Origin of the sequence: Agrobacterium sp. SORGH_AS_0440, from assembly GCF_031453135.1 — a bacterium.
Lineage (GTDB): Bacteria > Pseudomonadota > Alphaproteobacteria > Rhizobiales > Rhizobiaceae > Agrobacterium > Agrobacterium pusense.
Genome location: NZ_JAVIYR010000001.1, coordinates 458,001 through 570,380, shown reverse-complemented (window position 1 = coordinate 570,380; position 112,380 = coordinate 458,001). Strand labels below are relative to the sequence as shown.

Genomic DNA, 112,380 nt, shown 5'->3' with positions numbered 1-112,380 from the left:
CATTGAACACCCATTGCTCGCCATTGGCGGTTATCATGCCGCTTTCGGTGACATCCATCGCGAAGGTGCGCGGTGCCAAGGGCTGATCCGCCAAAGGAGCCTGCGCCGGAACCGCGACATCACCGCTCGCACTGTTGGCCCGGGTTGTTTCGGGAGCGAGCTTTTGCAGGGCGCCCGCCATTTCCGGTTCGAAGGTCACTTCTTCGCCGCCATCACCACCGGTCATGCGGATCGTCAGCCTGGAGGACTGCGGCACGGAAACCGCGTCGCGGTTGGTCGCGTCACGCCCAGTCAGGAAAATCGGTGCGCGGCCGGTATAAGAGGGCGGCGTAACCCAGGCGTCCAGTCGAATATCGGGATTGAGCGGACCCACGGTCGGTTGGCTGCGGAAGGCATCGGCAATCGTGCCTGCGCCGTTGGAAAAGGAAAAACCGAAGGCAGCAGCCAGAAGAAGGGCGGGAACGGCGCGTAGGGCGAGACGGTCATAACGGGCGATATCGGGCTTCGGCAGACCGGCATTCAGTGCGGCGATACGCTCCGCCATGCGGATCTGGTGTTCCTTCCAGAGCGTTCTGGAAAAAGGCGTGTCGAAGGCCGGTTCGTCTTCCTGTACTCCAACAGGTTGGTGTGCAAGACCGTTGCGATCTTCGAGAAGGCGGGAAGCGTCGTTGTCAGTCGGCCATTTCAGCCGCGCGATCGGCAGGAGAGTGGCGATGAAGGCGAACACGAGCACGAAAACGACGCCGAGCCGCAGAAAATCCGGCATGTGCCGGTAAAGGCCGAACCAGGCAAGCGCCAAAAACAGAGCGGCAATAGAGAGCGGCCATAGCGTTTTCGGGGCGATCTTCTCCGAAAGCAGAACGATTTTTGCGAAGAAACGCTTGGCGGCAACCCGGCGGGCAAGGTCCGGCCGCTGCACGAATGCGCCAGTGGAGCGCTTTCTGCCTGTCCTGTCCTCTCCGGCTGTGGTCATCAATCCGTTCTCCCGGTTCTGGCCACGTCAACGCCATTCCCGGAACGGCGAGTTCTCCATATCACAGAGGCAAGGATAACATTCTTTGTGGCGAAGACGAGGGCAGCCAAGCCCTCACCCCCATTTTTTAGGCAGCTTCGCTCAATTGTGATCGGCTGCAAGCGGATCAGTCGAGCCAGGCGGGCACGGAATCGAGGGCGATCAGCTCTTCATACGTGCCGCGGGGGCGGATGACATGGAATTTGTCACCCTTGACCAGCACTTCCGGCACCAGCAGGCGGGAATTATAGGTTCCTGCCTGCACCGCACCATAGGCGCCAGCGGAACTGACGGCGATGAGATCGCCCGGTTGCGGTGCGGCCATGTCGCGGTCCAGCGCCAGATAATCGCCGGTTTCGCAGACCGGGCCGACGATATCGGCCTTGATGCGCGGCGTATCCTCTGCCGGTTGCACCACCGGGCGGATGCCGTGATAGGCCTCATATAGTGTCGGACGGATGAGGTCGTTCATCGCGCCGTCAACGATTACAAAGGTCTTTTCGCCGCCATCCTTCACATAGATGACTTCCGTTACGAGAATGCCGGCATTACCGACGATCAGGCGGCCGGGCTCGGTGACGATCTTGCAGTCGAGGCTCTTCAACTCGTTCTTGACGATATGCGCATAGGCATCCGGCAAAGGCGGCGGATTATTGTCGTCGCGGTAGGGAATGCCGAGGCCGCCGCCGATATCGACGTGGCTGATCGCATGGCCATCGCCGCGAAGCGCTTCCACCAGTTCGCGCAGCAGCCGGAAGGCGTCCTCGAAAGGCTGCAACTCGGTGATCTGGCTGCCGATATGCATGTCGATGCCCGTGACTTCGATGCCGGGCAGGGTTGCAGCATGGGCATAGACGGCGCGCGCCCGCTCATAGGAAATGCCGAACTTGTTTTCTTTCTTGCCGGTGGAAATCTTGGCGTGGGTGCGCGCATCCACATCAGGGTTGATGCGGAAGGAGACATGCGCCCGCTTGCCCGCCTTGATGGCGCGCAGATTGAGGACTTCCAGCTCCGGCTCGGATTCGATGTTGAAACAATAAATGCCCACATCCAGCGCATAATCCATTTCCGCAACCGTCTTGCCGACGCCGGAGAACATGATGCGGTTTGCCGGCACGCCAGCAGCCAGAGCGCGACGCAATTCACCGCCGGAGACGACGTCGATACCGGCGCCGAGCTTTGCCAGCGTCTTCAGCACCGCCTGGTTGGAATTGGCCTTCATGGCATAACAGACCATGGCGTCCACATCGGCAAACGCACCTGAGAACACCTTGTAGTGGCGCTCCAGGGTTGCGGTCGAATAGACGTAGAAGGGCGTGCCGACCGCCTTGGCGATCTCGGGCACGGGCACGTTTTCGGCGTGCAGCACGCCGTCGATATAGCCAAAATGGTTCACGGCTTTTTACCCGTCAGAGAAGCTTGTCGAGAATGAAGGGCCGTTCCGCCGTTGCCGGCTTCGGCTCACTGCCATCGGCGGCGCGCTTGTTGCGCATTTCGACCGGCGTGCTCGGCGGATCGATGTCGCCCTTGCGCCCGCAGGCGCTGAGAGCGAGGCTTACGGCAAGCGTCATGCCGATGGGAACGATGAGTTTGCGCACGGATTTTGAAAGCATGGGCCTGTCCAAAGGAAATATGTGCATCTCTGATAACGAAAAACAGGGCGCTTGTGCACCCTGTTTCTTGTGATCGCGGCTTAACGCAGATTTATCAGTTGCGGCCGCGCCACCAGGCGATTTGTTTGCGTACCTCCGAAGGAGCCGTGCCGCCGAAGCTTGTGCGACTAGCGACCGATGCTTCCACCGAAAGAACATCGAAAACGCTATCGGTGATGCCGGGGTGGATGGCCTGCAATTCCTCCAGCGAAAGATCGGCGAGATCGCAGCCTTTCTTTTCCGCCAGCGCCACGGCATTGCCGGTCACATGGTGAGCATCGCGGAAGGGCAGTCCCGCTTCGCGCACCAGCCAGTCGGCAAGATCTGTCGCGGTGGAATAACCTGAACCCGCCGCTGCGCGCATGCGGTCCTTGCGTACTTCGAGGTCGCGGATCATGCCGGTCATGGCGGCGATCGCCAGTTCCAGGCTTTCGGCGGCGTCGAAAACCTGTTCCTTGTCTTCCTGCATGTCCTTGGAATAGGCGAGCGGCAGACCCTTCATCACGGTGAGGAGAGCGATCAGCGAGCCGTTGATGCGGCCGGTCTTGGCGCGCACCAGCTCAGCGGCATCAGGGTTCTTCTTCTGCGGCATGATCGACGAGCCCGTGGAAAAGGCGTCCGACAGGCGGATGAAACCAAATTGCGGCGTCGACCAGATGACGATCTCTTCGGCAAGACGCGACAGATGCGTGGCGCAGATGGAGGCGATCGACAGGAATTCCAGCGCGAAATCGCGGTCGGACACGGTGTCGATGGAGTTGCGGGTCGGCTCGCGGAAACCGAGCGCCTTGGCCGTCATGTGTCGGTCGATCGGGTAGCCGGTGCCGGCAAGGGCGGCCGCACCAATCGGGCTTTCGTCCATGTGCTCGATGGCGTGGCGTACGCGGGCGCGGTCACGGCCGAACATTTCCACATAGGCCATGCAATGATGGCCGAAGGTGACAGGCTGCGCCGTCTGCAAATGCGTGAAGCCGGGCATGACAGTATCGGCGTTTTCCTCGGCGCGGTCGAGGAAGGCAGCGATGAGCGCCGTCAGCATGCCTTCGGTCTTCTGCAATTCTTCCTTGACCCACAGGCGGAAATCGAGCGCCACCTGGTCGTTGCGCGAGCGGGCGGTATGGAGGCGGCCGGCGGCCGGGCCGATGAGGGTGGCAAGCCGCGCTTCGATATTCATGTGAATATCTTCGAGCTTGCGGGAGAATTCGAAGCTGCCGGATTCGATCTCTGACAGGATCGTGTTCAGGCCTTCGCTGATCTTGTCTTTATCTTCAGGCGAAATAATGCCTTTAGATGCCAGCATGGCGGCATGCGCCATAGAGCCGCGGATATCCTGGGCGTAAAGTTTCTTGTCGAAGCCGATGGAGGCATTTATCTCTTCCATGATGGCAGATGGCCCGGAAGCGAAACGCCCGCCCCACATCTGGTTGGAGGATTTCTGATCTGTGCCGTCAGCCATGTGTGATGCCCTGGAGTATTCGATGACAGAAAAAAGGCCGTTCAGGCTTCCTTCCGCCAAATTGGTTGCAATTGCTGCCGTTGCCGGTGTGCTCGCCGGTGCAGGCGCGGTCTGGTTCAGGCATATTGGGTCTGAGGGCCCGGTTCAAGGGGCAGCGGTGGCCGACGCCGGTTTATGTGAAGGTGCGGCGAACCGCATTGCGACGCTGAAACCCTTTCTGAAGGGCCAGGTGGCGGCTATGTCGGCGGCAGACGCCCCGCGCGTTATTCCGCTCTCCTTCAAAGGGCCGGAGGGGAAAGATATGAGCCTTGCCGATCTCAAGGGTAAAGCGGTGCTGCTCAATCTCTGGGCGACGTGGTGCGTGCCCTGCCGGGAAGAAATGCCGGCGCTGAACGCGCTGGAGAAGGAAAAGGGCGGTAACGGCTTTGAAGTCGTGGCTGTCAACATCGATACGGGCGGGGATGAAAAGCCGAAAGACTTCATGGACGAATACAAGATCGATTCCCTGAAGCACTATCGCGACAGTTCCATGGGCGTTTTCAACGTTCTCAAAAAGGAAGGCCTTGCCTTTGGTCTGCCCGCAACCCTGCTGCTGGACGAAAACGGGTGCCTGCTCGGCGCCATGAACGGCCCGGCGGCGTGGGATAGCGAAGATGCGAAGGCGCTGATATCGGCAGTCAAATGACTGCCGATAAGACTTTTCGAACTCAGTATAGCGGGTCCACTGACACACCGTAATAAAGGCCTCGGCCGACACGACCCTGATTGCCTTCAAGGGTAATGCCAAACCCGGCTTCAATTTCCTTCAATATTGCAGCTTTGATGGAGGCGCTGGTTGATGCCTTATATGTAATGGCGTAATCCAGATCCGCCTTGAAAGCAGAACGTACAATATGTGCATTTTGCTTCTTGCGTTGTTTCCGAAGGATATTGCGGCACTCCGGCCCCAGCGTCTTTTCTATGGCTTCGAGTTTGTCGAGGCCGTATTCGAGATATTCGATATTGCTGAACCTGATTGTCAGGTTGTTCACATATTGCGCGCTGCTTGAAAATCCGAGTTTCTGCAGATTGTCTGCATTGAAGGAGAAATCCTTCTTTCGCCCGAAATCACTGATTTCGCCCCTCCCTTTTTCAGGGCTGCCAGGGAACGTCACATATTCCGGAGAGCAGATGTAACCAAGCGAGATATCGTCTTTGTCGTTATATCGATTGGTCTTTTTCCAGACGATGTTACCTGGACCAAAGCTGGTGCTGGGCGGCACCGTCGTGAGATAACCAGCCCTTCTGACAATCTCCCGCGGATTTTCCGAAACGCAACCGCTCGCGAGAATGGCGACAATAGACATTGCAATATGAATTTTCATGTAAGCCCCCAAAAGAATCACAGCATGATCTTGGGTTCGCACGCACCGCGCGTCTACTTACTTTATAATCGTATAGATTGCATTGTCGCTCGGTTGCCTTCTGCGGTGGAGCAACGAAAGAACAGTGAAGGTTCTATCGTGTCGGAACCGGCGTCTCGCCGCGGTAATCATAAAAACCGCGGCCGGACTTACGGCCGAGCCAGCCGGCTTCGACATATTTGACCAGCAGCGGGCAAGGGCGGTATTTGCTGTCGGACAGGCCGTCATGCAGCACCTGCATGATCGACAAACAGGTATCGAGGCCTATGAAGTCTGCGAGCTGCAGCGGACCCATCGGGTGGTTCGCGCCGAGGCGCATGGCGGTGTCGATGGCTTCCACGGAGCCAACGCCCTCATAAAGCGTATAGATTGCCTCGTTGATCATCGGCAGAAGGATGCGGTTGACGATGAAGGCTGGGAAATCTTCGGCGACGGTGATCGCCTTTTCGAGCGTCCGCACATAGTCCTTGGCCGCATCGAAGGTCTTTTCATTGGTGGCGATGCCGCGCACCAGTTCCACCAGTTTCATGACCGGCACCGGGTTCATGAAGTGGATGCCCATGAACTGTTCGGGACGGTCGGTGGCAGAGGCAAGCCGGGTGATGGAAAGTGAAGACGTGTTGGTGGCGAGAAGCGCCTCCGGCTTCAGGACCGGGCAGATCTGCGCATAGATCTTGCGCTTGATCTCTTCGTTCTCGGTGGCAGCCTCGATGACGAGGTCCATGGGTGCCAGATCGTTGACATCGGTCGAACCGCTGATGAGCGCCAGGGCCTGCTTGCGGGCCTCGTCGGAAAGCTTGCCGTTGGTGACCTGGCGCGCGAGATTGCCGTTGATGGTGGCAAGGCCGGCCTCGATGCCGTCTTTGGAAAGATCGTAGATATGAACCCTGTAGCCGGCAACCGCAGAGACATGTGCGATGCCGCACCCCATCTGACCGGCTCCGATGACACCGATGTTCTTAAAGGGGGCGGTCATATGCTGTTCTCCCATGTGCTGCATGTGCAAATTCGCTGGCGATGTTACGCATATCGCCGAAAAAGAGAAGGCGGCGCGTTCAAAAAACGCGCCGCCTTCATCATCTATTTGAAATCAGAGAGCCTTTTGCAGTTCCGGCAATGCCTCGAAGAGGTCCGCCACAAGGCCGTAATCGGCAACCTGGAAGATCGGCGCTTCTTCGTCCTTGTTGATGGCGACGATGACCTTGCTGTCCTTCATGCCGGCCAGATGCTGGATGGCACCGGAAATGCCCGCCGCGATGTAAAGCTGTGGGGCGACGACCTTGCCGGTCTGGCCCACCTGCCAGTCATTCGGCGCATAGCCGGCGTCGACGGCAGCGCGCGATGCACCAACGGCAGCACCGAGCTTGTCGGCGACAGGAAGGATGACTTCCTTGAATTTTTCCGAAGAACCGAGAGCACGGCCACCCGAGATGATGATCTTGGCGGAGGTCAGTTCCGGACGGTCGGACGAGGCCAGTGCATCAGAAACGAAAGAGGAGACGCCGGGGTTTTCAGCGGCGGCGATCGTCTCGACCGCTGCCGAACCGCCTTCTGCCGCTGCCGCAAAGGCCGTCGGGCGAACGGTGATGACCTTCTTGCCATCGGTTGCCTGAACGGTCTGGATGGCATTACCGGCATAGATCGGGCGCTTGAAGGTATCCGGGCTGACAACTTCGATGATTTCCGAGACCTGAGCCACGTCGAGAAGCGCAGCAACACGCGGCGTGACGTTCTTTGCCGAGGCGGTCGCAGGAGCGATGATGACGTCATAGGACGGGGCAAGCGAAACGATCAGCGCCGCCAGCGGTTCCGCCAGCTGGTTTGCATAGGATGCATCGTCGGCAAGCAGCACCTTGGAAACACCGGAAAGTTTTGCTGCGGCGTCGGCAGCGCCCCTGGCGCCGGATCCGGCGACCAGCACATGGACGTCGCCGCCAATCTGAGTTGCCGCCGTCAGGGTCTTTCCCGTCAGGTCGGAAAGGGTTGCGTTGTCGTGTTCTGCCAGAAGAAGAATGGCCATGAGAATATCTCCCTTTTCCGAAACCTTAGAGGACGCCGTCGGCTTTGAGCTTTTCGACCAGCTCGGCAACCGAGCCCACCTTGATGCCGGCCTTGCGGCCCGCCGGCTCTTCGGTTTTCAACACCTTCAGGCGCGGCGAAACATCGACGCCGAAATCGGCCGGAGCCTTCTTGTCGAGCGGCTTCTTTTTCGCCTTCATGATGTTCGGCAGCGAGGCATAACGCGGCTCGTTCAGACGAAGATCGGTGGTGACGACAGCGGGAAGCTTCAGTTCCACCGTCTGCAGGCCGCCATCGACTTCGCGGGTCACCGCAACCTTGCCGTCGGCAGGCACGACCTTTGAGGCGAAGGTGCCCTGGCCCCAGCCGAGGAGGGCCGCAAGCATCTGGCCGGTCTGGTTCGAGTCGTCATCGATCGCCTGCTTGCCGACAATGACGAGACCGGGCTGCTCAGCCTCGGCCACGCCCTTCAGGAGCTTGGCGACGGCGAGCGGCTCGACCGTTTCATCGATCTCGATCAGGATGGCGCGATCGGCACCCATCGCAAGCGCGGTGCGCAGCGTTTCTTCCGCCTTGGCAGGTCCAATGGAGACGACGACGACTTCTTCAGCCTTGCCGGCTTCCTTCAGGCGCAGCGCCTCTTCGACCGAGATCTCGTCGAACGGGTTCATCGACATCTTCACGTTCGAAAGCTCAACGCCGGAACCATCCGCCTTCACGCGGATCTTCACGTTGTAGTCGACGACTCGTTTAACGGGGACAAGGATCTTCATCGGCGGCTTTCCTCAAACTCCTGTCCGCTTGGCAGTGCCGAGCGGACCTCCAAAAACAGGTTGGCGACATGGATAAGCATTTTTCCCGCAATTACAACGGAGCAATCTTCATTATCGCATGCACACAAGGCATATCTTACGTTGACGTTAACGTAAATACTCTATCTCTGACGTGACGTCTCATCTACCCCCGTCATAGCCGCGTTCGATTTGCGACAACCCCGCCGTTTGCGACGTATTTTTGAACTGCGCCGCCCTCGGCGGGACAATGGTGCAATCAAACAGGGGAACGCCCCGTCTGCGCATGAAAATTACCATGATGGCGCCCGCCAAGATGCCGCCGACATGCGCGCCCCAGGAGACATTCTCTTCCAGCCCGAGCGCCAGCATCAGGAACTGCTGGCCGATCCATAACGCCAGGGGGATGAAGGCGGGAAGGGGAAGCGGAATGCGCATGAGGACCAGCACCCAGACGCGCACTTTTGGATGCAGCAGGAAATAGGCCGCGACGACGCCGGAAACCGCACCCGAGGCACCGATCAGTGGTCCTTCCGAGGTGGGGTGCGACGAAACCGTGAAACAGCGCGCCGGCGATGGCACAGGCGAGATAGAAGATCAGGAAACGAAAATGGCCGAGCGCATCCTCGACATTGTCGCCGAAGACCCAGAGAAACAGCATGTTGCCGGCCAGATGCCAGAAATCGAGATGAAGAAAGGCATAGGTGATGGCGGTGAGGTCATCAGGCACGACCTGCAGGGCGGGTTCCAGATAGGCGTAATCGAACACCACGGCGGGAATGAAGCCGAGGCCGAGGGCAGCGGCATTGGCTTCGGTGTCGCTGGCCAGCACGCCGGTAAACAGCCAGACCAGCACGTTGACCACGATCAGGCCGATGGTGACATATTGCAGCCGGATATGCTTGAGGGAATTCGCATCGTGCAGCGGTATGAACATCGAACGCCTTTTGGTTGCGTCGTTGAAACGCCTTAGCGGTTCTTGCCCGGAACCCACAATATGTCGGCCTTGCCGGCATCATTGGCGAAACGGGCCGCGACAAACAGGAAGTCGGAGAGGCGATTGGCATATTTGATGGCGGCCGGGCTGACGATCTCATTCTCGGTGACGGAAAGCTCCACCATCAGCCTTTCTGCGCGCCGGCAAACCGTGCGTGCCAAATGCAGATTTGCCGCCGCGGCGCTGCCGCCCGGCAGCACGAACGACGTCAACGGTTCGAGGGTGGCGTTGAGGTCGTCGATTTCGCTTTCCAGCCGTGTGACCTGGCTTTCGACTATACGCAACGGTTCGTAAGGCAGCGGTTCGCCATCGTCAGGCGTGGCAAGATCGGCGCCGAGGTCGAAAAGATCGTTCTGGATGCGGAAAAGCATGGCATCCAGCTTTTCCAGCCCGGCCGTGTGAAGCCGCGCGACACCGATGGCCGAATTGGTCTCGTCCACCGTGCCGTAGGCTTCGACGCGCAGATCGTGCTTCGGTCGGCGCGGGCCGGAAACCAGCGCCGTCGTGCCCTTGTCGCCGGTGCGGGTGTAGATCTTGTTCAGTTTCACCATGTCAGCGGCCGCCTCCGGTGAGCCAGAGGGTGAGCATGATCAGAGCGATGGCAATGGCCTGCAGAAGCAGGCGAAGCTGCATCAGCTTGTTGGACCGGTTGGCGTCCTGTCCCTTCAGCATGTTGAAGAGGCCGCGTATCAACACGATGACGACAAGCCCCATGACGATAAGGGCCAGAACGGTGGTGAAGCCGGACATGCGGTATTACTCCTCCTCAATCGAATCTGCGCAGCAGACGATAGAAAAGTCCGGCAGGCAAGAGCCGTTTCAGCATAAGCCCCTGTTTGGCCGGAACAGTAACGGGATAATGTGGTTTCGGCCTTGCAGCCGTCAGGGCGTGTTTCAGCACGGCATAAACGGCATCCGGGCCGAGCTTGTGACGGTTGACGGGGCCGGAACCATCCATACGCGCCAGCTGGCGTTTATATTCTGCCGCATGGGCCGAATTTTCGAGATCGATATGCTCATTGATATGAGCAAGCGCCGTCGCGGTGAATTTCGACGTGATCGGGCCGGGTTCGATCAGACTGACATGGATACCGCTGTCCTGAAGCTCCATGCGCAGGGTGACGCCCAGCCCCTCAAGCGCGAATTTCGAAGCGGTGTAGGCGCCGCGATAGCGATAGGGCACGAGCCCGAGAATGGACGAGCAATGCACGATGCGGCCCGCACCACGCGCCCGCATAAAGGGAATGACCCGCCGCGTCAGATCGTGCCAGCCGAAGACATTGGTTTCGAACTGGGCTCTCAGCGCTTCGACTGGCAGGTCCTCCACCGCGCCCGGCTGGCCATAGGCACCATTGTTGAAAAGCGCATCGATGCGGCCGCCGGTGCGGGCGGAGACGGTGTCCACCAGCGCGGCGATGGTTTCGGGCTTTGTGTAATCCATGATCAGGGTTTCTATGCCCTGATTTTCGAGGGCTGCCATGTCAGCGATGCGCCGCACGGTGGCAAAGACCCGCCAGCCGTCCCGGTGGAGCGCGCCGGCGCAATAGGCGCCGATCCCCGAGGAACATCCGGTGATGATGATGACGGGTTTTTCAGACATTTGCCGCTCCGGGAAACCGACTGTCGCTCTGGTCCGATTACCCGGCCCGTTAAAATTCAATCGCGCGAAATCCGTGTCCTTTGGGAACCGAAAGGTCAGCTTGCGCGCTGTACAAAACGAAGCTGATTTCCCATATTCGGGGCGAAGTTACAAATGAAATGCCGATGAATGGAGGCGACATGGTTGCCGCAGTGCGCCTGGCAGGCAAGGTTGCCTTCGATGCCTATTCCCATTTCGCCGAGGATGACGGCTGGGCGATGGCGAGCCACATGGCGCTGTCCATCCTGCTGGCGCTGTTTCCGTTCCTGATCTTCGGCACGGCGCTGGCCGGTTTTCTGGGCGCCGACCAGTTCTCAGAAACGGCGGTGCATCTGATTTTCGACACCTGGCCGGAAGCAATTGCCGGTCCGCTGGCAGCTCAGGTGCAGCAGGTTCTCACCATCCCGCGCGGCGGCCTGCTGACGATTTCGGTACTGGCGGCCGCATACTTCGCCTCGAACGGTGTCGAGGCGCTGCGCATTTCGCTGAACCGCGCCTATCGCGTCACGGAAACGCGCTGGTGGTATGTGACCCGCCTGCTCAGCCTGCTTTATGTCCTGATTGCCGTTGTGGTCTTTGCCGGCATCAGCACCGTGCTCGTCGCCGTGCCGGTCGCCATGTCCTTCGCCGAACGGCGGTTTCCGTGGCTGACGGATGTGCTGAACACCATCTCCAGCCTCGGTCTTTATGGCACCATCGTGGTGCTGACGGCGGGGCTGGTGGCGGCGCATCTGTGGCTACCCGCAGGCAAGCGCCGCATCTGGGATGTCTGGCCGGGTATTTTGCTGACGATGATATTCTGGGTCATCGGCGCGGCTATCTTCGCCTATTATCTCTCCACCTTCGCCAATTATGCCGCCACCTATGCCGGTCTCGCCTCCGTCATGGTGGTTCTGGTGTTCCTTTATATGGTCGGCGTCATCTTCATGCTCGGCGCGGAGGTGAATGCCGCGTTGATGAAATACAAGGTCCGGCAGATCATCCGCCGTAACATCGGCGGCCATGGCGCGCGCCGCGGGCAGGCGCTAGAGGAGGCCGACAAGCCGGCGGATATCTGAGGGCGTCGCTCCTTCGGCGCGAAGGGCGGAAAGCCCGGTACTGCCTTCGCTTTTCGAAAGCTTGCGCCCGTCCGTGCCCAGAATCAGCCGGTGATGATGATAAGCGGGCTGCGGTAGGTCCAGCAGCTGCTGCAGCAGCCGGTGGATGGCGGTGGCATGGAAGAGATCCATGCCGCGCACCACATGGGTGATCCCCTGCAGTGCATCGTCAACCACAACGGAAAGATGATAGCTCGAAGGCGCGTCGGAACGCGACAGCACCACATCGCCCCAGAGCGCGGGCAGGGCCTCGATCTGCCCCGTCACCCCGTCGCCGCTCTCCTGCCAGAACAGGGGGGTGCGGGCGGCGCGGATCGCCTTGTCCATGTCGAGCCGCCAGGCGTGTTGCCGGCCGGATGCGAGCAGGGCCGCCCGTTCCGCCTTCGGCCTCTCGCGGTCGACGGACGGATAGAGCGGCGCTCCGTCAGGATCGCGCGGCCATGTCCCGCCTTCCGCTTCGAAGGCACCGACAATGGCCCTGGCTTCGCCACGGCTGAGAAAGGCGGGATAGGCAAGATCCGCCTCGATCAGCTTGTGCAGCGCCATCCGGTACTCATCGAAATGCTCCGATTGTCGCCGCACTGGCTCTTCCCAAGAGAGTTCCAGCCAGCCGAGATCATCATAGATCGCCTGCTCCAGCTGCGGCGTGCAGCGCGTCTGGTCTATATCCTCTATACGCAGCAGAAAGCGGCCGCCATTTTTCAGCGCCATGTCATGGTTCAGGAATGCGGAAAGCGCATGGCCGAGATGCAGCGGGCCGTTGGGGCTTGGCGCGAAACGGTAAACCGGTTTTTGACGGATGGATGAAGGCATGGTTTCTTCTGCCATGTTTTAATGCACCCCGCCAGCGGGCTGGCGGCATATGGAATGACCGACATGAAAATCATCACCGGGATGGATGACATCAGCGAAGGGCTGGAGCATCTCGCCCGCCTCGACCCCGCACTTGGCCCTGTCATTGAGATAGCCGGTCCGCTGGAACTGCGCATCCACGAGCCCGGCTTTGCCGGCCTTGCTCATATCGTCGTCTCGCAGATGGTGTCGCGCGCCAGCGCCACTGCCATATGGGCGCGTATTCTCACCGGGACGGGCGGCGCGGTCACGGCGGAAAACTATCTCGGCGCACCGGAGGAATTGCGGGCTACTTTCGGCCTTTCGCGCGCCAAGGCGACGACGCTGGAAGGACTGGCTCGCGCCGTTACCGAAGGGCAGATCGACCTTGACGGCGTGGTGCGCAAGGAGGGGAGTGCAGCCCTTTCTGAACTGGTGGCGCTTCGTGGCATAGGCCCATGGACGGCAGAGGTCTATCTGATGTTCTGCGGAGGCCATCCGGATATTTTTCCCGTTGGCGATGTGGCGCTGAGATCAGCGGTGGCACATGCGCTCGATCTGGAGATCAGGCCGGAAGCGAAATGGCTCGCGGAACGCGCGACACTCTGGTCGCCATGGCGCTCCGTCGCCGCCCGGCTTTTCTGGGGTTATTACGCCAACATCATGCGGCGCGCGATGGTGCCACTGCCCTGAGCGGGTCAAAAATCGGCAATCCGATAGGGCAGGGCGCCGCGTGAAAGATGATCGAAATGCAGCTTGCGTTTCAGCGGCGGCACGGCGCGCTGCACGCAATCCACCCTTTCGCACACCCGACAGGAAATGCCGATCGGTTTGAAGGAAGCCGCATTGCCGAGATCGAGCGTGTCGGCGTAGACGAAATTTTGCGCATGGGAAATCTCGCAGCCGAGTGCGATGGCGTAACGCGGCCTTTCCGTATTGAAACCGGCGCCGGCCTTTTCGATCTGGGTGGCGATGGAGAGATAGCGCACGCCGTCAGGTGTTTCCGCCAGCTGCCGCACGATCCTGTCGGAGCTTTCGAAAGCCTGATGGATATTCCACAGCGGACAGGCCGCGCCAAACCGGGCAAATTGCAGCCGCGTGGCGCTGTGGCGTTTGGTGATGTTGCCGGCGCGGTCGATCTTGGCGAAAAAGATCGGTACGCCTTTCATGCCCGGGCGCTGCAGGGTGCTCAGACGGTGGGCCACCTGCTCAAGGCTCGCGCCAAAACGCACGGCGAGAAGTTCGAGATCATGGCGCAGTTCCTGTGCCGCCCGGTGAAATTGCCCATAGGGCAGGATGAGCGCTGCGGCAAAATAATTGTGCAGTCCGATACGACAGATTTCGGCCGCTTCCGTGTTGCGGAAACCGGCGCCGGCCAGCACCCTGTCCACCGTCGGGCCGGCGTGAAGCTGGGCGATCTGCAACGCGAGCTGAAAACAGCGGGTGGATGCGGCCATGTAGGAACTGAGGGCGAGCGTTTTGCCGACAGGATCGAAATGCCGGATCAGCCCGCCTGCCGCCGCGGTTCTTGTGATATGGATGCCGTAACGGTTCCTGAGATGCGCTGACAGAATGCTGTCGGTCTCGCCTCCCTCGATCTCCAGTTCCTGCGCCAGCTCCTCGGCCAGAAGATCAATCTCGGCAACGTAATTGTCGACGAAGTGAAAGAAATCGCGGACCTCCTCATAGGGGGTTCTTTCAACCTGTGCGGTGCCGCGGCCTAAGCGGTCATCCAGTTGCACCAGCTGTTCGCTGTTCTGGCGATAGGCCTGATGGGCCCGCAGCAGCGCATGGGCAAAACCAGGTGCGTTCTGGGCAATCAGCTTCAACTCCTGAAGCCCCGGTTCATAATTCATGAACAGCGGGTCCTTCAGCGCCTCGCGCAGGGCTGAAACCAGCCGGTCGCTTTCGCCTGTCGCCAGTTCCGCCATGTCGAGCTGGAATTTTTCCACCAGCGTCACCAGAACGCTGGCCGAAACGGGGCGCTGGTTGTTTTCGATCTGGTTCAAATAGCTCGCGGAGATGCCCAGCCGTTCGGCAAATTGCGCCTGCGTGGCGCGGGCATTTTCGCGAAGGCCGCGCACCTTGCGGCCGATGAAGAGTTTTTCCGTCGCCATGTTGCAACTTTGCAAAATTAAATATTGCAAATATTTATGGCACGCATACGCGCACGATCAAGGCTTCTGGCAGAGTATTTTCTGGGTTATTGATCGTGGCATAACGCATGGAGGATACATGCCCGGCATTCTGGAGCAGTTGGAAACGCGGCGGGAAGAGGCTCGGCTCGGTGGCGGCGTCAAGCGCATCGAGGCGCAGCACGCAAAGGGCAAGCTGACGGCGCGCGAGCGCATCGACGTGCTCTTGGATCAGGGTTCCTTCGAAGAATACGACATGTATGTCACCCACCGGGCGGTGGATTTCGGCATGGCGGGTCAGAAGATCGCGGGCGACGGCGTCGTGACCGGGTGGGGCACCATCAATGGCCGGCAGGTCTATGTGTTTTCCCAGGATTTCACCGTGCTCGGCGGTTCGCTATCCGAGACCCATGCGCAGAAAATCTGCAAGATCATGGATATGGCGGTGCGTAACGGCGCGCCTGTTATCGGCCTCAACGACAGTGGCGGCGCGCGTATTCAGGAAGGCGTGGCCTCGCTTGGCGGTTATGCCGATGTCTTCAAGCGTAATGTCGTCGCCTCCGGCGTCGTGCCACAGATCTCCGTCATCATGGGGCCATGTGCGGGCGGTGCGGTTTATTCGCCTGCCATGACCGATTTCATCTTCATGGTGCGTGACACCTCCTACATGTTCGTGACGGGGCCGGATGTGGTGAAGACGGTGACGAACGAGATTGTCACGGCCGAAGAACTGGGCGGGGCCTCCACCCATACCAAAAAATCGTCCGTTGCCGATGGCGCTTACGAAAACGACATCGAGACGCTGGAACATGTGCGGCTGCTCTTTGATTTCCTGCCGCTCAACAATCGCGAAAAGCCGCCGGTGCGGCCGTTCCACGACGATCCGGCGCGCCTGGAAGCGCGGCTCGATACGCTGATCCCCGACAGTTCCAACAAGCCCTATGATATGAAGGAGCTGATCCACGCGCTGGCCGACGAGGGCGATTTCTTCGAATTGCAGGAGGCCTTTGCCCGAAACATCATCACCGGCTTCATCCGTCTCGAAGGCCAGACGGTCGGCGTCGTCGCCAACCAGCCGATGGTGCTGGCCGGCTGCCTCGATATCGACAGTTCGCGCAAGGCCGCCCGCTTCGTGCGCTTCTGCGACGCCTTCAACATTCCGTTGCTGACGCTGGTGGATGTGCCGGGTTTCCTGCCAGGCACGGCCCAGGAATATGGCGGCGTCATCAAGCACGGCGCAAAACTTCTCTTCGCCTATTCGGAGGCGACAGTGCCGATGGTGACGCTGATCACCCGCAAGGCCTATGGCGGGGCTTACGACGTGATGGCCTCCAAACATATCGGGGCGGACGTCAACTACGCCTGGCCAACGGCCGAAATTGCCGTGATGGGTGCCAAGGGCGCGGCGGAAATCCTCTATCGTTCGGAGCTTGCCGATCCCGAGAAGATCGCTGCGCGCACAAGAGAGTATGAGGAGCGTTTCGCCAATCCCTTCGTCGCGGCGGAGCGCGGATTTATCGATGAGGTCATCATGCCGCATTCCTCGCGCCGCCGCATCGCCCGCGCGTTTGCGTCGCTGCGCAACAAGAGCGTGGAAACCCGCTGGAAGAAACACGACACCATTCCGCTCTGATCTGCTGAAGGGCTGGAAAAATGCTTCGGCCACCTTACTATATGGATGTTCAGGCGCCCGGATGTCCGGATGTCCTCTTGAAACGCACAAGGACACATTTTCATGGCCGAAAAATCCTCAGCAGATAATTTCCCCGCCGGGTATGAAGTGCCCAAGGTCTGGACCTGGGACAGGGGCAATGGCGGCCAGTTCGCCAATATCAACCGGCCGGTCGCCGGTCCCACCCATGAAAAGGAACTTCCCGTCGGAAAGCATCCGCTGCAGCTTTATTCGCTGGCGACGCCGAATGGCCAGAAGGTCACCATCATGCTGGAAGAATTGCTTGCTGCCGGCCACAAGGGCGCCGAATACGATGCCTGGCTGATCAAGATCGGCGAAGGCGACCAGTTCGGTTCCGGTTTCGTCGGCGTCAATCCGAATTCAAAGATCCCGGCGCTGATGGATCATTCGACGCCTGAGCCGACGCGCGTTTTCGAAAGCGGCTCCATCCTCGTTTACCTCGCTGAAAAATTCGGCGCCTTCCTGCCGAGGGAGGGCAATGCCCGCACGCAGGCGCTGAACTGGCTGTTCTGGCAGATGGGCTCCGCCCCCTTCCTTGGCGGTGGTTTCGGCCATTTTTATGCCTATGCGCCGATCAAGATCAAATACGCCATCGATCGTTACGCCATGGAAGTCAAACGCCAGCTCGACGTGCTGGATCGCCATCTCGCCGAAAACCGTTATCTCGCCGGTTCGGAATACACGATTGCCGACATGGCGGTGTGGCCGTGGTATGGCAAGATCGCGCTTGGCCAGGCATATGGCGATGCGGGTGCTTTCCTTGAAGCAGACGGTTATAAGAACGTCATGCGCTGGACGCTGGAAATCGGCGAACGCCCTGCTGTAAAACGCGGCGTGATCGTCAACAAGACCTCCGGCGATCCGTCTGAACAATTACATGAACGCCACGATGCCTCCGACTTCGACACGAAGACACAGGACAAGATCGGCAAGGCGTAACAGATACAAGAAGGACTAAAGATGGCGAACCTGCCCGAAATGACCAAACACAAGGGATTTCCTTCCGGTATGCCGAGCACGGGCGTCCAGTTCACCATCCGCCGCGCCAATCCCAAAGGGGTAACACCGATCAAGATGATACCCCGCCGGGCGCGCAACGACACCAAGGAGCATCGCATCGATGCCGCCTTTCTGCACTCGCTCTGGCACCATTTCGGTGCCGAGCCCTTCGAGCGCGGCAATCTCGACGCCGCCCGCCTCAACCTGCTTTTCGGCCGCGAGGTCGTACCTGCGGAGAAAAATTTCGACCCTGTTTCCTATCAGGCAATGCTCGTCATAGACGAACGCGTCGCCCGGCAGAATTTCCCGGAATCCTTCGAGAATTTTTTCGAGATTTGAGGGCTGTTTAAGGGTTTGTGCTGAGGGAGAGGGCAACAACCGCATGATCAAGAAAATCCTTATCGCCAATCGCGGCGAGATTGCCTGCCGGGTCATCAAGACGGCGAAGAAGATGGGCATCGCCACCGTTGCGGTCTATTCGGATGCCGATGCCAATGCGCTGCATGTGAGACAGGCAGATGAAGCCGTTCATATCGGCCCGGCGCCCTCGTCACAGTCCTATATCGTCCTCGACAAGATCCTTGAGGCGATCAAGAAGACCGGAGCGGATGCGGTCCATCCGGGCTACGGATTCCTGTCGGAAAACGCTGCCTTTGCGCAGGCGCTGGAAAAGGCGGGTGTCGTTTTTATCGGTCCGCCCGTCGGCGCGATCGAGGCCATGGGTGACAAGATCACGTCGAAGAAACTGGCTGCGAAAGCCGGCGTTTCCACCGTACCCGGCCATATGGGGCTGGTCGAGGATGCGGATGAGGCGGTGAAGATCGCCTCGCAGATCGGTTATCCGGTCATGATCAAGGCGTCTGCCGGCGGTGGCGGCAAGGGCATGCGCATCGCCTTCAACGACGCTGAGGCGCGCGAGGGTTTCCAGTCCTCGAAAAACGAGGCGAAATCCTCTTTTGGTGACGATCGCATCTTCATCGAAAAATTCGTCACCCAGCCGCGCCATATTGAAATTCAGGTGCTGGGCGACAGGCACGGTAATATCCTTTATCTCGGGGAGCGCGAATGCTCTATCCAGCGGCGTAACCAGAAGGTCATCGAGGAAGCGCCGTCGCCGTTTCTGGACGAGGCGACTCGGCATGCCATGGGCGAGCAGGCCGTGGCGCTGGCGAGAGCGGTCGGTTACCACTCCGCCGGCACGGTGGAATTCATTGTTGATGGCGACCGCAACTTTTATTTTCTCGAAATGAACACCCGTCTGCAGGTGGAACATCCGGTAACGGAACTGATTACCGGCATCGATCTGGTAGAACAGATGATCCGTGTGGCGTCAGGTGAAAAACTGTCCTTCGGACAGGCGCATGTGAAGCTGAACGGTTGGGCGATCGAAAGCCGGCTTTATGCCGAGGATCCCTATCGCAACTTCCTGCCCTCCATCGGCCGGCTGACGCGTTATCGTCCACCGGAAGAGGGCAGGCAGGAGGGTGGCACCGTCATCCGCAACGATACCGGTGTTTTCGAAGGCGGCGAGATTTCGATGTATTACGATCCGATGATCGCCAAGCTGTGCAGCTGGGGCAAGGATCGCGAAACGGCCATCGATGCCATGGGGCGGGCGCTCGACCGTTTCGAACTCGAGGGCATCGGGCCACAATCTGCCCTTCCTGTCGGCCGTCATGCAGCATGAGCGCTTTCGCTCTGGCAGGCTCACGACGGGCTTCATCGCGGAAGAGTTTCCGGAAGGCTTCTCCGGCGTCGAGCCGGATGAAGCCGCAGCACGCAGGCTTTCTGCCATTGCCGCTATCATCAATCAGCGTGTGCAGAACCGAGCGGTGGAAATTTCCGGTACCATCGGCAATCATCGCCGCATTATCGGGCAAGACTGGATGGTTTCGTTTGGTGCGTTTCGCCAGCGGCTCAGCATTGAAACCGGTGCGGATGGCGCGGCGGTCCGTTTTGAAGACGGGACAGCGCTCACCATCGATACCGGCTGGCTTCCCGGTCAAAGCCTTGGCCTGTTTACGGTGGCGGGCGAGGTCATTGCCGTCAAGGTCGATCTTGCAGGCGCAGCGGTTCGTCTGCGCTGGGGTGGCATGGATGTTCTCGCCCGCGTGCGCAGCCCGCGCGTGGCGGAACTGGCGCTGCTGATGCCGGAAAAACTGCCGCCGGATACGTCGAAACTGCTGCTCTGCCCCATGCCGGGGGTCATCACCGGTATTTCGGTGGGTGAGGGTGACGAGGTAGAGGCCGGGCAGGCACTGGCGACGGTGGAAGCCATGAAGATGGAAAACATCCTGCGTGCCGAAAAACGCGGTCGTGTTGCGAGAGTGGCGGCGAAACCCGGCGATAGTCTCGCTGTGGATGAGGTTATTCTCGAGTTCGAGTGAAGGTCGCTGCCGGTTTTTCCGGAACGGATACCGGCCGGAGCGGTTTACGGGGTCGGACCTGCGGACGGGCCGGGCGAATCTGCCTTGATCTCCCGCTGGAATGCCAGAGCGAAATGCAAACGGGGAGAGATGCATGTCGGGTGAAAAAACGGTGCGGGATTGGCTTCACCTTGCTGAAAAGGAGCTCAAGCGCTCACCGGACACACTCGTCTGGCACACCCCTGAGGGTATCGAGGTCAAGCCGCTCTATACGGCCGACGACCTGCAACATGTTTCCCATCTGAACAGCCTGCCGGGATTTGCGCCTTTCACCCGCGGCCCGCGCGCCACCATGTATGCGGGACGGCCCTGGACCATCCGCCAATATGCCGGTTTCTCCACCGCGGAAGCCTCGAATGCCTTTTACCGCAAGGCGCTGGCTGCCGGTCAGCAGGGCGTTTCCGTCGCCTTCGATCTCGCTACCCATCGCGGTTATGACAGCGACCATCCGCGCGTGGAGGGCGATGTCGGCAAGGCGGGCGTGGCGATCGATAGCGTCGAGGACATGAAAATCCTGTTCGACGGCATCCCGCTCGACAAGGTCTCGGTGTCCATGACGATGAATGGCGCGGTCATCCCCGTTCTTGCCAATTTTATCGTCGCTGGGGAGGAACAGGGCGTGCCGCGTGCAGCGCTTTCCGGTACCGTCCAGAACGACATCCTAAAGGAGTTCATGGTCCGCAACACCTATATCTATCCGCCCGAACCCTCGATGCGGATCATCGCCGACATCATCGAATATACGGCGAGGGAGATGCCGAAATTCAATTCCATCTCGATATCCGGCTATCATATGCAGGAGGCCGGGGCGACGCTGGTGCAGGAGCTTGCCTTCACACTCGCGGATGGCCGTGAATATGTGCGGGCGGCGCTGGCCAAGGGGCTGAATGTTGACGATTTTGCCGGCCGCCTGTCGTTCTTTTTCGCCATCGGCATGAATTTCTTCATGGAGGCGGCCAAGCTGCGCGCCGCGCGCCTGCTCTGGTCACGCATCATGGAGGAATTCAAACCGCAAAAGGCGTCGTCGCTGATGCTGCGCACCCATTGCCAGACATCGGGCGTGTCGCTCCAGGAGCAGGACCCCTATAACAACATCGTCCGCACTGCCTTCGAGGCCATGTCCGCCGTGCTCGGCGGCACGCAATCACTGCACACCAATTCCTTTGATGAGGCGATTGCGCTGCCGACGGAATTCTCCGCCCGCATTGCCCGCAATACCCAGCTTATCCTCCAGCACGAAACCGGCGTCACCAGGGTCGTCGATCCGCTGGCCGGTTCCTATTATGTGGAAAGCCTGACGAATGAGCTGGCCGAGAAGGCCTGGGCGCTGATCGAGGAGGTCGAGACGCTTGGCGGCATGACAAAGGCCGTGGCGGAAGGCCTGCCGAAACGGCTGATCGAAGAGGCCGCGACACGCCGGCAGGCGGCGGTGGACAAGGGCGAGGAGGTGATCGTCGGCGTCAACCGCTATCGTCTCGAAAATGAAGAGGATATCGATGTTCTCGATATCGATAACGCCGCCGTGCGGGCCGCGCAAATCCGCCGCATCGAAGACACGCGCCGTCGCCGCGATGGCAAGGACGTGACGGCCGCTCTGCAGGCGCTCTCGGAGGTGGCCCGCAGCGGCAAGGGCAATATTCTCGAAGCCGCCGTCGTCGCGGCCCGTGCACGCGCTACGGTGGGAGAGATTTCCGATGCGCTGCGCGTTGCCTTTGGCGACCACGCCGCCGTGCCTGAAGTGGTGAGCGATATATACGGCGAGGCCTACAAGGATGAACCGGAGCTGGCCACGCTTGCCACCCGGCTCTCCGGCGTTGCCGAAAGGATCGGCACCAAACCGCGCATCATGGTCGCCAAGCTGGGACAGGATGGGCATGATCGTGGTGCAAAGGTCATTGCGTCTGCCTTCGGCGATATTGGTTTCGATGTGTTGGCCGGTCCCCTGTTCCAGACACCGGCGGAGGCGGCCGAGCTTGCCGTTGAGAACAAGGTGCATGTGGTCGGCATGTCGTCGCTCGCCGCAGGGCACAAGACGCTTGCGCCGCAGCTGGTCGAGGCGCTGAAACAGAAAGGCGCGCAAGACGTCATCGTTGTTGTCGGTGGGGTCATTCCGCGCCAGGATTATCAGTTCCTGCTCGACCACGGAGTCTCGGCCATCTTCGGCCCCGGTACCAATGTCATGGATGCGGCCAACAAGGTGCTCGACCTGCTCGAAGGCATCAGGCGGAACGTGTGAGGGAAGGCGGCCATGTTCGGAAGATTGAATCACGTCGCCATCGCGGTACCCGACCTCGATGCCGCCATTGCCCGTTACAGGGCGCTTGGCGCGGCGGTTTCGGAACCACAAGCCCTGCCTGAACATGGCGTGACGGTTGTTTTCATTCAGGCTGATAACACCAAGATCGAACTTCTTCACCCGCTCGGGGAAAACTCGCCGATTGCCACTTTTCTTGAACGCAATCCGGGCGGCGGCACACATCATCTCTGCTTCGAGGTGCCGGATATACTGGCGGCGCGCGACGACCTCATTCAAAAAGGCGTCCGTATTCTCGGCGATGGCACGCCAAAGATCGGCGCGCACGGCAATCCCGTTCTTTTCCTGCATCCGAAAGATATGGGCGGGGTGCTTTACGAGCTCGAGCAGGTTTCTCAGACACACGGCTGAAACATAAATCTCCTAGGAGGCTGACCCTGTGAGGCAATGCTCACGGCGGCGCTTTCACACGTGCTTTCGTGGTTCGTTTGTTTTCTTTTGACATTCGTTTTGTTTTCGTTTTTATGTAATTGTCTTTCCATAAAGGGTTTCTCCCTTGCATTGTCGCGGAGGCTTCATGTCCAGCGAAAACATTTTTGATCTTTTTGTCATCGGCGGCGGCATCAATGGCTGCGGCATTGCCCGTGATGCGGTGGGCAGGGGTTATTCCGTGGCGCTTGCGGAAAAAGGCGATTTCGCTTCCGGCACGTCTTCCGCCGCCACAAAGCTCATCCATGGCGGCCTGCGGTATCTCGAACATTACGAGTTTCGTCTGGTGCGCGAAGCGCTGATGGAGCGGGAAATTCTCTGGGCCATGGCACCGCATGTCATCTGGCCCATGCGTTTCGTCCTGCCCATTCAGAAGGGCGGGGTGCGCCCGGCCTGGATGGTCCGGCTTGGCCTGTTTCTTTATGACAATCTCGGCGGCCGGAAACTTTTGCCATCCACCCGAACGCTCGATCTGCGGAAGGACCCGGCTGGAAAGCCTCTGAAGCCGGCTTTTGCCAGGGCGTTCGAATATTCCGACGGTTGGGTGGATGATGCCCGTTTCGTGGTTCTCAATGCGCGCGATGCCGCTAATCGCGGCGCGATGATCATGAACCGCACGCGGGTCGTTTCCGCACGACGCGAAGGTGGGCTCTGGCTCATCGAAACTCTGGACGAAAAAACCGGCCGTGCGGGCGTGCACAAGGCACGTATGCTGGTGAACGCCGCTGGTCCCTGGGTGGATACGGTGCTTTCCGGCGTCTTCGGGCGCAACGACGTCCACAATGTCCGGCTCGTGCAGGGCAGCCATGTTATCGTGCGCCGGAAGTTTTCCGATCCGCGCGCCTATTTCTTCCAGAACCCTGACAACCGCATCATCTTCGCCATTCCCTATGAGCGGGATTTCACCCTGATCGGCACCACGGATCGCGACTACAAGGGCGATCCGGCCAAGGTTCGCATTTCCGAGGAAGAGATTTCCTATCTCTGCAACGCCGCCAGCGACTATTTCAGCGAGCCGGTTCGGCCGGAAGACATCGTCTGGACCTATTCCGGCGTGCGGCCGCTCTTTGATGATGGTGCTTCGAAAGCGCAGGAAGCCACACGCGATTACGTGCTGAAGGTTGAGGAGGGCAACGGGCAAGCTCCACTCCTCAATATTTTCGGCGGCAAGCTCACCACCTATCGACGGCTGGCGGAACATGCGCTGGAAAAGATCGGCGCGGCGATCGGCGAAAAGGGCAAGCCATGGACGGCGGGCTCACACTTGCCGGGCGGAGATTTCGGCGCGGGGAGATATGAGACGCAGGTGCGGGCGCTTGTCTCCCGATATCCTTTCCTCGATAGACACCATGCCGAGCGGCTAGTCAGAAACTACGGTACGAAGGCTGCGGAATTGTTGGGCAGCGTTACCGATGCCGCCGGGCTCGGCCGGCATTTCGGCGGCACGCTCTATGAATGCGAGGTGCGCTGGCTGGTTGAGCAGGAATGGGCCTGCACGGCCGAGGACATTCTCTGGCGACGCACGAAACAGGGCCTTCGCCTGAACAAGGCCGAGGCCGCCGAGCTGGATGACTTCGTATCCAAGCTGACGGGTGGAAGGAAAGATGCGGAAGCTGCGGTGGAGCGAGCCTGAACGTCTTCCGCTAGTGTCAGGCTGTGGAGTTCCTCGCCGGTTTCGGAAAGCTTTCTGCACTCAATATATAGTCATCGGCGGCGGAAAGAGCGTGTTCCATATGCCCTTCGAACACCAGTTCCGGTTCGTTCGGTGCTATTGCAATTTCCGGCATGCCGCCGAAACGCACTGCTTGCGATTGCGCCAGCCCGTCGCGCAGGCCGCTTTCCAGGAGGTCGAAATAACGTGTGCCGGGGCCGGTGATGAAAACCGGCATATGACCATGCAGGCTGAAGAGGCGTGAAAGGCCGTTGCCGAGCGCCAGCCCAGCGGTGCGGAACGCAAACCGCGCCATGCGTCCCCCCGCGCGGGCTGAAGCGGCGATCTTGTCCACCTCGGCTATCGGCACGAACTTCGCAGGTTCGGCCTGCGGTGGGGCCTCGAAAGCCGAGCGCAGGATGGCGTAGAAGCCGGAGTAAGCCTCGATGCAGCCCTTGGTGCCGCAGCGGCACAAGGCGCCGTCGGCCAGATGCAGCATATGTCCGAAGTTGGGGGCGCTGACCTCGATCGTGCCGCCCGTTGCACGCGCGACGCCAAGGCCAATACTGTGGCCGAGCGACAGGGTAACAAGGGCATCCGGCGCGGGATTGCCCTTCGCATGCTCTCCCATCCAGATGGCTTTTGCGGCCAGCAGCGTCTCGTTGTTCAACGTCACGCGGGTGCGCCCGTCTTGCGAAACAAGCTGCTGGAAATCTATCTTTTCGTCGCCGAGAACCGGAGACCAGAGAAGAGTTGCCGCGCCCGCATCAACCAGCCCCTTGCTGCTGATCGAGACCTGGAGAATATCATGACTGTCGATGCGTGAGCGGTCGGCAAGCCGTGCAAGGCCGCCAAGGATCGCGCCGCCGAACGTTCCTTTTTCAGCGGCGATCCTCTGTTCGGTGAAGCGGTCCACCAGCTTGCCGGCATAATCGACCAGCGAATATTGCACGCTATCTGAAGAAATGATGATGATGGCGACGTGACAGAAAGCCCCGCGTGGCCCGAAGAGAATGCGCGGCCGGCCCCGACCGGCGGTTGCGAGCTGTTCTTTCCGTAATATGAGGCCCGCCCGCTCAAGCTCGGTGGTGATGGCGGAAACGGTTGCTGAAGCAAGCCCGGTGAAAGTCGACATGTCCGTATGGGAGAGACTGCCGTGCAGGCGCAGTGCTGCCATCACCGACAGGCTGTTTTTCTGGCGCACCAGTTCCGTGCTTGCAATGGCGGACATGGGCTGGGGCATGCTCCCTGAACGGCCTTTTTCCTGTCGTGCTAGACCTGTCCATGGCGCATGTGCTGGACAAGATCAAGGCACCCGGATGCTGCCCGCAGCCGTTGTTGACAGCATGGGGAATCTCTGACATTAATTTTCTCGACTGTCGAGAAAATTGTGAAACCACAGCGACCGGCAGCTTTTTCAGGCGTTTTCCCCGCATGGAGGTGTGGGGCAGCGCTCTTACCGGGAGGACATCATGAATTCATTTGCCAAGCTTCTGGCGGGTACAGCCGTACTCGTTTCCCTGCATACGGCCGCTATTGCGGCTGACCTCGTCGTCGGCGTATCCTGGTCGAATTTCCAGGAAGAGCGCTGGAAGACCGATGAGGCGGCCATCAAGGCAGCCCTCGACAAGGCAGGCGCAAAGTATATCTCCGCCGATGCGCAGTCATCCGCAGCCAAGCAGCTGACTGATGTGGAATCGTTGATTTCCCAGGGCGCCAACGCGCTGATCATCCTGGCGCAGGACAGCGACGCCATCGGCCCGGCTGTTGAAAAGGCAGTTGCCGAGGGTATTCCGGTTGTCGGTTATGACCGCCTGATCGAAAACAAGAACGCCTTCTACATCACCTTCGACAACAAGGAAGTCGGTCGTCTGCAGGCAGCCGAAGTCTTCAAGGTGAAGCCGGAAGGCAATTATGTTTTCATCAAGGGCTCATCTTCCGATCCGAACGCGGATTTCCTCTTTGCGGGCCAGCAGGAAGTGCTGAAGGCGGCCATTGACGGCGGCAAGATCAAGAATGTCGGCGAAGCCTATACCGATGGCTGGAAGCCGGAAAATGCCCAGAAGAACATGGAACAGTTCCTGACCAAGAACAACAACAAGGTCGATGCGGTCGTCGCCTCGAATGACGGCACGGCCGGTGGCGCAATCGCCGCCCTCGCCGCGCAGGGCTTGGCGGGGTCGGTCCCGGTTTCCGGGCAGGATGCCGATTTCGCCGCGCTGAACCGCGTCGCGCTCGGCACACAGACCGTCTCAGTCTGGAAGGACAGCCGCGAACTCGGCAAGGAAGCAGCCGGCATCGCGCTGGAACTGGCCGGTGGCAAGAAGATGACGGAGATCAAGGGCGTCACCGCTTTTGACGGAGGTCCGAAGAAGGTGACGATGCAGTCGGTGTTCCTCAAGCCGATCGCCATCACCAAGGACAATCTGAACGTCGTTATCGATGCGGGCTGGATCAAGAAGGAAACCGCCTGCCAGGGCGTGAAGGCCGGGTCCGTCAAGGCCTGCGACTGATCGAATATGTCCCGGTTCGGGCGCCGCGCCATGGTTCATGGCGCGGCGCCCTTTAAGATGTGAGGAGCACCGGCAGTTCATGGCCGATATGACCCAATCCAATTCCACAGCGTCCGCCAAGACGGAAAAGACCGGCTCGATTGCGCGCTTCATCAGCGCCACGGAACTCGATACCCGCCTGCTCGGGATGGTCGGCGCACTTCTTCTGATCTGGATCGGATTTCATATCCTGTCCGGCGGCCTGTTCCTGACGCCGCGAAATCTCTGGAACCTTTCCGTGCAGACCGCGTCCGTGGCCGTTATGGCAACCGGCATGGTCCTCGTCATCGTCACCCGCAACATCGATCTCTCGGTGGGTTCCATCCTCGGTTTTTCGGGTATGATCATGGGTGTCATGCAGGCGGAAATCCTGCCGCAGATCCTTGGCTTCGAACATTGGGCCACATGGATTGTCACGCTTGCGGTCGGCATTCTCGTCGGCGGCGCGATCGGCATGTTGCAGGGCTCCATCATCGCCTTCCTCAACGTACCCTCCTTCATCGTCACGCTCGGTGGCCTGCTCGTCTGGCGCGGCGGCACGTGGTTCATCACCAGCGGCCGCACGGTGGCGCCGATGGATTCTACCTTCCGCCTGATGGGGGGCGGCACCAGCGGCTCGATCGGTGCGACATGGAGCTGGATAGCCGCGGCCGTCGCCTGCGTCGCCATTGTGGCGGCAATCCTGAATTCACGCCATCAGCGCCGACGTTTCGGCTTTCCGCTACGGCCCGTCTGGGCGGAGTATTTTCTGGCTGCGCTCGGATGCCTTGTCGTCATCGGTTTCGTGGCCGTCGTCAACAGCTACCCATGGCCGGTCAACATTGCCCGCAACTATGCTGATGCCAACGGCATCGCCTGGCCGGATGGCGGCCTGTTCATTCCGCACGGCATCGCCATTCCCGTTTTGATGGCGCTCGCCGTCGGTGCGGTCATGACCTTTATCGCCACACGGCTTCGTTTCGGACGGTATGTCTTCGCCATCGGCGGTAACCCTGAAGCTGCCGAACTTGCCGGCATCAAGACCCGCTGGGTCACGGTGAAGATCTTCACGCTGATGGGGGTTCTGTGCGCCATCGCCGCGGCGATTTCAACCGCTCGCCTCAATGCCGCTACCAATGCCCAGGGTGAGCTCGATGAGCTCTACACCATCGCGGCAGCCGTCATCGGCGGCACCTCGCTTGCCGGCGGCGTCGGAACCATAGCGGGTGCGATGCTCGGCGCGCTCGTCATGCAGTCGCTGCAATCCGGCATGGTGCTGGTGGGCATCGATACGCCCTTCCAGCGCATCGTCGTCGGTGTGGTTCTGGTCGTCGCCGTCTGGCTCGACACCATCTACCGCGCCCGCGCCAAGTAAGAACCGAGGAGAACTCCTATGACGGACCAAGTCACGCCCCTCGTGGAAATGCGCAATATTTCCATTTCCTTCGGGGGCATCCACGCGGTGGAAAACGCCTCTGTCGATCTTTTCCCCGGCGAGGTTGTCGCCCTTCTCGGCCATAACGGTGCGGGCAAATCGACCCTGATCAAGATACTCTCAGGCGCCTATCGGCGCGATAGCGGCGATATCCTCATCAATGGCGAAGAGGCGGATATCCGCAATCCCCGTGACGCCAAGAAATATGGCATCGAGACCATCTACCAGACGCTTGCCGTGGCCGACAATGTCGATGCGGCAGCCAATCTTTATCTCGGCCGCGAGCTGAAGACGAAATGGGGCACGCTGGACGATGTCGCCATGGAAGCCTCCGCGCGTGAGGTCATGGGACGTCTCAATCCGAATTTTCGGCGGTTCAAGGAGCCGGTAAAGGCGCTGTCCGGCGGCCAGCGGCAGTCCGTTGCCATTGCCCGTGCCATTCTCTTTGACGCCCGCATCCTTATCATGGACGAACCGACGGCGGCGCTCGGTCCGCAGGAGACCGCGCAGGTCGGCGATCTCGTCAAGGAGCTGAAACGGCAGGGCATCGGCATCTTTCTCATCAGCCACGATATTCACGACGTTTTCGATCTCGCCGATCGTGTGTTCGTGATGAAAAACGGCAAGGTGGTGGGCCATGCCCGCACCCAGGATGTGACCAAGGACGAAGTGCTCGGGATGATCATTCTGGGCAAGGTGCCTGCGGGTGCCGTGGCAGGCCCCGGCGCGGTCGTATCCTGACTGTCGAATATTCCGTCCGAAGACGCGCAAATCCGAAGCGGCTTCGGACTTCCTTTCGCAGCGCTTGTTGATGACAAAGGCCCGGTGGTAAGCCGGGCCTTTGTCATTGGATTTGCAGAAAACCGGAAGCGCTGCCGACGGACCGGCCGCGCCGGAGCGGCAGGAAAAAAGCGGACCGACGCCTCATGACCGGAGATCGAGATGGAGGCGCTCAATCCTGCAGATCACGCCGGCCGCCTGTTCAATGCAGGTCGGCCGGAGCGAAACCACCCCCATTCGCCTCCGCGGCTGTCAGCGGCAGGCCGTGCTGATTGATGTCCTGGGCGAGCGACAACAAGGCCATTTCCAGGAAATAGGTCGACATGCCGAGTTCCAGAGATTTCGACCGCTGGCATAGGTAGGAAACCATTCGCCCAAGCGCCAGAATCTCGTCTGCATCGTCCTGTTCAAGTACTGCTGTGGTAGGCGTGACCATGATTCCCTCTCGACAGTCGACAGTATGAGAACGCGTGATACCGCGTTGTTCATTTTCGACCACATCGAGCGTCACACCTGCGTCAATCGTCGTTCTTGGTTTCCGCGGTGCCAGCATTTTCAATGGCTTCGGAAGCTGCCAATGATGTGACGAGGGCAACAATGCTCTTGCGCACGGCGGCGCTCCTGATGCGCGAAAAGGCCTGGTTGAGCGAAAAACCTTCGTTGGAGGCGACAAATGTCTGCATGGCGTTGATCGAGCCGAGGGCCGGATTGGCTTCTCCGCCGTCGGGCGTGGCATTGGCGAATAGCGAGCTGACCTCTACACCGAGGATGGATGCTATGGCCTGCAGGCGTGATGCGCCGACGCGATTGGCGCCTTTTTCGTATTTCTGCACCTGCTGAAAGGTGATGCCCAATCGCCCGGCCAGCGCGCTCTGGCTCATGCCGAGCGACTTGCGGCGCATTCTGATTTGCGCGCCCACATGCACATCGATCGGGCTGGGTAGTTTCGCTTGCATTACAAATTCCTCCGGCTGTGAGGGCTAAATTCGATGATCGTCAATTAATATTGTCGAAGGTATACATTCAACACAATTTCCACGGGTATTATGAACCTTTATTGCCAAAAGAACAGGGTTTTTCCATCTGGAATCGATTGTCAGAGGCCCCGCATTATAACCTTTGTAGCGCAGCGCAACGCCCCGTTGCGGCTTGCAAGATGACTGAATCCCAAAACGCCGATCGCACGAAAGCCGAGGCTTTCCCATATGCGCCGATTTTCCGCATCGAAGTTCGTGAGCAGTTCCAGATCGCCGAAATGCGGAACCCAGACCAACGGCTGGGTCTCGCCGTTGCGCGTCACGTTTTCAAGGAGGACGTTGTTGTAAAGCCTCGGCAGGCATTTGTTGGTGTCGATGGTAGGCAAAACCGGCACGGGATTTCGCAGGATGGCGAAACCCTGGCGCGCGAGTGAAAGAGCAGAAGCGTCCAGCTTCCGTTTCAGCTCCTCGGCGGCACGGGGGTAGCGCATGTCACCGGCTTCCGGATCGGCGACGAGCAGAAGCGGCCGCCCGTCGCGCCGAAGTCCGGTTATCGAAACGAACTGATCAACGTGGAAACCGCACTGGTGGATGTTCCTGGCGGCCATTGCCGGTCCGGACCCCGTCTGCGAAAGGTCGGGTTGGACTGTTTCGCCGAGGTCTTCCGGCCTATAGCCGAAGCTGAAGACGGCCCGTGCGTCAAGAGCCTCGATCCGCAGCCAACGACGTGAAAGGGTGGCCGGCGCGCTTCGCGCGCTTTCTGCGCCGCCCTGCAGGCTGGCGTGGCCGACCAGCCGATAATCCGGGCCGACAAGTTGGTTGCCGCCGGGCAAGATGACATCGGAGATTGCGGTCGCGAAGCCTAAACGGGCTGCAAGCGCCTGGCTTATAGCGCTCTCCCCGCTTGAGACCAATTCCGGTGTCAGGGCGTCTGCGCGCAGCTGGACATGGAACATATCCTGTATCCACGGGTGCGGAACGGTGCCGGGTTCATCAAGCGTCACCAAGTCTACCTGGCACGTGACAGCGAGACGATCGAGCCAACTCCGCGCGGCTGCAAGGCACGGACGATCAACCAGCAGAAGAACCGCGACATTTCGCGGCAGGGTCAAAAGCAGGTTACCGATGGGAACAAGAGGTGAAACGGTAAAGCCCATCCCGGCGTCGGCAAACCAGGCGGCGGGCAGCGAGAGCGCGATCGTCTCAATGAGGCCGCCGCAATCGGCTATCAGAGGCGAAGGCCGATCAGTGGTCACCGCGTGGACCTCCCGCGGTCCGTTCGGACGCCAATTGCTGGAAGAAGAGAGTATTCTGGAATTTCCAGTCTGGCGGTGGTGGGGTCGGTAACGCGCCGCCGTTCAGCATGGCCAGAAGCAGGGCGGCGTCGTTCCGTTTGACGGAAACAGCATGAGCGGCGAGAAGATTTGCCGCCTCGGCTTCGAGACCGGCCTCCGTGGTGACGGAGCGCCAGGTTCTGCGGGTGAAATGCAGAGCGCGGGCGGCATGCAACAGGGCGTTCCGCTCTGCGGGCCCAAAGGAGGTGCCGCACGCCGCGAGCGTTGCTTCGGCATCAACCAGCGCGACAGTGAGCGGGCTGTAACCGAGTTCCCTTGGGGCGTGGTTCACGGCCACATCGGCATCGGAAAAACGCCGTCCATCCCGATAGTCTTCGAAGACGTGACCAATGCCGATCATGCCAAAGGCGGCGCATTCCGCCGCGCGCAGCGCGCCCATGCTGGCGGCACCGAAAACGGTGACGCCTGCTGAAAGCGCGTAAAGGATTTCCTTGTGCCAGACGGCGGCGCAATCGCCATAAAGCCCATCGATCAGCCCAATGACCTTGATGCCTAGACCGACCGCATCGAGAATATCGCCGCATGCCGCCGGGCCGCGAAGATCGAGGCCGGCGAACTGGCCGGCAATGCCGTGGATGGATGGGCCCGCAAAAACCGCCGGTCTCATGTCGTCCCCCCGGCCTTCAGAAAACCCTCGAGCGTTCGTTGCGATATGCGTTGCATTCCGCGGCTGAGCGGGGCCAGCCCGCTTGCCAGGACGCGCACGACGTGCAGCCCGGAAAGGCCCGTTTCCAGCGTAAAAACATGGACATCGTCGATGCCACGCGCAAAAAGGTGTTCCGCAAGCTGGCGCCATGGCGGCAAAGAGGTTTCGAAACGCGATAAGTCGAGACTGCCTGGCGCCTGTTCTGCCTGATTTGCCCCAGGGGCCACGGACTTGGAAGCAACCCCGTCACGCCGATAACGAAGCGGGGAGAGATCGTCGCGGGCACCACTAATATCCGTCAACCGCGACTGGACCGCCTCCAGTAGCGCAGCAAGCGCGGCGTCGTAAACGTCGGGACGGCAGGCTGCGCCGGCAGCGCTGCGGGTCGCCGGCCCATCCTGCGCATGAAGCGACCGCGGCAGGCTTGCCATCACCACCGGCACGCCGAGTGCATTTGTCATATCAAAGAACGAGGGCGACAGGCCGATGTCCGAAAGATGCCGGACAAGCCTGTCGAATGATGTTTCAACGCCCGTTGGGAACAGGATCGGTCTGGGGCTGACGGCGCGGGTTTCGAAAGCGTCCACGAGAAAGCAGGCGTCGTTTTCGATCAATTCCTGCAGGGCATGGAGGACGGCGTGGTCATGATTGAAACCGGCTGCGAGGCCCTGCGAACTCATGAGGAAGGCTTGCCGGTCCCAGGGGAAATCCGCTCGAAAATCCATGCCGATCAGCTCAAAGGGAGCGTAGATCTCCTGCTGCCGACGAACCGATGTTCCCTTCACCCACGCGCGTTCACGCTGGGGGTCGAGCATGTCCATATCGACCCTGCCAACGCTCTCGAAGGGGATTGAGGGAAAACCCCTGTCGCGCATATCCTGGATTGAGCCGAAAGCGGCCGTGTGTCTGCGGGTATCCTCGGCAACCGCGCCTTCGATCGCTTCCATCACGGCAGAGAGCCTCGCCTGCGCCGGAACCAGTCCTTTGCCCTGTGATACCGATAAACCGCGCGAATTGGGGCGAACCGCAAACCAAACGGGTATGCCGACAATATCGAGGCCGGTCACGTCGCCGACACGGGTAATCCCGAACCGCCGGAGCAGCTCGGGATCGAAGATGGAAGCGTCTGCATCACCTTTGGCCGTCGTCGCTGACATGGAAGGACCTTGAGCGGTCAAGGCTTCACAATCGCCGTCAGGGCGCGGCGTTCGGGTCGTCGGCAAGGATCGCGTCGAACAATTCGCCGGTGATCGAACCCGCGGGCCCGACTGCCTTCAGTGCCGCTTCGATCGGCGTCAGCACCATGCGGTTGAAATCCCAGCCGGCATCGACCACTTCACCGATAAAGGCGAAATCGGCTTCGGACACGACGGCGCCGCCTGAGACAAGCTTGAATCTGGACCTGGTCCAGCTCGGCTTCAGGTTGGCCGTCCTGGCGGACAAGCATGGCCTTGGCTGCTGCAGCCACGCGGGCGTAACCATCCACGCCGGGGTGGCTCGCCTCATAGGCGGTGATCGTTTCGTGCGATACCGAAGCAACCCTGAGCGGCGTGGTGCGAATGAACAGAACGCCAAAACCCTTTTTCCCGACGATAAAGAAATGCGACGACATATTCTCTCCTATTTGATCCCGGCTAAACGAAGCGCTTGATAAAATTTCTCGTTTGCTACCGGGTCGCGGTCCGGAGACAGGCTGCTGATCTCCCTTGCCGTCATGCCCGGATAGTTTTCCTGAAGTCTGCTGCCGGCTTCCCGGGCGGCGGCCAGATCACCGTGGAGCGCGTGACTTGCGGTCAGAACACGCAGCGCGGGCTCATCGTCTTCCATGCGACCGCAGAGTTCCACCGCGGCCCCATAATCTTCTCGCTTGAATGCGATGCTGGCGCCAGCCCACCAGTAAATATCGGGGGCGAGCGGGTTGAGGTCGATGGCCTGCTGAAATTTTTCCCACGCGACTTCCGCCTCACCGAAATGGGCGAGCGCATCGGCATGCTGGAGAAGCAGGTCGGCTGAGTTTGGGGCGAGCGCTTCCGCCTCGAAGAATTTCTCGGCGGACATGTCGAAATCCCGCTGATAAAGCGCCACCACCGCGCACATCCAGTGGCCGACGCCGAGGGCCGGATCAATCTCCACAGAGGCGTCAGCCTCGGCCTTGGCGCGGTGCAGCAGGTGAGGGTCATTACCGCCCAGCATCAGCCACTCCAGTTGCAGACTTTGCGCAACGCGGGCGCGGGCGACCGCCATTCCGTGATCGAGATCGACAGCCTTGCGGAACATCGAGCGGGCCCTGCGCAGGAGCGGCAGGTCGCATTTGCCGCGCAGAAGCTGCTGGCCCTCCAGCAATTGCCGGTAAGCCTCGCCACTGTGGTTGCGGTCGGGTTCCACCTGAAGCCGCTCGATCTCCCGCGCAAGCGCAGCAGCCACCTGTTTGGACAGCAGCCGGAAGGCAGCGTGGATGTGCCTTTCGGTCAGCACCGCCTCCAGCGACCAGACGATTTCACCGGTCGTTTCCTCGATCAGCGCCACGGACATGCGGGCATCGTCAAAAACTGTCGACGTGATGCGATAATCGGCCCGCAACATCGCATATCCGTCATCCGCCCGGTCATGCGAGAGCGCGAAGGTACTGTGCGGTGAAAGGACGGTGAAGGTCCGATACCGCACAAGGCTGTTTGCGACGTCTTCGACAAAGGCCTGCATCACCGGTGAAACGGATAGCCCGTCCACCCGCGCCGGCCGGCCGAAAGCCACGCGCGGTTTTGCCAGCGATTGCCGGCGACTGCTTTCCTCCGGCTCGGCGGGGGTCGCGATTGTCGCGGTGAGGCTTTGTATTCGCCGCCTCAGCGCGACGGTTTCGGCTTCCGGCGTGCGTCCCTCCTGGCGGAGCTGTTCCAGCAACAGCTGGTACATGCTCTCGCAACCGCTGATATTGCCGATCCGCGCATAGGAGGCCATGGTGGCACGATAGGTTTCTTCGCGCTCCGGCTCGATATTGCACGCGCGCTCGGAAAGTCTGGCGATATCATTCGAGCTGGCGCGACCGAAGCGGGTCAGCTCCTCCAGAAGCTGCGTGTAGCTCGAAAAAAACAGGTCCTTGAGACGGCGACGCTCTGAAAGCAGCCAGAGGTAGAGATGGTCCTGGCCGGCATCCAGTCCCTCCAGAAGGTCGCCGCCGAACTCCAGAAGGGCCTTCAGCCGCCGCATCGGGTCTTCGGCTCTCGCATCGGCGAGAAAAAGCGCGAGGTCGGTGCGCTGCGCCAGCTTTCCGGCCTTCAGATCATTCCCTTCCGTCAGCAGAATGGCCTCGTCGTCGCCGAAGAGTTTCTGAAGGCGCAGAATGAGCTGCCGCAAATTGCCCAGCGCCCTTTTTTGCTCGACATCTTCCCACAGCAGCGATGCGAGGTGCTGGCGCGACAGGGACTGGTTGGGAGCAAGGATCAGGGCGGCCGTGAGGGCAAAACCCTTGGACGGAAAAAATGCCTCCCGCACCGCTTCACAGCGCGGGGTGCCAAAAAGCCGGATCGCTATCAGTTCATCGTTCCCAGCCACTTTCGTCCCCCTTGAATCACCATCTAACAACGTGCCCGGGAAATTGAAAGTCATCATAGCATTCGATTTGACGCTGGTGTGACGCCGCCTGCCTATTGTCGCAAACAGAAGCGTGAATGACGGGCGGAACCGGCAGGCGACAGGTATCGGGGATCATCGAAAGTGATAGCGTTCAACGGAAGCTACATGGCATTCGAGCCGCGTATTGAGCCTTACCAGCGCGCCGATGACGTCGGATACGCGGTTAGTGAATTCATGTGGTTCAAGGGCCGCCCGTTTTATCCGGTCTCGGCGCTGGTTCACGCGAAGGTCGCGCATGCAAGGCTGTCGGCGGAAAAATGCGATGATCAGGATGAGGACAATCTCGACATTCTCTTCCGCATGCCTGCCGTGGCGGGCGGACACTTCTTCGAGATCGTGCTGCGTTCGAACGAAGGCACTTTCTATGGCGGCTGGCTGTGGGGAGAGGAACTGGAAATCCTGAACGAGGTGGTCAACGGCTATCGCGTTCTGGCGGGTAAATTCGACGACAAGCTCATCCGGTTCGAATATTCCAGACGTTTTCAGCGTTACCGGACGGTGGAGCCGCTGCCGGTGGAGAAATCAGTTTTCCTGATCCAGCGGGAGGCGAAACCTCACCCGGGCGGGCGGAATTTTCCCGCGGGCGCGGCGCGCTGATTGCGGGGTGCTTCGCGTTCAGGGGAGAACGCGGCGCGCGGGCAGAGGGGGTTCGGTAGATTCACCTGGCAGAGCTCAGGCTTGGTCGGCGAATACCGGTGCATATTTTTATTTTTATTGTGTGGAAAATTATGATGCCCAATCAAGGTAACGTGCGTAACAGGCGGGTGTCATCGCAGCTTCTGGCGGTGAATAGCGCTTCCGACAGCCGTGCGTTTTCGACGGAGCGCGCCGAGGGGGAACCACGTCCGCAAGCTCATAAAGACAGGCTTCATGTCGTGGAAGAGGCGGAAGCCGGGCTGGCGTTCCCGCCGCGCCCGCCGGAAGTGCGCGAGGCAGAAGAAGCGGGACGCCGGGCGGAAATCAGCAATATGGTCGTCGACGCCGATATCAGGGTCGCGAAATGGGCATGGGCAGTGCTTGCGATTGGACATTGTCTGCTGATCTATTTCATGGTGCGTAATCTCGGTTGACTCCTCCTGCCCAAACGGGCTTCAACAGCCGATATCGTCCGCCACTAATTCGGGCATCGGAACTTGGAGAGTGTCGCACCCCCGAAACTGAGTGGACATCCAGTCCGGCTCCTCCGCAGCCCTGTAGCACCGCTTCCGCCACGTCGATTTGCGGACTTCGCTCAGCGGAATGTCATAAAGCTGTAAATGAACAAACTTAATTGAGTGATCGGTCTCGATGGAGACGCATCACCACGGTCCAACCATTGGCCTCGCCGGCGGGCACGGACTTTTCTTATCACGTCGCTTCGGCCGAGACAGACCATGTCTGTGCTCGCCGGCCTGATCTTTCGATGCGGCATGACGCGCTGCGCGGTCGCGCGAATTCGCATGACTTTCTTAGCTCTGGAGATGACGAAGTGAGCAATCTTATTGGTACCGGTTTTAACGCCGGCTCGGACGATGGCGAGTTCGCCACGCTTGAAAACGATTTGCGTGCCCTTGCCGATATTGGCTGCGACACCGTCGAAATCGCCGCCACCAGCCTCGACGTGATTGCCGGCGGCCGTATCATCGAGGAGCGCGCGGACCGTCTCGTGTCGCTCGCAAGGCAGTTTGATTTCCGTTACACGGTGCACGGCCTGGTTTCATCCAACTTCATGGATCCGGTGACCTGCCGCTACCAGATCGATGCCGCGAAGGCGCTTGCCGTTCTCTGTGACCGCATCGGTGCGGGTATTCTTGTCCAGCATGGCGGCGCGCTGCGCGCTGACCAGATCGCCGAGCGGGCAGAGGCCGATAATCGTGAACGCGACGCGCTTTTCGAACTCGCGGAATTCTGCCGGCCCTATGGTGTGCGGATTGCGCTCGAAAATATCTTCACCACCGAACCCGGCCAATACCGCCAGACACCGGCTGAGGTGGCAGCGACCGTTAAGGCTGTCGGCCACGACAATGTCGTGGCGCTGATCGACTTCAGCCATGCATATCTCGAATCCACTTATCGTGGCCTGGACTTCCGTGAACAGCTTCGTGCCATGGCGCCGGTCGCCGGTCATCTCCATGTCCACGATTCCTTCGGCCGGCCGCAGGGTTTCTACCAGCCCTATTTTCCGCAGGAAAACACAGCGCTCGGCATCGGCGATCTGCATATGCCGCTCGGCTGGGGCGACATCGAATGGGAGAGCATCTTCTCCGAACTGACCTTCCTGCCTGACACCGTTCTGATGATGGAAATCGGCCGTCGCTATCGGGCCGAGCAGCCCGCAAGCCTCGAAACGGCGCGGCGTCTGATGACGCTTAATGCCGAACGGACACTGCTCGCAGCAGAGTAAGGGAACCGAATTGGGCGCGGCCGCGATCGGCCGACGCCGGAGACGCCGGCAGTTGCGGACGCGGCTGCCGGCATTTCTGTTCAACCTGCCCAGTCGGAGAGCGAATAGGCCCTGATGTAGTCGATCATCATTTGCGAACCGTCGCTGAAATCACCTGCCGAGGGTGTTCCCGCCATGCCGCCGACGGCAAGATTGACGACCATGTACATCGGATCATGCATATCGTAAGGCGTATCCGTTTGCGCAACGGCGACATCATCGAAATACCAAGTGATGTGTTCGGCATCCCACAACACGCCGTATGTGTGAAACCCCTCCGTGCTCGGCACGCTGACATTGTTGATGACAGAAGTCTGTTCGCCGGTCGCATTCGAATGTGTGGACATGATGAGCGTATTGGGATTTTGGCCGCGCATTTCGATCACGTCCAGTTCCGGCGGCCACGACCCGTCTTCCGGCAGAAGCCAGAAGGCCGGCCAGGCACCGCGATCGGTCGGCATATCGGCGCGAACTTCAAAATATCCATAGGTCTGGCTGAAGGAGGAATAGGTGTTCAGCATCCCGGAGGTGTAATCATATCCCTCGACCTCGTCGGCGATCGATTGCGGGGTCTCGGCAGCCGTTATGGTCAGGACGCCGTTTCTGACGCTGAACGGGTCTACCTCCGACGTCCCGGTATATGCCGGGTTGATATACCACTGCGCCTCGCCATTCGTCGTCAGGGAACTGCCCTTCTCCGGTGCCCACCAATATTTGGCATCCCAGGTTCCCTGATCACCGTTGCGCAGTGACAGCGTATCAAACTCGTCTGCAAAGGTTTGTGTCAGGGATGACCGGTCGAGGCTGAGCTCGAACTGATCGGGCTGGATATCCTCTATGGTCGTTCCGGCCAAAACGACGGCTTCGCCATTCGAGAAATTCAGCCACAGATCATTGCCCTGCTGCGTGGCATTGCTTGCAAGCTGATCGAAGGAGGTAATGCCGTAGCCATTGAGGCGGATCGTGTCATTGGCGCTGAAATCCATGATGAGATCGGTGCCATTGCCGCTCGTGAATACGAACGTATCCGCACCGCCGCCGCCAATCAGCACATCATTGCCGGCACCGCCGTCAATCGTCTGGCTGCCAGATCCGCCGGTGATGATATTGTCGAGCGAATTGCCGAAGGCATAACGGCCATCGCCGGTGACCCGCAAGTTTTCGAAATTTTCGGGAAGTGTATAGCTCATCCAGGTGTCGATCGTATCGATACCCTCTCCGGCATTTTCGACGGCGCGATTGATGCTGGAATAAAGATAATAAATATCGTCCCCGGTGCCGCCCGCCATTGTCACATTGACGGAACTGTCGCCCCACATGGAATCATTGGCGGCCGTACCGGCAAGCAGCGGGCCGGAGCCCGTGGCGGAGAAAAATCCGGTGGAACTGCCGCTATAGTAGAGTGTGTCTCCAAGCGCATTCACAACTGTTCTGGCCATAAGCCTTCTCCTGTCCGTTCGCGTCGCTTCCTCCCTCCTCCTGAACAACAGCCTAACAGCGCGAAAAGCTTCCTGTTAGGGCCAGAAATGAGGGGTATGTTCCGTTCCGGACGGACGGGAGATATTACGCAGAGAGTTGGCTCGTTCCTGTTCGATTGAGATCGAAAGATCGTTTCTTGGATTTGTGCTCTTGCTGCGTTGCTGCCGGTAGTGGCAAAATCGCTCCGGGTTAGCGGTTGTTGTCAGCATCCCGTCGCAATGGAGTTGTAGGATTGAGTGTAGCCTTTACCAAGGAAGACAGTGCGGAGACCGCAGCCGAAACGGTTCTGCCGGATCGGGTGATTTCACCTCATCCCAATCTGGTGACCAAGACAGGGCTGAAAGCTCTGGAAGGGCAGTTACAATTGGCCCGTGAAGCCTGTGAAGCCGCTGGCGCGATCGAGGATGTAAATGAAAGGCGGCGCGCTTCTGCCGGCCCATTGCGAGACATGCGTTATTTTGCGGAGCGAGTCCGCACGGCTCAGGTGATGCCAGATCCGCCCACAAATGCCGTTGTGGCATTCGGCAATCTGGTAACCTTCCGCCGCGACGATGGCCGCACGCAGCGGTTGCGGATCGTTGGCGAGGATGAGGCCAATCCCGCCAGGGGATCGATGTCCTATGTTTCTCCGGTGGCTCGGGCCTTGATGGGAAGAGCGGTCGGAGACTTTGTCGGGTTGGCTGACAGGGAGATTGAAATTGTCGACATTTCGTGACCGGCTCCGAGGCTTGTGGGAAACGCTGGCGGAGCTTCATCGGGGATCAGGGAAAGTGTTCCTGTTTGTATCGGCAGGTCTGACGGGGCGTCTTTAATGTCTGAATTTGGCCGGTTTTTCCCGGAAATATGCAGCAGTCCTTTGAGTATCTAAAGGCAATTTTCTTCAGGAATAAAGTGAAATTTCTCTTGTCAAAACAATGAACGGATATTCAAACGACATGTTGTATGGCGGTGACGGAAGCGACAGGGTTACCCGATAATCGAAAGACCCGATTCCACGATCTTCAGGACCGTCAGCCTGCCGGTGGTGAAAGCACCGGTATCGATGCCTACCCGTTGCGGCCCGGTTTCCGGGTCCGTCACCGGCGTGTGGCCATGGATGACAAGGAGGTCCAGTCCCGCGCCCTGTGACAGAAAAGGTTCTCTGATCCACAGCATGTCCTCATCAGTCTGCGCTTCGAGCGGCAGACCCGGACGCAGCCCGGCATGCACAAAAATAAAGGGCCCGATGCGGGCGTAGATCGGCAGATTGGCCAAAAGCTGGCGGTGAGTTTGGGGAATGGCGCCCAGCAGGGCATCCTTGAAGGGTTGAACCCTCAGGCGGCCCTTTTCAATGAAGTAATCAATATCCACACCATAGGACAGAAGCGTCTGGCGACCGCCGAAATCCAGCCAATGCATGTTCTCGCGCGGGTTTTCGAGAAAGTCGCTGAATAGCTGCTCGTGATTGCCGCAAAGCGCGATGCGGCGCAGTGGCGCAGGCGGTGGCCGCAGCAGATGCTCGAGAACCCCACAGGAATCGCGTCCGCGATCGACATAATCGCCGAGCAGCACGACAAGGGCGGGAGAGGGGGCGCCGGCCAGATCCGAAAGGATTTTTTGTTCTGCCTGCAAAAGCAGGTCTAGACTGCCGTGCACATCGCCGATGGCATAGATTGGAAAGGATGTCAGCTTGTCGCCAAGCTCAACTCTGCGCCGTCTCCGCGCCTCGCGGGGGGCTGGTTGTTTACGACCGCGAATCCAGTTGAGCACCTTGGGCATAGCTGCCGATACTGTTTCCCTTACACGAGGTCAAGAGCGTTGGAAGCTGATGCCGCGTCACCCGCCCGAGACAGGTCGTACCCGGTCAGGATCTCGCTCCCGGCCCCTGCCGGAAGGCTTCGCCAGAAGCGGTTTTTGCGCGGCGGGGCCTCGATCGGCGAGCGGCAGGATACTCTTTTTCGCCTGCAAAGACCATGTCTGCTTCAGACCATAGAGTTTCAGACAGACACGCGGGTTTTCGTGCGACTGGAGCTTGATCCATTTCAGATCCACGGACTTCCACGGTTTGACGACATTGGTGCGATTGTCCAGCACCAAATCCCCTTGGGTGGTGCTGACCACCAGAACCGCGTGGCCGACACCGCTCGGCGTGCGGGCGGTGGCGATGCGCAGGGCGCCGGAAGGCCAGCCGGCATGCAGCAGGCGCTGCCGCTTGCTCACCGCATAGTCATCGCAATCGCCGCTTGTCGGGTTCAGCTTCCATTCGTCTTCGCCGTCCAGTTCGCCAACATAGGTTATTGCGGTGTTGATCTTTGAGTTGATGCGCTGAAGCTCCACGCGTTTCTGTTTGGTCAGTTCGATAGTGTCACGATCACCAATGCGCACGCATTGGTCGGCGGCATTTTCGCAGAATTTGGCAAAGGCGATCGGCGCGATCGTGGGGCGGCTCGTCGTCATGAATTGGCCGGGCCGCGCCGCCGCCGGGTTTTTCGCGAGGCCGCCGAGCTGAACGGCCGATGCCGTCGTCGCCACGCCTGCCGCCACGCCGATAGCAATGGCCAGACTTGCGGCCAGACGGGTTGTTTTCCTTATGCCCGGGAACATAGCGATGCTTGCTTGCAGGCCATTTAAGGCGATAGATTGCTTTTTAGTGAAATCCCATTTTTCTCGCGGGAATGCCATCAGTTGCAGCGTGTTCGGCCTTCGGCGTCGACGATACATGTCTGCTGCGGTACGCTGGTTCTCCGGTCGCGCCGCGTGTCCGGGGAGACGCGGCCGGCGGGCGGCCTGTCGTAACTGCGGGGCACTTCGAAATTTCGCCCGCCTATCGTTCCCTGCGCACCACCGCGGCCATCCGGCGCGATCTCGAAATTCTGATATTGCTGGGCAGGTGACGAACCCGCCAGGCAAGCGGCAAAGATCCAAGCGCCGCTCGCAAGGGCCGCCCGAAATGCTGCTGTTGGCTGCCGATGCGCCGTCATTCCGTTTCCTCCGGGGCGCGCGAATGGTCGTCGCCGGCAGCGCCGTTTTCATCTCGCCGTATCGCTGATCATATCATTGATGCAGCAGCTGTCGTGAGAAGGACTTGACGGTTCCCGCGCATGGAATCACCCGCCGCTGTCTCGTCGTGCGACCGGCTGATCAATCGGCCTCTGCCTGCCTCACCGGAACATAAAAGGGCCTTTTTCCCGCTGAAAAATTAAGCTCTTCTCCGCTGCATTTATAGGCTTCACAATCCTGTAACAACGGACCTAATATACAAGTGCAGATGCCGAATCGCTCAGGAGAAGCCCTTGACGATTGCAGTTTCACCACAGGCCCTGCCGGCGCTCGTTCTGAACGCAGACTATAGGCCGCTGAGTTATTATCCCTTGTCGTTATGGTCCTGGCAGGACGCGATCAAGGCCGTCTTTCTAGACCGTGTGAACATCATTGCAGAATATGATCATGCGGTGTCGTCACCCAGCTTTTCCATGCGGCTGCCGAGCGTCGTCAGCCTCAAGACCTATGTGCAGCCCACCCGCAACCCCGCTTTCACACGCTTCAACGTCTTCCTACGGGACAAGTTTGAATGCCAGTATTGCGGGACACGCGACGAATTGACCTTCGACCATGTGATTCCCCGCGCGCATGGCGGTGAAACCACCTGGCACAATGTCGTGGCGGCGTGCTCTCCCTGCAACCTTAAAAAAGGCAGCAAGCTTCCCAAACAGGCGGGCATGTTCCCGGCGCAGAAGCCTTTCCAGCCGACGGTTCAGGACCTGCACAATAATGGGCGTCTGTTTCCGCCCAATTATCTGCATGAAAGCTGGATGGACTATCTTTACTGGGATACCGAGCTGCAGCCCTGAGCTTTCAGGACTGCGACGTGGTTTTCCGCTTAGCGCCTTTTACGGCTTGCGCCGAAAAAGGCGACTGCCGCAAGTGCCAGACTTGCGATGACATTCCATCCGGCGAACGACAGGCCGAGGACGCGAAGTGCCGCATCATTGCAGGAAGGCGCCTTGATGGCGTTGAGGTTGCCCAACAGGTCGCCGGCATTGGTCGTGATGGAAGGCGCCCCGGTGGCGCAGGTAATCGGCCCCGCCCAGAAACCCCATTCCACACCCGCATGATAGACGCCGAGGCCGGCCCCAATCAGCATGGCCACGCCGATAAGGGCGAGAAGCAGCCGTGTTATTTGAACCGGCAATTTGAAAATGCTGGATGCAATGGCCAAGATGCCAAGCGGAATGGCGTAATAATAGGGATCGCGTTGCAGCAGGCACAGCGCGCAGGGCGTGTAACCGCCAATATGCTGGAAACCGAGGGCTGAGCCGACGGTAAAGATCATTCCCGCCGTGACGCCGAGAGCGGCGAGGGTGCGGCTGTTATCGGCGGATGTCGCATTGGCCATGTAAATTTCCCCAAACTTCGCGAAGAAGCAGATATCCCGAACGGGCTTTCAAAAAGGCGGGCGTGATGGCGAAATTAAGTCGCCGATCTCAATGAATGTTACGGGATTCGTCTAATCCAGTCCTCTGCAACTGGCAAATGAAAGCCTGGTAAGAAACGGAGGCGGATGAGCAAGCTTTCGTGAGGACACCAGCCTCTACGCCACCCATCGAAGCCGCTATGAAAAAAAGCATCTGGAGCAGGGAAAATTGAGATGGGTAGGTAATGGTACCCCAAGCCGGGCCGCTGATTTTGAGAAAAATCAGCGGCTTGTGATTTTGTTGGACACCCGTTCTTTCCACACAAACGTTAGATTTTTTCCAGAAGTGTCCAAACGCTTGACTCTCCCCTAAAGTGAGAACATTTATAGAATAAACGAGAGGCCGAGAGATATGTCTGACGCTGAAAAGATCATTGTAGTACAGTTCAAAAAGGGACATGGCGGCATCGTTCCGGGCGATATGCGTCCAGCGTCCAATCAAGCATCCGCTGAAAAAATGGCAAGCGCCTTGGCATCGCGCCCTGTCGGTGTTGCGGCCTACGCCGTGACCGTGGACGAGGAAAGCAGCAGTATGGCAACCCGCGTCTGTTAACTTCGCACGGATAGATTGCCGAATTGATGCCAGACGGATTTATCGGCGCGCGGGCCTTTTCATAACAAGGAATATTTGAGCACCTGAAACAAGGGAACGATACCAAAGGGCGAAACGATACGCCGTTAGGTCAATTTATTTAAAATCTCTGGCATTCAGCATATACATAGATTGATAGCCACGCGCGTAAGCCTTTTTTGCCGCTTCGAGAATCGAACCGCGTGCTGCATCGAATGCTAACAGGCACTCAGAACTGATGTTCGATGAGCTTGATTGCACGAGTGCAGCAGCCTCAATGAAAAACCGTACCTCTAGTATGCCGTCGTACCCTAGAAACCGAACGGCGTTTCTGGTGTCGTCGAAACTTCGACTGCGATTTGGAAAGACTAGAGTCATGGCTGAGCTTGTTACCTACTGGTGCAGCCGATTGGTGGCAGTCGGCCTTGGGAAATCAAATCGGCAGATGGGCCGATCTGGACGATGACGAAATCCGCCGGACGCAAGGAAGGTAGTCTTTCCACCTTTGGCGCGCGCCCTATCGGCCCTCCTAGTTCGTTACGGCGGTGCTCCCTAATTCGGCGTCTCTCCGTATCGCATCGTCGATCTCCGCCGAGGACACTTGCAAGAACTGCCGTTTGACCGTTTGAGCGGAAATTGCAGGTATCTCAAGGTGGGTCGCCACTCGCCTGTAGGCCGTAAAACTCAGACCTTCAATGAGTTCTTCGTCTACGACGAGACGATACGTTCCTGCGTCTAAAGGTGCCACCAAGCTACTTAGTACAAACGCGTGCGCGAAAGTGATCTCGCTGATTGTTGTTCTCTCTATCATGTCCCTAGTATCCTCTGTTCTATTGCATCGCCTATCGCGGACAGGCGCAATGAGTGATGGGGAACTGCCAACCGCTCTTCTTGGTCAGAACAGCTTTGGACTGTGATGAGGATGACCGAGGGGGCCACGTATCGCGCCGCCTTCATTTTCCCAAGACTGCTCCTCCGCTTCAATTGATCGGGTACGCCCCTTCCGGGATATTCGAAGCACGTACCTCATGTCGCGGGGTAATCCACGAATGGCATAGGGGGCAAGCGCCGACTGATAAGAGGGTCGATGCAAAGTCGCCCTCCCAAGACGGCGTTTAAGTTGGGCTGCGAGTGCATCTGCGGATTTCTCGCCCGCAAGAAACAGTCTCATTACAAGAAATGCGGCCGTGTTAAATTGTCGCTGATCATCACCCAACAATGCGGCGTTATAGCCAGCATTCTTCAAGACTGACTGGATTATCTCCATTTCCTCGGGGGAGATGCCAGAAAAGTTGGAATCGGAAGACATCTTGTCCTCCTCCTATTGGGGCTAGGGTAACCCGCCCTTAATCAGTAGCGCCCGTAACATGACTACTGACAACTCAATACTGCGCCTGAATGGCGCCTAACGCAAGCGAATAAGGATTTTCATAGCTGGTGGGAGTTTATTGGACACTTAGTGCCGGAAAACCTAAGAAAATCAATGCGATTTTTAGGTAATGGTACCCCAAGCCGGGATCGAACCAGCACTCCTTTCGGAACCGCATTTTGAGTGCGGCGCGTCTACCAATTCCGCCATTGGGGCAACGGTGGTAATGTCACGGCGTCTATCACGGGCGAGACCCTGCGTGCAACCCCAAAAGCTGGAAATTTGCGCGTTTGAGCGTGTAACTTCGCGCCTTTCAAATGGCAGCTCATCGCTGCCATTCCTTGGAATTTTAAGCGTTTCGCTGTGCCTGAGCACCAGGTAGGGCGTGGACGGGCGGGCCGCTGGCTTCCGGTATGGCGCTCGTCGTTTCCCACCATTGGCCGAGAGAGTCGATCAGCGGTACAAGCGTGTTGCCCGCGGGGGTCAGGTCGTATTCGACGCGCAACGGATAACCCTGAAACTCTGTCCGTTGAACGATGCCGGCGTCTTCCAGTTTGCGCAATTCCAGTGCGAGCATCTTATGCGAGATCGTCGGGTTGTCCCTGCGCAGATCGCTGAAGCGTTTTGTGCCATCCTTCAGGTAGTAGATCAGGAGCGTCGGCCAGCGCCCGCTCAGGACCTGCATGGCCTCCTCGATGGGGCAACGGGATACAAGGTCTTTCATCAGCGCCTCGTGGTTACAAAAAGGTTCGTAATTTACTTGGCGCCACCCGGCGCTAAGTTCAACCCGCTGCGCAGCGCCCTCGAAACTGAGAGTATAAAAAATGGAACCGATTTTACTTTATGGCTTCCCGGCGGGAAGTTCGATGGGGCTTGTCGCAGCGCTTGAGTGGCTTGGCAAGCCGTACAGGCTTTGCCGGGTGGATATGCTCGGTGAAATGCGGCAGGCAGCCTATAAGCGTATCAATCGACGCGTCGAAACGCCCGTCCTTATCACGGACAGGGGCGAGATACTGACCGAGACGATGGCGATCGCCGCATGGCTGGAAACACGCGACACCGAGCGGCGTATCAGTTTCGATCTCCATTCACGGGAGGCCGAGCTGATGCATCAGTTTATGGCGTTCATCAACACCGGCTTCACCGGCGCTTTCACTCCGCTGTGGGTTGCGCTTGAGATGGAGCCGCCGAACCCGGCCCTGCAATCGGCACTTCGGCAGTATGGAACGGACGCCGTGATCAGACGGCACGACCTGCTGGAGGAGATGATTGACGTCACCCCCTTTGCAATCGGCGACAGGCCGAGCCTCGCGGATGGAATCCTGGTCGGTGTCGCCCGCTGGCTGGAGATTCACGATGTGGCTGACCCGGGCCGGTGGCCAAAGCTAGCCGCGTTGCGCAGGCGTCTCGAGGCTGATCCCGCTGTTGTCTATGCGAGTGACCTGGAACGTGGAGAGCCGGCGAAAGGCAATGGAAGCTGCCGGGGCCATGTTGATCTCGCAACGCTTGTCGAACGGTTCGGAAACTGACGAGGGCAGCGTGGACGGATTTTACCGCCCACGCTGTCGCGAAATGATACATCCTCGGTTGCGTTTTCATGATAATTTTAGATAGTTCTAATAAATTAGTATGTACGCAATTGCTAATTGAATTTATAATGGTCGGGTGGAGTTTCCACGCGGGGCGGGAGTAGCCAACTCATAGGGAGGAAATTATGAGGGCTTTTTCTCGCAATTTATTATTGTCTGCCTGCCTGATCCTGCCGGTCAACGCCCACGCGCTGGATATAGGGATAGGTGGAGAGAATGGGGTTAATGCGAGCGTGGGTGGTAATGGCAGCGGTGGGCTCGGGGTCGATGCTTCCGTTGGTGGCAGCGGCGGCGTCAACGCCAGTGCGGATGTCGGTGGCAGAAGCGGTGGCGGATTGGGCGCGGATGTCAACGCTTCGGTTGGTGGCAGCAATGGGGTCAATGCGGATGTCAACGCATCCGTCGGCGGTTCCAGCGGGGTCAATGCGGGCGTGAACGCCTCCGTTGGCGGCTCCAACGGCGTCAATGCCAATGTCGGCGCAAATGTCGGCGGATCCAGCGGCCTGGGCGTTGATGTCGGTCTGGGCATTGGCGGTTCAGGTTCCACGGGCAATCCCGGTAATCCGGGCAATCCTGGAAACCCGGGCAGTCCGGGAAATCCGAACAATCCCGGCAAATCGGGGCCGGTAACGCCTGGCGCCATGCGTAACGCCATTCAGGCTTATAACGACATGTCGCGCACCGAGCAGATCAGGCTCGCCCGGCGTTGCATCGATATTCTGGGTGGCGGATACGATGCAGCTTTGACGCAATTGTGCAAGATGATCCGGACGGCCTCGCGCTGAAGCTGGACCCGAACAATCCGGAGGATGCCGTTGGCGTCCTCCGGCCTCAGTTGCCCTTGCGACCGAAGGACAGGATTTTCTGCCGCAGGCTGCGGGCGAGGTTACGGGTGTTGCGATACATGTCCACCTGCGTGGAAACCTGTCGAACGTCCCTGTCACTGTTCTGGGTGAGCCCCACGACAAGCGTGCCCATTTCCTGCCGTTCCTGCCAGAAGCGGCTCATGACAGGATGATCGGGCACGGCGCAGCTGTCACTGCGGAGAATATTGGCGTCGTCCAGATGCCAGTCGGTCAGTTTCTGTACCAGCAGCTTGCCGGGCGAGAATTGCGCGTAATTCTCGTCGAAGGCGGTCTTCCACGTATAGGCCTCGCCAGCGGTGATGAAGACGATCATGGAGGCAATGGCGCTTCCGTTGAGATCGATGGTGTGGATACGCACGGCATCCGCTTCGGCCAGGTTGGTGATCGCCTCGCGGGCGAAGGCCGCGCGATACCGGTCGTTGACCAGCGCGGTACGTTTGCGGCCCTTCCAGCCGCTTGCCTCCAGTGCCAGAAACTCCTCCATGCGGTAGCGTATATCCTTCGGCCGGCGGGCGACAGTGTAGGATAACGCGCCCAACCTCTCGAGCTGTCGCCACTGCCGGCGCATTTCCCGCAAATGATGCGGGGCAAGGGCTTTTTGCAGATAAGCCTGGCCATCAAGCAGGCTTTCCAGCATCGGCCGGTGATAATGACCCGTCGTCGTCACCGGCAGGTTGCGGCTGAGCGCGATGGCTCGGAACATGCGGGCAAAAGGCCCCTCTAGCCGCACATCCGGCAGAACCAGAACATTCGGCAGCCGCATGTCCCGGTCGGAAAGGGCGTCGAAAAGGTTATCGAGGGTCTCGGCCGCCCCTTCGGTATCCACCAGCGGCGTCCCGAGCGGCCCGAAAGGATTGGCCCAGACGCGAATAATGGAAGGGCCGATGGAAAAACCCGGCTTTTCAACGGTAAAAGGCATCAGAAACCGCATGCGGCTTCGGGCGCCGTTCTCATCGCGAATGAGGGCGAAGCGCACGGTCTTGTCGTCGATACGCGGCATGGCCGGAGCAAGAAGCCGGCCGGTGAAAAAGACGTTTGCCTCCATGACGCGGTTGGAGAGAAAGTCGAGTTCCTCCTGCATGTCGTAACCGAGCTGCCCCGGATATATGCAGAATTCACGGCCTTCCCGGCCCACACGCCGGCTGCTGTCCGCCACCGGGCGATCACGCTCCGCAGACGCCATGAGCGCCGCGATGCGCGGGTCCTGAAAATCCGGATTCTTTGGATCGCTGGACATGCTTATCGTTACACCGCCTTACCAGTGTTTTGAATCGCCCGGGGGTCGTTGAAGGCAAAAAGGACGATCCCGAGTGTGCGGCGTATGGCAACATGCAATAGCACAGCCTCTATGGACATGGCTATCGCCACCGCTGCCGCGGCGCCTGTCAGACCATAGACCGGAATGAGCGCCATGTTGAGTGCAATGTTGCAACCGAAGATGATAATATAAAGCATCACGCACAATTTTTGTTTGCCGGCCATATTCAGCAGCGTCTCTCCGGGGCCGATGAGCGCTTTTGCCAGGAACCCCGCAAACAGGAAGAACATCAGCTCGTAACCCTCTACGAAGCCAGGACCGAACAGCGACAGCAGGAATGGCCCGGCCAGAAGCACCACGCTGCCAACGGCGAGAGAAGGCCAGAAGGCCCAACGTGCGGCCTGGCTGGCGAAGCTCGCAAGCCCCGGCCTGTCATTGGCCGAAATCAGCGCCGCGAGACGTGGTGCGGCCGCCGCCTGGACGGAGAAAAACACGAACTGCATCAACACGATGGTTTTCGCCGCGGCGAAATAGATGCCGACCTGATCCGGCGGCAGATAAAGGCCGACGATCACCACATCGGAATTGGTCATCAGAAAACCGATGCCGTCGATAAGAAAGACCGGAAAGGCAAACCTGATCCAGTGACGAAAATGAACCCTTCGGGTGACGCTGCGGAAATGTCGGTTGAGCCGCCGGTTCAGGAAGACGAAGTGGAAAATGGTGGTGACATAAGTTGCGAAAAGTGCCGTCAGCATGGCCGTCGTTGCAGTTTTTTCGGCTCCCAGGGCAATGGCCACCAGCATGAACAGGAGGATCAGTACGGGACGTACGATATAGGTGGGGCTAAGGGCGGAGATGGCCCAACCATTGGCGCGCGCCGTGCCGTTCAAAACATCGCCCAGAGCAACCATCGGCAGGGTGAAAAGCGCCAGCGAGACAGGAATGAGATAATAGGCGGCGATACGCTCGCCAAAGAAATAGAGAAAGATGAAACCGCAAAGCGCCAGCGTGCTGGCAGACAGCATGGCGAACACGCGGGCCGTCGAGGTTAGCCCCATGATCTTGTCATGGGCATCTTCCAGACGGTAGCCGGGCAGGAAGCGGATGACGGTGGTGTGGAAGCCGAGACAGGAAAGATTGCCGAACAGGATTACCAGAACCCACACGAAGGCGAAGAGGCCATATTCGAACTCGCCCATCAGGCGGGCAAGGATGATCTGCGATATGAAGGCGATGCCGGCGCTGACGATGCGCACCGCGAAGGTGACGAGCGCCATGCGCTGTGCCCGGGCAACCTCGTCCCTCGCGGAGACAATGAGGGCGATTTTATCGCCCAGCGTCGAAATCTTCGCGCGCAGGCCTGCGGGTAAGGCTTTTTCCGCCGTACTGAGGATAGCCATGATCCACACGCCATTATTTCCAGTTGAATGGGCAGGCCGATTGTAAGCCCTTCATCCTTAACGAAGCGTTTGGGAGGCGGCTGCGCCTGTCCTGATGTCACTCGCTTCCCGCGGCTTGCGGATGCCGTTGAAGAGAAACTGAGCCAACGGGCTGCGGCGTATCGCCTGATGCAGAGAGTAAGCCGTGATGGTCGTGGCTGCGACGATGATGGTGAATTCAACGAGTGGCGGCAGCGAGATGAGAATAAAAAGTGTACCCAGAGCGTAAATCAGCGGGTGGTGAAACAGATAGATAGTGAAGGACGCATCCGTCATCCGTCTGGCAAACCGGCTTGGCCGGTCGAAATACCGGCAGGCGAGGTCGATCAGCAGGCGGCTCACCGTTACTGCGGCAATTGCCGACACCAGCACGAGCAGGGCTGAATTCGAAAACGGGCTTTGCAGCCTGAGTGTCACTGCCGCCGCAATGGCGGCCGTCGCTACGATTGCCGTGAGAATACCGGTCTGGCGAAAGCGGTGAAAGAGGGTCCGGTCGCGGTGGAGCAGGGCTCCGACAAGGAAGAAGGGCACATAGCGCCCATAGGGGTCGGAAGCGCGCTCATAGAGAGAAAGCAGGCTGCTTTCGGTTTCTGCCGCAATCAGGCTGGAACCGTATATCGCCAACTCCCATAAAATGGGCAAGATGCAGAGTGCGGCGAAAAACACCCCGGCATGTCGCCGCCGCAGGCTGTCGAGCCTGTCTACTGCGCGCGCAAAAGGCGGACGTTTCAGAAGATACAAAAAAGCGGCAAGCACCACGGAATAAGCGATGAGAGCGGGCAGGAACCACAGATGCATGATCCATTGTTCATTCGGGCGCAGCAAACCCGGCAGGCTCTCAATCAGTCCTTCGGCTGAAATCTCGCCTTTGGCGATACCGGCCAGTCGCAACAGTAAAAGCTGCAGCGGCCCGAGCAGAACGAGCGTCACGACGAAGGGCACGCCGAGGCGGAGGAAACGTTGTCTGAGCCAAGGCATTTTGCCTTTTTTGCCGATGACCATGGTGGAAAAATACCCGGCGACCAGAAAAAACGCCGGCATTCGGAAGGTGACGAGCCCGGCACCAAGCGCGGTCAGGAGCGTGCTGGTCTCAAAATCCTTGATGTCCCAGGGCAGGGCGTAGCTATAGAGCAGTGAGGCATGATAGGGAATGCCGAGTAGCATCAGAAGCGCTCGCAACGGGTCCCAGTAATGTTCATAATCTGAACTGCTCGGTTGCATTTTTCTCCTCGCGTCACACATGCGATCACGCGTGATCTGCGGTAGCCGACACGACTATTGGTGGAAAACGCTAACAAACCCTTCATGCGCCGGCCGGTGTGGGCGGAGCCTTCTTTTTGGGTAGCAGATCGAGCACCAGCGCACAGCCGAGGATAATGATGCCCGCGCCGAAGAGCTGAGGCAGCGACAGCGGCTCATCCAGCACGAGGGCGCCGATAAGCACCGCCACAACGGTGACTGCAAACTCCACACTGATGGCCTTTGTCGCGCCGATCACGGAGACGAGGCGGAAATAGGTTATGTAGGTGAGGCCACTCATGACGATGGCCTGGATGAGCAGGTATAGATAGTCGATCGGCGAGGGAATGCGGGGAATCGGAACTGCCAGCAGCAGTGGCAGCGTCATGATGCCACCGGTCATGAATGAGCCGATGGTAATTTCCCATGAACCCACGCCTTTGAGATACCGGCTGGCATAATTGCTGCCGAAGGCCGCGCAGATGCAGGCGGCGACACAGGCGATGCAGCCGATGACAAAGCCGGTCGTGACGGGTACGGCGGGAAAACCCACGAGCAGCACAATGCCGCCAAAGCCCAATACCAGCCCCACGACACCTTGCCTCGTCAGCCGCTCCAGCCCCCAGACCTGCGAGATGAGCATGGAAAAAAGGGGGATGGTCGCGACCAATATTGCGGCCATGGCGGTCCCGACAAGCGGTGTGCCATAAGAAAGGCCGATCAACTGGCCAGCAACGGTGGTTGCGCCCACAATGGCAAAGGCTTGCCAGCTTGCCGAAAACGCCAGTTTGCGTCGCGCAGTTCTCGCAATCAGGAAAAGAGTGGTGGCGGTCACCAGTGACCGCAACGTCACTGCGCCGATCCAGCCGAATGCATCCACAACCTGTAGAAGCAGGAGGAAGGACGTGCCCCATGCGAGTGCGAGAAAAACATAGGCGGCAAGATCGCGAGGGGCCATGGCAGCATTTTCCGGAGGACGATCCAGCTCCCATATTGGAAACCGATCCTGCCCGTCAACAACAATGAATTGCGTAAAGACCATCGCCCGCAACCTGGGTTACGGGCGATGGTCTTCATCGGATATGCGCGGCGTTCAGGCCTGTTCGTAAACGCCGTGGCAGTGCTTGTATTTCTTGCCGGAGCCGCAGGGGCACATTTCATTGCGGCCGATACGGCCCCAGGTGGCGGGGTTGTTCGGATCGCGCTCCTCGGCCGGCACGAAGGCGGCAGGCGCCGCCTGCAAGCCTTGAGTCATTTCATCCTCGCCCGTGTTCGGGTCAAGGTGATGGGCAGTCATTTCCGGCAGTTCCGGCTGTTGCGGCTCCTGCTGAACCAGTTCCACACGCATCAGCTGGGCGGTCACGGCTTCGCGCAGATTGGCAAGCAGTGCCTGGAAGAGTTCGAAGGCTTCCGCTTTGTACTCCTGCAGCGGGTCGCGCTGGGCATAACCGCGGAAACCGACGACAGAGCGGAGATGATCGAGGTTGACGATATGCTCGCGCCACAGATGGTCGATCGTCTGAAGGATAACCGAGCGTTCGACATAGGTCATGATCTCGGGGCCGAAACGTTCCGCACGCTCGGCGGCGTATTTGTCGGCCGCCTCGGTGACGCGCTGGAGAATATCGTCTTCGGCGATGCCTTCTTCCTTGGCCCACTCTTCCACCGGCAGGTCGAGGTTGAGGAACTGGGCGATGCCGGCCTTCAGGCCTGCAATATCCCACTGTTCGGCATAGGCACTTTCGGGAATATGCTTGGTGACGAGCATTTCGATGACTTCGTGACGCATATCGGCTGCGGTTTCGCCGATATTATCGGCTTCCATCAATTCAAGGCGCTGATCGAAGATCACCTTGCGCTGATCATTCAGCACGTCGTCATATTTCAGAAGGTTCTTGCGGGTCTCGAAGTTGCGGGCTTCAACCTTCTTCTGGGCGCGTTCCAGCGCCTTGTTGATCCACGGATGGACGATGGCCTCGCCTTCCTTGAGGCCCAGCTTCTGCAGCATCGAGTCCATGCGCTCGGAGCCGAAGATGCGCATCAGGTCATCCTGAAGCGACAGGTAGAATTTCGAGCGGCCCGGGTCGCCCTGGCGGCCGGAACGGCCACGCAGCTGGTTGTCGATACGACGGCTTTCATGGCGTTCGGTGGCGATGACGTAGAGGCCGCCGGCGGCGAGCGCCTTTTCCTTGAGCACCTTGATTTCGGCGCGAATCGCCTGTTCCTTCGCATCGCGCTCCGGACCCGGCTCCATGCCTTCCAGCTCGCGCTCCAGGCGCATCTCGACATTGCCGCCAAGCTGGATGTCGGTACCGCGGCCCGCCATGTTGGTGGCGATGGTGACGGCGCCCGGCACACCGGCCTGCGAGACGATATAAGCTTCCTGCTCGTGGTAACGGGCGTTCAGGACCTGGAAGTCGGAGAAACCGGACTGGCGCAGGAGATGTGCCAGAAGCTCGGATTTTTCAATCGACGTCGTGCCCACTAGAACCGGCTGGCCGCGCTCATGCGCTGCCTTGATCTCGGTAATGATCGCCTGGAATTTCTCTTCGCCGGTGCGATAAACCTCGTCGTCTTCGTCGATACGCTGGATCGGCAGGTTTGTCGGCACCTCGATGACATCGAGGCCGTAGATGTTGCCGAATTCTTCCGCTTCCGTCGCTGCCGTACCCGTCATGCCGGCCAGCTTTTCATACATGCGGAAATAATTCTGGAAGGTGACGGAGGACAGCGTCTGGTTTTCCGGCTGGATCTGCACCTTTTCCTTGGCTTCGAGAGCCTGGTGCTGACCTTCGGAATAACGACGGCCCGGCATCATGCGACCGGTAAATTCATCGATGATGACGATTTCGTCATTGCGGACGATGTAGTCCTTGTCGCGGGTGAAGAGCTTGTGGGCCTTCAGCGCATTGTTGATGTGGTGGACGATCGCAACGTTCTCGACGTCGTAAAGCGATTCGCCCTTGAGCAGCCCCGCCTGCCGCAGCAGGTTTTCGAGCTTCTCGGTGCCTTCTTCGGAGAAGTTGGCCGAGCGCTGCTTCTCATCGATTTCGTAATCTTCCGGCGTCAAGAGCGGAATGAAGGCGTCGATGGTATTGTAGAGATCAGAACGGTCGTCCAGCGGCCCGGAAATGATGAGCGGCGTGCGCGCCTCATCGACCAGGATCGAGTCGACTTCGTCGACGATCGCGTAGTTGTGGCCGCGCTGAACCATCTGGGCGCGGTCATATTTCATGTTGTCGCGCAGGTAATCGAAGCCGAGCTCGTTATTCGTCGCGTAGGTGATGTCGCAGGCATAGGCCTCGCGGCGCTGGTCGTCGTCAAGGCCATGAACGATGACGCCGGTGGTGAGTCCGAGGAAGCGATAGAGCCGGCTCATCGTGGCGGCGTCGCGCTGTGCGAGGTAGTCGTTGACGGTGACGACGTGCACGCCCTTGCCGGCGAGCGCGTTGAGGTACACCGCAAGAGTGGCCACCAGCGTCTTGCCTTCACCCGTTTTCATCTCGGCGATGGCGCCCCCGTGCAGGATCATGCCGCCTGTCAGCTGCACGTCGAAGGGACGCATGCCGAGAACGCGTCGCGATGCTTCTCGGGCCACGGCAAAGGCCGGGATCAGCAGGTCGTCGAGTGTCTTGCCGTCTGCCAGCTGCTGGCGGAACTCGGCGGTCTTGGCCGCCAGCGCTTCGTCGGAGAGCGCCTTGGTGGCTTCTTCCAGCGCATTGATGGCTGCGATCTTGCTTTTATAAGAGCGGACGCGGCGATCATTTGCCGAACCGAACAACTTGCGGGCTATTCCGCCGAGACTGACCATCTTACTGGCCCTTTCTGAAATTCCGTTTTGCCGGGCGCTTTGCTCCGTCACGCTGTTTTCAGCACAAATGACGGACTTCGCCCTTCAACGTATCTGGACGCGAGGTTGCGTGACAGATAAGAGGGGGGGCAAATGATGTCAACGGTTCTGCCCGTTACAGAATGGCCACATTCCGGTGTTTGGAAGTTTTTTCAGAGCCGGAAACCATGTCTGGAGCCGGCATTGTCCCCGAAAGGTTCAAAATGTTGCGCTATAATAAAATTGCGGCTGCGGTGATTGTGGCCACGCTCGGCCTCCAGCTTCCGGCTTTCGCACAGGAAGACAAGGTCGTCGCCAAGGTCGGCGATCTGGAAATCCACCAGTCCGAACTCGACCTCGCCATGAGCAACCTCGATCCGCAACTTGCGCAGCTTCCCGACGAGCAGAAGAAGGTCGCAGCCCTTTCCGGCGCGATCGACGTGAAACTTCTCGTCAAGAACGCCAGCGCCGAAGGTCTGGAAAAGACTGAAGATTTCAAGAAGCGCATGGAATTCATCCAGGACCGTGAGCTGCATAACGCGTATTTCCGCAAGCACGTGGTCGACGCCGTCACCAATGACGAAGTAAAGGCCCGCTACGACAAGGAAGTCGCAGCCCTGCCGCAGGAAGAAGAGATCAAGGCAGCTCACATCCTCGTGGCCAGCGAGGACGAAGCCAAGGACATCATTAAGCAGCTTGATTCGGGCAAGGATTTCGCAGCCCTCGCCAAGGAAAAATCCACCGACTCCAACAAGGATGACGGTGGCGATCTCGGTTGGTTCGGCAAGGGCCGCATGGTTCCGGAATTCGAAGAAGCCGCCTTCGGCCTCGAAAAGGGCGCCTACACCAAAACGCCTGTGAAGACCCAGTTCGGCTTCCACGTCATCAAGCTGGAAGACAAGCGCATTGCGCCGCCGCCGGCTTTCGAGCAGGTCGAGCCGCAGGTTCGTCAGCTTGTCATGCGCGACAAGTACGTTGCCCTCATCGAGAAGGCCAAGGCTGACCAGAAGATCGAAATCATGGATGAGACGCTGAAGAAGGGCTATGACGAAGCCACGAAGGAACAGCAGGCACAGCCGCAGCAGTAAAATTTCGGATTACGGGGCGGCTTAACGGCCGCCCCGTTTTATCTCAGGCCATCTCCAGACATCCATTCCAGAATTTCAGGCGCTTCCCATGTCCGTTGCCGTTTCTCCGCTCGCTCCGAAATCCTATCCTGACATGCCTGCGCTCCGCGGCGTTCGCATGGCGACGGCCGCTGCCGGCATCAAGTACAAGAACCGCACTGACGTTCTCTTGATGGTGTTCGACAAGCCTGCAAGCGTTGCGGGCGTCTTCACCAAGTCGAAATGCCCTTCCGCCCCGGTTGATTTCTGCCGCGCCAATCTCGGCGGCGGCGCGGCGCGCGCCGTGGTGGTCAATTCCGGCAATGCCAACGCCTTTACCGGCCTCAAGGGCAAGGCCGCGACCGAGCTGACGGCGAAATCCGCCGCAGCTGCCGTCGGCTGCTCCGAAGGAGAGGTCTTTCTGGCATCGACGGGCGTGATTGGGGAACCGCTGGATGCCTCGAAATTCGCCGGTGTCCTGGGTGACATGAATGTTCGGGCAGAAGCCGATTTCTGGCAGGAAGCCGCCAAGGCGATCATGACGACCGACACCTATCCGAAGGTCGCCAGCCGCACCGCCGAGATCGGCGGCGTGATCGTGACGATCAACGGTATCGCCAAGGGCGCCGGCATGATAGCGCCCGATATGGCGACGATGCTTTCCTTCGTTGTGACGGATGCGGATATTGAGCCTGCCGCGTTGCAGGCCCTGTTGTCGGCCGGCGTTGGCCCGACCTTCAATTCCGTAACGGTCGACAGCGATACCTCCACCTCCGACACGTTGATGCTGTTCGCCACGGGCGCTGCGGCCGAAGACGGCCAGGTGAAAGTGACGAACGCCGATGATGAGCGCCTTTCCGGCTTCCGCGCCGCGCTGAACGATCTTCTGAAGGACCTTGCCTTGCAGGTCGTTCGTGATGGCGAAGGCGCGCGCAAGATGGTGGAAGTTACCGTGACAGGAGCGGAAAACGACGCCGCCGCCAAGAAGATCGCCCTTTCCATCGCCAATTCACCGCTGGTGAAGACCGCAGTTGCCGGTGAGGACGCCAATTGGGGCCGTGTCGTCATGGCCGTCGGCAAATCAGGCGAAATGGCGGACCGCGACCGTCTTGCCATCTGGTTCGGCGGCGTGCGCGTGGCCGTCAACGGCGAACGCGACCCGAACTATTCCGAAGCGGAAACCAGTGCCGTCATGAAACTGGAAGACATCACGGTAAAGGTCGATATCGGCCTCGGTCAGGGAACGGCTACCGTCTGGACCTGTGACCTGACGAAAGAATATGTTGCGATCAACGGCGACTACCGGAGCTGACCGTTGGAGCCGAAGAGAATGCAGGACAACAAGGCCGTCAATCTGCCGCTGGTTCGCCGTCTGGAAGCCGTCAGCTTCCGGGCGTGGCCAGCCTCGTCGGTTATTTATGACGGCAGCTGGCAAATTCGTCTCACGGGTTCGCATCCCTCCAAGCGTATCAACTGCGTAGTGCCGCTCGATCCGTCCGATTACGGAAACAGCGCGGTGCGGCTGGAAAAGGCGCGTAAGCGTTTCGATGATTTCGGCCGGCCGCTGGTGGTGCGCGAAACGACGCTGATGCCGCCGCAGCTTGTGGAATTTCTGGTCAATGACGGCTGGTCGATGTTCGAAGAGGTTGTGGTCATGACGGCCGATCTTTCCGACATGGAGTTGCCGGAAACGCTGGTCAGCCTTCCGAGCCACGATATCGGCCGTTTTGTAGAGGCGAGCATCAAGGTGAGCGATGGCGATCCGGCGCTGCGCCCGGCAATTGCTGAAATCGTCAGTTCCATCAAGCCGACGCTCGGTCTCTTCATCAATGAGGAAGTGGAAGGCAATCCGCTCGCAACCGTCATCTGCGTGCAGGACAGCGATCTTGCCGGCATCCTTTCCCTCGATGTCGAAAAGTCGCAGCGTAAGAAGGGCCTCGGTACGCAAATCCTGTCATCCGCACTGCGCTGGGCCAGGATCAGCGGCGCAAAAAGCGCGTGGCTGCAGGTTGAAGCCGCCAATGCGCCGGCAATCGCACTTTATGAGAAATTCGGCTTCTCCGAGGCCTATCGCTATCGCTATTGGCGCAAGGGTTCAGGAGAATGAGCGAGGCCGGCAAAAAAATCCTGCTGGTCGCCGCCTGCGCCCTTCTCGATCAGGATGGCCGCATTCTTCTGGCGCAACGTCCGGAGGGCAAGTCGCTCGCGGGCCTGTGGGAGTTTCCGGGCGGCAAGGTGGAGCAGGGCGAGACGCCCGAGGAAACTCTCGTGCGCGAACTGGACGAGGAGCTGGGTATCAAAACCAAGATCGCCTGCCTTGCGCCTTTGACATTTGCCAGCCACACTTATGAAACATTCCACCTTCTGATGCCGCTTTACGTGTGCCGTCGTTACGAGGGCATTGCGCATGGCCGGGAAGGACAGGCGCTGAAATGGGTAAAACCGCAGGCGTTGCGCGATTATCCCATGCCGCCGGCCGATGAGCCGCTGATCCCCTTCCTGCAGGATCTGCTTTAGAACAGGCAATCGCCGGCGTCCCTCGCTTATGATCCCGTCACAGCTTCGTGAAAATGCCCCGTTGCCAGCGCTTTGCCGTGCCAAAACGGGTCTGTGTTAAGAGATCGTTCAGCACCCTCTGGCAGATTGTTAAGCTAAAGAAGCGGTAAACTGCGCGTTACGAGGTTGGTCATGAACGAGGATTTCTGGAAGACGGTGGAAGGTCGTCACTCTTATTCCGATAAATCCAGTCGCACCGGCGTTCTGAACGTCGCATTGCTTTTCGGCACGGCCGTCATCGCCCTGTCGTTGATCATCACACCCATGCTCGCCGGAAAGTCTTCCACGCGTGTGGCGCAGTTTCCCGACAATTACGACATGATCAGCACCGGCTCCATCAAGAAGACAGATGTGGGCAAGACATACTCCATCCGCCGTAGCATAACACAGCCGATGCCGGAAATGCCCTGCGTGGTGACGGGCTACAGCAATGAGAGCGGTTGCTGATCGTTTACCATTGTCGGTAACCGATCTCTCACATAGCCCGTCTAGAATAAGCCGACTTCAATAGGTCATATTGCCGGCTGGCGGATTGGGCATATTCTGTGCTGCGTTCATTTATCGATTTCTGCAGGAATGAAGACGGCGCCAGCGCCGTTGAGTATGGCCTGATAGTGGCCGTGATTTCCGTCGCCCTTGTCGGCGGCGCGAGCGCCATCAGCAGCAACATCAATGCCCTGTTTCAGTTCATCGCCGATACCTTCGCCAGTGTCTGAAGCGGTCATTCTTGCGTTCAGGATAGCTTGACTTCCCTGGTCTTCAGGGCGTCCGCCAGGCGCACTTTGGCGGAGCCGGGCTTCAGCGGTTTCTGCTGGCTCTCATGCGGCGCCCAGCCCGAGACATAGATGACGGAGAATGTCGCCCTTATGCGCCCATCCGGATCGGCATAACGTTCAGCATAAAGCTCTGCCGCCCGCATGAAAAAGGCACGGTTGAGCGGTCGTCTGCTACGGCCTGCCAGCGGATTGGCCATGCCCATCGCACGCAGGTCGCGCATCAGCGGGAAAATCGAATCGTAACGTACCGTGTAGGTTTCCGCGTCGGTGACGGGAAGCGCAAAACCGGCGCGTTGCAGAAGCGCGCCGACATCGCGCACGTCGGCGAAGGGAATGACGCGCGGGCTTGCCCCGCCGGTCAGTTCCGCCTCTGCCGTCAACAACACGTCGCGCAGTTCCTGCAGCGTCCCGCTGCCGGGAATCGCGCCGAGAAACAGGCCGTCCGGCTTTAATGCCCGCCGGATCTGGATCAGCGCGCCGGGCGTGTCGTTGGTCAAATGCAGGGCAAGCGGTGAAACGATGAGATTGGCGGAGGCCTCTTCCAGCGGCAGATGCTCCATGGATGCCGCCTCCGGAATATTTTCATCCGTGGTGAAACGGCTTTCCGTCTCTATGCGGCGAATGGAATTCACCTTTCCCGTCTGTGCCAGCCGCCGGGCGGCAACGCCGGTGCCGCCATGCAGCTCGATGGCAGTCTCGAACTGGCGTTCGACAATGGCAAGCCTGTCTGCCAGTTCTTCAGCCGCCATGTCGAGAAGAAAAAGGGCTTTGTCGTCGCGCCGGTTCCACGCCCGGCGACGGTTTTGTTCAATCACGGCCTGGTCAAAAAGAATGTCCATCGTCTTGCCTGCTCGGCCTCTGGCGCCATCGGTACGGCGGGGCCGCATTCTGTGTCATGCCGTTTCAGGCATTGCTTTTCCGGCATCAGCCGGAATGATCTGTCTCGCAAAGGCACCCGTTCGGCGCTAAAGTCAACCTCATGGGTGCTGGTGAAGGTCTGTTTTCGGGGATGCTATCGAAATCCGCGGTCGTACCGCGGGTCGCACGAGACGTGTTGCGTTCGGTCTTCCGCATGATTTACCCGCCGACCTGTGCCGGCTGCACCCGCATGATCGGCGCAGAAGGGGCGTTGTGCCCGGAGTGCTGGCGGGACATTGTTTTTATCGAGCGTCCTTATTGCGAAATTCTCGGCATTCCCTTTGTCCGCGACCATGGCGAAAACATTGTCAGCGCCGAGGCCATTGCCGACCCGCCGCCCTTTGACCGTCTGCGTGCCGCCGCCAGCCATCAGGGCGTCGCCCGCAAGCTGGTGCACCGTCTGAAATATCAGGACCGGACAGAGCTTGCGCGGTTGATGGCGTTGTGGATGCTGCGAGCAGACGACGGAGCGGTCAGCGCCTGCGATTGCATCGTGCCCGTTCCTCTGCATCGCTACCGCTTCCTGCGCCGCCGTTTCAACCAGTCCGCCGAGCTTGCGCGGCATCTGGCCCGGGCGGCTGACAAGCCTTTGCTCGCCGGCACCCTGCTGCGGGTGAAATCGACGGAGCGGCAGGTTGGGCTCTCGGCAATCGCCAGGCGTGACAATATGCGGGGCGCTTTTGCTCTCGCGCCTGGTCGGGAAGCGGATGTTTCAGGCAAGCACGTGGTGCTGGTGGATGACGTGTACACCACCGGCGCGACAGTGCGTGCGGCAAGCCGGGCCCTCCGAAAAGCGGGTGCTGCGGAAGTGACAGTTTTGACCTTTGCAATGGCCATTTCCGGTCCTATATGAAGCCGTAATGACATGAGGAAACCGTGCGCTTGACCGCACGTTTGCGAGGCTTTGAAAACATGGCACCGGTGACAATCTATACGCGGGATTTTTGTGGTTATTGCGCGCGCGCCAAGGCGCTGCTGGATAGCAAGGGCGTGGATTATGCCGAATATAACGCCACGACGACGCCCGAATACCGGCAGGAGATGATCGAGAAATCGGGCGGAACGACCTTCCCGCAAATCTTCATCAATGGCCAGCACGTGGGCGGCTGCGATGATCTTCATGCGCTGGACCGCGCCGGCAAGCTGGACGCGATGCTGGCGGCCTGATCTGCCCGACCGACGGAGGAAATCATGAGTTTCAAGGCTGCCGCCATTCAGATGCGCTCCGGTGTCGATACGGCGAGGAATGCCGCCGATATGGATCGGCTTGTGCGCGCCGCCGCGGCCGAAGGGGCTGTTTATGTTCAGACCCCGGAAATGACGGGCGCAATCCAGAAGGACAGGCAGGCGCTGCGGGCCCAGCTGCGCGACGATGATGGCGATATCATCGTCGCGACCGCCGCACGCCTTGCCCGCGAACTCGGTATTCACGTCCATGTGGGCTCTACGGCTATTGCCCGCCCGGACGGCAAGATCGCCAATCGCGGCTTCCTCTTCGCGCCGGACGGCTCGCGCATCTGCAGCTATGACAAGATTCACATGTTCGATGTCGATCTCGACAATGGCGAGAGGTGGCGCGAAAGCGCCGCTTACGAGCCCGGCGAGGTGGCGCGCATCGTTGAACTGCCGCTGGGTAAATTCGGCTTCGCAATCTGCTACGACGTCCGTTTTCCGCAGCTTTTCCGGGCGGAAGCTCTTGCCGGCGCTGAGATCCTGACGGTTCCCGCTGCCTTCACGCGCCAGACCGGGGAAGCCCATTGGGAAATTCTGCTGCGCGCCCGCGCCATTGAAAACGGCGCGTTCGTCATCGCCGCCGCTCAGGCGGGCGTACATGAGGACGGGCGTGAAACATTCGGCCATTCCATCATCATCGATCCCTGGGGTAAGGTTCTGGCAGTCGCCGGCGGCGCTGGCGAGGAGATCATCTTCGCCGAGATCGATACATCGATGGTGGCGACCGCCCGTGGAAAGATTCCCAATTTGCGCAATGCCCGGGAGTTCGGGCTGGATACGGTCATTCCCCTCAAACCTGTGGGAGGTGAGGCAGCGTGATCCGGTATGCGTTAGCCTGTGAAAAGGGCCACGAGTTCGAAGGCTGGTTTGCCGGTAGCGACGATTTCGATGATCAGTTGCAGCGCGGTTTCCTCTCCTGCCCGGTTTGCAATTCCGCGCAGGTCTCCAAGCTTTTGATGGCGCCGTCGGTTTCCACCGCCCGCAAGAAGGACGAACGCCAGACGCTCGCCATGGATGCCGCCAGAAAAGAGGCGCTTGCAAAAATCCGCGAGGCCGTCGCCAATATTCGCGCCACTGCCGAGGATGTCGGCGACAGGTTTCCCGAGGAAGCCCGCAAGATCCATTATGGCGAAGCGGACGAGCGGGGCATCATCGGCAATGCCTCGGTGCAGGACGCCAGGGCCTTGCTGGAAGAGGGCATTGAGATCGCACCGCTGCCGGTGCTGCCCGACGACGTCAACTGAATTTCAGAGACATCGCTTACGGAGCGCCCGGCGTTACCCCTGCGCCGGGCGCTTTGCCAGCATCATGTAGTTGACGTCCATATCCGGCGAGAGGTTCCAGCGATCCTGCAGCACGTTGTAGAAGACGCCTGTCCGGTGGATGATATCCATTCCGCTTGCAATAAGCGGCCGCTCAAGCTCTTCCGGGCGGACCAGCTTTTCATATTGATGTGTGCCGCGCGGCAGCCAGCGCAAAACATTTTCGGCGGCAAAGATCGCCAATGCCCGGGCTTTCAGCGTGCGGTTGATGGTGGCCGCGAACATCAGGCCGCCGGGGCGTACCATTTTCGCGCAGGTGGTGACGAAGAGATCGACATTGGCCACGTGTTCGACCACCTCCATGTTGAGGATGACGTCGAAGGTTTCGCCGGCTTCCTGCAGCTGTTCGGCCGTCACCGCGCGATAGTCGACGCTCACCCCGCTTTCACGGGCGTGGGTGGAGGCGATGCCGATGTTCTTTTCCGAGGGATCCGCGCCTACCACATCGGCGCCCATGCGGGCGACGGGTTCGGAGAGAAGACCGCCGCCGCAGCCGATGTCGAGAACACGCAGCCCTTCCAATGGGCGGTGCGCCTTCGGGTCCCGGCCGAAATTGTCGCAGATGCGGTTGCGGATATATTCGAGACGCACCGGATTAAATTTGTGCAGCGGGCGGAACTTGCCGGTCGGGCTCCACCACTCTGCGGCCATCGCGGAGAAGCGATCCACTTCGCTCTGGTCGACGGTCGTCTGTGCGGTCTCGCTCATGGCTCTGCTCCATATTGCTGTTGCATTGAAGTCGGACGATTGCCCCCCGAAGTCAAGACCGGAGACTTTCTCCGGCAGCGATTTATCGGGCGCTCATTGCCGCAGGGGAACTGATGCGGCCCCTCATTTGTTTCATGCTGCGTTCATGGAAGAACGCGTATTTTCCGATCGTGGCAGTATGCGGAACGCATACTCGTCCATCGAACAGGATGGATGCCGACAAGGGCAAAGCGGGCCTTTGCTTGAGGAGAAAGAAGTGAAGAAAAAACTGTTTGGCGCAATTGCGCTGGTGGCCATGCTCGCCGCGCCGGCCCTTGCCGAAGCTGCGACGCGGGGATTCGCCACCGCGAATGTGAATATGCGCTCCGGTCCCAGCACAGCCTATCCGGCTGTTGTCGTGATCCCCGTCGGCGCACCATTGACGGTACACGGCTGCCTGTCCGATACCCCGTGGTGTGATGTGTCTTTCGTCAACGGTCGAGGCTGGGTAGCCGGCCGCTATATCCAGACGACATTCCGGCAAAACCGGGTCTACGTCGAGCCCCGTTATTATCGCGATCTCGGCGTTCCCATAATCACCTTCGAAGCCGGCCGGTATTGGGACCGTTATTATCGCGATCGCGACTTTTACCGCGAACGTGACCGGTGGCGTCGCCCGCCGCCATCAGGCGGCTACTGGAACGCCCCGCCCCCGAGTGCCGGATGGGATCGCCCACGTCCGCGTGACGACTGGCGCGATGGCCGCCGGGACGACTGGCGTGATGGCCGCCGCGATGAGTGGCGTGATCCCCGCCAGGGCGGTCCGAATGATGGTCGTTGGGAACGTCGCTACGGCGACTGGAACCAGGGCGACAGAAATCAGGACAGGCCGCGTCGCGACGATGACCGCCGCCGTTGGGAAGATGAAAATCGCGACCGCAATCGTGATCGCGACGCTAATCGCGATCGTGGCGGCCAGCAGAACCAGTATAACGGTCAACGCGGTCAGTTGGATGGCCAGCCGCCGCGCCCGCCTACACCTGCTCCGGATGCCCCTCTGCAGGGGTGCATCATCGGTAGCCCAGGTTGCGCATCGCGCTAAAAGACAAAGCCCGGCGAGATTTTGTCGGGCTTTTTCATTTGGGGCTTTGTTCGATGTGTCGTTGCGGTCCTATTTTTCGGCGGGAGCCTTGCGGGAGCGGCTCTTGGGTTTTGCCGGCGTTTCCGCATCCGGTGTTGCAACATCCGCGACAGCCTTGGGAGCTACCTTCTTGCGCGTTGCGGGCTTCGTCGCTTCCGACGTCTTCAGCAGCGAAAATTCATGTTTGGCCTGTTCCCAATGGTGCGCATCGCGCCCGTGCGGGTGGCCTTCCTTTTCCCAGAGTGTATATGCGCGTTTACTGATCCATTCGTGTTCCGAAACCTGCATGCTCGTCTCCCGTTGCTGTTTACAGCGCCTATGAGAAGGCGACATTCCGCTTTGGTCCGGCACACGCTCGACAGGAATCAATGCCGGCATTTCCAGAGGCCATTACATGCCATGATTTTCCGGGCGTCAAGCAAACATGCTGCATTGCGAAAACCGATTTCTGGCATTTTCTGCCGGTTAAAGCGGTTTGAGCGAAAGACGTTCCTGCCATGCAAGATCAACGTTGCGTGATTGCGCCAAGGCCGCCAAGATGGCCGAACGAACGGGCAGCGGAGGAGGCGGTCTTGGAGCGGAGAATGGAAACGGATGCGCAGGTCATCGTCGAAAAACAGGGAGGGGCGGGCATCATTCGCCTCAACCGGCCGAAGGCCATCAACAGCCTGACCTTGCCGATGGTGCGCGACCTGTTCCATGCGCTTCAGCGTTTCGAGGAGGAACCCGGCGTTGCCTGCGTGGTGTTGACGGGAGAAGGGGACAGGGGGCTTTGCGCCGGGGGCGATGTCCGCATCATTCACGATCTCGGCAAGGCGGGGGACCCACAGGTACTTGATTTCTGGCGGGAAGAATTTCCGCTGAATTATCGTATCTCCCACTTCGGCAAGCCCTATGTGGCGCTGATGGATGGCATTGTCATGGGCGGCGGCGTTGGCATTTCAGCCCATGGCAGCCATCGTATCGTCACGGAGCGTACAAAACTCGCCATGCCGGAGACGGGCATCGGCTATTTTCCTGACGTTGGCGGGTCCTGGCTTTTGCCACGGGCGCCGGGCGAATGCGGCACCTGGCTGGGGCTGACGGGCAATGCCGTTACTGCCGCCGACGCCATCTATGCGGGCTTTGCCGATTATCTTGTTCCTTCGGATCGCCTTGGCAGGCTGGTTCAGGATCTATCGCGAGCGGCGGATACGGACAGTGTTGAGACGGCCATCACGGCGCACGCCATTGAGGCCGGCGAAGGTATCTTATCCCTCAATCGGGAGATCATCGACGCGACATTCCGTTTTGACACGGTCGAGGAGATTTTTGCCGCGCTTTCGGTGCGCCAAGATGCATTTTCACGCGAGACCCTCGAGGTTCTGCAAAAGCGCTCCCCCACCAGCCTGAAGCTGACCCTGAAGCTGCTGCGCCTGGGTCGGGAAAGCGCGAGCCTCATCGAATGCCTTGAGCGGGAATTTGCTGCCGGCACGGAGATATTGCGCCAACGTGATTTTTATGAGGGCGTGCGCGCCGCCCTCGTAGACAAGGATCGCAATCCTCGCTGGTCGCCGGCGCGGCTGGAACAGGTGCGGGAGGAGGACCTTGCGCCCTATCTCGCCAAGCATTCCGGCAACCTGTTTCCCGATCATCGCCTTTAGTGAGGCGCAAAAGAAATCCGGGTTCGTGGCTTATATGAAATCCTCGCCTTCCAAGTGAATATTATTTGGGCGAAATTTCCAATCCATCCCCCGGCAAGGCATAGTTGTTTCTCGCGGGCGTTGCTGCCGCCCGCTATGTTGAGCACCATTCGAATTGCCGGGGGTATTCATGAAACGTCTTCTCATTATCGGAACTGCCATCGCCGCTCTTTTTTCAGTTGCGGCGCAGGCGCAGTCTCCGACTACCATTCTCAACGCGTCCTATGATGTCGCCCGCGAGGTCTTCGCGGCCGAGAACGAGGCTTTCATCAAGCAGCATCCGGGCGTAACCGTCGATCAGTCGCATGCCGGCACCTCCAAACAGGCGCGTGCCATCGTCGAGGGTCTTGAAGCCGATGTCGTCACTTTCAACCAGGTGACCGATGTCGATTTTCTGGTGAAGCAGGGTTTCGTTTCCGCTGACTGGCAGAAGGATTTCCCGAATGACGCATCGCCCTTCTATTCCTTCCCCTCCTTCCTTGTCCGCGCTGGCAACCCCAAGGGTATCAAAGACTGGGACGATCTTGTCCGCGACGACGTGAAGGTCGTTTTCCCCAATCCGAAGACCTCCGGTAACGCGCGTTACACCTATCTCGCCGCCACAGCCTACGCTAAGGAAAAGTTCAAGGGCGACGACGCGAAGGTCCAGGAATTCGTCAAGAAAATCTTCGACAATACGCCTGTTTTCGACACCGGAGGCCGCGCTGCAACCACCACTTTCGTGGAGCGTGAAATCGGTGACGTCTTGATTACCTTTGAAGCGGAGACCCGCGGCATCGCCAAACAATATGGCGCCCAGAAGGTGGAAGGCGTCGTGCCCTCCGTCAGTCTGCTGGCCGAATTCCCGGTTGCCGTGGTGGACAAGGTCGTCGACAAGCGTGGCTCTCGCGATCTGGCAAAAAGCTATCTCGACTTCCTCTATACCGAAGAGGGGCAGCGCATCGCCGCTGAATTCGGCCACCGTGTCCATAATGAAAAGGTTGTCGGTGAGTTCAAGGACAAGTTTCCGGCCATCCGCCTCATCAACGTCAATGACGTTTTCGGTGGCTGGACTAAAATCCAGAAAGAGCATTTTGCATCCGGCGCGACGCTTGATACGCTCTACGGCAGCCGCTAATCACAGTGACAGCAACATTTGAATGACCCGGCGGGAAACTGCCGGGTCGCTTTTTGATTGATGGGGGCGGGGTTTGAAGCGGAATGTTCTGCCGGGGCTGAAATTGTCCCTTGGCGTTACCCTCACTTACGTCGCCATCATTGTGCTTTTGCCGCTCTCGGCGCTTGTGTTCAAGGCGGCAAGCCTCGGGCCCGCCGAGTATTGGTCCATCATTTCCTCGCCGCGGGCCGTCGCCAGTTACCGTGTCACCGTGCTCTGCGCACTGGCCGCAACCCTGTTCAATGTGATCTTCGGACTTGCGCTCGCCTGGGTGTTGACGCGCTACCGCTTTCCCGGCTGGCGTTTTGTCGATGCGATCGTCGATCTTCCCTTCGCGCTTCCCACCGCCGTCGCCGGCATCGCCCTGACGACGCTGTTTGCCGGCAATGGCTGGTTCGGCTCGGTGCTGGCGCAATTCGGCATCAAGGTGGCCTATACGCCGCTTGGCATCATGGTTGCGATGGCTTTTACCAGCCTGCCCTTCATCGTGCGCACCGTGCAGCCGGTGCTGGAAGACCTCGATCCGGCGCTGGAAGAAGCGGCGCAGTCGCTCGGTGGTTCCGATCTTGAAATTTTCCGCAAGATCATCCTGCCGCTCCTGACTCCGGCTCTGCTCGCCGGTCTCTCGCTCTCTTTCGCCCGCAGCCTGGGTGAATTCGGGGCAATCATCTTCATCGCCGGCAATCAGCCGTTCTCGACGGAAATCACCGCCCTGCTGATCTTCATCCGGCTCGAGGAATATGATTATCAGGCGGCAGCGGCCATCGCCTCCGTGTTGCTTATCACCGCCTTCGTGATGCTGGCGGTGACCAATTATCTGCAGGCGCGCGCGCTTCGGTATACGGCGAGGGGCTGAGAAGATGAGCGGCGTTTCCTCACATCGCAAACCGCCCCGTGTCGGCGATGCACCTCTTGTGCGCCGCAGCCTGATCGCCTTCGTGCTCATCATCGGCACGCTTCTCGTTGTGGCACCGCTCGTCATCATCGGTGTCGAAGCGTTCTCGCAGGGCTGGAAGGCCTATTCGGCCACCATCACCCATCCGGATACTCGTCACGCCATTATGCTGACGGTGCTGACCGCACTGATCGCCGTGCCGGTCAATACGGCCTTCGGTGTTGCAGCGGCATGGTCCATCACCAAGTTCGATTTCCCGGGCCGGCGCTTCCTGCTGGTGCTGATCGAGATACCTTTCTCGATTTCACCAATCGTTGCCGGTGTCGCATATCTCTTCGTATATGGTTTGCAGGGCCTGTTCGGGCCGTTCCTCGACGCGCATGATATCAAGATATTGTTTGCGCTTCCCGGCATCGTTATCGCCTCAATGTTCGTGACGGCACCTTTCGTGGCGCGTGAACTCATTCCGCTCATGCAGGCGCAGGGTCGTGATCTCGAGGAGGCGGCGACCTCGCTTGGCGCATCCGGCTGGCGAACCTTCTTTTCGGTGACTTTGCCGAACATCAAATGGGCGCTGCTTTATGGTGTCGTGCTGTGCAACGCCCGCGTAATGGGGGAATTTGGCGCCGTATCGGTCGTGTCAGGCAATATTCGCGGTCAGACCAATACGCTGCCGCTGCATATCGAGCTGCTTTATCACGATTACCAGACGGCTGGCGCTTTCGCCGCGGCGTCGATCCTCGCGACCCTCGCCGTCGTCACCATCATCGCCAAGGTGGCGCTGGAACGGCGCGGCGCAGGGCGCGGGCGTAAAAAGACCAACGGCGATGCCGCCATCGCCACGGAGACCTGATTCCCATGAAAATCCGCCTCGAAAATGTGGTGAAGACCTTTGATACGTTCCGTGCCGTGCGCGATGTTTCGCTTGCTATCGAAAGCGGCGAGCTTCTGGCGCTGCTCGGTCCGTCAGGCTCCGGCAAGACCGACGATTTTGCGCATGGTCGCCGGCCTCGAATATAGCGATGCCGGCCAGATTTTCTTCGGGGAGGAGGATGCCACCAATATTCCGGTGCGTGACCGCGGTGTCGGATTTGTGTTCCAGCATTATGCGCTGTTTCCGCATATGACGCTCAACGAAAACATCGCCTTCGGCATGAAGGTCTCGAAGGTGAACCGGGACAGGGCGGCTATCGCCGCGCGCGTCGAAGAATTGCTGCGACTGGTGAAGCTCGATGGCCTGGGCGACCGTTTTCCCGCGCAGATTTCCGGCGGCCAACGGCAGCGCGTGGCGCTGGCGCGGGCGCTTTCGGTCGATCCCAAGGTACTATTGCTGGATGAGCCTTTCGGAGCGCTGGACGCCAATGTGCGTCGCGACCTGCGCCGCTGGCTGCGCGAGATCCACGATTCGCTCGGCATCACGACGATTTTCGTGACGCATGACCAGGAAGAGGCGCTCGATCTGGCCGACCGGGTTGTCATTCTCAATCAGGGCGAAGTCGTGCAGCAGGGCACGCCGAAGGAGGTCTGCCGCCAGCCGAACAGTGCCTTCGTCATGCGCTTTCTGGGCGACGCCAACCGGGTTGCCGGTGTGGCGCGGGGCGGAAAGGTGTATGTGGGTGAGAATGAACTGCCCTTCTCCTATGCTCAGGGCGATGGCGCGGTTGATATTTACGCGCGTCCCGGCGATCTGGAGTGGGAAGACCTGCATGACGGCATACCGGCGTCCGTGGAGCGCGTCCTTGACCGCGCCGGTGAGCGCCGGGTGATCGCCAGTACCGACGGCGGCGATATTCTGGAATTCGACGTGCCGCCCGAAAACGACGTCGCCGCCGGAGATCGCGGTTCCGTCATCATTCGCCGGGCGAAGATTTTCCCGGCGCCGTAAGGCGCCAAGGGCCTTTGCCCGCTTAAAACAGAAGTTCGAATGCGCTTTCGGCTATCAGCCTGCCGTTGATCACAAGGTCGACCCGGTGGACACCGGGATAGTGTTTGCGGGTCGTAAAATCACGTATGGCGCGGCTGATTGACAATGTACATGTCTCGCCGGGCAGAAGCTCGACTTCCTTCCACTTGAAGACCTTCGCGGAGGCATCGCCGCTCTTCTTCACATAATGCACGGCGTAATCGATCACCAGCTTTTGCCGGCTCTTCGCCGTCGAAGTGAAAGAGGCGGAAATCCGCACCGGATTGCCGAGAGCGACTTTTGCCGGCAACACCTCGAACGCCGCAAGTGTAATCTGCGCCTCCTCATGCGCCCCGAGATGGGCAAGCGCTGCGGTGTCGCCCTTCTTGATCAGCGTGCGCAAGGCCTGCCGCATGATCCAGCGTGTATGCGGGTTGTCCTTCGGCCATTCATCGATGAGCGCCAGCACAAAAGCGGGATTGTCCTTGGTGATGTCGTTCAGGTGGTTGGCGACGGATTTGCGCACATAAAGCGCCTGGTCTGCTTTCATGGTGTCGAGGATCGCGGTAACCGGCGAGGGATCATCGATCAGGGGCTTGAGCTGGAATGACCATGGCAGGCGAGGCCGGCAGCCTTCGCTTGCAAGCCGCCGCACATGCTCATTTTCGTGCCGTGACCAGGTTTCCATCACGGCAAGGGTGGCGATCAGGTCCTTTTGCAGGAAATGCCGGATGGCGAATTCCGAGGAGCCAAAGCGGGTGAAATATTGCAGCGCGTCCATGGAAAGATCGAAATTATCAAGGCCGTAAAGCGCGACATACTCCGGAAGCGAAATCGAAGCGAAACCGTTGCCGATGCCGGGCACTGCGGCGGTGAGGATTTCGATGTTGCGGGCATAGTCGCCGGGAAGCGTCGCATGCAGGCTTGTTGCCACCTGCCGCATGCGCTGCATGATGCCCAGCGCTTCAAGGTTTTCGGTGGCGAGCGCCATGAAGGCGGAAACGTCGAAGGGCGGATGAACGGCCCTGGTCTGATCGGCGATATGCTGCAGTTTCTCGTGGTTGAAGATTTCCTTCAGTGCCGGTGCCGCCGTGTCGCTCATAATGTCCTCAAAGTTCACTTTTTGTTCTTTTAGGGCAGGAGGAGAGGCGAGGCAAGGGAAGACTAAGTCGCTTTCGAATACTGCTGACGGACTGAGCGCGTGCCACAAACGTCTCCTCCCCGTCCGGGGGAGAAGTTCGCGGTAGCGGGATGAAGAGGGCAAGGTTAGCGAAAAGTCGCGAGCTTGCCCCCTCATCCGGCCCTTCGGGCCACCTTCTCCGCCGCGGGGAGAAGACTCTTCTGGGAAAATCAGCTCATCTGGCTCACGAACTTCGTCTCCAGATAGGCCTGGACCGCTTCGGAGCCGCCTTCCGTGCCATAACCGGAGTCCTTGATGCCGCCAAAGGGGACTTCGGGAAGAGCAAGGCCGTTGTGGTTGATGGTCAGCATCCCGGCCTCGACCTGTTGGCCAAGCGCGTGCGCGGTCTTGACCGAACCGGTGAAGGCATAGGATGCAAGGCCGAAGGGCAGGCGGTTCGCCTCGGTGATGGCGTCATCGAAGCTTGAGAACCGGTTGATAATGGCGACCGGGCCGAAGGGCTCGTCATTCATGATCCTGGCTGATGTCGGCACATTGGCGAGAACCGTCGGCTCGAAGAAATTGCCCTTGTTACCGATGCGGCGGCCGCCGGTCTTCAATTCGCCGCCATGCGAAACGGCGTCGTTGATGAGGCCTTCCAGCGCCGGGATGCGACGCTCATTGGCGAGCGGGCCCATCACAACACCGTCTTCCAGGCCATTGCCCACCTTGATTGCCTTGGTTGCTTCCACAAAACCTTCAAGGAACCGATCGGCCACGCCGTCCTGCACAAGGAAGCGGGTAGGGGCGACACAGACCTGGCCGGCATTGCGGAACTTGGCAAGCGAGGTGACTTCGATGGCCTTGTCGATATCGGCGTCGTCGAAGATCATGACAGGCGCATGGCCGCCCAGTTCCATCGTTGCGCGCTTCATGTGCCTGCCGGCCAGTGCAGCCAGATGTTTACCAACGGGCGTGGAGCCTGTGAAGGATATCTTGCGAATGACCGGATGCGGAATGAGATATTCCGAAATCTCTGACGGTACGCCATAGACGAGGCCGACGACGCCCGCCGGAACGCCCGCATCAACAAAGGCGCGGATGAGTTCGGCAGGCGACGCCGGCGTCTCTTCCGGCGCCTTGACGATGATGGAGCAGCCGGTTGCAAGCGCGGCGGAAAGCTTGCGGACGATCTGGTTGATCGGGAAGTTCCATGGCGTAAACGCTGCAACAGGTCCGACCGGCAGCTTGATGGCAAGCTGTGAGACACCGGTTGCCCGCGCCGGGATGACCTGCCCATAGGTGCGGCGCGCCTCTTCTGCGAACCAGTCGATGGTGTCGGCCGCGCCCATGATTTCAGTGGCGGACTGCGCCAGCGGCTTGCCCTGTTCGCGGGTCATGATGTAGGCGATCTTGTCCTTGCGCTCGCGCAATATGTCGGCCGCCCTGCGCATGATCTTGGAGCGCTCAAAAGGCGAGGTGTCGCGCCACACCTTGAAACCCCGCTCGGCGGCGGCGAGCGCCAGATCGAGGTCTTCCTTCTCGGCATGCGCAATCGCGCCGATGATTTCGTCCGTCGCCGGATCGGAGACGGCGATTGTCTTACCGGAAACGGCATCGCGCCATTCGCCACCAATGAGAAGTTTGATGTCGGGATAGGTGTGCATAGGGGCTACCTTCATGATGCGGCCGATACGGCGCATGCCGCCCGGCCCGGAGAGGTGAACAGAATTTTTCCTGGCCGGACGAAATCCGGCGTCGCAGCTTTCGCAGCGTGGAACAGGTGTCTGGGCTTTTCCGGCGGAGGTCGTGGACTGCCGGAAACGGAAACGACAGTGCTTATATTAAGTTCCGGGCGGTATGTTTCAACCGCTTGCCCGAGGTAATGCCATGATTTTTATGTGACGCGGAACCATCATTCACCGTTTGTGCCGTCATGGAAGTCGATGCCGTTTCCGGCCGCAACGGCGGGCGCGAATCACGTTGCTGCGTAAGGAAACGGTGGAAATTCGGCCACAATTCGGCCGTGGTCACGCTGGACGGATCAGGGGCGGGCGGTGCGCGGCGTTGCCGGTTGCGTCATAACAGGGCGCGCAACGTCAAAAAGTACAATAAGACGGAAAAATTATCCAAAGGGTTTACTCAATACCTAGAGAAAATACGGATAAAATCTCAGTGAGGATATAACATCGGTTCCTGATATATATGCTGTTGGCGGTTCCCTTGACCTTCCAGGGTTGGCGAAAACCCTCGACCTGAACGTTATCGATGGAGAAACATTATGAATTTCGCCCGGGTACTTCTCAGTGCGTTCATGTCGCTCTTGTGGCTTTCCTGTGCCGAGGCGGGAGACATAGCCAAGCCGCAGGGAAAGCCGATATTAACCATATCCGGCAACATCACCAACACCAATACCGAGGGAGCTGCGGAATTTGACCGCGACATGCTGGAAGCGCTCGGCATGGACACCGTGGAGACGACGACACCGTGGCACGACGGGCGTGTCCGCTTTGACGGTGTGTCGCTTGCCAAGCTGATGGATGTCGTCGGCGCAAAGGGCACCAGTGTCACGGCGGTGGCTCTCAACGATTATGTGAGCACGATACCGGTTGAAGACTTTAAGAAATTCAATGTTATCCTCGCCATCAAACTGGATGGCAACTATATGACAGTACGCGAAAAGGGCCCGTTGTTTGTCATCTATCCCTATGACAGCGACCCGGAACTGCAGAAGCAGACTTATTATTCGCGGTCCGCATGGCAAGTCGCCAAACTGATAGTGGAATAAAGGTGCCGTTTGCGAAAACTTGTGGCGGTGATCATCTGTTGCTTCGTCCTGGCAACGGGCTATATCGCTTTCGTCATTGCCGAGCGGCAGACCGCTCTGCAGAAGTTCGCCCGCTATAATGACTCATGGGCCGTCAGCCAGACCGTAGCCGAATATCTGCGCCTCCAGAATAAACTCGCCGTGTTCGCGCTTAATCCCGGCAGGGTTGACCGGGATGAATTGCAGCTGCGTCTGGATATCATGCTCAGTCGCCTGGAGCTGTTGAAGCAGGGCAACCTCGGCGCTTTCATCAATGAAAAGCAGCAATGGCGGGATCTGGTAACCCGCCTTGACGCCGTTCTGGCGCGTCTCGAACAGCAGATAAACAGCTTGAATTCGAGCGATGTGCCGGATCTTCTTGCCGCTATGAGCGCGCTGGATGCGCCGATGACGACGCTTGCCTCGTCTTCCGTCGCGTATGATGTGAATCTGATCGATACCGCCCATGAGGATGTCCGCAAGCTCCACATCGTCTATACGGCGCTGGCGGGCGGTCTCATCCTCTGCGGCATCGCGCTTGTCATATTGCTGCTTCGCCAGAACGATCTCCTGAACCGCGCGCAGAAAAGCATGCGCGGGCTGACGGACGATCTGCGCGCCGCGACGCTGGAGTTGCAGGCAAAAAATGTCCGTCTGGAGCATGATGCCTATCATGATGCGCTGACGGGCCTGCCGAACCGGGCGCTGTTCCGGCAGGAACTGATCGAGCGGCTGCGCCGGTCCTTCGGTGGCACCGGTACGACAGCCATATTGTTGCTCGATCTCGACGGGTTCAAGGATGTCAACGACACGCTCGGCCACGATGCAGGCGATGCGCTGCTTCAGGCCGTGGCGCAGCGCCTCTCGGCCATCGGCGGCGATTATGACATGGTTTGCCGCCTTGGAGGCGATGAGTTCGCGGTTGTCTCCGACGATCTGAATGAGGACGCCGCGCGCCGGCTTGCCACCAAGCTCATCGATCAGATCAGCCGCACCTATCAGCTGGGTGAGCAGGAGGTCAAAATCGGCACCTGCATCGGCATCGCCATATCGCACGGTGCAGTGGATGCGGATGAATTGTTCAAGCGGGCGGATCTGGCGCTTTACGAGGCGAAAGCCATCGGCCCAGGCCGTGCGAGCGTTTTCAAGGTTCGGATGCAGAAGCAGCTGACCGAGAAGAAATCCTTCGAAGCCGATCTGCAGACGGCACTGCAGAACGACGAGATGGAAGTTTATTACCAGCCGCAGGTGGCGACGCAGACACGCAAGCTCTGCGGCTTCGAGGCGTTGCTTCGCTGGAAACATCCGGTGCGCGGCGATGTGCCCCCCAGTGTGTTCATTCCCGTCGCGGAAAGAACCGGTCTCATCCATTCGCTCGGAAAGTGGGTGATGGAAACCGCCTGCCGCGAGGCGATGGGCTGGGACGAGGACATGAAGGTGGCCGTCAATCTGTCGCCCGTTCAGTTCCACAGTACCAACCTTATTCAAAACGTCATGGGCGCGCTTGAGAAAAGCGGACTGGAACCAAGCCGGCTCGAACTTGAGATCACCGAATCGATCCTGCTCAACAAGAGCGACCAGACGATCAACACGCTGTCGCGGTTGAAGGCAGTCGGCATCAAGATCGCCATGGATGATTTCGGCACTGGCTATTCATCGCTCGCCAATCTGCGCGGCGTCCCCTTCGACAAGATCAAGATCGACCGATCCTTTCTGCGCGATATCACCAGCGACCGGGATGCGCTGGCGATCGTGGAATTCGTGGTCGGCGTCGGCCGCAGTTTGCGAATGACGACGATTGCGGAAGGTATCGAGACGGAAGAGCAATATGAATGCGTCAGGCGTCTGGGATGCGACCAGGTTCAGGGATATCTGATCAGCAGGCCGCTGCCGGCCAAGGAGCTCGTCGCCTGGAGCTCTGCCTGAGACGCGCCTGTCCTGGCGGCCATTGGAATTTTTACCAAGTGATACTGTCGCTCGCGAAAACCCATACCGGTTACCGCAACGATGCTGTAGAGCATTTTCGGTTGATACGGGACCGTTGCGGCGAGACGACCGGATTTTGCGAAAAGGTTTGAGACATGGAAATACTGGACGTGCATGGAGTTGCCCTGCCTCTTTCTTCCGATGAGGTGTCGCCCGTCATCTGGCAGGCGCTGACCGACGGCAGCTACGAGGCGAAGGAGGCTCGCAGCGTCCTGAAAGCCATCAAGCCCGGTGATCGGGTGCTGGAACTGGGTTCCGGTATCGGGATCATTACGTCGATCATTGCGGGCATCAAGGATGTTTCCGTATGGGCTTTCGAGGCCAACCCCGCGACTGCGGCGCTGGCCGAGCGGGTGATCAAGGCCAATTGCCGGGGCAACGTCGTGTTTTCGCAGGGGCTTCTTACCGCCGACGAGCCGAGCTCCTATTCTTTTTACGTTCGCAGGGATCTCTGGATGTCGTCCATGGACGAAAATCAGGGTCCCTATGAAAAACGCATCGAAATCTCCTCCGCCAACATCGATGAATTCATCGCGAGCCGCGGCATTACAGCGCTCGTCATGGATATCGAGGGTGCGGAACGCGATCTGCTAGGCAGGGCCGACCTGAGCGGCGTGGAGCGGATATTCGTCGAGTTGCACGACCACCTCTACGGTCTCGCCGGCGTCCGCGACATCATGCAGGCACTCACCGCCAAGGGTTATGCCTATGATCCGCGCGGCTCTCGCGGTCCTTGCGTGCTGTTTTCCCGGGATGACAGCCCGAGGGAGTACGATCCCGAGGTGGATTGAAAGCCGGGCATCTCAAGCCAAGGGTGACGTTGGAGAGTTTGTTTCAAGCTGCGGGCAGGCGCTAAGCGTTCTGCCCGCAATCATTTACCAACCGCTTGCGCCATCTGGTGCAACCTTTGGAGCTTCATGCCGTTCAGTGCCCGTGCCGCAATTCATCTGGCAGCGGGCAGCTCTATTATTATTGCAAAAAATGCAATTCATTCCGAATTATTATTGTAATTGTTGAAGTCATTTTCCTTCGTCATTATCCCTCCATCAAACCGGCGCACAACAGGATGCACCTGAGATTCCAACGCAACCGAAGGAGAAACGATCATGGGCTTTGTTAAGACGACAGACGGAACCGAAATCTTCTACAAGGACTGGGGCCCGAAGGATGCCCAGCCGATCGTTTTCCACCATGGCTGGCCGCTCTCGTCCGATGACTGGGATGCGCAGATGCTGTTCTTCGTCTCCAAGGGTTTTCGTGTTGTCGCCCATGACCGCCGTGGTCATGGCCGTTCCGCCCAGGTTGCGGATGGTCACGACATGGACCACTACGCCGCCGACGCCTTTGCCGTCGTCGAAGCGCTCGATCTGAAAAATGCCGTCCATATCGGCCATTCCACCGGCGGCGGCGAAGTTGCCCGTTATGTCGCCAAGCATGGCGAACCCGCCGGCCGTGTCGCCAAGGCGGTTCTCGTTTCCGCCGTACCGCCGATCATGGTCAAGACCGAAGCCAATCCGGAAGGCCTGCCGATGGAGGTTTTTGACGGCTTCCGCTCAGCGCTTGCCGCAAACCGTGCCCAGTTCTTCCGCGACGTGCCGGCCGGCCCGTTCTATGGCTTCAACCGCGATGGCGCGACCGTGCATGAAGGCGTGATCCAGAACTGGTGGCGTCAGGGCATGATGGGTGGTGCAAAGGCCCATTACGACGGCATCAAGGCCTTCTCGGAAACCGACCAGACCGAGGACCTGAAGAATATCAGCGTTCCGACGCTTGTTCTGCACGGTGAAGACGACCAGATCGTTCCGATCGCCGACTCCGCCCTGAAATCGGTGAAGCTGCTGAAAAACGGCGTACTGAAGACCTATCCCGGCTTCTCGCATGGCATGCTCACCGTCAATGCCGATGTGCTGAACGCCGACCTGCTGGCCTTCATCAAGGGCTGATACTTTTGCGACATCAGAATGCGGCCGATCATTCGGCCGCATTTTGCGTTTCGCATCAGGCGAGGTGGTTACGCCAGACATTGCGGTAAGAGGTGAGACCGGGAATGTCGTGCGGCGTGAAATGGCGCTCTCGACCGGCAAGCGGTTTGATACCGGTGAGCAGGGCCGCGCCCGCGCTGGTGCCGGTTGATCCTTCGACCGCCGTTACGTCCGTCTCTGCAAAGCCGGCCAGCGCCTTCAGATAAAGGGCGTTGCTGGCGAAAGGGCCTTCGACAAGGATGGGACCTTTCCGCCCGATGAGCGAAAGGCTGAATTCCGTCATCAACGCCAGGTAAAGCGATGTCGCCGCGTGTCGCTCTGCAGCGGTGGCGTTTTTATCGCCGAGCCACTGTGCCGTCTTGTCGGGAAACGGGCCGGAGCCGCTGACAACACTCGGCAGCAGCATCATGCCCCTGGCCACAACGCCGCCGAGAGCTGCGTCTATTGCTTCGTCTTTTGCTTCTCCGAATTGCTGTGCCAGCATTTCATATTCCCTGCCGCCCATGAAGCGGGAGGAGGGAACGGGACGGCCGAAAGCATCGACATTCAGGAGTGTGTCGCGGATGGGATCGAGCGCACCCGCCGCACCGCCAATGGCGAAATTCACCACCCAGGTGCCGGTGGAGACGACCGAAAAATCACCGTCGCGGCGCAGAAGATGCGGCAGGAGCGAGGCGTTGGAATCGTGGATTCCACAATAGACCGGCATATGCGGCGAAAGGCCGGTTTCGATTGCCAGTGATTGGTGGATTGTACCCAGGACATCGAAAGCGGAGCGGACCGGCGCCATTAACGTCTCGATACCGAGACGCTCGACGAGCGAGGAGAAGCTCTTCCGGGGCGGGTTCCAGAGATCGGTATGACAGCCGAGCGAGGTCGTTTCCGTGGCCCGAATGCCGGTCAGACGTCCCGCCCAATATTGTGGATAGGTAACGATGCTGCGCACCCTGGCGAAATCGTTCGGAAAGGCCGTCTTCTGGAAATGGATTTGCGCGCCAAGGTTCAGCCCGGCGGGAAGCTGTGGTGAACCGCTCTCGGCAAAATCGGGCCGGATGTTGTGATAGGCTTCCTCAATGGCTGCGGGATAGCTGTGTTCATAATCGAGCACAGGCATGGCGAGGTCGCCGTTCCCATCGAGAAGTGCTGCCGAAGCGCCATGGGTCGTGATGGAAATCGCATCGAAGCCGGGCTTCTGGCCGAAACGCTGAAGCGTGGAGAGAATGAAGCGCCAGAGCATCTCCACATCGTAATGCGGATAAATTCCATCGCGGAGGACAGGGTTCGCCTGTTTTTTGCTGGCAATCTCCTCGCCGCTGCCGGTGTCGATGACGACGACCTTGGCGTTGGTCTTGCCGATATCGATGACCGCGACGCGGTCCGGTCTGGTGCTCTTGCTCATGGCAGATGGAACACCGTCACCAGGTCTTTTGCGACCGGCGAATTATCGGGATTGCTCTCCATGATATCGGCCATGTGGGACCACCACTTTTTCATCACGGGATGCTCTGGCAGAGCCGCCATGCGATGGGTCTTCGGGCGCGTCAGCACGCCGAAAAGGATGTTGGTTTCCGGGTCGAGATGAATGGAATAGTCACTCACCCCTGCCTCGCGCAGCAGCGTCGCCAGTTCCGGCCATATCTCGTCATGGCGCTTTTTATATTCGGCCTCTTTTCCCGGAAAGAGTTTCATCTTGAAGGCGTATTTTTCGAGTTCCGTCATGGCTCAGCTTCTCATGGACCGAAGGCGGCGGACAACGATGGGGATGGCGATGGTGATGATCAGCAGCAGGCCAACGAAGATCGACATGACGATGCCGGGCACATTCAAAAGACCAAGCCCGAAGGTGACGAGGCCCATGACGAAGGCTGCGATGACGACGCCTGCGATGGTGCCGGAGCCGCCGAGGATCGACACACCGCCCAGCACAACCATCGTCACGACCTCCAGCTCCCAGCCCTGAGCAATCGACGGCCGCGTCGAACCGAGCCGCGAGGTGAGGCAGACGGCGGCAATGCCGCTCATCAGGCCCGTGAGCAGGAAGAGGATGAACTTCACCCGCTCGACGGGGATGCCGGAGAAACGGGCGGCGAACGGGTTGTTGCCGATCACATAGACCTGCCGGCCAAAATTGGTGGCATGCAGCAGAATGGCGAAGAGAATGGCCATGGCGATAAACAGGACGAATTCGAACGAAATCACCCAGAAGACGTAACCCTGACCGAAATAGGCGAAATCGGCGGGGTATTTGCCATAGGCCTGATCACCCAGCACCATATAGGAAATGCCGCGAAACAGGCTCATGGTGCCGATGGTGACGACGATGGACGGCAGTTTCAGCCCGGCGACCAGGAACCCGTTGAAGGCGCCGCACAAAAGCCCGGTGCCGATGCCGATCGCAACAAGGCCCGGTGTGCCGACGCCCATCTGCGCCGCAGCGCCCATGGCGGTGGACGCGAGCGCGATGATGGCGGCGACCGAGAGATCGATCTCACCGGCGATGATCAGCAGCGCCATGGCAAATGCGATGATGGCCTTTTCCGTGAAATTGAAGGTCGCATCAGACAGGTTCCAGGCATTGAGGAAATAGGGCGAGGCCAGCGAATTGGCGATGAAGATCAGGATCGCGACGCCGAGCAGCAGCACTTCCCAGCTGCCCATGATGCGCCGTAGAGGTGTTCCCAGCTTGTCGGGAATGATGCGCGGGCTTTGTGTTGAATGGGATGGCGTGCTCATGTAGCGGCCTCCGTGGGCTGATCACCTGCGGCGCGGTCCCGCAGGATGATGCGGCCTTTCCTGGCTTCGGCGCGGGCGTTGAAGACGACGGCGAGCACGATGACGACGCCTGATATCGCCATCTGCGCGAAGGGCGAGATGCCAATGACGGGGAGCGCGTTCTTGATGACGCCGAGGAACAGCGCGCCGAGCACGGCACCCGCCACCGAACCGATGCCGCCCGCAATCGAGATGCCGCCGATCACATTTGCCGCCACGCTGTCCAGTTCGAAGCCGGCGGCGATGTCGACATAGGCAACCGCGTAACGCGACACCCAGAGATAGCTGGCGAGACCGGCGAGCGCGCCCGAGAGCACGAAGGCGAAGAAGCGCGTGCGGCCGACATCGATGCCCGCATAAACGGCTGCACTCGGATTACCGCCCGAGGCATAAGCGGAGCGGCCGAAGGAAGTCCGGCCGAGCACCAGCCAGGCGCCGGCGATGATGAGGATCGCCACCCAGGAAAGGACCGGCATGCCGAGAATCATGGTGCGCGGCACGTTGAGGAAAGTGGGGGATAGCTGGTGCGCATTCACCCAGCCGCCGCCCGAAAGCACGAAGGCCATGCCGCGATAGATGGTGAGTGTACCAAGCGTGACGACGATGGGCGGAATGCCGAGCCACCAGACCAGAACGCCGTTGAGCGAGCCGAGAAACGCGCCGATGCCGACAGCCATGACGATAAGAAGCGGCAGCGGAATGCCCGGAAAGGCAGCGTTGGTCATCGCCACCGCCATACCGGTAAAGGCAAGATTGGCTGCGACCGAAAGGTCTATGGATTTTGTAAGGATGACCGCCATCTGGCCCAGCGCCAAAATGATGAGAATGGAGGTATCGTTGAAGATGTTGACGAGATTGCCGGGCCGGCCGAAGCCGGGGGCGCGCATCGCAAAACCGGCGATCATGACGATGATGATACCCGCCAGCAGCCATTCGCGGTTTTTGAGTAGACGTTGCATGTTAGCCCCTCTCAGGCATTGCCGGTGGCGGCGCGCACCAGCTTTTCCGGGGAAAAATCGGCGCGTTCGAACTGGCCCGCCATCAGGCCTTCGCGCATGACGATGGCGCGGTCGGACATGCCGAGGATTTCGGGAAGTTCGGACGAGATCATGATGATCGACAGGCCTTCGGCCGCGAGCTCGCTGATGAAGCCGTGCACCGCTGCCTTGGAGCCGATATCGATGCCCTTTGTCGGCTCATCGAGAATGATGACCTTTGGCTGGGTGGCGAGCCATTTGCCGATCACCACCTTCTGCTGGTTGCCGCCTGAAAGTGTACCGACCGGCACCGAAAGGGCGGCGGCGCGCAGATCGAGCCGCGAGGCATATTTGCGCGCAAGCGCGAATTCGTTGGCGGCGGCCAGGAAGCCCTTGCGCGAGGTGCGAGTAAGTGAAGGCAGCGACATGTTCTGGTAGATCGGCATGTCGAGCGCCAGGCCGTGGCGGCCGCGTTCCTCCGGCACGTAAACGATACCGGCGCGGATGGCATCTTCCGGCGAGCGGATTGTGATGGGTTGGCCGTTCAACATCACTTCACCCGATGCCGGGCGGGTGATGCCGAACAGCGACTGGCAAAGCTCCGAACGCCCGGCGCCGATCAGCCCGTAAAGGCCAAGAATTTCGCCCTTGCGTAGCTCGAGAGAGATATCGCGAAACTCGGTCTGATGAGAGTAATCGCGGACTGAAAGAACCGTGGGACCCAGCGTAACAGCCTGCTTTGGAAAGGCATTCGTTACATCACGGCCAACCATCAGCCGAACGATTTCATCCTGCGGGGTGGTCGTGAGCGTGCCGGCGCCCACCATCCTGCCGTCCCGGAAGACGGCATAGTTTTCCGCAATCTCATAGACCTCATCGAATTTGTGGCTGATGAAGAGAACAGCCTTGCCCTGCCGCTTCAGGTTTTCGACGATGCGGAAGAGATCATCGATTTCCTTGCGCGAAAGGGCGGCGGTCGGTTCGTCCATGATGACGATGCGCGCCTCGACCGACAGGGCGCGGGCAATGGCGACGAGGTGGCGCTGTGCGATCGACAGGTCTTTCAGCCGGATCGTCGGATCGATGGCGCTTTCGAGCTGTTCAAGCAGAATTCTGGCACGCGTATTGATGGTCTTCCAGTCGATCAGGCCGAAACGGCCCTTCGGGGCATGACCGAGAAAGATGTTTTCACCGACGGAAAGCTCATCGAACAGCACGGTTTCCTGATGAATGGCCGTCACGCCGGCATCGATGGCATCCTGTGCGCTGTGAAAATTGACGGGCTGGCCGTCGAGAAGGATTTCGCCCTCGTTCGGGCGATAGATGCCGGTGAGGATCTTGACGAGCGTGGATTTGCCCGCGCCGTTTTCGCCGATCAGGGCGGTGACCTTGCCGGGGTAAAGCGCAATATCGACGCCATCCAGCGCCTTGACGCCCGGGAATATCTGGCTGATGCCGCGCATTTCGAGAATGGGCGTGGCGCTGGGAGCTTCTGCAGCGTTTAGGATTTGGGGTTCGGCACGCATCATTCGTCTTACCGGTCGGTTTGTGTGAAGCGGCGAGGAGCTACCCCCTCTGCACTGCCGGGCATCTCCCCCTCGAGGGGGAGATCGGCAGGAGGCTCTACCACCACTTCATTCGCAAATGTCGAGATGGGCGAAACTTATCCGCGAGTCGATCTCCCCCCTTTAGGGGGAAATGCCCGGCAGGGCAGAGGGGGTAACCCTCCGCCCGCGGTCAGCAACTTCTCAGATCAAAAAATCTTCGAAAACTGATCGATATTCTTCGCGTCATAAACAAACGGATCAGCCATCGCCGCTTCGCTGTTTTCACCAACCTTGATCTTGCCCATACGGCCGGCTTCAATTTCCGAACCCGGCTTGCCGTCGGTTTCGCCCTTCACGAGGCGATAGGCGATCTGGGTGGCGGAATAGCCGAGGTCGATGGGGTTCCAGATGGCGAATTCCTTGGTCGCGCCCGACTTGATGGCGCCGGCCATTTCGGAAGGCAGGCCAAGACCGGTGACATAGACCTGACCGATCTTGCCGGCATCCTTCACGGCCTGCGAAGCGGCGAGAACGCCGACCGTCGTTGGCGCGACGATGACCTTCACATTCGGCTGCGAGGAGAGAAGGCCCTGTGCTTCGCGGTAGCTCTTGTCGGCGAGGTCGTCGCCATAGACCGTCGTGACGAGGTTGAGGCCGGGGAAGTCCTTCAGCTGCTTCTTCATCTCATCGATCCAGATATTCTGGTTCGTGGAGGTGGTGGTAGCCGAAAGAATGGCGAAATCGCCCTTGCCGCCTTCCAGATGCGATGCTGCGAGCTGCAGGCACATCTTGCCGATCAGCGCGTTGGACGAGGGGTTGAGCTGAAGAATCCGTCCTTCGGGCGCAACGCCGGAATCCCAGGAAATCACCTTGATGCCGCGCTGCGCCGCCTTCTTCAGCGCCGGAACCACGGCGTCGGGATCGTTGGCGGAAATGGCAATGGCGTCGACGCCCTGCGCGATCAGCGAATTGATGACTTCGATCTGGCCTTCCGCCGTTGTGCTGGTCGGGCCGGTATAGATGATCTCGACTCCGCCGAGGTCCTTTGCGGCCTCCTGTGCGCCCTTGTTGGCGGCTTCGAAAAAGCCGTTGCCAAGCGATTTCACCACCAGCGCGATCTTCACGTCGGCGGCCTGTGCAACGCCGCCGAGGCCGGCGACGGAGAGTGCCGCGCCGAGCGCGAGTATGCTCGTCAATGTTCTGCGTGTAAGTTTCATGTCCCTTTTCCTCCCGTTTTTGAACCTTGCAACTTCCCTGCCGGCGCTCCTCAAGCGACCGACGAAGAATTCTCCTCATCCGGCGGACCGGCCGTTTTCGCGTCCGCCACGGCGCCGGCGATCAGCAGCTCTACCCCGGCATCTTCCACCATCCTTGCCGCCTCGTCAGAAATCCCGTCATCGGTGATGATGGTCGAGACGTTCTCGAGCGGGCAGAGAATGAGGCTGGACCGTTTCCTGAATTTCGAGGAATCGACCATCACGATCAGCTCTTCCGCCTGCCGCATCAGCTTCTGCTCGCTCTGTATGACCAGCGCGTCGGATTCCATGATGCCGAGCGCACCCACGCCCTGCGCCCCGAGAAAAATCCGCCGTGCATAGAAGTTGCGGATTGCGTCATTCTCGAAGGGTGACAGGATCAGGCTCTGGTCACGATAGATCGCGCCACCCGGCACGCTGACATTGCATTTGGAATGCTTCACCAGATGCTCGGCGATGGCGAAAGAATTGGTCATCACCTGCAGGCGGCGCGCCGCCATATAATGCACCATCTGGAATGTCGTGGTGCCGCCATTCAGGATGATCGCATCGCCATCATTGCAGAGATCGACCGCCTTGCGCGCAATTGCGCGTTTCTTGTCGATATTGACTGATTCGGACACGCGGAAAGGCCGCGCGGCCAGATTGCCGAGCTGCGGCGGATGCACCGCTTCCGCACCGCCGCGCACGCGCCGCAATTTGCCCTGCACGTGCAGGGACGCAATATCCCGCCGAATGGTCGCTTCCGACGCATCCGTCAATTCCGCAATATCCTGCACCGTCACCACAGGTTTTTCCTGTATGGCGCTCAAGATGATGCGATGGCGTTCGCGTTCGTGCATTTGGTCCTCCTGATCGTGATTATTCGCAATCTCTTTACGTTGTCAATCAACAACGATCAAATTAATCAATATCGCGCTGCAACATGAAAATTTATGATCGTTTTTGATTGACATTGGGCTTTTGGATGCGCGATACCTGCCGTCAAAGGAGGCGGACCGGTGTCGGTTCGCGAATGAAGACCATGTGGGAGGAAGACATGACGGGAACATCCCGCCTTCTCGAAAGCCGTTGGGACGATGCTTATGCCGGGACGCTCGATGAGCCGGGAAAGCTTCTTTACCGCTCCAACCTGCTCGGTGCCGACAAGCGCATCACCAATTACGGCGGCGGGAACACATCGGCAAAGGTGCTTGAAACCGATCCCCTGACGGGCGAGAAGGTCCGCGTCATGTGGGTGAAGGGCTCCGGCGGCGATGTCGGCACCATCAAGCTTGATGGTTTTGCAACGCTTTATCTCGACAAGCTGGAAGCGCTGAAAGGCATTTACAAGGGTGTTCAGGATGAGGACCGCATGGTCGGCTTCCTGCCGCATTGCACCTTCAACCTCAATCCGCGCGCGGCCTCCATAGATACGCCGCTGCACGGTTTCGTGCCTTATGATCATGTCGATCATATGCATCCCGATGCAATCATCGCTATCGCCGCCTCGAAAAACTCGAAGGAATTGACGCAGCAGATTTTCGGCGACGACATCGGTTGGCTGCCCTGGCGTCGCCCCGGTTTCCAGCTGGGCCTTGATCTGGAAGCTTTCGTCAAGGCCAATCCGAAAGCCAAGGGCGTCGTGCTGGAAAGCCACGGCCTCTTCACCTGGGATAACGACGCCAAGGCGTGTTACGAACTGACGCTCGCCATCATCAACAAGGCGATCGAATGGTTCGCGGAAAAGACCGAAGGCAAGGTGATCTTCGGCGGGGCAGTGGCCAAAAGCCTGCCGGTTGCCGAACGTCGGGCCATCGCTGCCCGGTTGATGCCGGAAATCCGTGGCCGCATCGGCCGTGAAGAACGCAAGCTCGGCCATTTTGACGATCAGGATGCCGTTCTGGAATTCGTCAATTCGAAGGATTTGAAACCGCTCGGTGCGCTGGGCACATCCTGCCCTGACCATTTCCTGCGCACGAAAATTCGTCCGCTGATCCTTGATCTCGATACCGCAAATCCAGATGTGGATGCGCTGACGGCCAGCCTAGACAAGGCGCTGGAGGACTATCGCGCGGATTACACGCGCTATTATGAAGCTTGCCGCCACGATAATTCGCCGAAAATGCGTGATCCGAACCCGGTGATATTCCTCATCCCCGGCGTCGGCATGCTGTCTTTCGCTAAAGACAAGGCCACGGCCCGCATCGCTGGCGAATTTTATGTCAACGCCATTAATGTCATGCGTGGCGCGTCCACCGTGTCGGAGTATCAGGGTCTTCCCGAGCAGGAAGCCTTCGATATCGAATATTGGCTGCTGGAAGAAGCGAAGCTGCAGCGCATGCCGAAGCCGAAGAGCCTTGCGGGCCGCGTGGCCTTCGTTACGGGCGGCGCCGGCGGTATCGGCCGGGCAACGGCGGAGCGGCTGGCGGGCGAGGGTGCCTGTGTGGTGCTGGCCGATATCGACGAAGCGGCACTGGAGGCTGCGAAGGGCGATTTCGTCAAGCGGTATAGCGCGGATGCGGTGCGTACCGTCAAGCTTGACGTGACGCAGGAGAATGCAGTGATTTCCGCCTTCGCGGAAACGAGTGTGGAATTCGGAGGCGTGGATATCCTCGTTTCCAATGCCGGCATCGCTTCTTCCGCTCCCGTGGAAGATACGACGCTTGCCATGTGGAACAAGAATATCGACATTCTCGCGACAGGCTATTTCCTCGTTTCGCGAGAAGCATTCCGGCTGCTGCGGCGCCAGAATCTCGGCGGCAACGTTGTTTTTGTCGCTTCCAAGAACGGCCTCGCCTCTTCGCCCAATGCCTCGGCCTATTGCACCGCGAAGGCGGCAGAAATTCATCTCGCCCGTTGCCTTGCGCTTGAGGGGGCGGAGGCCGGCATTCGCGTCAACACCGTCAATCCCGATGCCGTGCTGCGCGGTTCGAAGATCTGGAGCGGCGAATGGCGCGAGCAGCGCGCGGCCTCTTCCAAGATCGAAGTGACCGACCTGGAGGAACATTACCGCAAGCGCTCCATGCTAAAACTCAATGTCTTTCCGGAAGATATCGCCGAGGCGATCTACTTCCTGGCGTCCGACGCCTCCGCAAAGTCCACCGGCAACATCATCAATGTCGATGCGGGTAATGCGCAGAGTTTTACGCGGTAGACGTCCGGCAGGTCCCACCTCCGTCATTCCGGCCTTGAACCGGAATCCAGCAGTCGCGTATCTGCTCGGCGGGAGAGTCTTCTCAGCCCAAAGACTTGGGCTGGCTGGATTCCGGCTCAAGGCCGGAATGACGGGGTGGTGGTGTCGCGGGTCGAAGCACCTGTTGTGTTCATCGTTCGGGAGGAAAAAATGACCGAGACGACAATCGCCGCCGATGTGATCGCGGCTGAAAACGAAAAGCGCGCTGCTGCTTTGAAGGACGATTATCAGGCGCTTGGCAACCAGCTCGCGCGCCGCAATATCGATATCGAGGCCGTCACAACCAGGGTCGCCGAATTTTTCGTTGCCGTGCCCTCCTGGGGCGTCGGCACCGGCGGAACCCGTTTTGCCCGTTTTCCCGGCGCGGGCGAACCGCGCGGCATTTTCGACAAGCTCGATGACTGCGCCGTCATCAACCAGCTGACGCGGGCGACGCCCAATGTTTCACTTCATATTCCGTGGGACAAGGAAGACCCGAAACGCCTGAAAGCCCATGCGGATGCGCTGGGTCTCGGCTTCGACGCCATGAACTCCAACACGTTTTCGGATGCTTTGGGCCAGAGCCATTCCTACAAATACGGCTCGCTCAGCCACACCGAAGCCGCCACACGCCGGCAGGCGGTGGAACACAATCTCGAATGTATCGAAATCGGTAGGGCCATCGGCTCCAAGGCCCTGACGGTCTGGGTGGGTGATGGCTCCAACTTCCCCGGACAGAGCAATTTCACCAGAAGTTTCGAGCGTTATCTCGCCGCAATGGCCGACATCTACAAGGCGCTGCCCGATGACTGGCGCATCTTTTCCGAACACAAGATGTATGAGCCGGCCTTTTATTCCACCGTCGTGCAGGATTGGGGCACCAATTATCTTATCGCCAACGCGCTCGGCGACAAGGCCTTCTGCCTCGTTGATCTTGGTCACCATGCGCCCAACACCAATATCGAAATGATCGTCGCCCGGCTGATACAGTTCGGCAAGCTCGGCGGTTTCCACTTCAACGACAGCAAATATGGCGATGACGATCTGGATGCCGGCTCAATCGACCCTTACCGCCTGTTCCTGGTTTTCAACGAACTTGTCGACGCCGAACATCGCGGGGTGAAGGGTTTCCATCCCGCCCACATGATAGATCAGTCGCATAATGTGACGGACCCGATCGAAAGCCTGATCTCCAGCGCCAACGAAATCCGTCGCGCCTATGCGCAGGCGCTGCTGGTGGATCGTGTGGCTCTTGACGGCTACCAGCAGGACAATGATGCATTGATGGCTTCAGATGTGCTGAAGCGGGCCTATCGCACCGATGTCGAACCGATTCTCGCTCAGGCGCGGCAACTGGCAGGCGGCGCGATTGATCCGATTGCGGCTTATCGGGCAAGCGGCTATCGCGAGCAGGTTGCGGCGAAGCGCCCGGCTTCGGTTGGCGGCAGCGGCGGGATTGTATAAATTCGGTGTCGTTGGAACAGGGGGAGCCGAGGCTGACTACACACCCTGCCTCAATCTCGACGTCATCCCCGGCATTGTGCCGAGGATCTGCCTGCTTTGCATAAAATCGATCGGTAATAGATGCTCGGGAGAGGCCCGAGCATGACGAAGGTGAAGGTGTTGGTCACGAAGCGCCCCCGCCCGCTGCGCCTTCACGACGTCCCAGAAGGCGGTTGTCGGCGCACCTGAAACGTATGTTCGGGCCCCGGAAACGCCCCTGCGCGAACCTCATCGGCATAGGCCGCCGCCGCTTCGGAGATCGTCGGGCCCAGATCGGCGAAACGTTTGACGAATTTCGGTTTGAAGTCGGTGAAGAGGCCGAGCATGTCGTCGGAAACCAGCACCTGTCCGTCACAGGCTGGCGATGCGCCGATGCCAACGGTGGGCGCGGCAAGTTTTTCCGTCAGCTCGCGGGCCAGCGGCTCGACTGTGCCTTCCACGACGATGGCGAAGGCGCCCGCCTGATCCACCGCAATCGCGTCACGCCAGATCTTTTGCGTTTCCGCATCAGAATGCCCCAGCGAGCGGAAGCCGCCGGCCGTGTGAACAAGCTGCGGCATCAGACCGACATGGCCGAAGACGGGAATGCCGCGGGCTACCAGGAAGGCGATGGTTTCTGCCATTTCCTCGCCTCCCTCCAGCTTCACGCCGTCGCAGCCGGTTTCCTGCATCAGCCGTGCCGCGTTGCGGAAGGCCTGTTCCTTGGATTCCTGATAGGTTCCGAAGGGCAGATCAACGATGACGCAGGCATGTTCGACGCCGCGCATGACGGCGCGGCCATGGGCGATCATCATGTCCAGCGTCACGCCGACTGTGGTATCCATGCCGTAGAGCACCATGCCGAGGGAATCGCCTACCAGCAGCAGGTCGCAATGCGGGTCAAGCAGGCGGGCGATCGGTGTGGTATAGGCGGTCAGGCAAACGATGCGCGCCTCGCCCTTCATCTGCCGGATGGAGGCCGTCGTCAGCCGTTTTTGTTTTCCATGGGCGCTCATTGGGCGGCCTCCCTTTTCTCTGTTCTCTCGCGGCCGATGACGCGGTTGTCGAGAAGCCTTGTGCTGCCGAGGCGCACGAACAGCGCCACCAATATTGGCCCTGCCTGCACGGAAGCAACGGGTGCCAGCGTATCGGGATCGCGTACCGCAACGACGTCGGGACATGCCAAAGGCTCGGCGGCGATAAATGTTTCGAGAGCCGCTTCGAACGCGGCGGGGTCATCCAATCCCAGGTCATAAAGCCGTTCCGCCTCGTTCAGCGCCCGCGGGACGATTACGGCGGCGGCGCGTTCCTCGGCGCTCAGATAGACGTTGCGTGAGGAGCAGGCGAGCCCATCCGGCTCCCGCACGGTTGTGACGGGAACGACCCTGACCGGCTGGGCGAGGTCCTCGACCATGCGGCGGATCAACGTTACCTGCTGATAGTCCTTCTCACCGAAATAGGCCGAATCTGGCTGAACGAGATTAAAAAGCTTCGTCACCACGGTTGCGACACCGGCGAAATGCCCCGGCCGAACCGCGCCTTCCAGCTGGCTGCCGAGTTCCGGCACGTCAACGACGGTTGCCATTGGACGCGGATACATCTCCGAGACTTCGGGCGCGAAAAGAATGTCGACGCCAGCTTCCTCCAGAAGCGCGCTGTCGCGGGCGAGGTCGCGCGGATAGCGGGCCAGATCCTCATTGGCGCCGAATTGCAGCGGATTGACAAAGATGGAAACCACCGTCACGTCGTTTTCCGCCTTCGCTCTGGAAACCAGCGTGAAATGACCGATATGGAGGAAACCCATCGTCGGTACGAAGCCGACGGTTTTGCCGGCGCGGCGAAAGACGGCGATCGCATCGCGCAATTCGGCGACAGTTTTTACAAGGCGCATAGGGTCTCCTCCGGCTTCCCGATCACCCTCCGGCGAAAGGTGCTGGATAGAACGCGATTTGTGAAACGGGGTCAACGCGGTCAACCCATTATATCGATTAACGGAGTTGGCGATCGACACACCCTGCCTGTCTGGCCTCAGGGCTTGCCGGTCCAGCGCGGGGGACGTTTTTCCGCAAAGGCCAGACGTCCCTCCCGCGCCTCATCACTGCCGCTGACGACGGCGATGATGCGTTCGGCGAAGACGAGCCGTTCCGCCGACGGCATGTCGCGCATTGCGAGCAGCGCGGCCTTTCCGGCCGCGATGGCACCCGGTGCATTGTGCCGCAGCGTTGCAAGAACCTCTTCGATCAGGCCGTCGAGGCTGGCGAGGGGAACGGCGCGGTTTATGAGCCCGAGACGTGTCGCCTCACTGGCGCTGACCGTGTGGCCGAGATAAGCCATTTCCTGAAGCCCGCCCAATGGGATTTTTGCCAGAAGTTTCGCTGCGACCATGGCGGGGAAAAGACCGACCTTCACCTCCGGCAGGCCGAATTCGGCATGATCGGCTGCATAGACGAGATCGCAGGCGGCAACGAGGCCAAGCCCGCCCGCCAGAACCCGGCCATTGATGCGGGCGATGACGGGCCTGTCGCAGCCTTCTATGGCGCGCATGACGTCGGCTATAGGGTTCGTGCCGTCCCGGGACAGGAACATGCCGCCCGCACTTTCCTTCAGATCTGCACCCGAACAGAAACTGCGTTCTCCCGCTGCCGTTATCACAACGGCGCGCAGGCCATGGTCGCCGGAGGCTGCGCGGATCGCATGGGTGAGCGCATCGGTCATCGCGGCATTCAGGGCATTATGCACCTCCGGTCGGTTGAGCGTCAGCCACAGAACATCCTTGCGTTTCTCGCTCAACACCTCATTTGCCATGGGCTTCACCCTTCCGTTTCGCGGCGAGAAGTGCCTTGCCGGCACGCGCTGCATTGGACCTGCCGAGATGCCTGCTTATCCAGTCACCGGTTGTCGCCACGGCCATCAGGTCGACGCCGGTTTCTATGCCAAGTCCCGCCAGCAGATAAATGACGTCTTCGGTGGCGACGTTGCCGCTCGCGCCCGGCGCGAAGGGGCAACCGCCCAGCCCGGCGACGGAACTGTCGAACGTCGTTATGCCCTGTTGAAGCGAAGCCAGCACGTTGGCGACGCCCTGTCCGTAGGTATCGTGGAAATGCATGGCGAGTTTTTCAAGCGCGATATGTGCCGAGACCCGCTCGATGATGTTGCGGATCTGGCCCGCCGTGCCGATGCCGATCGTATCACCCAGCGAGATTTCATGGCAGCCGAGCGCAGCAAGGGCATCGGCCATCGCCGCCACGTCATCGGGCGCAACTGCTCCGTCATAGGGGCAGCCGGCAATGCAGGAAAGGTAACCGCGCATGCGGATATTTCGCACGGCAGCGGCATCCGCGACGTCGCGCAGACGGTCTAGGCTTTCGGCGCGCGAACAGCCGATGTTGTGCTGGCTAAAACCTTCGGAGGCGGACACGAAAACCGCGATTTCCGTGACACCGGCTTCAATGGCAGCTTCGAAACCTCTCATGTTGGGAACAAGCGCCGGATAGGCCGTTCCCGCTCGCCTTTCGAGGCCTCTAAACACCTCTTTCGACCCCGCCATCTGCGGCACTTTTTTGGGTGAGACGAAAGCGCCCGCTTCCACCGTTCTCAGTCCTGCTGCAGCCAGCCGCTCGATAAGCTCGATTTTTGTCGCGGTCGGAACCTCGGTGGTCTCGTTCTGCAAGCCGTCACGTGCGCCGACCTCAACGATCCTGACGGTTCGGGGCAAGCTCATCTCATGCTCCTTCCGGCTCGAAATTCACCAGCACCGCGCCGGCCGCGACCATATCGCCTTCATTGCAATTGATGGCCTTGACGATGCCCTTCGCCGGTGCACGGATAGTATGCTCCATCTTCATCGCTTCCATAACCACAAGCGCGTCGCCGGCCTCCACGACAGCACCGTTCCGGCTGAGCACCGCGCGGATCACGCCCGGCATGGGAGCTTCCAGGCCACCGGCATGAACGGAAGAATCCGCGATTTCGACGGGATCTGGCTGGCTGATGCGGTAAGGCTCGCCATGCAGGAAAAGCGCATAGGTGCCGGTCTCGGCGAAGAAATAGCCCTGACTTTTCCGGCCGTCCAAGGTTGCAACGAGCTGGCCGTCACCGGAAAGGCTGCCGTAGGCCCGGATCGTCCGCCCCTCGATTGCGAGCGTGAATTCATCACCCTCATGCGTGACGCCGACGCTTAACGGCTGGTTCTCAAACATGAAATTCAGCGTTTCCCGCGCCGGTGCGTTGAGACGGAATGCGGCCTTCGTGTTCCACGGGCTATGGGGATCCGCCTCTGATTGCGACATTCCATTTGTCCGGCGGAAGAGCAGCAGGCCAAGCGCGGCGAGGGCGATGACACCTCCATCATTCGAGGCTGGAGCAAAGAGCGAAGCCTCGTTGCGGGTGATGAAACCCGTATCGAGGTCGGCTGAGGCGAAAGCTTCCAATCGGGCAAGCCGTGTCAGAAACGCGGCGTTGCTGGTAACGCCGCAGATCGCCAGATTTTCCAGCGCCAACGTCAGACGCCGCACGGCTGAGGCTCGGTCCCGATCCCAGACGATAAGCTTGGCGATCATCGGATCGTAATGCACGGTGATGGCGTCGCCGGCGCGGATGCCGCTGTCGATCCTGACGTGAGGGCCCTGATCGGGGAAAACGAGATGGCTGATGGTGCCGACCGAGGGCAGGAAATCATGCGCCGGGTCTTCGGCATAGATACGGGTCTCGATGGCATGACCATGTATGCTGAGATCGGCCCAGTCCTGCGGTAACGTTTCACCATCCGCAACACGGATCTGCCATTCGACCAGATCGAGACCGGTAATATACTCGGTCACGGGATGTTCGACCTGAAGCCTCGTATTCATTTCCATGAAATAGAATGCGCCGGAAGGATCGAGCAGGAATTCCACGGTTCCCGCACCGCGATAGTCGATCGCGCGGGCGGCGGCTGTTGCCGCTTCATACATACGTTGCCTGAGCGCATCCGGCAGGCCGGGGGCAGGGGCTTCTTCCAAAACCTTCTGATGCCTGCGCTGGATCGAGCAGTCACGTTCGAAAAGGGAAAAACAATTGCCGTGGCTATCGGCAAAGATCTGCACCTCCACATGGCGCGGCCGTTCGAGATATTTTTCGATCAGCATGCGGTCATCACCGAAGGCGGCCGATGCCTCGCGTTTTGCCCCGGCAAATTCCGCCGCAAATTCACGTTTTTGCCTGACGATGCGCATGCCCTTGCCGCCGCCGCCGGCCGAAGCCTTGAGCAGGACGGGATAGCCTATGGCTTCCGCCTCATTTCCCAGCCGTTCCTCCGCCTGGTCCTTACCGTGATAACCGGGAACCACGGGCACGCCAGCCTTGGACATCAGTGCCTTTGCTTCGCTTTTGCCGCCCATGGCGCGGATCGCCGCGGCCGGTGGGCCGATGAACACCAGCCCGGCGGCGGCACAGGCTTCGGCGAAACCGGCATTTTCCGAAAGGAAACCGTAACCCGGATGAATGGCTTCTGCGCCGCTTGTCTTCGCTGCGGCGATGATCTTTTCGCCATCGAGATAGGAGGCACGCGCGGGTGCAGCGCCGATGGCGATCGCTTCGTCGGCAAGCGCCACATGCATGGCGTCACGATCGGCATCGGAATAAACGGCGACGGTACGAATGCCCATTTTGCGGGCGGTATGGATGATGCGGCAGGCGATCTCGCCCCTGTTGGCGATGAGTATTTTCGAAAACATCGTCGCCTCACATCCTGAATATGCCGAAACGGGTGGGTTCAATGGGTGCGTTGAGCGCGGCGGACAGACCGAGGCCGAGGACGAGGCGGGTATCCTTTGGGTCGATGATACCGTCGTCCCAAAGCCGCGCGCTGGCATAATAGGGATGGCCCTCCCGCTCGTATTTTTCGCGGATCGGCTGCTTGAACGCTTCTTCGCCTTCCTTCGACCAGTGCCGGCCATCAGCTTCGATACCGTCGCGGCGAATCTGTGCCAGAACGGAGGCCGCCTGCTCGCCGCCCATCACGGAAATGCGGGCATTCGGCCACATCCACAGGAAGCGTGGCGAATAGGCCCGCCCGCACATGCCGTAATTACCGGCCCCGAAGGAGCCGCCGATGATGACGGTGAATTTCGGCACTTTGGCTGAAACAACAGCGGTGACGAGCTTTGCGCCATCCTTGGCGATGCCGCCTGCCTCATAGGCCTTGCCGACCATGAAGCCGGTGATGTTTTGCAGGAAAACCAGCGGGATGCCGCGCTGGCAGCAGAGCTCGATGAAATGCGCGCCCTTGAGCGCCGATTCCGAAAACAGGATGCCGTTATTGGCGATGATGCCAACGGGATAGCCATGGATATGGGCGAAACCACAGACCAGCGTCGTGCCATAAAGCGCCTTGAACTCATCAAATTCAGAACCATCCACCAGACGGGCGATGATCTCACGTACCTCGAAGGGTTTGCGCGTATCGGCGGGAACGATGCCGTAAAGCTCTTCGGGCGGGTAAAGCGGTTCTGCCGGTTCACGGATATCCAGCCCCAACTGTTTGCGGCGGTTGAGGCTGGAAACGATCCGCCGGGTCAGCGCCAGCGCGTGGCGGTCGTCATGGGCAAAATGATCGGTGACGCCGGATTGCCGGGAGTGCACATCCGCACCGCCCAGCTCTTCCGCACTCACCACCTCACCTGTTGCCGCCTTCACCAGCGGCGGGCCGCCAAGGAAGATGGTGCCCTGGTTTTTGACGATCACGGACTGGTCGCTCATCGCAGGCACATAGGCCCCGCCCGCCGTGCAGCTGCCCATCACCACGGCGATCTGGGCGATGCCTTTCGCCGACATATTGGCCTGATTGTAGAAGATGCGGCCGAAATGATCGCGGTCGGGAAACACTTCGTCCTGATTGGGGAGGTTCGCGCCGCCGGAATCCACGAGGTAAATACAGGGCAGGCGGTTCTCGGCGGCAATCTCCTGCGCGCGCAAATGTTTCTTCACCGTCAGCGGATAATAGGTGCCGCCCTTCACCGTCGCATCATTGGCGACGATTACACATTCTCGGCCCGAGACCCTGCCGATGCCGGTGACAATGCCGGCGGCCGGAACAGGTTCGTCATAAACCTCGTAAGCTGCAAATTGCGAGAATTCGAGGAATGGACTGCCGGGATCAAGAAGTGTCTCGATGCGGTCACGTACCAGCAATTTGCCACGGGAAAGATGCCGTTCGCGGGCCTTGTCGCCGCCGCCTCTGGAGATTTTTTCGACGTGTTGGCGCAGGTCAGCCACCAGATTCGACATGAACTCGACATTGGCAGCGAAGACGGGATCGCGGTTCATACTGGACGTAAGCTTCATCGCGTCCTCACCCGTTGCCCTTGACCAGTTCGCGGCCGATCAGCATCCGGCGAATTTCGCTCGTGCCTGCGCCGATTTCGTAAAGCTTGGCATCGCGTAGCAGCCGCCCGGCCGGACTTTCATTCACGTAACCGGAGCCGCCGAGAAGCTGGATTGCATCCAGCGCCACCTGCGTCGCCCGCTCGGCGGCGAAGAGGATAGCCCCTGCCGCATCCTGCCTCGTGATGCGGCCATTGTCGCAGGCCCGGGCCACGGAATAGACATAAGCGCGCGATGCGTTCATCGCCGAATAGATATCCGCGAGCTTACCCTGCACGAGCTGGAATTCACCGATCGGTTTGCCGAATTGCTTGCGCTCGCGGGCATAAGGCAGCACAAGGTCGATTGCCGCCTGCATGATACCTACGGGGCCGGCGGCCAGCACGGCGCGCTCGTAATCCAGCCCGCTCATCAGCACCGCCACGCCGTCATTCAACCGCCCGAGGATGTTTTCCTCCGGCACCTCGCAATCCTCGAACACGAGTTCCGAAGTGGGGGAACCGCGCATGCCGAGCTTGTCGAGTTTCTGGGCCGGACGAAACCCTTTGAAGCCTTTTTCAATGAGGAAGGCGGTGATGCCGCGCGGGCCGGCGGACATGTCGGTCTTGGCGTAAACGACCAGCGTATCGGCCTCGTGGCCGTTGGTGATCCACATTTTCGCACCGTTCAGCACATAGCGGTCGCCCCTGCGTTCCGCCTTCAGCCGCATCGAGACGACATCCGATCCGGCTTCCGTCTCGCTCATGGCAAGCGAACCGACATGCTCGCCCGAGACAAGTTTCGGCAGATATCTGTGCTTCTGCTGTTGCGTGCCCCAACGATGGATCTGGTTGATGCAGAGGTTGGAATGGGCGCCGTAGGAAAGGCCAATGGAAGCGGAAGCCCGGCTTATTTCCTCCATCGCCACGCAATGGGCGAGATAGCCCATGTCGGCACCGCCGAATTCTTCCGAAACAGTAATGCCGTGCAGGCCGAGCTCGCCCATTTCAGGCCAGAGCTGACGCGGGAAGCGGTCGTCCCTGTCGATCTCGGCCGCCAGCGGGGCGATTTTATCATCGGCAAATGCACTTGCGCTGTCGCGTAATGCTGCGATTTCCGGGCCGAGATCGGCATCGAAAATGGCGGCGAGGTTCAAACTCATCGCGTCTCCTCCTCCGGACGGCGGGCCGTCCCTTTTGTCAGCAGCCGGCACCTCCTCCGCGCCGGCAGCCCTTATTTACGGCGTGTCACCCCCGGTGAAGGCGGCGGAACGGCGCACGAATGTCTTGATGGCAAAGTTGGACTGGATGCGCGACACGCCGGGAACGGTGGTCAGGAAATCCAGCAGCTGCTGGTAATGCGGCAGATCCCGCACCATGGCGTGGATCAGATAATCGGAACTGCCGCTCGTCTGGTAACCACCCACCACCTCGGGAATGGAGGCCACATGATGTTCGAATGTCGTCAGCGCTTCCTTAATCTGCCGCTCCAGCGTGACGGAGATGAAGACACCCATATTGCCGAGCAGCCGGTTCTCGTCAAACACGGCGGTATAGCCGCGAATGATCCCTTCCTCTTCGAGCTTGCGCACGCGGCGCAACGTTGGCGTGAAGGAAAGGCCTATCCGAGCCGCAAGATCCCGCCAGCTGACCCGCCCGTCATCGCCGAGAACATGCAGAATCTTCTGGTCGAAACTGTCGAGCTCAATCATGGATCATTTGCTCTATGATATGACTATTTGTTGGATCAAAGATATCGCCAATCAAAAAACTGTCAATCAAAATAGCTTTGAAATGAATTCGAGATAGTGATAGCGTTCACGTCAGTCGCGGTCTGGAGGAGATTTGCGGCGGGCCGGTTCCTCACGTCAGGGCTGGCCAAGGGAGGTGAATTTGGCTGTGCATGACCCTGTCGTGATCGATGGGGCCGCCCGTGCTTTCAAGGGCAGCCCTCGCGACCAATTCCAGCTGGCGACGCGCCTGATACGCTTCTGCTTTTTGGCGGGAGGCGGCGATGATGCTCACTGAATCCCAGCAGCAGATCAGAGATATGGCCCGCGACTTTGCGCGGGAAAGGCTTGCCCCTGGCGCCGCTTCGCGTGACCGGGAAAGCCGTTTCCCCAAGGAAGAATTGAAAGCGATGGGCGAGCTCGGCTTCCTCGGCATGCTGGTGTCCGAAGAGTATGGCGGGGCGGAAACCGGTGCTGTCGCTTATGCGCTGGCGCTGGAAGAAATCGCTGCGGGGGACGGTGCCTGTTCCACCATCATGAGCGTCCATAATTCGGTCGGTTGCGTGCCGATCCTAAAATTCGGGACCGAGGACCAGAAGCAGCGTTTTCTGCCGAAGCTTGCCTCCGGCGAATGGATCGGCGGCTTTGCGCTGACCGAACCACAGGCTGGCTCCGATGCCTCAAATCTCAAGACCAGGGCGCGTCGCGATGGCGATCGCTATATTCTTGATGGCGCAAAGCAGTTCATCACCTCGGGTAAGAATGGCGATGTCGTCATTGTTTTTGCCGTTACGGATGCAGCGGCAGGCAAGAAGGGTATCAGCGCCTTCATAGTGCCCACCGATACGCCGGGCTATGAGGTTATCCGGGTCGAAGAAAAGCTCGGCCTTCACTCTTCCGATACCTGCCAGATCGCTTTCAACGACATGGCCATTCCCGCCGATTTACGGCTCGGTGAGGAAGGTCAGGGTTACCGCATTGCGCTCGCCAATCTGGAAGGCGGCCGCATCGGCATCGCGGCGCAGGCGGTGGGCATGGCGCAGGCGGCGTTTGAGGCGGCGCGGGATTATGCCCGTGAGCGCAAGGCCTTCGGGCAGGCGATCATCGAACATCAGGCGGTGGCGTTTCGTCTCGCGGATATGGCGACACGCATTCAGGCGGCGCGGCAGCTGGTGCTGCACGCGGCGGCGCTGAAGGAAGCGGGTGAATCCTGTCTTTCGGAGGCCTCGATGGCCAAGCTCTTCGCGTCGGAAATGGCCGAACGCGTTTGTTCGGACGCCATCCAGATCCACGGCGGTTATGGCTACATGGCGGATTATCCGGTGGAGCGGATCTATCGCGATGTGCGCATCTGCCAGATTTACGAGGGAACAAGCGATGTCCAGCGGATGGTGATCGCAAGAAACCTTTGAGAGTTGTTTCACGGTCTGGAGGAGACCGCGACGGGAGGAGTAGAATGGACATATCAGAAACGCCACATCTCAGCCTGCATGTTCCGGAACCCGCCGTGCGGCCCGGCGATCAGCCGGATTTCTCCAATGTAAAGATACCCAAGGCCGGTTCCGTGCCTCGCCCGGAAGTGGATGCCGCGCCCGAGAGCATGCGTGATCTCGCCTATTCGATCATTCGCGTCCTTAATCATCAGGGTGAGGCCGTCGGACCTTGGGCCGGGCTGCTTTCGGATGACGACCTGCTGACGGGTCTGAAGAACATGATGAGGCTTCGGGCTTTCGATGCGCGCATGCTGATGGCGCAGCGACAGGGCAAGACCTCTTTTTATATGCAGCATCTCGGGGAGGAGGCAGTGAGTTGCGCCTTCCGCAAGGCGCTTTCCAAGGGCGACATGAACTTCCCGACCTATCGGCAGGCAGGTCTGCTGATAGCCGACGACTATCCGCTCGTCACCATGATGAACCAGATCTATTCCAACGAACTCGACCCGCTGCACGGGCGGCAACTGCCGGTCCTTTACTCTTCCAAAGAACACGGTTTCTTCACCGTATCCGGCAATCTCGCCACGCAATATGTGCAGGCGGTGGGATGGGCGATGGCATCGGCCATCAAGGGTGATACAAAGATTGCGGCCGCCTGGATTGGCGATGGCTCGACGGCGGAGTCGGACTTTCATTCGGCGATGGTTTTTGCATCGACCTACAAGGCGCCGGTCGTTCTCAACATCGTCAACAACCAATGGGCCATTTCCACCTTTCAGGGCATTGCACGCGGGGGCTCCGGGACCTTCGCGGCACGCGGGCTGGGTTTCGGTATTCCCGCACTGCGGGTCGACGGTAATGATTATCTGGCCGTTTATGCCGTGGCCCGTTGGGCCGTGGAGCGGGCGCGCCGCAATCTCGGCCCGACGCTCATCGAATACGTCACCTATCGTGTCGGCGCGCATTCCACCTCTGACGATCCGAGCGCCTACCGCCCGAAGACCGAGTCCGAAGCATGGCCTCTGGGCGACCCTGTCCTGAGGTTGAAGAAACACCTCATCCTGCGTGGCGTCTGGTCGGAAGAGCGGCACCGGCAGGCGGAGGCGGAGATCGCCGATGAGGTGCTGGAAGCCCAGCGCGAGGCGGAAAGCCACGGCACGCTGCACGAGGGCAAAAAACCGCCGAAGAAGGATATTTTCGAAGGTGTTTACGCCGAGATGCCGGCGCATCTCGTCCGCCAGCGCCAGAAGGCAGGATGGTAAGACATGGCAAGAATGACGATGATTGAAGCCGTCCGCAGCGCCATGGATGTGTCCATGGAGCGCAGCGACGAAGTCGTGGTGTTCGGCGAAGATGTTGGCTATTTCGGTGGGGTTTTCCGCGCCACGCAGGGGCTGCAGCAGAAATACGGTAAAACCCGCTGTTTCGATGCGCCGATCAGCGAATCCGGCATTGTCGGCACCGCCATCGGCATGGCCGCTTATGGATTGCGGCCCTGTGTCGAAATCCAGTTCGCCGATTACATGTATCCCGCCTATGACCAGATTACCCAGGAGGCAGCGCGTATCCGTTATCGCTCAAACGGGGATTTTACCTGCCCGATCGTTCTTCGCATGCCGACCGGCGGCGGCATTTTCGGAGGCCAGACGCATAGCCAGAGCCCGGAGGCGCTTTTCACCCATGTTTGCGGGCTGAAAGTGGTGGTTCCTTCCAATCCTTACGACGCCAAGGGGCTACTGATAGCGTCCATCGAAGATCCCGACCCCGTAATGTTTCTGGAGCCGAAGCGGCTCTACAACGGCCCGTTTGACGGTCATCATGACCGGCCCGTAACGCCATGGTCCAAACACGAGAAGGGGGAGGTGCCGGAAGGGCACTACACCATTCCCATCGGCAAGGCCGAAATCCGCCGCCCCGGAAACGATGTCACGGTCATCGCTTATGGCACCATGGTGCATGTGGCGCTGGCAGCGGCGGAAGAGACTGGGGTGGACGCCGAGATCATCGATCTGCGCAGCCTGCTGCCGCTCGACCTCGATACCGTCGTGAAGTCGGTTTCCAAGACCGGCCGCTGCGTCATGGTGCATGAGGCGACGTTGACCTCCGGCTTCGGGGCAGAAGTCGTGTCGCTGGTGCAGGAACATTGTTTTTATCACCTTGAGGCTCCCGTCGTGCGCGTCGCAGGTTGGGATACGCCTTATCCCCATGCGCAGGAGTGGGACTATTTTCCGGGGCCTGCCCGCGTCGGGCGCGCCCTTGTCGAAGTCATGGAGGCCTGATCATGGCAGAATTTACTCTAACCATGCCCGATGTCGGTGAAGGTGTGGCGGAAGCCGAACTCGTGGAATGGAACGTCAAACCGGGCGATCTTGTCCACGAGGACATGGTGCTGGCCGCGGTGATGACCGACAAGGCGACGGTGGAAATCCCTTCGCCGGTGGCGGGCGTCGTCACCTGGCTCGCGGTAACGGTGGGAAATACGGTGCCGGTGAAAGCACCGCTCCTGCGCATCGAAACCGATGTCGCTGCCGTCGCTGCCAATGGTAGCGCGCCGGAAGGGGACGCGCCGACCCGCATGACGGAAGAGGAAGCGCCCGCCGACATGACGGACACGCCGCCACCCGTTGAAACCCAGCCGGTGCCGCGCGAAGCCGGGGAGGCCAACACGGCGCCTGCCGCCGAACTGCACCATAAGCCGCTGGCATCTCCGGCCGTTCGCCAGCGTGCTGACGATCTCGATATCGATCTTGCACAGGTCAAGGGAACGGGTCCCGACGGGCATATTACCCATGCGGATCTCGACGCGTTCTTAACCGTGCGGGGGCGGCCGGAACGCACTGAACCGATGGCAGCCCACGATAGCGCTGTCGAAGAGGTGAAGGTGACGGGGCTCAGGCGCAAGATTGCCGAGAAGATGGTGCTTTCCGCCTCCCGCATTCCCCACATCACCTATGTCGAAGAAGTCGACGTGACCGATCTGGAAGATCTGCGCGCTACGATGAACGGCAACCGCCGTTCCGGGCAGCCGAAACTGACGGTCCTGCCATTTTTGATGCGCGCGCTTGTCAAAGCCGTTGCCGATCATCCTGGTATGAATGCGCTTTTCGATGATGAAAAAGGTGTCGTCAGCCACTACGAGGCGGTTCATATCGGCATTGCCACGCAGACACCGTCAGGCCTCACCGTTCCGGTTGTGCGCCACGCGGAAGCGCTCGGCCTTTGGGAGTGCGCAGACGAGGTCGCACGCGTTGCCGAAGCCGCTCGCACCGGGACGGCGCATCGGGAAGAACTGATGGGCTCCACCATCACCATCAGCTCGCTTGGGGCGTTGGGTGGTATCGTTTCGACGCCCATCATCAATTACCCCGAAGTCGCGATCATCGGCGTCAACAAGATCGTGACGCGGCCGGTCTGGGACGGAATTCGCTTTGTGCCGCGCAGGATGATGAACCTGTCTTCGAGCTTCGATCATCGTGTCGTGGACGGCTGGGATGCGGCAGTCTTCATACAGGCCGTCAAGGCGCTTCTGGAAAAGCCGGCGCTTATTTTCATCGATTGAAGGCGATCCTTGCTCCCTCGTCCCTGTGCTCGTCAAAGGGACCCAGCCAGCCCAAGTCTTTAGGCTGAAAGGAACTCGTCCCGTCGCGCAGACGCGCGTCGGCTGGAGTCCTGTGACGAGCACAGGGAGGAGGGCGTATGCGTGTCATGACCGCATTTCTTAGCCCGCGTTTTCAGCCTTCACGGAACTGTTTCGCTATCGGTATAGGCTTGCGTTCGTCATCTTCGGGTATAGAAGAGAAGAACGAGAAGCATGTTTTCTCATCACGATCACAGTGGCGGACGAGGGCGCTCCGGTGCCCGGCGGTCCGCTCTCCGCCGGCAACAGAACGAAAAAGGTCCTCCCATGCAAACTCCCAAACCCGTTGTCCTGACTATTCTCGATGGCTGGGGGCTGAGTGAGGATACATCCAGCAACGCGCCTGTTCTGGCAAACACGCCCACCATGGACCGGCTTTTCGCCACCTGCCCGAATGCGAGGCTCACCACGTTTGGTCCTAAGGTGGGGCTGCCTACCGGACAAATGGGCAATTCCGAAGTCGGCCATACCAATATCGGTGCGGGCCGCATCGTCGCCATGGATCTCGGCCAGATCGATCTTGCAATCGAGGATGGCAGCTTTTTCCGCAATGCGGCGATGCTTGATTTCGCCGCCAAGGTGAAGGCCGCAGGCGGTGTGGCGCATCTGATGTGCGTCGTTTCCGATGGCGGCGTTCATGGCCATATCCTCCACGGCCAGGCGGCGGTGAAGCTGATGGTCAGCCACGGCCTGAAGGTCGTGGTGCATGCCATCACCGATGGTCGTGACGTCGCGCCGCAATCCGCTGAAGATTTTGTGGCTGCGCTTGTGGCAAGCCTGCCGGAAGGCGCCAGCATCGGCACCGTGATCGGCCGTTATTATGCGATGGACCGCGACAACCGCTGGGAGCGTGTCGAAAAGGCCTATGACGCGATGGTCCTGGCCAAAGGCGAGCACGCCCGGGATGCGGTGAGCGCCGTTGCACAGAGCTACGCGAATAAAGTCACGGACGAGTTCATCCTGCCGACCGTAATCGACGGTTATGAAGGCTTCAAGGCCGGCGATGGCCTGTTCTGCCTGAACTTCCGTGCTGACCGCGCGCGTGAAATCCTGCTTGCCATCGGTGCCGATGATTTCGACGGTTTTGCGCGCGAAAAGCCAGTGCTCTCGGCGCTGCTTGGCATGGTGGAATATTCTACCCGGCACAATGATTTCATGACCACGGCTTACCCGAAGCGCGATATCGTCAACACGCTTGGCGCCTGGGTGGCGAAGCAGGGACTTACGCAGTTCCGCCTCGCCGAAACGGAAAAATATCCGCATGTGACGTTCTTCCTGAACGGCGGCAAGGAAGAGCCGGAAGTCGGTGAAGATCGCTTCATGCCGAAATCCCCGAAGGTCGCGACTTACGACCTGCAGCCGGAAATGAGCGCGCCCGAGGTAACGGAAAAATTTGTCGAGGCGATCGGCAAGGGTTACGATCTCATCGTCACCAATTACGCCAACCCTGATATGGTCGGCCATACCGGTGATCTGCAGGCCGCAATCAAGGCCTGTGAAGCCGTGGATCGTGGCCTCGGTGCGGTGGTTGCCGCACTCGAAAAAGTGGGAGGCGCAATGCTTGTGATTGCCGACCACGGCAATTGCGAAACCATGGTCGACCCGGTGACCGGCGGCCCGCATACGGCGCACACCACAAATCCGGTTCCGGTGATCCTTTTCGGTGGCCCTGAAGGTGCGAAGCTGCATGACGGTATTCTCGCCGATGTCGCGCCCACCCTGCTGCAACTGATGAATGTGCCCTTGCCGCCGGAAATGACGGGCAAGAGCCTGATCGACCTTTAATCAAGCGTCGTCGCGCGGCAGCATTTCGCCCCCGCGCGACCGTCTGTTTCCGGTTCCGAACGAGCGTTTTGAGCTATGACTGCTTCGGGTAGAGGCGGTCGTGCGCCAGCATGCCGGCAATCATGGCGCAGACGAAAAGAACGACTGGCATCAGCCCAAGGCCGACAGCGGAGAGTGCCGGGCCGGGGCAGAAACCGGCAAGCCCCCAACCGATGCCGAAAATCGCCGAGCCGGTTATCAGCGGCCCGTCGATGCGGGTCTTTGCTGGAAGGCGGAAATCGTCGGCGAGAACGGGCTTGGCGAGACGTCTGCTGAGCAGCACGCCCGGCGCCGCGACCATAACGGCACCGCCAGGAACGAACATCAGGCTTGGGTCCCAATGGCCGCTTGCGATGTCGAGAAAGCCGGAAACACGCGCCGGATCGACCATGCCCGACAGCGAAAGGCCAAATCCGAACAACGCTCCTGCAAGCAATGCAAGTGCAATACGCGCTACGGCCGGATTTTTCATGACAGGGCTCCCGCTATCGTCGCAGTAAAGATGCCGGCGATCAGGAAGGTGGCGGTTGCGGCGATCGAGCGCCGGGAAAACCGCGCCAGCCCCATGATGCCATGGCCGGAGGTGCAGCCCGAGCCCATGCGTGTGCCAAAACCCACCAGCAGACCGGCAATCAGGATGAGGGGCCAAGGGGCAGCGACGGTGATTGCGGGCAGCCGGCCGAATGCTGCGGCATGGATATAAGGTCCCGCCAGCAAGCCGGCGATGAAGGCGAGATCGGCAAGACGCCGCTGCCTGCCAAGAGTTCTGCCGATGATCCCGCTGATACCGGCAATGCGGCCGTTAAAGACAAGCAGGAGAACGCAGGCGAGGCCGAGCAACATGCCGCCGAAAAGAGAAGACCAGTAGGGGCTCACGCGGTCTCCTCCTCCGGCGCGCAGAATATGGTGTAAAGCGCCTCGATCAGCTGCGCCGCTTTCGCTTCGCTCAGCTGGTAGAAAATTTGCTTGGCGTCACGCCGGGTTTCAACCACACCGGCTTCCCGCAGGACGCCCAGCTGCTGGGAGAGTGTAGGCTGGCGAATATCCAGCCTGGCTTCCAGCTCTCCCACGGAGAACTCTCCCTGCGCCAGCGTGCAGGCCAGCATCAGCCGCGCAGGGTGGGCAAGGGTCTTCAAAAGCAGTGCGACTTCCACGGCCCGTTCCTCCATGGCGGGAAGGGGAATGTCAGGAGTATGAAGGGGCTTTCCGAGCGTCTTTCCTTTTACCATGTGCTGCCCTCCAGCACATCAAGAGGGAATTTCAGGTAACGCCTGCCATTTGCCTCCGGCTCCGGCAGTCGTCCGCCGCGAATATTGACCTGCAGGGCGTGGAGGATGAGCTTTGGCATCGGCAAGGTCCGATCCCGCGTTTCCCTGAGGTCGATGAAGCTTTCCTCCGTCATCCCGACCAGATGTGGATTGCTGCGTTTCTGTTCGCCCACCGTACTTTCCCATTTCGGCGCGCGGCCGCCGGGCTGATAATCATGGCCGGTGAACAGCCGTGTTTCGTCCGGAAGGGCGAGAATGTCCTGAATGGACGCCCAGAGTTCTCTGGCGCTGCCACCGGGAAAATCAGCCCGCGCTGTGCCTGAATCCGGCATGAAAAGCGTATCGTGCACGAAGGCGGCGTCTCCCACCACATAGGTTACGGAGGCGAGCGTATGGCCGGGCGAAAACAGCACGCGCGCTTCAAGCGAACCGATATTGAACCTGTCGCCCGCCTCGAACAGCCTGTCCCACTGCGAACCATCGGTTTCAAGGTCCGGCCAATTGTATTTTTCCTGCCAGAGCCGCTGTACGCCGGTGATGTTCGCGCCGATGGCGGTCTGCGCACCGGTCTTCTGCTTCAGGTAATGGGCGGCGGAGAAATGGTCGGCATGCGGATGAGTATCGAGAATCCATTCCACCGACAGGCCTTCGCTTTCCACATGGTTCAGAATGGCGTCGGCATTCATCGTTCCGGTTGCGCCGGATTTCTCATCAAAATCATAGACCGGATCGATAATGGCGCAGCGTTTGGTCACTGGATCGGAAACGACATATTGCACGCTCCAGGTGCGCGGATCAAAGAATGCCTTGACGTGCGGAACCGCTGCCGCGCGTCGCTCCAGCCAGCGGGTGGCGCCGGAAAGATCAAAGCCATGCGCCTTGCCAAAAGCCTCGATGTCGCCGCGTTCCATGCGTCCGTCGAGCGCTTCCCCAAGCACATGAAGCGTGAGCGCACGGGTGCCACCCTTGCAATGGGCAAAAACGGGGCCTGCTGCTTCCGCCATTTTCTGTTGAAAGGCGCGGATATCGGCCTCAGTGATGGCAGGGCCGCTGACCGGGATGAAGCCATAGTCCATGCCTGCCGCCCCGGCGGCGCTTCTTTCCTGCTCATTGCCCGGTTGGCCCGGCTCTTCGCCATCCGGCCGGGCATTGATGACGCTTTTATAACCCTGCGCGGAGAGCGACTGGAAATCGGCGGTCATCGGCTGCCCCGCAACGGTCAAGCGCTCGTTGATCTTAACGACTTTCATCGACATCTCCTGTGGCAACAACTCAATATATATTATTGTATAATGTATATTGATCGATGGCAAGAGTGCGAGGTGCCTTCGCAGCTATCTGCGGCTTGTGGCGTGTTAGCGGAACATCCCCTGCGCCCGAGTGGCAGGGCGCAAGGCATGTGTGCGGCATCGATTAGAATTCACACTGGCCTCAGACGGCAAGCCTGCGGCGCGTCGCCTTCCAGCCGAGACAGATGGCTCCTACAAGCAGGACCGTCTGGGCGATCAGGAAGGGTGGTTCATTGCCGTTCGGCGCCAGCTTGTTGAGCGTTTCGACCTTGAGAAAGGCCTGCACGATCAGGACGAACATGTTGAGATAGAGGCTCATCGTGGCGGTGATCGTATAAATGATGCGCGCCCTGCCATTCAGACCGTATCCGTAAAGCGCGACAAGTGCGATTGCCAGAACGAGGGTCGATATGACGCCGACACCGAGTGCCGGCGTGAAATTTCCGATTGGGAACAGGAAGCCGGTGAGCGTGGTGGCAAGCGTGGTGACGAGGAATAGCGCCATCATGCGGGGCATCCATCGCCCTGCCGCATAAGCGGGCAGGGCGATCAGTCCGGTAGCAATGCCGATGAAGCTCAAGCCCACATGCAGTGCGGTGAATTGGGGAATGGTCAGTCCGAGGATCATGATACGTATCCCTCTATTCGGGTTTGGCTGCACGATACCGGCTGGCGGCAAGTGCATGGGAGAGATTGGGCCGCAGCGCTGCACGCGCGGCAAGGAAATTTTCAAGATCGGCAGTGTCCGGCAGGGAGGGAATGGTCAGCGCTTCGCCAAGGTCGAGACCGGCAAGGGCAGCATCCACCATGTCATGGACATCCATGACCATCGCGGCCGGAATGGCATCGAGCCGTTCTTCCTCCCAGATGGCCGTGCGGGTGATACCTGGAAGAACGGCCTGAACCCGCACGCCGGAGGGTGAAAGCTGTGCCTGCAGCGCCTCGGTAAAAGCGAGCACGAAAGCCTTGGTGGCCGGGTAGACGGCGGTGAATGCTGCCGGCATCAGTGCTGTAACTGATGTAATGTTGATGATCGTACCCTTTCCGTCGGCGGCAAGGCGCGGCGCGATGGCTGCCGCAAGCCGCGTGACGGCGAGAATGTTGAGGTTGATCATCGTCGTCACATAGGCTGGGTCCAGCGCCGTGATCGCGCCTTCGCCAGCGATACCGGCATTGTTGACGAGGCCGGTAATCCGCCGGTCCTCACGCAGCCGCGCCTCTACCTTTTCGAGATCTTCCGCCCTGGAAAGATCGGCGGAGAGAACCTCGACGGCGATGTGATGATCCTTTTCCAGCTGCGCGGCCAATGCCTTCAGCTTCTCGGCGCGTCGCGCCACCAGAATGAGATCGTGGCCGCGTTTTGCCAGACGTTCGGCATAAACCGCGCCGATGCCGTCGGATGCGCCGGTGATGAGAAATGTATTCTGTGTCATGTCCGTGTCTCCTGTATCCGGTGGTTTCAGCCGTTGATGAAGGCGAGCAGGTCGGCGTTGAACCGGTCCTGATGGGTCTGTGTCAGGCCATGATCGGCTCCCTGATAGATTTTGAGCACCGCATGTTTGACGATCTTGACCGTGGAAAGCGCGGAAGCGCCGACCGGCACGATCTGGTCGTCATCGCCGTGCAGAACCAGCGTCGGCTTGTCGAAAGCTTTCAGGTCCTGATGGAAATCGCTTTCCGAAAAGGCGCGGATACTGTCGAGCTGACCTTTCAGACCGCCCATCATGCCCTGCCGCCAGAACTCATCACGGATACCGTCGGATATGACGGCGCCTTCGCGGTTGTAGCCGTAGAAGGGAATGGTCAGATCCTTGAAGAACTGGCTGCGATTGTCATAGGTGCCCTTACGGATGCCGTCGAAAACATCGATTGGCAGACCGATGGCGTTGCTTTCCGTCTTCAGCATCAGCGGCGGCACCGCGCCGATGAGAGCGATCTTGGCAACGCGGGCGGTGCCGTGGCGGCCGATATAACGTGTCACCTCGCCGCCACCGGTGGAATGGCCAACCAGAATGATGTCGTGAAGATCGAGTTGTTCGATTAACTCGGCCAGATCGTCGGCATATTGATCCATGGTGTTGTCATGCCAAACCTGATCGGAGCGGCCGTGGCTGCGGCGGTCATGGGCGATGGTGCGGAAACCGTTATTGGCGAAGAACACCATCTGCGCGTCCCAGGCGTCGGCGCTGAGCGGCCAGCCGTGGGAGAAGATGATGGGCTGTCCGTCTTTCGGGCCCCAGTCCTTGTAGAAGATGTGCGTTCCGTCTCTGGTGGTGATCGTTGTCATGGCTCTCTCTCCTGTTGCAGGGAGCTTGCTTGCGTCCCGTGGGAATAGAGATACTCTTGACGCAGCCGGGGCTGGATTGGCGCTTCTGACAGAAAGCGAGCCGAAACTGACAAAACGGGGGTTGGGCATGGCGGGTGTAACGGGAAGCGCGCTGGAAGTGGGGCTGGTCCTCTATCGGGACTGCCAGATCGCCATGGTGCATGGCATCACCGATCTTTTCGCCATCGCGTCGGTATTTTCACAGGATCGCGGCGGGCCCAAATTGCGGGTCAGCCATTGGAGCATGGGCGAAGGCGGTGAATTTTCCCGCTCCTATGACACGGAACCCGGCGGGCCGGGGCATCCCGATATCTTCGTTGTGCCCGGCCGGTTGACCGGGCCGGCTGAAATCGAGGAAGCCGAGCCTTACGCCCGCTGGCTGCTGAACCGGCACGCCCAGGGCGCGACGCTGGCTGCCAGTTGCGGCGGGTCGTTCATGCTCGCGGCCACCGGGCTTCTGGCTGGCCGCCCGGCGACGACCCACTGGTTGTTTGCGGAACGTTTTCGGGACCGATTTCCCGATGTCCGGCTGGAGATAGACAAGATCGTCATCGAGGACGGCGATATCATCACGGCCGGCGGGTTGATGGCGTGGACCGATCTTGGTCTGCGCATCGTCGACCGGCTGCTCGGCCCTTCCGTGATGATCGAGACCGGCAAG

General features: G+C 59.6%; 106 protein-coding genes, 1 tRNA gene and 6 pseudogenes (2 of these 113 running past the window's edge). 49 read left to right on the top strand and 64 right to left on the bottom strand.

The genetic code is table 11. From position 1 onward, the window contains the following. From QE453_RS02665 to argH, 4 genes are all read right to left on the bottom strand, one after another. Positions 1–973, bottom strand: partial view of a TIGR02302 family protein gene (locus QE453_RS02665; protein ID WP_309776329.1) — the start only. The gene continues 1,724 nt to the left of window position 1, outside the view; only the first 973 of its 2,697 coding nucleotides appear in the window; the start codon lies at positions 971–973; its stop codon lies beyond the left edge, outside the window. Positions 974–1,139: 166 nt separating this feature from the next. Next, the gene (gene lysA, locus QE453_RS02660) at positions 1,140–2,408 is read right to left on the bottom strand and encodes a diaminopimelate decarboxylase (RefSeq protein ID WP_112554709.1); all 1,269 of its coding nucleotides are present in this window, start codon (positions 2,406–2,408) and stop codon (positions 1,140–1,142) included. A gap of 13 nt (positions 2,409–2,421) precedes the next feature. Then, on the bottom strand, positions 2,422–2,625 hold the full coding sequence (locus QE453_RS02655; RefSeq protein WP_004445637.1) for an LPS translocon maturation chaperone LptM: 204 nt from the start codon (positions 2,623–2,625) through the stop codon (positions 2,422–2,424). Positions 2,626–2,719: 94 nt separating this feature from the next. Beyond that, positions 2,720–4,120, bottom strand: coding sequence for an argininosuccinate lyase (gene argH / locus QE453_RS02650; RefSeq protein ID WP_309776328.1), 1,401 nt, complete (start codon positions 4,118–4,120; stop codon positions 2,720–2,722). 22 nt (positions 4,121–4,142) lie between these two features. Between argH and tlpA the strand changes: the two genes are divergently transcribed. Continuing rightward, positions 4,143–4,805, top strand: a complete 663-nt coding sequence (gene tlpA, locus QE453_RS02645) for a thiol:disulfide interchange protein TlpA (protein ID WP_309776327.1) — start codon at positions 4,143–4,145, stop codon at positions 4,803–4,805. Between the two features lie 22 nt (positions 4,806–4,827). On the opposite strand, the gene QE453_RS02640 is transcribed toward tlpA, so the two are convergent. The 8 genes and pseudogenes from QE453_RS02640 to QE453_RS02605 form a co-directional block, all read right to left on the bottom strand. Further along, complete coding sequence (locus tag QE453_RS02640; RefSeq protein WP_044459165.1) at positions 4,828–5,484, bottom strand: hypothetical protein; 657 nt, start codon at positions 5,482–5,484, stop codon at positions 4,828–4,830. Between the two features lie 133 nt (positions 5,485–5,617). Continuing rightward, a complete protein-coding gene (locus QE453_RS02635; RefSeq protein ID WP_004445632.1) occupies positions 5,618–6,499 on the bottom strand; it encodes a 3-hydroxybutyryl-CoA dehydrogenase in 882 nt (293 codons plus the stop codon). A gap of 114 nt (positions 6,500–6,613) precedes the next feature. Beyond that, positions 6,614–7,543 (bottom strand): electron transfer flavoprotein subunit alpha/FixB family protein, encoded by a 930-nt coding sequence (locus QE453_RS02630; RefSeq protein WP_309776326.1) that lies wholly within the window; start codon positions 7,541–7,543, stop codon positions 6,614–6,616. A 25-nt stretch (positions 7,544–7,568) separates the two neighbouring features. After that, entirely contained in the window at positions 7,569–8,315 is a 747-nt protein-coding gene (locus QE453_RS02625) for an electron transfer flavoprotein subunit beta/FixA family protein (RefSeq protein WP_309776325.1), read from the bottom strand. A gap of 180 nt (positions 8,316–8,495) precedes the next feature. Continuing rightward, positions 8,496–9,270, bottom strand: a pseudogene (locus QE453_RS02620) (rhomboid family intramembrane serine protease). A 32-nt stretch (positions 9,271–9,302) separates the two neighbouring features. Then, complete coding sequence (locus QE453_RS02615; RefSeq protein ID WP_022563004.1) at positions 9,303–9,881, bottom strand: cob(I)yrinic acid a,c-diamide adenosyltransferase; 579 nt, start codon at positions 9,879–9,881, stop codon at positions 9,303–9,305. Position 9,882: 1 nt separating this feature from the next. After that, positions 9,883–10,080, bottom strand: a complete 198-nt coding sequence (locus QE453_RS02610) for a twin transmembrane helix small protein (protein ID WP_004445622.1) — start codon at positions 10,078–10,080, stop codon at positions 9,883–9,885. Positions 10,081–10,096: 16 nt separating this feature from the next. Further along, entirely contained in the window at positions 10,097–10,930 is an 834-nt protein-coding gene (locus tag QE453_RS02605) for an SDR family oxidoreductase (protein ID WP_309776324.1), read from the bottom strand. 179 nt (positions 10,931–11,109) lie between these two features. On the opposite strand from QE453_RS02605, the gene QE453_RS02600 reads away from it, so the two are divergent. After that, positions 11,110–12,027 carry a YihY/virulence factor BrkB family protein gene (locus QE453_RS02600; RefSeq protein ID WP_309776916.1) on the top strand — a complete coding sequence of 306 codons (918 nt, stop codon included), beginning with the start codon at positions 11,110–11,112 and terminating at the stop codon, positions 12,025–12,027. On the opposite strand, the gene gluQRS is transcribed toward QE453_RS02600, so the two are convergent. Then, entirely contained in the window at positions 11,995–12,894 is a 900-nt protein-coding gene (gluQRS, locus tag QE453_RS02595; RefSeq protein ID WP_309776323.1) for a tRNA glutamyl-Q(34) synthetase GluQRS, read from the bottom strand. The genes QE453_RS02600 and gluQRS overlap by 33 nt on opposite strands. A gap of 39 nt (positions 12,895–12,933) precedes the next feature. Here gluQRS and QE453_RS02590 point away from each other — a divergent pair, with 39 nt between their 5' ends. Next, positions 12,934–13,590 (top strand): DNA-3-methyladenine glycosylase, encoded by a 657-nt coding sequence (locus QE453_RS02590; RefSeq protein ID WP_309776322.1) that lies wholly within the window; start codon positions 12,934–12,936, stop codon positions 13,588–13,590. A 5-nt stretch (positions 13,591–13,595) separates the two neighbouring features. On the opposite strand, the gene QE453_RS02585 is transcribed toward QE453_RS02590, so the two are convergent. Then, complete coding sequence (locus QE453_RS02585; protein ID WP_113731978.1) at positions 13,596–15,014, bottom strand: short-chain fatty acyl-CoA regulator family protein; 1,419 nt, start codon at positions 15,012–15,014, stop codon at positions 13,596–13,598. Between the two features lie 118 nt (positions 15,015–15,132). Here QE453_RS02585 and QE453_RS02580 point away from each other — a divergent pair, with 118 nt between their 5' ends. From QE453_RS02580 to QE453_RS02550, 7 genes and pseudogenes are all read left to right on the top strand, one after another. Next, the gene (locus QE453_RS02580; protein WP_113731977.1) at positions 15,133–16,665 is read left to right on the top strand and encodes an acyl-CoA carboxylase subunit beta; all 1,533 of its coding nucleotides are present in this window, start codon (positions 15,133–15,135) and stop codon (positions 16,663–16,665) included. A gap of 102 nt (positions 16,666–16,767) precedes the next feature. Next, on the top strand, positions 16,768–17,664 hold the full coding sequence (gene yghU, locus QE453_RS02575) for a glutathione-dependent disulfide-bond oxidoreductase (protein ID WP_113731976.1): 897 nt from the start codon (positions 16,768–16,770) through the stop codon (positions 17,662–17,664). A gap of 21 nt (positions 17,665–17,685) precedes the next feature. Further along, a complete protein-coding gene (locus QE453_RS02570) occupies positions 17,686–18,063 on the top strand; it encodes a hypothetical protein (RefSeq protein WP_004445608.1) in 378 nt (125 codons plus the stop codon). Between the two features lie 43 nt (positions 18,064–18,106). Then, positions 18,107–20,111, top strand: a pseudogene (locus tag QE453_RS02565) (acetyl-CoA carboxylase biotin carboxylase subunit). A 133-nt stretch (positions 20,112–20,244) separates the two neighbouring features. Continuing rightward, positions 20,245–22,386 carry a methylmalonyl-CoA mutase gene (gene scpA, locus QE453_RS02560; RefSeq protein ID WP_309776321.1) on the top strand — a complete coding sequence of 714 codons (2,142 nt, stop codon included), beginning with the start codon at positions 20,245–20,247 and terminating at the stop codon, positions 22,384–22,386. 12 nt (positions 22,387–22,398) lie between these two features. Next, a complete protein-coding gene (gene mce, locus QE453_RS02555; protein WP_107340910.1) occupies positions 22,399–22,815 on the top strand; it encodes a methylmalonyl-CoA epimerase in 417 nt (138 codons plus the stop codon). Between the two features lie 166 nt (positions 22,816–22,981). Beyond that, the gene (locus QE453_RS02550) at positions 22,982–24,526 is read left to right on the top strand and encodes a glycerol-3-phosphate dehydrogenase (RefSeq protein ID WP_309776320.1); all 1,545 of its coding nucleotides are present in this window, start codon (positions 22,982–22,984) and stop codon (positions 24,524–24,526) included. A gap of 16 nt (positions 24,527–24,542) precedes the next feature. On the opposite strand, the gene QE453_RS02545 is transcribed toward QE453_RS02550, so the two are convergent. After that, a complete protein-coding gene (locus tag QE453_RS02545; RefSeq protein WP_168246998.1) occupies positions 24,543–25,775 on the bottom strand; it encodes an ROK family transcriptional regulator in 1,233 nt (410 codons plus the stop codon). Between the two features lie 241 nt (positions 25,776–26,016). Between QE453_RS02545 and xylF the strand changes: the two genes are divergently transcribed. The 3 genes from xylF (at position 26,017) to QE453_RS02530 (ending at position 29,251) form a co-directional block, all read left to right on the top strand. Further along, positions 26,017–27,057, top strand: coding sequence for a D-xylose ABC transporter substrate-binding protein (gene xylF / locus QE453_RS02540; RefSeq protein WP_004445598.1), 1,041 nt, complete (start codon positions 26,017–26,019; stop codon positions 27,055–27,057). A gap of 79 nt (positions 27,058–27,136) precedes the next feature. Further along, on the top strand, positions 27,137–28,450 hold the full coding sequence (locus QE453_RS02535) for a sugar ABC transporter permease (RefSeq protein ID WP_004445596.1): 1,314 nt from the start codon (positions 27,137–27,139) through the stop codon (positions 28,448–28,450). A gap of 18 nt (positions 28,451–28,468) precedes the next feature. After that, positions 28,469–29,251: an ATP-binding cassette domain-containing protein gene (locus tag QE453_RS02530; RefSeq protein ID WP_004445595.1), complete on the top strand. Its 783-nt coding sequence runs from the start codon at positions 28,469–28,471 to the stop codon at positions 29,249–29,251. A 241-nt stretch (positions 29,252–29,492) separates the two neighbouring features. Here the strand turns inward: QE453_RS02530 and QE453_RS02525 are convergent, their stop codons facing one another. The 7 genes and pseudogenes from QE453_RS02525 to QE453_RS02495 all read right to left on the bottom strand — a co-directional run bounded on the left by QE453_RS02525 (position 29,493) and on the right by QE453_RS02495 (position 35,871). After that, positions 29,493–29,726, bottom strand: a complete 234-nt coding sequence (locus QE453_RS02525; RefSeq protein ID WP_004445594.1) for a hypothetical protein — start codon at positions 29,724–29,726, stop codon at positions 29,493–29,495. Positions 29,727–29,808: 82 nt separating this feature from the next. Next, positions 29,809–30,246 (bottom strand): helix-turn-helix domain-containing protein, encoded by a 438-nt coding sequence (locus tag QE453_RS02520; RefSeq protein WP_006697702.1) that lies wholly within the window; start codon positions 30,244–30,246, stop codon positions 29,809–29,811. 140 nt (positions 30,247–30,386) lie between these two features. Beyond that, positions 30,387–31,523 (bottom strand): hypothetical protein, encoded by a 1,137-nt coding sequence (locus QE453_RS02515; RefSeq protein WP_309776319.1) that lies wholly within the window; start codon positions 31,521–31,523, stop codon positions 30,387–30,389. Next, positions 31,513–32,229, bottom strand: coding sequence for a TfuA-like protein (locus QE453_RS02510; protein ID WP_309776318.1), 717 nt, complete (start codon positions 32,227–32,229; stop codon positions 31,513–31,515). The genes QE453_RS02515 and QE453_RS02510 overlap by 11 nt, the downstream gene beginning before the upstream one ends. Then, positions 32,226–33,425, bottom strand: a complete 1,200-nt coding sequence (locus QE453_RS02505; protein ID WP_309776317.1) for a YcaO-like family protein — start codon at positions 33,423–33,425, stop codon at positions 32,226–32,228. Before QE453_RS02505 ends, QE453_RS02510 begins: the two co-directional genes overlap by 4 nt. 37 nt (positions 33,426–33,462) lie before the next feature. Next, positions 33,463–33,880, bottom strand: a pseudogene (locus tag QE453_RS02500) (hypothetical protein). A gap of 8 nt (positions 33,881–33,888) precedes the next feature. Then, positions 33,889–35,871, bottom strand: coding sequence for a BTAD domain-containing putative transcriptional regulator (locus QE453_RS02495; protein ID WP_309776316.1), 1,983 nt, complete (start codon positions 35,869–35,871; stop codon positions 33,889–33,891). Positions 35,872–36,003: 132 nt separating this feature from the next. On the opposite strand from QE453_RS02495, the gene QE453_RS02490 reads away from it, so the two are divergent. The 3 genes from QE453_RS02490 (at position 36,004) to QE453_RS02480 (ending at position 38,281) form a co-directional block, all read left to right on the top strand. Next, positions 36,004–36,495 carry a hypothetical protein gene (locus QE453_RS02490; protein WP_309776315.1) on the top strand — a complete coding sequence of 164 codons (492 nt, stop codon included), beginning with the start codon at positions 36,004–36,006 and terminating at the stop codon, positions 36,493–36,495. 134 nt (positions 36,496–36,629) lie between these two features. After that, a complete protein-coding gene (locus QE453_RS02485; RefSeq protein WP_125271183.1) occupies positions 36,630–36,968 on the top strand; it encodes a hypothetical protein in 339 nt (112 codons plus the stop codon). A gap of 398 nt (positions 36,969–37,366) precedes the next feature. Next, the gene (locus QE453_RS02480; RefSeq protein WP_309776314.1) at positions 37,367–38,281 is read left to right on the top strand and encodes a TIM barrel protein; all 915 of its coding nucleotides are present in this window, start codon (positions 37,367–37,369) and stop codon (positions 38,279–38,281) included. A gap of 80 nt (positions 38,282–38,361) precedes the next feature. Here the strand turns inward: QE453_RS02480 and QE453_RS02475 are convergent, their stop codons facing one another. Further along, complete coding sequence (locus tag QE453_RS02475; RefSeq protein ID WP_309776313.1) at positions 38,362–39,759, bottom strand: family 16 glycosylhydrolase; 1,398 nt, start codon at positions 39,757–39,759, stop codon at positions 38,362–38,364. A gap of 272 nt (positions 39,760–40,031) precedes the next feature. Between QE453_RS02475 and greA the strand changes: the two genes are divergently transcribed. Beyond that, on the top strand, positions 40,032–40,514 hold the full coding sequence (gene greA / locus QE453_RS02470; RefSeq protein WP_004445578.1) for a transcription elongation factor GreA: 483 nt from the start codon (positions 40,032–40,034) through the stop codon (positions 40,512–40,514). A gap of 251 nt (positions 40,515–40,765) precedes the next feature. Here the strand turns inward: greA and QE453_RS02465 are convergent, their stop codons facing one another. From QE453_RS02465 to QE453_RS02455, 3 genes and pseudogenes are all read right to left on the bottom strand, one after another. Continuing rightward, complete coding sequence (locus QE453_RS02465; RefSeq protein WP_309776312.1) at positions 40,766–41,557, bottom strand: metallophosphoesterase family protein; 792 nt, start codon at positions 41,555–41,557, stop codon at positions 40,766–40,768. A 213-nt stretch (positions 41,558–41,770) separates the two neighbouring features. Next, positions 41,771–42,382 (bottom strand): annotated as a pseudogene (locus QE453_RS02460) (transglutaminase-like cysteine peptidase); the annotation flags it as partial. Between the two features lie 77 nt (positions 42,383–42,459). Continuing rightward, the gene (locus QE453_RS02455) at positions 42,460–42,759 is read right to left on the bottom strand and encodes a hypothetical protein (protein WP_309776311.1); all 300 of its coding nucleotides are present in this window, start codon (positions 42,757–42,759) and stop codon (positions 42,460–42,462) included. A gap of 312 nt (positions 42,760–43,071) precedes the next feature. On the opposite strand from QE453_RS02455, the gene QE453_RS02450 reads away from it, so the two are divergent. Next, positions 43,072–43,629, top strand: coding sequence for an HNH endonuclease (locus QE453_RS02450; RefSeq protein ID WP_003585610.1), 558 nt, complete (start codon positions 43,072–43,074; stop codon positions 43,627–43,629). A gap of 29 nt (positions 43,630–43,658) precedes the next feature. On the opposite strand, the gene QE453_RS02445 is transcribed toward QE453_RS02450, so the two are convergent. Continuing rightward, entirely contained in the window at positions 43,659–44,174 is a 516-nt protein-coding gene (locus QE453_RS02445) for a disulfide bond formation protein B (protein ID WP_309776310.1), read from the bottom strand. 430 nt (positions 44,175–44,604) lie between these two features. Here QE453_RS02445 and QE453_RS02440 point away from each other — a divergent pair. Beyond that, a pseudogene (locus tag QE453_RS02440) lies at positions 44,605–44,819 on the top strand (hypothetical protein). Positions 44,820–44,940: 121 nt separating this feature from the next. On the opposite strand, the gene QE453_RS02435 reads toward QE453_RS02440, so the two are convergent. The 5 genes from QE453_RS02435 to QE453_RS02415 form a co-directional block, all read right to left on the bottom strand. Continuing rightward, positions 44,941–45,201, bottom strand: a complete 261-nt coding sequence (locus tag QE453_RS02435) for a DUF1488 domain-containing protein (RefSeq protein WP_309776309.1) — start codon at positions 45,199–45,201, stop codon at positions 44,941–44,943. Between the two features lie 151 nt (positions 45,202–45,352). Continuing rightward, positions 45,353–45,634 carry a hypothetical protein gene (locus tag QE453_RS02430; RefSeq protein WP_309776308.1) on the bottom strand — a complete coding sequence of 94 codons (282 nt, stop codon included), beginning with the start codon at positions 45,632–45,634 and terminating at the stop codon, positions 45,353–45,355. Positions 45,635–45,718: 84 nt separating this feature from the next. Then, entirely contained in the window at positions 45,719–46,132 is a 414-nt protein-coding gene (locus QE453_RS02425) for a hypothetical protein (protein ID WP_111814381.1), read from the bottom strand. 191 nt (positions 46,133–46,323) lie between these two features. Then, positions 46,324–46,408, bottom strand: a tRNA-Leu gene (locus QE453_RS02420). A gap of 133 nt (positions 46,409–46,541) precedes the next feature. Next, positions 46,542–46,916, bottom strand: coding sequence for a helix-turn-helix domain-containing protein (locus QE453_RS02415; protein ID WP_003585614.1), 375 nt, complete (start codon positions 46,914–46,916; stop codon positions 46,542–46,544). A 100-nt stretch (positions 46,917–47,016) separates the two neighbouring features. Between QE453_RS02415 and QE453_RS02410 the strand changes: the two genes are divergently transcribed. Beyond that, positions 47,017–47,721 carry a glutathione S-transferase family protein gene (locus QE453_RS02410; RefSeq protein WP_309776307.1) on the top strand — a complete coding sequence of 235 codons (705 nt, stop codon included), beginning with the start codon at positions 47,017–47,019 and terminating at the stop codon, positions 47,719–47,721. Between the two features lie 185 nt (positions 47,722–47,906). Beyond that, complete coding sequence (gene uppQ, locus QE453_RS02405; protein ID WP_003585617.1) at positions 47,907–48,566, top strand: polysaccharide biosynthesis GNAT family N-acetyltransferase UppQ; 660 nt, start codon at positions 47,907–47,909, stop codon at positions 48,564–48,566. A gap of 46 nt (positions 48,567–48,612) precedes the next feature. On the opposite strand, the gene QE453_RS02400 is transcribed toward uppQ, so the two are convergent. From QE453_RS02400 to secA, 5 genes are all read right to left on the bottom strand, one after another. Continuing rightward, positions 48,613–49,884 (bottom strand): GNAT family N-acetyltransferase, encoded by a 1,272-nt coding sequence (locus QE453_RS02400; protein WP_309776306.1) that lies wholly within the window; start codon positions 49,882–49,884, stop codon positions 48,613–48,615. 8 nt (positions 49,885–49,892) lie between these two features. Continuing rightward, a complete protein-coding gene (gene uppV / locus QE453_RS02395; RefSeq protein WP_309776305.1) occupies positions 49,893–51,308 on the bottom strand; it encodes a Wzx-type polysaccharide biosynthesis protein UppV in 1,416 nt (471 codons plus the stop codon). 57 nt (positions 51,309–51,365) lie between these two features. Then, complete coding sequence (locus tag QE453_RS02390; RefSeq protein WP_309776304.1) at positions 51,366–52,568, bottom strand: acyltransferase family protein; 1,203 nt, start codon at positions 52,566–52,568, stop codon at positions 51,366–51,368. Positions 52,569–52,650: 82 nt separating this feature from the next. Next, on the bottom strand, positions 52,651–53,544 hold the full coding sequence (locus QE453_RS02385; RefSeq protein ID WP_309776303.1) for a DMT family transporter: 894 nt from the start codon (positions 53,542–53,544) through the stop codon (positions 52,651–52,653). 135 nt (positions 53,545–53,679) lie between these two features. Beyond that, positions 53,680–56,397 carry a preprotein translocase subunit SecA gene (secA, locus tag QE453_RS02380; RefSeq protein WP_309776302.1) on the bottom strand — a complete coding sequence of 906 codons (2,718 nt, stop codon included), beginning with the start codon at positions 56,395–56,397 and terminating at the stop codon, positions 53,680–53,682. A gap of 242 nt (positions 56,398–56,639) precedes the next feature. On the opposite strand from secA, the gene QE453_RS02375 reads away from it, so the two are divergent. The 6 genes from QE453_RS02375 to QE453_RS02350 all read left to right on the top strand — a co-directional run bounded on the left by QE453_RS02375 (position 56,640) and on the right by QE453_RS02350 (position 60,793). After that, a complete protein-coding gene (locus QE453_RS02375) occupies positions 56,640–57,503 on the top strand; it encodes a peptidylprolyl isomerase (protein ID WP_035211677.1) in 864 nt (287 codons plus the stop codon). An 88-nt stretch (positions 57,504–57,591) separates the two neighbouring features. Beyond that, the gene (argJ, locus tag QE453_RS02370) at positions 57,592–58,833 is read left to right on the top strand and encodes a bifunctional glutamate N-acetyltransferase/amino-acid acetyltransferase ArgJ (protein WP_035211664.1); all 1,242 of its coding nucleotides are present in this window, start codon (positions 57,592–57,594) and stop codon (positions 58,831–58,833) included. 18 nt (positions 58,834–58,851) lie between these two features. After that, on the top strand, positions 58,852–59,628 hold the full coding sequence (locus QE453_RS02365; RefSeq protein WP_309776301.1) for a GNAT family N-acetyltransferase: 777 nt from the start codon (positions 58,852–58,854) through the stop codon (positions 59,626–59,628). Continuing rightward, a complete protein-coding gene (mutT, locus tag QE453_RS02360) occupies positions 59,625–60,038 on the top strand; it encodes an 8-oxo-dGTP diphosphatase MutT (RefSeq protein WP_003585633.1) in 414 nt (137 codons plus the stop codon). The genes QE453_RS02365 and mutT overlap by 4 nt, the downstream gene beginning before the upstream one ends. Before the next feature lie 171 nt (positions 60,039–60,209). Next, positions 60,210–60,524: a hypothetical protein gene (locus QE453_RS02355; RefSeq protein ID WP_003585635.1), complete on the top strand. Its 315-nt coding sequence runs from the start codon at positions 60,210–60,212 to the stop codon at positions 60,522–60,524. Positions 60,525–60,622: 98 nt separating this feature from the next. Beyond that, on the top strand, positions 60,623–60,793 hold the full coding sequence (locus tag QE453_RS02350; protein ID WP_077985725.1) for a Flp family type IVb pilin: 171 nt from the start codon (positions 60,623–60,625) through the stop codon (positions 60,791–60,793). A gap of 17 nt (positions 60,794–60,810) precedes the next feature. Here QE453_RS02350 and QE453_RS02345 read toward each other — a convergent pair whose 3' ends face one another. Further along, positions 60,811–61,692 carry a methyltransferase domain-containing protein gene (locus tag QE453_RS02345; protein WP_003585636.1) on the bottom strand — a complete coding sequence of 294 codons (882 nt, stop codon included), beginning with the start codon at positions 61,690–61,692 and terminating at the stop codon, positions 60,811–60,813. Positions 61,693–61,832: 140 nt separating this feature from the next. Here QE453_RS02345 and QE453_RS02340 point away from each other — a divergent pair, with 140 nt between their 5' ends. The 4 genes from QE453_RS02340 to QE453_RS02325 are packed head-to-tail and all read left to right on the top strand — an operon-like array spanning position 61,833 to position 64,248. Continuing rightward, a complete protein-coding gene (locus tag QE453_RS02340; RefSeq protein WP_035211661.1) occupies positions 61,833–62,624 on the top strand; it encodes a ComF family protein in 792 nt (263 codons plus the stop codon). Between the two features lie 59 nt (positions 62,625–62,683). Continuing rightward, a complete protein-coding gene (grxC, locus tag QE453_RS02335) occupies positions 62,684–62,938 on the top strand; it encodes a glutaredoxin 3 (RefSeq protein ID WP_003585640.1) in 255 nt (84 codons plus the stop codon). A 24-nt stretch (positions 62,939–62,962) separates the two neighbouring features. Beyond that, on the top strand, positions 62,963–63,823 hold the full coding sequence (locus tag QE453_RS02330) for a carbon-nitrogen hydrolase family protein (RefSeq protein ID WP_309776300.1): 861 nt from the start codon (positions 62,963–62,965) through the stop codon (positions 63,821–63,823). After that, positions 63,820–64,248: a DUF1178 family protein gene (locus QE453_RS02325; protein ID WP_003585644.1), complete on the top strand. Its 429-nt coding sequence runs from the start codon at positions 63,820–63,822 to the stop codon at positions 64,246–64,248. The genes QE453_RS02330 and QE453_RS02325 overlap by 4 nt, the downstream gene beginning before the upstream one ends. A 33-nt stretch (positions 64,249–64,281) precedes the next feature. On the opposite strand, the gene ubiG is transcribed toward QE453_RS02325, so the two are convergent. Then, positions 64,282–65,034 carry a bifunctional 2-polyprenyl-6-hydroxyphenol methylase/3-demethylubiquinol 3-O-methyltransferase UbiG gene (ubiG, locus tag QE453_RS02320; protein ID WP_309776299.1) on the bottom strand — a complete coding sequence of 251 codons (753 nt, stop codon included), beginning with the start codon at positions 65,032–65,034 and terminating at the stop codon, positions 64,282–64,284. A 256-nt stretch (positions 65,035–65,290) separates the two neighbouring features. Here ubiG and QE453_RS02315 point away from each other — a divergent pair, with 256 nt between their 5' ends. Then, positions 65,291–66,115, top strand: coding sequence for an SH3 domain-containing protein (locus QE453_RS02315; RefSeq protein WP_309776298.1), 825 nt, complete (start codon positions 65,291–65,293; stop codon positions 66,113–66,115). 69 nt (positions 66,116–66,184) lie between these two features. Here QE453_RS02315 and QE453_RS02310 read toward each other — a convergent pair whose 3' ends face one another. Next, positions 66,185–66,442: a DUF2934 domain-containing protein gene (locus QE453_RS02310; RefSeq protein WP_309776297.1), complete on the bottom strand. Its 258-nt coding sequence runs from the start codon at positions 66,440–66,442 to the stop codon at positions 66,185–66,187. A gap of 296 nt (positions 66,443–66,738) precedes the next feature. On the opposite strand from QE453_RS02310, the gene QE453_RS02305 reads away from it, so the two are divergent. From QE453_RS02305 to QE453_RS02285, 5 genes and pseudogenes are all read left to right on the top strand, one after another. Beyond that, the gene (locus QE453_RS02305) at positions 66,739–67,797 is read left to right on the top strand and encodes an enoyl-CoA hydratase/isomerase family protein (RefSeq protein WP_404977880.1); all 1,059 of its coding nucleotides are present in this window, start codon (positions 66,739–66,741) and stop codon (positions 67,795–67,797) included. Between the two features lie 169 nt (positions 67,798–67,966). Next, complete coding sequence (cysP, locus tag QE453_RS02300; protein ID WP_072493172.1) at positions 67,967–68,953, top strand: thiosulfate ABC transporter substrate-binding protein CysP; 987 nt, start codon at positions 67,967–67,969, stop codon at positions 68,951–68,953. Between the two features lie 73 nt (positions 68,954–69,026). Beyond that, a complete protein-coding gene (gene cysT / locus QE453_RS02295) occupies positions 69,027–69,848 on the top strand; it encodes a sulfate ABC transporter permease subunit CysT (protein WP_003585655.1) in 822 nt (273 codons plus the stop codon). Positions 69,849–69,852: 4 nt separating this feature from the next. After that, on the top strand, positions 69,853–70,740 hold the full coding sequence (gene cysW / locus QE453_RS02290) for a sulfate ABC transporter permease subunit CysW (RefSeq protein WP_006698486.1): 888 nt from the start codon (positions 69,853–69,855) through the stop codon (positions 70,738–70,740). A gap of 5 nt (positions 70,741–70,745) precedes the next feature. Then, positions 70,746–71,772 (top strand): annotated as a pseudogene (locus QE453_RS02285) (sulfate/molybdate ABC transporter ATP-binding protein). 22 nt (positions 71,773–71,794) lie between these two features. Here the strand turns inward: QE453_RS02285 and QE453_RS02280 are convergent. Both QE453_RS02280 and QE453_RS02275 read right to left on the bottom strand, forming a co-directional pair. After that, on the bottom strand, positions 71,795–72,892 hold the full coding sequence (locus tag QE453_RS02280; protein ID WP_309776295.1) for a DNA alkylation repair protein: 1,098 nt from the start codon (positions 72,890–72,892) through the stop codon (positions 71,795–71,797). A 248-nt stretch (positions 72,893–73,140) separates the two neighbouring features. Beyond that, positions 73,141–74,577: an NAD-dependent succinate-semialdehyde dehydrogenase gene (locus QE453_RS02275; RefSeq protein WP_309776914.1), complete on the bottom strand. Its 1,437-nt coding sequence runs from the start codon at positions 74,575–74,577 to the stop codon at positions 73,141–73,143. A gap of 614 nt (positions 74,578–75,191) precedes the next feature. On the opposite strand from QE453_RS02275, the gene QE453_RS02270 reads away from it, so the two are divergent. From QE453_RS02270 to QE453_RS02255, 4 genes are all read left to right on the top strand, one after another. After that, entirely contained in the window at positions 75,192–75,698 is a 507-nt protein-coding gene (locus QE453_RS02270; protein ID WP_309776294.1) for a molybdopterin-dependent oxidoreductase, read from the top strand. Positions 75,699–75,719: 21 nt separating this feature from the next. Continuing rightward, a complete protein-coding gene (locus QE453_RS02265; protein WP_006698481.1) occupies positions 75,720–77,642 on the top strand; it encodes a bifunctional diguanylate cyclase/phosphodiesterase in 1,923 nt (640 codons plus the stop codon). Between the two features lie 155 nt (positions 77,643–77,797). Further along, positions 77,798–78,493 carry an FkbM family methyltransferase gene (locus QE453_RS02260; protein ID WP_006698480.1) on the top strand — a complete coding sequence of 232 codons (696 nt, stop codon included), beginning with the start codon at positions 77,798–77,800 and terminating at the stop codon, positions 78,491–78,493. Between the two features lie 315 nt (positions 78,494–78,808). Continuing rightward, positions 78,809–79,645, top strand: a complete 837-nt coding sequence (locus QE453_RS02255) for an alpha/beta hydrolase (RefSeq protein WP_309776293.1) — start codon at positions 78,809–78,811, stop codon at positions 79,643–79,645. 55 nt (positions 79,646–79,700) lie between these two features. On the opposite strand, the gene QE453_RS02250 is transcribed toward QE453_RS02255, so the two are convergent. The 7 genes from QE453_RS02250 to QE453_RS02220 all read right to left on the bottom strand — a co-directional run bounded on the left by QE453_RS02250 (position 79,701) and on the right by QE453_RS02220 (position 87,078). Next, positions 79,701–81,083, bottom strand: a complete 1,383-nt coding sequence (locus QE453_RS02250; protein WP_034497084.1) for an FGGY-family carbohydrate kinase — start codon at positions 81,081–81,083, stop codon at positions 79,701–79,703. Then, positions 81,080–81,403, bottom strand: a complete 324-nt coding sequence (rhaM, locus tag QE453_RS02245) for an L-rhamnose mutarotase (protein ID WP_309776292.1) — start codon at positions 81,401–81,403, stop codon at positions 81,080–81,082. The genes QE453_RS02250 and rhaM overlap by 4 nt, the downstream gene beginning before the upstream one ends. Positions 81,404–81,406: 3 nt before the next feature. Continuing rightward, on the bottom strand, positions 81,407–82,417 hold the full coding sequence (locus QE453_RS02240; RefSeq protein WP_135855595.1) for an ABC transporter permease: 1,011 nt from the start codon (positions 82,415–82,417) through the stop codon (positions 81,407–81,409). Continuing rightward, the gene (locus tag QE453_RS02235; protein WP_006698475.1) at positions 82,414–83,415 is read right to left on the bottom strand and encodes an ABC transporter permease; all 1,002 of its coding nucleotides are present in this window, start codon (positions 83,413–83,415) and stop codon (positions 82,414–82,416) included. The genes QE453_RS02240 and QE453_RS02235 overlap by 4 nt, the downstream gene beginning before the upstream one ends. Positions 83,416–83,426: 11 nt before the next feature. Then, a complete protein-coding gene (locus QE453_RS02230; protein ID WP_309776291.1) occupies positions 83,427–84,962 on the bottom strand; it encodes a sugar ABC transporter ATP-binding protein in 1,536 nt (511 codons plus the stop codon). A gap of 224 nt (positions 84,963–85,186) precedes the next feature. After that, positions 85,187–86,197 carry a rhamnose ABC transporter substrate-binding protein gene (gene rhaS, locus QE453_RS02225; protein ID WP_035211982.1) on the bottom strand — a complete coding sequence of 337 codons (1,011 nt, stop codon included), beginning with the start codon at positions 86,195–86,197 and terminating at the stop codon, positions 85,187–85,189. Between the two features lie 50 nt (positions 86,198–86,247). Continuing rightward, complete coding sequence (locus tag QE453_RS02220; RefSeq protein ID WP_004445548.1) at positions 86,248–87,078, bottom strand: DeoR/GlpR family DNA-binding transcription regulator; 831 nt, start codon at positions 87,076–87,078, stop codon at positions 86,248–86,250. Positions 87,079–87,275: 197 nt separating this feature from the next. Here QE453_RS02220 and QE453_RS02215 point away from each other — a divergent pair, with 197 nt between their 5' ends. Together QE453_RS02215 and rhaI are read left to right on the top strand one after the other, a co-directional pair. Then, positions 87,276–89,372, top strand: a complete 2,097-nt coding sequence (locus QE453_RS02215; RefSeq protein WP_220359850.1) for a bifunctional rhamnulose-1-phosphate aldolase/short-chain dehydrogenase — start codon at positions 87,276–87,278, stop codon at positions 89,370–89,372. 189 nt (positions 89,373–89,561) lie between these two features. Continuing rightward, positions 89,562–90,854, top strand: coding sequence for an L-rhamnose catabolism isomerase (gene rhaI / locus QE453_RS02210; protein ID WP_309776290.1), 1,293 nt, complete (start codon positions 89,562–89,564; stop codon positions 90,852–90,854). A gap of 191 nt (positions 90,855–91,045) precedes the next feature. Here rhaI and panB read toward each other — a convergent pair whose 3' ends face one another. The 8 genes from panB to QE453_RS02170 all read right to left on the bottom strand — a co-directional run bounded on the left by panB (position 91,046) and on the right by QE453_RS02170 (position 99,924). After that, on the bottom strand, positions 91,046–91,888 hold the full coding sequence (panB, locus tag QE453_RS02205) for a 3-methyl-2-oxobutanoate hydroxymethyltransferase (RefSeq protein WP_135855597.1): 843 nt from the start codon (positions 91,886–91,888) through the stop codon (positions 91,046–91,048). Further along, positions 91,885–92,763: a pantoate--beta-alanine ligase gene (panC, locus tag QE453_RS02200; protein WP_309776289.1), complete on the bottom strand. Its 879-nt coding sequence runs from the start codon at positions 92,761–92,763 to the stop codon at positions 91,885–91,887. The genes panB and panC overlap by 4 nt, the downstream gene beginning before the upstream one ends. A 137-nt stretch (positions 92,764–92,900) precedes the next feature. Further along, the gene (locus tag QE453_RS02195) at positions 92,901–93,677 is read right to left on the bottom strand and encodes an enoyl-CoA hydratase-related protein (protein ID WP_153775853.1); all 777 of its coding nucleotides are present in this window, start codon (positions 93,675–93,677) and stop codon (positions 92,901–92,903) included. Then, the gene (locus QE453_RS02190) at positions 93,667–94,593 is read right to left on the bottom strand and encodes a hydroxymethylglutaryl-CoA lyase (RefSeq protein WP_309776288.1); all 927 of its coding nucleotides are present in this window, start codon (positions 94,591–94,593) and stop codon (positions 93,667–93,669) included. The genes QE453_RS02195 and QE453_RS02190 overlap by 11 nt, the downstream gene beginning before the upstream one ends. A gap of 1 nt (position 94,594) precedes the next feature. Further along, entirely contained in the window at positions 94,595–96,586 is a 1,992-nt protein-coding gene (locus QE453_RS02185; RefSeq protein WP_309776287.1) for an acetyl/propionyl/methylcrotonyl-CoA carboxylase subunit alpha, read from the bottom strand. Between the two features lie 7 nt (positions 96,587–96,593). Beyond that, complete coding sequence (locus QE453_RS02180; RefSeq protein ID WP_309776286.1) at positions 96,594–98,195, bottom strand: carboxyl transferase domain-containing protein; 1,602 nt, start codon at positions 98,193–98,195, stop codon at positions 96,594–96,596. A gap of 7 nt (positions 98,196–98,202) precedes the next feature. Beyond that, positions 98,203–99,375 carry an isovaleryl-CoA dehydrogenase gene (locus QE453_RS02175; RefSeq protein WP_309776285.1) on the bottom strand — a complete coding sequence of 391 codons (1,173 nt, stop codon included), beginning with the start codon at positions 99,373–99,375 and terminating at the stop codon, positions 98,203–98,205. 75 nt (positions 99,376–99,450) lie between these two features. Then, positions 99,451–99,924, bottom strand: a complete 474-nt coding sequence (locus QE453_RS02170; RefSeq protein ID WP_004445535.1) for an Lrp/AsnC family transcriptional regulator — start codon at positions 99,922–99,924, stop codon at positions 99,451–99,453. Between the two features lie 302 nt (positions 99,925–100,226). On the opposite strand from QE453_RS02170, the gene QE453_RS02165 reads away from it, so the two are divergent. From QE453_RS02165 to gpmI, 5 genes are all read left to right on the top strand, one after another. After that, positions 100,227–101,354, top strand: coding sequence for an acyl-CoA dehydrogenase family protein (locus QE453_RS02165; RefSeq protein WP_309776284.1), 1,128 nt, complete (start codon positions 100,227–100,229; stop codon positions 101,352–101,354). A 44-nt stretch (positions 101,355–101,398) separates the two neighbouring features. Continuing rightward, entirely contained in the window at positions 101,399–102,637 is a 1,239-nt protein-coding gene (locus QE453_RS02160) for a 3-methyl-2-oxobutanoate dehydrogenase (2-methylpropanoyl-transferring) subunit alpha (protein WP_022562920.1), read from the top strand. A gap of 3 nt (positions 102,638–102,640) precedes the next feature. Further along, positions 102,641–103,654 (top strand): alpha-ketoacid dehydrogenase subunit beta, encoded by a 1,014-nt coding sequence (locus QE453_RS02155; protein ID WP_112636344.1) that lies wholly within the window; start codon positions 102,641–102,643, stop codon positions 103,652–103,654. Between the two features lie 2 nt (positions 103,655–103,656). Beyond that, the gene (locus tag QE453_RS02150) at positions 103,657–104,934 is read left to right on the top strand and encodes a dihydrolipoamide acetyltransferase family protein (RefSeq protein WP_309776283.1); all 1,278 of its coding nucleotides are present in this window, start codon (positions 103,657–103,659) and stop codon (positions 104,932–104,934) included. 345 nt (positions 104,935–105,279) lie between these two features. Next, on the top strand, positions 105,280–106,797 hold the full coding sequence (gene gpmI, locus QE453_RS02145) for a 2,3-bisphosphoglycerate-independent phosphoglycerate mutase (protein WP_004445529.1): 1,518 nt from the start codon (positions 105,280–105,282) through the stop codon (positions 106,795–106,797). A gap of 73 nt (positions 106,798–106,870) precedes the next feature. On the opposite strand, the gene QE453_RS02140 is transcribed toward gpmI, so the two are convergent. The 7 genes from QE453_RS02140 to QE453_RS02110 form a co-directional block, all read right to left on the bottom strand. Continuing rightward, on the bottom strand, positions 106,871–107,308 hold the full coding sequence (locus tag QE453_RS02140) for a YeeE/YedE family protein (protein ID WP_309776282.1): 438 nt from the start codon (positions 107,306–107,308) through the stop codon (positions 106,871–106,873). Continuing rightward, entirely contained in the window at positions 107,305–107,712 is a 408-nt protein-coding gene (locus tag QE453_RS02135) for a YeeE/YedE family protein (RefSeq protein WP_333899355.1), read from the bottom strand. The genes QE453_RS02140 and QE453_RS02135 overlap by 4 nt, the downstream gene beginning before the upstream one ends. Continuing rightward, positions 107,709–108,065 carry a sulfite-sensing transcriptional repressor BigR gene (bigR, locus tag QE453_RS02130; RefSeq protein ID WP_107339452.1) on the bottom strand — a complete coding sequence of 119 codons (357 nt, stop codon included), beginning with the start codon at positions 108,063–108,065 and terminating at the stop codon, positions 107,709–107,711. Before bigR ends, QE453_RS02135 begins: the two co-directional genes overlap by 4 nt. Beyond that, positions 108,059–109,354 carry a bifunctional sulfur transferase/dioxygenase Blh gene (blh, locus tag QE453_RS02125; RefSeq protein ID WP_309776281.1) on the bottom strand — a complete coding sequence of 432 codons (1,296 nt, stop codon included), beginning with the start codon at positions 109,352–109,354 and terminating at the stop codon, positions 108,059–108,061. The genes bigR and blh overlap by 7 nt, the downstream gene beginning before the upstream one ends. Positions 109,355–109,535: 181 nt before the next feature. Next, on the bottom strand, positions 109,536–110,021 hold the full coding sequence (locus QE453_RS02120; protein WP_004445520.1) for a hypothetical protein: 486 nt from the start codon (positions 110,019–110,021) through the stop codon (positions 109,536–109,538). A 13-nt stretch (positions 110,022–110,034) separates the two neighbouring features. Continuing rightward, positions 110,035–110,826, bottom strand: a complete 792-nt coding sequence (locus QE453_RS02115) for an SDR family oxidoreductase (protein WP_113381761.1) — start codon at positions 110,824–110,826, stop codon at positions 110,035–110,037. Between the two features lie 26 nt (positions 110,827–110,852). Further along, positions 110,853–111,680 carry an alpha/beta hydrolase gene (locus QE453_RS02110; RefSeq protein ID WP_309776280.1) on the bottom strand — a complete coding sequence of 276 codons (828 nt, stop codon included), beginning with the start codon at positions 111,678–111,680 and terminating at the stop codon, positions 110,853–110,855. Between the two features lie 127 nt (positions 111,681–111,807). On the opposite strand from QE453_RS02110, the gene QE453_RS02105 reads away from it, so the two are divergent. Then, on the top strand, positions 111,808–112,380 hold the 5' portion of the coding sequence (locus tag QE453_RS02105; protein WP_004445517.1) for a GlxA family transcriptional regulator. It continues 414 nt past the right edge of the window; the window shows 573 of its 987 coding nt (coding positions 1–573); its start codon is at positions 111,808–111,810; its stop codon lies off the right edge, out of view.

What these genes read in the sequence shown, in the direction of transcription:
- QE453_RS02655 (WP_004445637.1), bottom strand. Translation starts at nt 2,625, where the DNA reads ATGCTTTCAAAATCCGTGCGCAAACTCATCGTTCCCATCGGCATGACG.
- argH (WP_309776328.1), bottom strand. Translation starts at nt 4,120, where the DNA reads ATGGCTGACGGCACAGATCAGAAATCCTCCAACCAGATGTGGGGCGGG.
- tlpA (WP_309776327.1), top strand. Translation starts at nt 4,143, where the DNA reads ATGACAGAAAAAAGGCCGTTCAGGCTTCCTTCCGCCAAATTGGTTGCA.
- QE453_RS02640 (WP_044459165.1), bottom strand. Translation starts at nt 5,484, where the DNA reads ATGAAAATTCATATTGCAATGTCTATTGTCGCCATTCTCGCGAGCGGT.
- QE453_RS02635 (WP_004445632.1), bottom strand. Translation starts at nt 6,499, where the DNA reads ATGACCGCCCCCTTTAAGAACATCGGTGTCATCGGAGCCGGTCAGATG.
- QE453_RS02630 (WP_309776326.1), bottom strand. Translation starts at nt 7,543, where the DNA reads ATGGCCATTCTTCTTCTGGCAGAACACGACAACGCAACCCTTTCCGAC.
- QE453_RS02625 (WP_309776325.1), bottom strand. Translation starts at nt 8,315, where the DNA reads ATGAAGATCCTTGTCCCCGTTAAACGAGTCGTCGACTACAACGTGAAG.
- QE453_RS02615 (WP_022563004.1), bottom strand. Translation starts at nt 9,881, where the DNA reads ATGGTGAAACTGAACAAGATCTACACCCGCACCGGCGACAAGGGCACG.
- QE453_RS02610 (WP_004445622.1), bottom strand. Translation starts at nt 10,080, where the DNA reads ATGTCCGGCTTCACCACCGTTCTGGCCCTTATCGTCATGGGGCTTGTC.
- QE453_RS02605 (WP_309776324.1), bottom strand. Translation starts at nt 10,930, where the DNA reads ATGTCTGAAAAACCCGTCATCATCATCACCGGATGTTCCTCGGGGATC.
- QE453_RS02600 (WP_309776916.1), top strand. Translation starts at nt 11,110, where the DNA reads ATGGTTGCCGCAGTGCGCCTGGCAGGCAAGGTTGCCTTCGATGCCTAT.
- gluQRS (WP_309776323.1), bottom strand. Translation starts at nt 12,894, where the DNA reads ATGGCAGAAGAAACCATGCCTTCATCCATCCGTCAAAAACCGGTTTAC.
- QE453_RS02590 (WP_309776322.1), top strand. Translation starts at nt 12,934, where the DNA reads ATGACCGACATGAAAATCATCACCGGGATGGATGACATCAGCGAAGGG.
- QE453_RS02585 (WP_113731978.1), bottom strand. Translation starts at nt 15,014, where the DNA reads ATGGCGACGGAAAAACTCTTCATCGGCCGCAAGGTGCGCGGCCTTCGC.
- QE453_RS02580 (WP_113731977.1), top strand. Translation starts at nt 15,133, where the DNA reads ATGCCCGGCATTCTGGAGCAGTTGGAAACGCGGCGGGAAGAGGCTCGG.
- yghU (WP_113731976.1), top strand. Translation starts at nt 16,768, where the DNA reads ATGGCCGAAAAATCCTCAGCAGATAATTTCCCCGCCGGGTATGAAGTG.
- QE453_RS02570 (WP_004445608.1), top strand. Translation starts at nt 17,686, where the DNA reads ATGGCGAACCTGCCCGAAATGACCAAACACAAGGGATTTCCTTCCGGT.
- scpA (WP_309776321.1), top strand. Translation starts at nt 20,245, where the DNA reads ATGTCGGGTGAAAAAACGGTGCGGGATTGGCTTCACCTTGCTGAAAAG.
- mce (WP_107340910.1), top strand. Translation starts at nt 22,399, where the DNA reads ATGTTCGGAAGATTGAATCACGTCGCCATCGCGGTACCCGACCTCGAT.
- QE453_RS02550 (WP_309776320.1), top strand. Translation starts at nt 22,982, where the DNA reads ATGTCCAGCGAAAACATTTTTGATCTTTTTGTCATCGGCGGCGGCATC.
- QE453_RS02545 (WP_168246998.1), bottom strand. Translation starts at nt 25,775, where the DNA reads ATGTCCGCCATTGCAAGCACGGAACTGGTGCGCCAGAAAAACAGCCTG.
- xylF (WP_004445598.1), top strand. Translation starts at nt 26,017, where the DNA reads ATGAATTCATTTGCCAAGCTTCTGGCGGGTACAGCCGTACTCGTTTCC.
- QE453_RS02535 (WP_004445596.1), top strand. Translation starts at nt 27,137, where the DNA reads ATGGCCGATATGACCCAATCCAATTCCACAGCGTCCGCCAAGACGGAA.
- QE453_RS02530 (WP_004445595.1), top strand. Translation starts at nt 28,469, where the DNA reads ATGACGGACCAAGTCACGCCCCTCGTGGAAATGCGCAATATTTCCATT.
- QE453_RS02525 (WP_004445594.1), bottom strand. Translation starts at nt 29,726, where the DNA reads ATGGTCACGCCTACCACAGCAGTACTTGAACAGGACGATGCAGACGAG.
- QE453_RS02520 (WP_006697702.1), bottom strand. Translation starts at nt 30,246, where the DNA reads ATGCAAGCGAAACTACCCAGCCCGATCGATGTGCATGTGGGCGCGCAA.
- QE453_RS02510 (WP_309776318.1), bottom strand. Translation starts at nt 32,229, where the DNA reads ATGAGACCGGCGGTTTTTGCGGGCCCATCCATCCACGGCATTGCCGGC.
- QE453_RS02505 (WP_309776317.1), bottom strand. Translation starts at nt 33,425, where the DNA reads ATGTCAGCGACGACGGCCAAAGGTGATGCAGACGCTTCCATCTTCGAT.
- QE453_RS02495 (WP_309776316.1), bottom strand. Translation starts at nt 35,871, where the DNA reads ATGACTTTCAATTTCCCGGGCACGTTGTTAGATGGTGATTCAAGGGGG.
- QE453_RS02490 (WP_309776315.1), top strand. Translation starts at nt 36,004, where the DNA reads ATGGCATTCGAGCCGCGTATTGAGCCTTACCAGCGCGCCGATGACGTC.
- QE453_RS02485 (WP_125271183.1), top strand. Translation starts at nt 36,630, where the DNA reads ATGCCCAATCAAGGTAACGTGCGTAACAGGCGGGTGTCATCGCAGCTT.
- QE453_RS02475 (WP_309776313.1), bottom strand. Translation starts at nt 39,759, where the DNA reads ATGGCCAGAACAGTTGTGAATGCGCTTGGAGACACACTCTACTATAGC.
- QE453_RS02465 (WP_309776312.1), bottom strand. Translation starts at nt 41,557, where the DNA reads ATGCCCAAGGTGCTCAACTGGATTCGCGGTCGTAAACAACCAGCCCCC.
- QE453_RS02455 (WP_309776311.1), bottom strand. Translation starts at nt 42,759, where the DNA reads ATGACGGCGCATCGGCAGCCAACAGCAGCATTTCGGGCGGCCCTTGCG.
- QE453_RS02445 (WP_309776310.1), bottom strand. Translation starts at nt 44,174, where the DNA reads ATGGCCAATGCGACATCCGCCGATAACAGCCGCACCCTCGCCGCTCTC.
- QE453_RS02435 (WP_309776309.1), bottom strand. Translation starts at nt 45,201, where the DNA reads ATGACTCTAGTCTTTCCAAATCGCAGTCGAAGTTTCGACGACACCAGA.
- QE453_RS02430 (WP_309776308.1), bottom strand. Translation starts at nt 45,634, where the DNA reads ATGATAGAGAGAACAACAATCAGCGAGATCACTTTCGCGCACGCGTTT.
- QE453_RS02425 (WP_111814381.1), bottom strand. Translation starts at nt 46,132, where the DNA reads ATGTCTTCCGATTCCAACTTTTCTGGCATCTCCCCCGAGGAAATGGAG.
- QE453_RS02415 (WP_003585614.1), bottom strand. Translation starts at nt 46,916, where the DNA reads ATGAAAGACCTTGTATCCCGTTGCCCCATCGAGGAGGCCATGCAGGTC.
- QE453_RS02410 (WP_309776307.1), top strand. Translation starts at nt 47,017, where the DNA reads ATGGAACCGATTTTACTTTATGGCTTCCCGGCGGGAAGTTCGATGGGG.
- uppQ (WP_003585617.1), top strand. Translation starts at nt 47,907, where the DNA reads ATGAGGGCTTTTTCTCGCAATTTATTATTGTCTGCCTGCCTGATCCTG.
- QE453_RS02400 (WP_309776306.1), bottom strand. Translation starts at nt 49,884, where the DNA reads ATGTCCAGCGATCCAAAGAATCCGGATTTTCAGGACCCGCGCATCGCG.
- uppV (WP_309776305.1), bottom strand. Translation starts at nt 51,308, where the DNA reads ATGGCTATCCTCAGTACGGCGGAAAAAGCCTTACCCGCAGGCCTGCGC.
- QE453_RS02390 (WP_309776304.1), bottom strand. Translation starts at nt 52,568, where the DNA reads ATGCAACCGAGCAGTTCAGATTATGAACATTACTGGGACCCGTTGCGA.
- QE453_RS02385 (WP_309776303.1), bottom strand. Translation starts at nt 53,544, where the DNA reads ATGGCCCCTCGCGATCTTGCCGCCTATGTTTTTCTCGCACTCGCATGG.
- secA (WP_309776302.1), bottom strand. Translation starts at nt 56,397, where the DNA reads ATGGTCAGTCTCGGCGGAATAGCCCGCAAGTTGTTCGGTTCGGCAAAT.
- QE453_RS02375 (WP_035211677.1), top strand. Translation starts at nt 56,640, where the DNA reads ATGTTGCGCTATAATAAAATTGCGGCTGCGGTGATTGTGGCCACGCTC.
- argJ (WP_035211664.1), top strand. Translation starts at nt 57,592, where the DNA reads ATGTCCGTTGCCGTTTCTCCGCTCGCTCCGAAATCCTATCCTGACATG.
- QE453_RS02365 (WP_309776301.1), top strand. Translation starts at nt 58,852, where the DNA reads ATGCAGGACAACAAGGCCGTCAATCTGCCGCTGGTTCGCCGTCTGGAA.
- mutT (WP_003585633.1), top strand. Translation starts at nt 59,625, where the DNA reads ATGAGCGAGGCCGGCAAAAAAATCCTGCTGGTCGCCGCCTGCGCCCTT.
- QE453_RS02355 (WP_003585635.1), top strand. Translation starts at nt 60,210, where the DNA reads ATGAACGAGGATTTCTGGAAGACGGTGGAAGGTCGTCACTCTTATTCC.
- QE453_RS02345 (WP_003585636.1), bottom strand. Translation starts at nt 61,692, where the DNA reads ATGGACATTCTTTTTGACCAGGCCGTGATTGAACAAAACCGTCGCCGG.
- QE453_RS02340 (WP_035211661.1), top strand. Translation starts at nt 61,833, where the DNA reads ATGGGTGCTGGTGAAGGTCTGTTTTCGGGGATGCTATCGAAATCCGCG.
- grxC (WP_003585640.1), top strand. Translation starts at nt 62,684, where the DNA reads ATGGCACCGGTGACAATCTATACGCGGGATTTTTGTGGTTATTGCGCG.
- QE453_RS02330 (WP_309776300.1), top strand. Translation starts at nt 62,963, where the DNA reads ATGAGTTTCAAGGCTGCCGCCATTCAGATGCGCTCCGGTGTCGATACG.
- ubiG (WP_309776299.1), bottom strand. Translation starts at nt 65,034, where the DNA reads ATGAGCGAGACCGCACAGACGACCGTCGACCAGAGCGAAGTGGATCGC.
- QE453_RS02310 (WP_309776297.1), bottom strand. Translation starts at nt 66,442, where the DNA reads ATGCAGGTTTCGGAACACGAATGGATCAGTAAACGCGCATATACACTC.
- QE453_RS02305 (WP_404977880.1), top strand. Translation starts at nt 66,739, where the DNA reads ATGGAAACGGATGCGCAGGTCATCGTCGAAAAACAGGGAGGGGCGGGC.
- cysP (WP_072493172.1), top strand. Translation starts at nt 67,967, where the DNA reads ATGAAACGTCTTCTCATTATCGGAACTGCCATCGCCGCTCTTTTTTCA.
- cysW (WP_006698486.1), top strand. Translation starts at nt 69,853, where the DNA reads ATGAGCGGCGTTTCCTCACATCGCAAACCGCCCCGTGTCGGCGATGCA.
- QE453_RS02280 (WP_309776295.1), bottom strand. Translation starts at nt 72,892, where the DNA reads ATGAGCGACACGGCGGCACCGGCACTGAAGGAAATCTTCAACCACGAG.
- QE453_RS02275 (WP_309776914.1), bottom strand. Translation starts at nt 74,577, where the DNA reads ATGCACACCTATCCCGACATCAAACTTCTCATTGGTGGCGAATGGCGC.
- QE453_RS02270 (WP_309776294.1), top strand. Translation starts at nt 75,192, where the DNA reads ATGAATTTCGCCCGGGTACTTCTCAGTGCGTTCATGTCGCTCTTGTGG.
- QE453_RS02260 (WP_006698480.1), top strand. Translation starts at nt 77,798, where the DNA reads ATGGAAATACTGGACGTGCATGGAGTTGCCCTGCCTCTTTCTTCCGAT.
- QE453_RS02255 (WP_309776293.1), top strand. Translation starts at nt 78,809, where the DNA reads ATGGGCTTTGTTAAGACGACAGACGGAACCGAAATCTTCTACAAGGAC.
- QE453_RS02250 (WP_034497084.1), bottom strand. Translation starts at nt 81,083, where the DNA reads ATGAGCAAGAGCACCAGACCGGACCGCGTCGCGGTCATCGATATCGGC.
- rhaM (WP_309776292.1), bottom strand. Translation starts at nt 81,403, where the DNA reads ATGACGGAACTCGAAAAATACGCCTTCAAGATGAAACTCTTTCCGGGA.
- QE453_RS02240 (WP_135855595.1), bottom strand. Translation starts at nt 82,417, where the DNA reads ATGAGCACGCCATCCCATTCAACACAAAGCCCGCGCATCATTCCCGAC.
- QE453_RS02235 (WP_006698475.1), bottom strand. Translation starts at nt 83,415, where the DNA reads ATGCAACGTCTACTCAAAAACCGCGAATGGCTGCTGGCGGGTATCATC.
- QE453_RS02230 (WP_309776291.1), bottom strand. Translation starts at nt 84,962, where the DNA reads ATGATGCGTGCCGAACCCCAAATCCTAAACGCTGCAGAAGCTCCCAGC.
- rhaS (WP_035211982.1), bottom strand. Translation starts at nt 86,197, where the DNA reads ATGAAACTTACACGCAGAACATTGACGAGCATACTCGCGCTCGGCGCG.
- QE453_RS02220 (WP_004445548.1), bottom strand. Translation starts at nt 87,078, where the DNA reads ATGCACGAACGCGAACGCCATCGCATCATCTTGAGCGCCATACAGGAA.
- QE453_RS02215 (WP_220359850.1), top strand. Translation starts at nt 87,276, where the DNA reads ATGACGGGAACATCCCGCCTTCTCGAAAGCCGTTGGGACGATGCTTAT.
- rhaI (WP_309776290.1), top strand. Translation starts at nt 89,562, where the DNA reads ATGACCGAGACGACAATCGCCGCCGATGTGATCGCGGCTGAAAACGAA.
- panB (WP_135855597.1), bottom strand. Translation starts at nt 91,888, where the DNA reads ATGAGCGCCCATGGAAAACAAAAACGGCTGACGACGGCCTCCATCCGG.
- panC (WP_309776289.1), bottom strand. Translation starts at nt 92,763, where the DNA reads ATGCGCCTTGTAAAAACTGTCGCCGAATTGCGCGATGCGATCGCCGTC.
- QE453_RS02195 (WP_153775853.1), bottom strand. Translation starts at nt 93,677, where the DNA reads ATGGCAAATGAGGTGTTGAGCGAGAAACGCAAGGATGTTCTGTGGCTG.
- QE453_RS02190 (WP_309776288.1), bottom strand. Translation starts at nt 94,593, where the DNA reads ATGAGCTTGCCCCGAACCGTCAGGATCGTTGAGGTCGGCGCACGTGAC.
- QE453_RS02185 (WP_309776287.1), bottom strand. Translation starts at nt 96,586, where the DNA reads ATGTTTTCGAAAATACTCATCGCCAACAGGGGCGAGATCGCCTGCCGC.
- QE453_RS02180 (WP_309776286.1), bottom strand. Translation starts at nt 98,195, where the DNA reads ATGAAGCTTACGTCCAGTATGAACCGCGATCCCGTCTTCGCTGCCAAT.
- QE453_RS02175 (WP_309776285.1), bottom strand. Translation starts at nt 99,375, where the DNA reads ATGAGTTTGAACCTCGCCGCCATTTTCGATGCCGATCTCGGCCCGGAA.
- QE453_RS02170 (WP_004445535.1), bottom strand. Translation starts at nt 99,924, where the DNA reads ATGATTGAGCTCGACAGTTTCGACCAGAAGATTCTGCATGTTCTCGGC.
- QE453_RS02165 (WP_309776284.1), top strand. Translation starts at nt 100,227, where the DNA reads ATGATGCTCACTGAATCCCAGCAGCAGATCAGAGATATGGCCCGCGAC.
- QE453_RS02160 (WP_022562920.1), top strand. Translation starts at nt 101,399, where the DNA reads ATGGACATATCAGAAACGCCACATCTCAGCCTGCATGTTCCGGAACCC.
- QE453_RS02155 (WP_112636344.1), top strand. Translation starts at nt 102,641, where the DNA reads ATGGCAAGAATGACGATGATTGAAGCCGTCCGCAGCGCCATGGATGTG.
- QE453_RS02150 (WP_309776283.1), top strand. Translation starts at nt 103,657, where the DNA reads ATGGCAGAATTTACTCTAACCATGCCCGATGTCGGTGAAGGTGTGGCG.
- gpmI (WP_004445529.1), top strand. Translation starts at nt 105,280, where the DNA reads ATGCAAACTCCCAAACCCGTTGTCCTGACTATTCTCGATGGCTGGGGG.
- QE453_RS02140 (WP_309776282.1), bottom strand. Translation starts at nt 107,308, where the DNA reads ATGAAAAATCCGGCCGTAGCGCGTATTGCACTTGCATTGCTTGCAGGA.
- bigR (WP_107339452.1), bottom strand. Translation starts at nt 108,065, where the DNA reads ATGGTAAAAGGAAAGACGCTCGGAAAGCCCCTTCATACTCCTGACATT.
- blh (WP_309776281.1), bottom strand. Translation starts at nt 109,354, where the DNA reads ATGAAAGTCGTTAAGATCAACGAGCGCTTGACCGTTGCGGGGCAGCCG.
- QE453_RS02120 (WP_004445520.1), bottom strand. Translation starts at nt 110,021, where the DNA reads ATGATCCTCGGACTGACCATTCCCCAATTCACCGCACTGCATGTGGGC.
- QE453_RS02115 (WP_113381761.1), bottom strand. Translation starts at nt 110,826, where the DNA reads ATGACACAGAATACATTTCTCATCACCGGCGCATCCGACGGCATCGGC.
- QE453_RS02110 (WP_309776280.1), bottom strand. Translation starts at nt 111,680, where the DNA reads ATGACAACGATCACCACCAGAGACGGAACGCACATCTTCTACAAGGAC.